The organism is Micromonospora sp. NPDC002575 (assembly GCF_042889525.1).
In the GTDB taxonomy this organism is placed as follows: Bacteria; Actinomycetota; Actinomycetes; order Mycobacteriales; family Micromonosporaceae; genus Micromonospora; species Micromonospora carbonacea.
This window is the reverse complement of sequence record NZ_JBIARA010000001.1, coordinates 629248-742643: the sequence shown is the minus strand read 5'-3', so window position 1 is coordinate 742643 and position 113396 is coordinate 629248. Positions and strand designations below refer to the sequence as shown.

The 113396-nt window shown below is 74.2% G+C and carries 103 protein-coding genes, 2 tRNA genes, 1 other RNA gene and 1 pseudogene (2 of these 107 only partly in view); 63 read left to right on the top strand and 44 right to left on the bottom strand.

Going from position 1 to position 113396, the window contains the following annotated elements; genetic code table 11:
- On the top strand, positions 1-160 hold the end of the coding sequence (locus ACFYWL_RS03400; protein WP_386966589.1) for a helix-turn-helix domain-containing protein. The gene continues 1040 nt to the left of window position 1, outside the view; only the last 160 of its 1200 coding nucleotides appear in the window; the start codon falls outside the window, past its left edge; the stop codon is at positions 158-160.
- Positions 160-414 (top strand): hypothetical protein, encoded by a 255-nt coding sequence (locus ACFYWL_RS03395; RefSeq protein WP_386966586.1) that lies wholly within the window; start codon positions 160-162, stop codon positions 412-414. The genes ACFYWL_RS03400 and ACFYWL_RS03395 overlap by 1 nt, the downstream gene beginning before the upstream one ends.
- An 89-nt stretch (positions 415-503) precedes the next feature.
- On the opposite strand, the gene ACFYWL_RS03390 is transcribed toward ACFYWL_RS03395, so the two are convergent.
- Positions 504-588: transfer RNA gene (locus ACFYWL_RS03390), tRNA-Ser, on the bottom strand.
- A gap of 82 nt (positions 589-670) precedes the next feature.
- Between ACFYWL_RS03390 and ffs the strand changes: the two genes are divergently transcribed.
- The 9 genes from ffs to ACFYWL_RS03345 all read left to right on the top strand — a co-directional run bounded on the left by ffs (position 671) and on the right by ACFYWL_RS03345 (position 10650).
- An RNA gene (gene ffs, locus ACFYWL_RS03385) (signal recognition particle sRNA small type) lies at positions 671-760 on the top strand.
- A 120-nt stretch (positions 761-880) separates the two neighbouring features.
- Entirely contained in the window at positions 881-3454 is a 2574-nt protein-coding gene (locus ACFYWL_RS03380; RefSeq protein ID WP_386966584.1) for a DNA polymerase III subunit gamma and tau, read from the top strand.
- A gap of 110 nt (positions 3455-3564) precedes the next feature.
- Positions 3565-3873: a YbaB/EbfC family nucleoid-associated protein gene (locus ACFYWL_RS03375; protein WP_043964883.1), complete on the top strand. Its 309-nt coding sequence runs from the start codon at positions 3565-3567 to the stop codon at positions 3871-3873.
- A 14-nt stretch (positions 3874-3887) separates the two neighbouring features.
- Positions 3888-4481 (top strand): recombination mediator RecR, encoded by a 594-nt coding sequence (recR, locus tag ACFYWL_RS03370; RefSeq protein ID WP_386966581.1) that lies wholly within the window; start codon positions 3888-3890, stop codon positions 4479-4481.
- A gap of 236 nt (positions 4482-4717) precedes the next feature.
- Positions 4718-6382, top strand: a complete 1665-nt coding sequence (locus ACFYWL_RS03365; protein ID WP_386966579.1) for an ABC transporter substrate-binding protein — start codon at positions 4718-4720, stop codon at positions 6380-6382.
- A gap of 78 nt (positions 6383-6460) precedes the next feature.
- Complete coding sequence (locus ACFYWL_RS03360; RefSeq protein WP_386966576.1) at positions 6461-7465, top strand: ABC transporter permease; 1005 nt, start codon at positions 6461-6463, stop codon at positions 7463-7465.
- The gene (locus ACFYWL_RS03355; protein WP_386966574.1) at positions 7462-8424 is read left to right on the top strand and encodes an ABC transporter permease; all 963 of its coding nucleotides are present in this window, start codon (positions 7462-7464) and stop codon (positions 8422-8424) included. The genes ACFYWL_RS03360 and ACFYWL_RS03355 overlap by 4 nt, the downstream gene beginning before the upstream one ends.
- 70 nt (positions 8425-8494) lie before the next feature.
- A complete protein-coding gene (locus tag ACFYWL_RS03350; RefSeq protein ID WP_386966571.1) occupies positions 8495-9550 on the top strand; it encodes an ABC transporter ATP-binding protein in 1056 nt (351 codons plus the stop codon).
- The gene (locus tag ACFYWL_RS03345; protein ID WP_386966569.1) at positions 9547-10650 is read left to right on the top strand and encodes an ABC transporter ATP-binding protein; all 1104 of its coding nucleotides are present in this window, start codon (positions 9547-9549) and stop codon (positions 10648-10650) included. The genes ACFYWL_RS03350 and ACFYWL_RS03345 overlap by 4 nt, the downstream gene beginning before the upstream one ends.
- A gap of 69 nt (positions 10651-10719) precedes the next feature.
- Here ACFYWL_RS03345 and ACFYWL_RS03340 read toward each other — a convergent pair whose 3' ends face one another.
- Complete coding sequence (locus tag ACFYWL_RS03340; protein ID WP_386966566.1) at positions 10720-11118, bottom strand: hypothetical protein; 399 nt, start codon at positions 11116-11118, stop codon at positions 10720-10722.
- A complete protein-coding gene (locus ACFYWL_RS03335) occupies positions 11100-11759 on the bottom strand; it encodes an HNH endonuclease family protein (RefSeq protein WP_386966564.1) in 660 nt (219 codons plus the stop codon). Before ACFYWL_RS03335 ends, ACFYWL_RS03340 begins: the two co-directional genes overlap by 19 nt.
- 154 nt (positions 11760-11913) lie before the next feature.
- Between ACFYWL_RS03335 and ACFYWL_RS03330 the strand changes: the two genes are divergently transcribed.
- Complete coding sequence (locus ACFYWL_RS03330) at positions 11914-13308, top strand: MFS transporter (RefSeq protein WP_386966777.1); 1395 nt, start codon at positions 11914-11916, stop codon at positions 13306-13308.
- A 69-nt stretch (positions 13309-13377) separates the two neighbouring features.
- On the opposite strand, the gene leuA is transcribed toward ACFYWL_RS03330, so the two are convergent.
- The 3 genes from leuA to ACFYWL_RS03315 form a co-directional block, all read right to left on the bottom strand.
- Complete coding sequence (gene leuA / locus ACFYWL_RS03325; RefSeq protein WP_386966562.1) at positions 13378-15132, bottom strand: 2-isopropylmalate synthase; 1755 nt, start codon at positions 15130-15132, stop codon at positions 13378-13380.
- Between the two features lie 354 nt (positions 15133-15486).
- Positions 15487-16047 (bottom strand): nitroreductase family protein, encoded by a 561-nt coding sequence (locus tag ACFYWL_RS03320; RefSeq protein WP_386966559.1) that lies wholly within the window; start codon positions 16045-16047, stop codon positions 15487-15489.
- A gap of 85 nt (positions 16048-16132) precedes the next feature.
- A complete protein-coding gene (locus ACFYWL_RS03315) occupies positions 16133-16993 on the bottom strand; it encodes a hypothetical protein (protein ID WP_386966556.1) in 861 nt (286 codons plus the stop codon).
- Between the two features lie 243 nt (positions 16994-17236).
- Here ACFYWL_RS03315 and ACFYWL_RS03310 point away from each other — a divergent pair, with 243 nt between their 5' ends.
- The gene (locus tag ACFYWL_RS03310; RefSeq protein WP_077937963.1) at positions 17237-18502 is read left to right on the top strand and encodes an aspartate kinase; all 1266 of its coding nucleotides are present in this window, start codon (positions 17237-17239) and stop codon (positions 18500-18502) included.
- Positions 18503-18506: 4 nt separating this feature from the next.
- Positions 18507-19568 (top strand): aspartate-semialdehyde dehydrogenase, encoded by a 1062-nt coding sequence (locus ACFYWL_RS03305; RefSeq protein WP_386966552.1) that lies wholly within the window; start codon positions 18507-18509, stop codon positions 19566-19568.
- Positions 19569-19631: 63 nt separating this feature from the next.
- Here the strand turns inward: ACFYWL_RS03305 and ACFYWL_RS03300 are convergent, their stop codons facing one another.
- Positions 19632-21008 carry a diguanylate cyclase gene (locus ACFYWL_RS03300; protein WP_386966774.1) on the bottom strand — a complete coding sequence of 459 codons (1377 nt, stop codon included), beginning with the start codon at positions 21006-21008 and terminating at the stop codon, positions 19632-19634.
- A gap of 242 nt (positions 21009-21250) precedes the next feature.
- On the opposite strand from ACFYWL_RS03300, the gene ACFYWL_RS03295 reads away from it, so the two are divergent.
- The 7 genes from ACFYWL_RS03295 (at position 21251) to ACFYWL_RS03265 (ending at position 26787) form a co-directional block, all read left to right on the top strand.
- Complete coding sequence (locus tag ACFYWL_RS03295; protein WP_386966550.1) at positions 21251-22030, top strand: phosphodiesterase; 780 nt, start codon at positions 21251-21253, stop codon at positions 22028-22030.
- A 1-nt stretch (position 22031) separates the two neighbouring features.
- A complete protein-coding gene (locus tag ACFYWL_RS03290; RefSeq protein ID WP_386966547.1) occupies positions 22032-22664 on the top strand; it encodes a histone deacetylase in 633 nt (210 codons plus the stop codon).
- Positions 22665-22929: 265 nt separating this feature from the next.
- Complete coding sequence (locus ACFYWL_RS03285; RefSeq protein ID WP_386966545.1) at positions 22930-23388, top strand: lamin tail domain-containing protein; 459 nt, start codon at positions 22930-22932, stop codon at positions 23386-23388.
- A 237-nt stretch (positions 23389-23625) separates the two neighbouring features.
- Positions 23626-24126, top strand: coding sequence for a hypothetical protein (locus tag ACFYWL_RS03280; protein ID WP_386966542.1), 501 nt, complete (start codon positions 23626-23628; stop codon positions 24124-24126).
- 9 nt (positions 24127-24135) lie between these two features.
- Positions 24136-24636, top strand: coding sequence for a GNAT family N-acetyltransferase (locus ACFYWL_RS03275; RefSeq protein WP_386966540.1), 501 nt, complete (start codon positions 24136-24138; stop codon positions 24634-24636).
- A 125-nt stretch (positions 24637-24761) separates the two neighbouring features.
- Positions 24762-25421, top strand: a complete 660-nt coding sequence (locus tag ACFYWL_RS03270; protein WP_386966537.1) for an HNH endonuclease family protein — start codon at positions 24762-24764, stop codon at positions 25419-25421.
- Positions 25422-25536: 115 nt separating this feature from the next.
- Positions 25537-26787, top strand: a complete 1251-nt coding sequence (locus tag ACFYWL_RS03265) for an FAD-dependent monooxygenase (protein ID WP_386966534.1) — start codon at positions 25537-25539, stop codon at positions 26785-26787.
- Here the strand turns inward: ACFYWL_RS03265 and ACFYWL_RS03260 are convergent.
- Positions 26784-27569: a helix-turn-helix domain-containing protein gene (locus tag ACFYWL_RS03260; protein ID WP_386966531.1), complete on the bottom strand. Its 786-nt coding sequence runs from the start codon at positions 27567-27569 to the stop codon at positions 26784-26786. The two genes, ACFYWL_RS03265 and ACFYWL_RS03260, sit on opposite strands and share 4 nt — an antisense overlap.
- A gap of 54 nt (positions 27570-27623) precedes the next feature.
- Between ACFYWL_RS03260 and ACFYWL_RS03255 the strand changes: the two genes are divergently transcribed.
- Positions 27624-28457 (top strand): siderophore-interacting protein, encoded by an 834-nt coding sequence (locus ACFYWL_RS03255; protein WP_386966528.1) that lies wholly within the window; start codon positions 27624-27626, stop codon positions 28455-28457.
- A 21-nt stretch (positions 28458-28478) separates the two neighbouring features.
- Here the strand turns inward: ACFYWL_RS03255 and ACFYWL_RS03250 are convergent, their stop codons facing one another.
- From ACFYWL_RS03250 to ACFYWL_RS03235, 4 genes are all read right to left on the bottom strand, one after another.
- Positions 28479-28715, bottom strand: a complete 237-nt coding sequence (locus ACFYWL_RS03250) for a hypothetical protein (RefSeq protein WP_386966525.1) — start codon at positions 28713-28715, stop codon at positions 28479-28481.
- Positions 28716-28717: 2 nt separating this feature from the next.
- A complete protein-coding gene (locus ACFYWL_RS03245; protein ID WP_386966522.1) occupies positions 28718-29920 on the bottom strand; it encodes a helix-turn-helix domain-containing protein in 1203 nt (400 codons plus the stop codon).
- Entirely contained in the window at positions 29907-30113 is a 207-nt protein-coding gene (locus tag ACFYWL_RS03240) for a hypothetical protein (protein WP_386966520.1), read from the bottom strand. The genes ACFYWL_RS03245 and ACFYWL_RS03240 overlap by 14 nt, the downstream gene beginning before the upstream one ends.
- Before the next feature lie 150 nt (positions 30114-30263).
- Positions 30264-31466, bottom strand: a complete 1203-nt coding sequence (locus ACFYWL_RS03235) for a helix-turn-helix domain-containing protein (RefSeq protein ID WP_386966772.1) — start codon at positions 31464-31466, stop codon at positions 30264-30266.
- A 408-nt stretch (positions 31467-31874) separates the two neighbouring features.
- Here ACFYWL_RS03235 and ACFYWL_RS03230 point away from each other — a divergent pair.
- A pseudogene (locus tag ACFYWL_RS03230) lies at positions 31875-32910 on the top strand (tyrosine-type recombinase/integrase); the annotation flags it as partial.
- A gap of 74 nt (positions 32911-32984) precedes the next feature.
- Here ACFYWL_RS03230 and ACFYWL_RS03225 read toward each other — a convergent pair.
- Together ACFYWL_RS03225 and ACFYWL_RS03220 are read right to left on the bottom strand one after the other, a co-directional pair.
- A tRNA-Pro gene (locus ACFYWL_RS03225) sits at positions 32985-33058 on the bottom strand.
- Between the two features lie 311 nt (positions 33059-33369).
- Complete coding sequence (locus tag ACFYWL_RS03220) at positions 33370-34263, bottom strand: metallophosphoesterase (protein WP_386966518.1); 894 nt, start codon at positions 34261-34263, stop codon at positions 33370-33372.
- Positions 34264-34288: 25 nt separating this feature from the next.
- Here ACFYWL_RS03220 and ACFYWL_RS03215 point away from each other — a divergent pair, with 25 nt between their 5' ends.
- A complete protein-coding gene (locus ACFYWL_RS03215; protein ID WP_386966516.1) occupies positions 34289-34744 on the top strand; it encodes a GatB/YqeY domain-containing protein in 456 nt (151 codons plus the stop codon).
- A 118-nt stretch (positions 34745-34862) separates the two neighbouring features.
- Here the strand turns inward: ACFYWL_RS03215 and ACFYWL_RS03210 are convergent, their stop codons facing one another.
- On the bottom strand, positions 34863-37310 hold the full coding sequence (locus ACFYWL_RS03210; protein ID WP_386966514.1) for a penicillin-binding protein: 2448 nt from the start codon (positions 37308-37310) through the stop codon (positions 34863-34865).
- A 397-nt stretch (positions 37311-37707) separates the two neighbouring features.
- On the opposite strand from ACFYWL_RS03210, the gene ACFYWL_RS03205 reads away from it, so the two are divergent.
- Positions 37708-38025, top strand: coding sequence for a WhiB family transcriptional regulator (locus ACFYWL_RS03205; protein WP_074472222.1), 318 nt, complete (start codon positions 37708-37710; stop codon positions 38023-38025).
- 38 nt (positions 38026-38063) lie between these two features.
- On the opposite strand, the gene ACFYWL_RS03200 is transcribed toward ACFYWL_RS03205, so the two are convergent.
- From ACFYWL_RS03200 to ACFYWL_RS03190, 3 genes are read right to left on the bottom strand one after another with little or no spacing between them, the layout of a single operon-like run.
- The gene (locus ACFYWL_RS03200) at positions 38064-39215 is read right to left on the bottom strand and encodes an ArsA family ATPase (protein WP_386966511.1); all 1152 of its coding nucleotides are present in this window, start codon (positions 39213-39215) and stop codon (positions 38064-38066) included.
- Positions 39216-39269: 54 nt separating this feature from the next.
- Positions 39270-40247: an ArsA-related P-loop ATPase gene (locus tag ACFYWL_RS03195; protein WP_386966509.1), complete on the bottom strand. Its 978-nt coding sequence runs from the start codon at positions 40245-40247 to the stop codon at positions 39270-39272.
- A gap of 34 nt (positions 40248-40281) precedes the next feature.
- On the bottom strand, positions 40282-40974 hold the full coding sequence (locus ACFYWL_RS03190; protein ID WP_386966506.1) for a hypothetical protein: 693 nt from the start codon (positions 40972-40974) through the stop codon (positions 40282-40284).
- A 362-nt stretch (positions 40975-41336) separates the two neighbouring features.
- Here ACFYWL_RS03190 and ACFYWL_RS03185 point away from each other — a divergent pair, with 362 nt between their 5' ends.
- The 7 genes from ACFYWL_RS03185 (at position 41337) to ACFYWL_RS03155 (ending at position 49279) form a co-directional block, all read left to right on the top strand.
- Positions 41337-41825, top strand: coding sequence for a hypothetical protein (locus tag ACFYWL_RS03185; protein WP_386966504.1), 489 nt, complete (start codon positions 41337-41339; stop codon positions 41823-41825).
- Between the two features lie 44 nt (positions 41826-41869).
- Positions 41870-42025: a DUF4177 domain-containing protein gene (locus ACFYWL_RS03180; protein WP_386966502.1), complete on the top strand. Its 156-nt coding sequence runs from the start codon at positions 41870-41872 to the stop codon at positions 42023-42025.
- Between the two features lie 5 nt (positions 42026-42030).
- Positions 42031-42492, top strand: a complete 462-nt coding sequence (locus ACFYWL_RS03175) for a RidA family protein (RefSeq protein ID WP_386966499.1) — start codon at positions 42031-42033, stop codon at positions 42490-42492.
- Positions 42493-42615: 123 nt separating this feature from the next.
- On the top strand, positions 42616-43428 hold the full coding sequence (locus ACFYWL_RS03170) for an MBL fold metallo-hydrolase (RefSeq protein WP_386966496.1): 813 nt from the start codon (positions 42616-42618) through the stop codon (positions 43426-43428).
- Positions 43425-47006, top strand: coding sequence for an adenylate/guanylate cyclase domain-containing protein (locus tag ACFYWL_RS03165; RefSeq protein ID WP_386966493.1), 3582 nt, complete (start codon positions 43425-43427; stop codon positions 47004-47006). Before ACFYWL_RS03170 ends, ACFYWL_RS03165 begins: the two co-directional genes overlap by 4 nt.
- A 113-nt stretch (positions 47007-47119) precedes the next feature.
- Positions 47120-47635: a hypothetical protein gene (locus ACFYWL_RS03160; RefSeq protein WP_386966490.1), complete on the top strand. Its 516-nt coding sequence runs from the start codon at positions 47120-47122 to the stop codon at positions 47633-47635.
- A 30-nt stretch (positions 47636-47665) separates the two neighbouring features.
- Complete coding sequence (locus ACFYWL_RS03155) at positions 47666-49279, top strand: serine/threonine-protein kinase (protein WP_386966487.1); 1614 nt, start codon at positions 47666-47668, stop codon at positions 49277-49279.
- Here the strand turns inward: ACFYWL_RS03155 and ACFYWL_RS03150 are convergent.
- On the bottom strand, positions 49266-49616 hold the full coding sequence (locus tag ACFYWL_RS03150; protein WP_386966484.1) for a hypothetical protein: 351 nt from the start codon (positions 49614-49616) through the stop codon (positions 49266-49268). The genes ACFYWL_RS03155 and ACFYWL_RS03150 overlap by 14 nt on opposite strands.
- Before the next feature lie 273 nt (positions 49617-49889).
- Between ACFYWL_RS03150 and ACFYWL_RS03145 the strand changes: the two genes are divergently transcribed.
- From ACFYWL_RS03145 to ACFYWL_RS03135, 3 genes are all read left to right on the top strand, one after another.
- Entirely contained in the window at positions 49890-51704 is a 1815-nt protein-coding gene (locus ACFYWL_RS03145) for an alpha/beta hydrolase (protein WP_386966481.1), read from the top strand.
- A 131-nt stretch (positions 51705-51835) separates the two neighbouring features.
- On the top strand, positions 51836-52777 hold the full coding sequence (locus tag ACFYWL_RS03140) for a transporter substrate-binding domain-containing protein (protein ID WP_386966478.1): 942 nt from the start codon (positions 51836-51838) through the stop codon (positions 52775-52777).
- Positions 52774-53790, top strand: coding sequence for a hypothetical protein (locus ACFYWL_RS03135; protein WP_386966477.1), 1017 nt, complete (start codon positions 52774-52776; stop codon positions 53788-53790). Before ACFYWL_RS03140 ends, ACFYWL_RS03135 begins: the two co-directional genes overlap by 4 nt.
- Before the next feature lie 33 nt (positions 53791-53823).
- Here ACFYWL_RS03135 and ACFYWL_RS03130 read toward each other — a convergent pair whose 3' ends face one another.
- Positions 53824-54567, bottom strand: a complete 744-nt coding sequence (locus ACFYWL_RS03130; RefSeq protein ID WP_386966474.1) for a hypothetical protein — start codon at positions 54565-54567, stop codon at positions 53824-53826.
- A 479-nt stretch (positions 54568-55046) separates the two neighbouring features.
- Here ACFYWL_RS03130 and ACFYWL_RS03125 point away from each other — a divergent pair, with 479 nt between their 5' ends.
- Positions 55047-55187 (top strand): hypothetical protein, encoded by a 141-nt coding sequence (locus ACFYWL_RS03125; protein WP_386966471.1) that lies wholly within the window; start codon positions 55047-55049, stop codon positions 55185-55187.
- A gap of 318 nt (positions 55188-55505) precedes the next feature.
- Entirely contained in the window at positions 55506-56150 is a 645-nt protein-coding gene (locus ACFYWL_RS03120; protein WP_386966468.1) for an MBL fold metallo-hydrolase, read from the top strand.
- Positions 56151-56257: 107 nt separating this feature from the next.
- Here the strand turns inward: ACFYWL_RS03120 and ACFYWL_RS03115 are convergent, their stop codons facing one another.
- The 8 genes from ACFYWL_RS03115 to ACFYWL_RS03080 all read right to left on the bottom strand — a co-directional run bounded on the left by ACFYWL_RS03115 (position 56258) and on the right by ACFYWL_RS03080 (position 66141).
- A complete protein-coding gene (locus ACFYWL_RS03115; protein WP_386966466.1) occupies positions 56258-56932 on the bottom strand; it encodes a hypothetical protein in 675 nt (224 codons plus the stop codon).
- A gap of 314 nt (positions 56933-57246) precedes the next feature.
- Positions 57247-58410 carry an acyl-CoA dehydrogenase family protein gene (locus ACFYWL_RS03110; RefSeq protein WP_386966463.1) on the bottom strand — a complete coding sequence of 388 codons (1164 nt, stop codon included), beginning with the start codon at positions 58408-58410 and terminating at the stop codon, positions 57247-57249.
- On the bottom strand, positions 58407-60392 hold the full coding sequence (locus tag ACFYWL_RS03105) for an acetyl/propionyl/methylcrotonyl-CoA carboxylase subunit alpha (RefSeq protein ID WP_386966460.1): 1986 nt from the start codon (positions 60390-60392) through the stop codon (positions 58407-58409). The genes ACFYWL_RS03110 and ACFYWL_RS03105 overlap by 4 nt, the downstream gene beginning before the upstream one ends.
- A 12-nt stretch (positions 60393-60404) precedes the next feature.
- Positions 60405-62006, bottom strand: a complete 1602-nt coding sequence (locus tag ACFYWL_RS03100) for an acyl-CoA carboxylase subunit beta (RefSeq protein ID WP_386966457.1) — start codon at positions 62004-62006, stop codon at positions 60405-60407.
- Entirely contained in the window at positions 62003-63709 is a 1707-nt protein-coding gene (locus tag ACFYWL_RS03095) for an acyclic terpene utilization AtuA family protein (RefSeq protein WP_386966455.1), read from the bottom strand. The genes ACFYWL_RS03100 and ACFYWL_RS03095 overlap by 4 nt, the downstream gene beginning before the upstream one ends.
- A 32-nt stretch (positions 63710-63741) precedes the next feature.
- Entirely contained in the window at positions 63742-64347 is a 606-nt protein-coding gene (locus ACFYWL_RS03090) for a TetR/AcrR family transcriptional regulator (RefSeq protein WP_386966452.1), read from the bottom strand.
- A gap of 288 nt (positions 64348-64635) precedes the next feature.
- A complete protein-coding gene (locus ACFYWL_RS03085; protein WP_386966449.1) occupies positions 64636-65379 on the bottom strand; it encodes a metallophosphoesterase family protein in 744 nt (247 codons plus the stop codon).
- Between the two features lie 84 nt (positions 65380-65463).
- Positions 65464-66141: a Crp/Fnr family transcriptional regulator gene (locus ACFYWL_RS03080; RefSeq protein ID WP_007073398.1), complete on the bottom strand. Its 678-nt coding sequence runs from the start codon at positions 66139-66141 to the stop codon at positions 65464-65466.
- Positions 66142-66299: 158 nt separating this feature from the next.
- On the opposite strand from ACFYWL_RS03080, the gene ACFYWL_RS03075 reads away from it, so the two are divergent.
- The 6 genes from ACFYWL_RS03075 (at position 66300) to ACFYWL_RS03050 (ending at position 71779) form a co-directional block, all read left to right on the top strand.
- Complete coding sequence (locus ACFYWL_RS03075; RefSeq protein ID WP_386966446.1) at positions 66300-67007, top strand: adenosylcobinamide amidohydrolase; 708 nt, start codon at positions 66300-66302, stop codon at positions 67005-67007.
- 56 nt (positions 67008-67063) lie between these two features.
- Entirely contained in the window at positions 67064-68248 is a 1185-nt protein-coding gene (locus ACFYWL_RS03070; RefSeq protein WP_386966443.1) for a CapA family protein, read from the top strand.
- Positions 68249-68303: 55 nt separating this feature from the next.
- On the top strand, positions 68304-69122 hold the full coding sequence (nth, locus tag ACFYWL_RS03065; RefSeq protein WP_386966770.1) for an endonuclease III: 819 nt from the start codon (positions 68304-68306) through the stop codon (positions 69120-69122).
- Between the two features lie 80 nt (positions 69123-69202).
- A complete protein-coding gene (locus ACFYWL_RS03060) occupies positions 69203-69817 on the top strand; it encodes a TlpA family protein disulfide reductase (RefSeq protein WP_386966768.1) in 615 nt (204 codons plus the stop codon).
- Positions 69814-70512, top strand: a complete 699-nt coding sequence (locus ACFYWL_RS03055) for an NUDIX hydrolase (RefSeq protein WP_386966441.1) — start codon at positions 69814-69816, stop codon at positions 70510-70512. Before ACFYWL_RS03060 ends, ACFYWL_RS03055 begins: the two co-directional genes overlap by 4 nt.
- 88 nt (positions 70513-70600) lie before the next feature.
- Positions 70601-71779 carry a MarP family serine protease gene (locus tag ACFYWL_RS03050; RefSeq protein ID WP_386966439.1) on the top strand — a complete coding sequence of 393 codons (1179 nt, stop codon included), beginning with the start codon at positions 70601-70603 and terminating at the stop codon, positions 71777-71779.
- Between the two features lie 19 nt (positions 71780-71798).
- Here ACFYWL_RS03050 and ACFYWL_RS03045 read toward each other — a convergent pair whose 3' ends face one another.
- The 3 genes from ACFYWL_RS03045 to eccCa all read right to left on the bottom strand — a co-directional run bounded on the left by ACFYWL_RS03045 (position 71799) and on the right by eccCa (position 78078).
- Entirely contained in the window at positions 71799-72533 is a 735-nt protein-coding gene (locus ACFYWL_RS03045) for a phosphatase PAP2 family protein (protein WP_386966436.1), read from the bottom strand.
- Between the two features lie 109 nt (positions 72534-72642).
- A complete protein-coding gene (gene mycP, locus ACFYWL_RS03040) occupies positions 72643-73998 on the bottom strand; it encodes a type VII secretion-associated serine protease mycosin (protein WP_386966435.1) in 1356 nt (451 codons plus the stop codon).
- Positions 73999-74097: 99 nt separating this feature from the next.
- Positions 74098-78078, bottom strand: coding sequence for a type VII secretion protein EccCa (gene eccCa, locus ACFYWL_RS03035; RefSeq protein ID WP_386966431.1), 3981 nt, complete (start codon positions 78076-78078; stop codon positions 74098-74100).
- Between the two features lie 102 nt (positions 78079-78180).
- Here eccCa and eccD point away from each other — a divergent pair, with 102 nt between their 5' ends.
- Positions 78181-79581, top strand: a complete 1401-nt coding sequence (eccD, locus tag ACFYWL_RS03030) for a type VII secretion integral membrane protein EccD (RefSeq protein ID WP_386966429.1) — start codon at positions 78181-78183, stop codon at positions 79579-79581.
- Between the two features lie 33 nt (positions 79582-79614).
- On the opposite strand, the gene ACFYWL_RS03025 is transcribed toward eccD, so the two are convergent.
- Positions 79615-80121: an inorganic diphosphatase gene (locus tag ACFYWL_RS03025; RefSeq protein ID WP_386966428.1), complete on the bottom strand. Its 507-nt coding sequence runs from the start codon at positions 80119-80121 to the stop codon at positions 79615-79617.
- Between the two features lie 543 nt (positions 80122-80664).
- Between ACFYWL_RS03025 and dacB the strand changes: the two genes are divergently transcribed.
- The 3 genes from dacB to tilS all read left to right on the top strand — a co-directional run bounded on the left by dacB (position 80665) and on the right by tilS (position 84274).
- Positions 80665-82089: a D-alanyl-D-alanine carboxypeptidase/D-alanyl-D-alanine-endopeptidase gene (gene dacB, locus ACFYWL_RS03020; RefSeq protein WP_386966765.1), complete on the top strand. Its 1425-nt coding sequence runs from the start codon at positions 80665-80667 to the stop codon at positions 82087-82089.
- Positions 82090-82158: 69 nt separating this feature from the next.
- Positions 82159-83223: a zinc-dependent metalloprotease gene (locus tag ACFYWL_RS03015; protein WP_386966425.1), complete on the top strand. Its 1065-nt coding sequence runs from the start codon at positions 82159-82161 to the stop codon at positions 83221-83223.
- Positions 83224-83233: 10 nt separating this feature from the next.
- Entirely contained in the window at positions 83234-84274 is a 1041-nt protein-coding gene (tilS, locus tag ACFYWL_RS03010; RefSeq protein ID WP_386966423.1) for a tRNA lysidine(34) synthetase TilS, read from the top strand.
- Between the two features lie 125 nt (positions 84275-84399).
- On the opposite strand, the gene ACFYWL_RS03005 is transcribed toward tilS, so the two are convergent.
- The gene (locus ACFYWL_RS03005) at positions 84400-85362 is read right to left on the bottom strand and encodes a GlxA family transcriptional regulator (RefSeq protein WP_386966420.1); all 963 of its coding nucleotides are present in this window, start codon (positions 85360-85362) and stop codon (positions 84400-84402) included.
- 151 nt (positions 85363-85513) lie between these two features.
- On the opposite strand from ACFYWL_RS03005, the gene ACFYWL_RS03000 reads away from it, so the two are divergent.
- The 4 genes from ACFYWL_RS03000 (at position 85514) to folE (ending at position 89421) form a co-directional block, all read left to right on the top strand.
- Complete coding sequence (locus ACFYWL_RS03000) at positions 85514-85651, top strand: hypothetical protein (RefSeq protein ID WP_386966418.1); 138 nt, start codon at positions 85514-85516, stop codon at positions 85649-85651.
- Positions 85652-85752: 101 nt separating this feature from the next.
- Entirely contained in the window at positions 85753-86325 is a 573-nt protein-coding gene (hpt, locus tag ACFYWL_RS02995; RefSeq protein ID WP_074472259.1) for a hypoxanthine phosphoribosyltransferase, read from the top strand.
- A 382-nt stretch (positions 86326-86707) separates the two neighbouring features.
- A complete protein-coding gene (gene ftsH / locus ACFYWL_RS02990) occupies positions 86708-88723 on the top strand; it encodes an ATP-dependent zinc metalloprotease FtsH (RefSeq protein ID WP_386966415.1) in 2016 nt (671 codons plus the stop codon).
- 32 nt (positions 88724-88755) lie between these two features.
- Positions 88756-89421 (top strand): GTP cyclohydrolase I FolE, encoded by a 666-nt coding sequence (folE, locus tag ACFYWL_RS02985; protein ID WP_386966413.1) that lies wholly within the window; start codon positions 88756-88758, stop codon positions 89419-89421.
- Between the two features lie 104 nt (positions 89422-89525).
- Here folE and ACFYWL_RS02980 read toward each other — a convergent pair whose 3' ends face one another.
- Both ACFYWL_RS02980 and ACFYWL_RS02975 read right to left on the bottom strand, forming a co-directional pair.
- On the bottom strand, positions 89526-90560 hold the full coding sequence (locus ACFYWL_RS02980) for a hypothetical protein (RefSeq protein WP_386966410.1): 1035 nt from the start codon (positions 90558-90560) through the stop codon (positions 89526-89528).
- Entirely contained in the window at positions 90557-93484 is a 2928-nt protein-coding gene (locus tag ACFYWL_RS02975) for a cell division protein FtsK (RefSeq protein WP_386966407.1), read from the bottom strand. The genes ACFYWL_RS02980 and ACFYWL_RS02975 overlap by 4 nt, the downstream gene beginning before the upstream one ends.
- A gap of 206 nt (positions 93485-93690) precedes the next feature.
- On the opposite strand from ACFYWL_RS02975, the gene ACFYWL_RS02970 reads away from it, so the two are divergent.
- Positions 93691-94251, top strand: a complete 561-nt coding sequence (locus ACFYWL_RS02970; protein WP_386966763.1) for a hypothetical protein — start codon at positions 93691-93693, stop codon at positions 94249-94251.
- Between the two features lie 3 nt (positions 94252-94254).
- On the opposite strand, the gene ACFYWL_RS02965 is transcribed toward ACFYWL_RS02970, so the two are convergent.
- From ACFYWL_RS02965 to ACFYWL_RS02935, 7 genes are read right to left on the bottom strand one after another with little or no spacing between them, the layout of a single operon-like run.
- The gene (locus tag ACFYWL_RS02965; protein WP_386966404.1) at positions 94255-94854 is read right to left on the bottom strand and encodes a hypothetical protein; all 600 of its coding nucleotides are present in this window, start codon (positions 94852-94854) and stop codon (positions 94255-94257) included.
- Between the two features lie 13 nt (positions 94855-94867).
- On the bottom strand, positions 94868-96007 hold the full coding sequence (locus ACFYWL_RS02960) for a M23 family metallopeptidase (RefSeq protein ID WP_386966760.1): 1140 nt from the start codon (positions 96005-96007) through the stop codon (positions 94868-94870).
- A gap of 8 nt (positions 96008-96015) precedes the next feature.
- Positions 96016-96573, bottom strand: coding sequence for a hypothetical protein (locus ACFYWL_RS02955; protein WP_386966402.1), 558 nt, complete (start codon positions 96571-96573; stop codon positions 96016-96018).
- The gene (locus ACFYWL_RS02950) at positions 96570-98522 is read right to left on the bottom strand and encodes an MFS transporter (protein WP_386966399.1); all 1953 of its coding nucleotides are present in this window, start codon (positions 98520-98522) and stop codon (positions 96570-96572) included. The genes ACFYWL_RS02955 and ACFYWL_RS02950 overlap by 4 nt, the downstream gene beginning before the upstream one ends.
- A 1-nt stretch (position 98523) precedes the next feature.
- Positions 98524-101964, bottom strand: a complete 3441-nt coding sequence (locus ACFYWL_RS02945) for an ATP-binding protein (protein ID WP_386966397.1) — start codon at positions 101962-101964, stop codon at positions 98524-98526.
- 49 nt (positions 101965-102013) lie between these two features.
- Positions 102014-102376, bottom strand: coding sequence for a hypothetical protein (locus ACFYWL_RS02940; RefSeq protein ID WP_386966394.1), 363 nt, complete (start codon positions 102374-102376; stop codon positions 102014-102016).
- A gap of 10 nt (positions 102377-102386) precedes the next feature.
- Positions 102387-102701 (bottom strand): hypothetical protein, encoded by a 315-nt coding sequence (locus ACFYWL_RS02935; RefSeq protein ID WP_077938023.1) that lies wholly within the window; start codon positions 102699-102701, stop codon positions 102387-102389.
- 353 nt (positions 102702-103054) lie between these two features.
- Here ACFYWL_RS02935 and folP point away from each other — a divergent pair, with 353 nt between their 5' ends.
- The 7 genes from folP (at position 103055) to ACFYWL_RS02900 (ending at position 107720) form a co-directional block, all read left to right on the top strand.
- Positions 103055-103975: a dihydropteroate synthase gene (folP, locus tag ACFYWL_RS02930; RefSeq protein WP_386966392.1), complete on the top strand. Its 921-nt coding sequence runs from the start codon at positions 103055-103057 to the stop codon at positions 103973-103975.
- Positions 103972-104370, top strand: a complete 399-nt coding sequence (gene folB, locus ACFYWL_RS02925; protein WP_386966391.1) for a dihydroneopterin aldolase — start codon at positions 103972-103974, stop codon at positions 104368-104370. The genes folP and folB overlap by 4 nt, the downstream gene beginning before the upstream one ends.
- Positions 104367-104894, top strand: a complete 528-nt coding sequence (folK, locus tag ACFYWL_RS02920; protein ID WP_386966389.1) for a 2-amino-4-hydroxy-6-hydroxymethyldihydropteridine diphosphokinase — start codon at positions 104367-104369, stop codon at positions 104892-104894. Before folB ends, folK begins: the two co-directional genes overlap by 4 nt.
- Positions 104895-104913: 19 nt before the next feature.
- The gene (locus tag ACFYWL_RS02915; RefSeq protein WP_043966390.1) at positions 104914-105450 is read left to right on the top strand and encodes a DUF3180 domain-containing protein; all 537 of its coding nucleotides are present in this window, start codon (positions 104914-104916) and stop codon (positions 105448-105450) included.
- Positions 105451-105568: 118 nt separating this feature from the next.
- Positions 105569-106786: an ABC transporter permease gene (locus ACFYWL_RS02910; protein WP_386966387.1), complete on the top strand. Its 1218-nt coding sequence runs from the start codon at positions 105569-105571 to the stop codon at positions 106784-106786.
- Positions 106787-106846: 60 nt separating this feature from the next.
- Entirely contained in the window at positions 106847-107155 is a 309-nt protein-coding gene (locus ACFYWL_RS02905; RefSeq protein WP_074472273.1) for a hypothetical protein, read from the top strand.
- Between the two features lie 64 nt (positions 107156-107219).
- Positions 107220-107720: a hypothetical protein gene (locus ACFYWL_RS02900; RefSeq protein ID WP_386966385.1), complete on the top strand. Its 501-nt coding sequence runs from the start codon at positions 107220-107222 to the stop codon at positions 107718-107720.
- 57 nt (positions 107721-107777) lie between these two features.
- Here the strand turns inward: ACFYWL_RS02900 and ACFYWL_RS02895 are convergent, their stop codons facing one another.
- The gene (locus tag ACFYWL_RS02895) at positions 107778-108791 is read right to left on the bottom strand and encodes an ABC transporter ATP-binding protein (protein ID WP_386966383.1); all 1014 of its coding nucleotides are present in this window, start codon (positions 108789-108791) and stop codon (positions 107778-107780) included.
- Positions 108792-108793: 2 nt separating this feature from the next.
- Between ACFYWL_RS02895 and ACFYWL_RS02890 the strand changes: the two genes are divergently transcribed.
- The 4 genes from ACFYWL_RS02890 (at position 108794) to ACFYWL_RS02875 (ending at position 113229) form a co-directional block, all read left to right on the top strand.
- Positions 108794-109480 (top strand): ABC transporter permease, encoded by a 687-nt coding sequence (locus tag ACFYWL_RS02890; RefSeq protein ID WP_386966381.1) that lies wholly within the window; start codon positions 108794-108796, stop codon positions 109478-109480.
- Positions 109477-110202 carry an ABC transporter permease gene (locus ACFYWL_RS02885; protein WP_386966379.1) on the top strand — a complete coding sequence of 242 codons (726 nt, stop codon included), beginning with the start codon at positions 109477-109479 and terminating at the stop codon, positions 110200-110202. Before ACFYWL_RS02890 ends, ACFYWL_RS02885 begins: the two co-directional genes overlap by 4 nt.
- A 176-nt stretch (positions 110203-110378) precedes the next feature.
- The gene (locus ACFYWL_RS02880; protein WP_386966376.1) at positions 110379-111383 is read left to right on the top strand and encodes a glycine betaine ABC transporter substrate-binding protein; all 1005 of its coding nucleotides are present in this window, start codon (positions 110379-110381) and stop codon (positions 111381-111383) included.
- Between the two features lie 94 nt (positions 111384-111477).
- Positions 111478-113229, top strand: coding sequence for a hypothetical protein (locus ACFYWL_RS02875; protein ID WP_386966374.1), 1752 nt, complete (start codon positions 111478-111480; stop codon positions 113227-113229).
- A gap of 36 nt (positions 113230-113265) precedes the next feature.
- Here ACFYWL_RS02875 and ACFYWL_RS02870 read toward each other — a convergent pair whose 3' ends face one another.
- On the bottom strand, positions 113266-113396 hold the end of the coding sequence (locus ACFYWL_RS02870; protein WP_386966371.1) for an NADH-quinone oxidoreductase subunit D. It continues 1039 nt past the right edge of the window; only the last 131 of its 1170 coding nucleotides appear in the window; its start codon lies off the right edge, out of view; it ends in the stop codon at positions 113266-113268.

Sequence of the window (113396 nt, the reverse complement as noted above, 5' to 3'; positions counted from 1 at the left end):
CCTGGCCGCCGCCGGCCGCAGCCTGGTCGACGCCGATCGGATCGCGCCGGCCGAGACCCGATCACGGCCGGCAGTTCGTACGGTCATCGCCGCCGCGGCGCGGGGCGGACCCGCCACGGCCGGTGTCGCTCGCCTGGCCAGCATCCTGGGGGTTACCTGATGAGCCGTCGTTTCCTGATCCAGTTGCCGGTGGTGGCCGACGACCTGGACATCGCCGCGCGGGTCGCTCGGGTCATCGCGCGCTCGCTGAGCTTCCACCGCCTGGTCGAGTGCGACGAGGTCACCGTCGTCGCTACCGATGACGATCCGGCGGTATCACACGCCGCCTTCTGCCCGCGACACCTCCCCACCGGCTGTCGCTGCCTGCTGCGGCCCGACCACGACGGACCCTGCTCCCGACGACTGCCCCGGTGAGCGGGAATTGGCCGGAGCGGATGCGTTGTGGAGACGACTCAGGGCCGTCCCCGTGGGGCCGGCCCTGTCGTTCGCGCTGCTCAAGCGAGCGGAGGATACGAGATTCGAACTCGTGAGGGTGTTAACCCAACACGCTTTCCAAGCGTGCGCCCTAGGCCTCTAGGCGAATCCTCCGTGGGACAGGATACAGGTCCCCCGCGCCCCGGCCACCCCACCACCCCCCGAAGATCGACCGGGCGTCGGGTAGGGTGGGTGTCACCTCCCGTGCGGCGGTATCTCGTGAACCTCCCCAGGGCCGGAAGGCAGCAAGGATAAGCGAGCTCTGCCGGGTGCACGGGAGGCCTTTCTGTCTCCGGGCACCGGTAGCGTACGCCGCAGGCCAGAGCGCCGGCCAGGGCACGGGGTGGTGGGTGGTCACCCGCGCCCGACCGGCGCAGAATGGCTCGGTCGAGAGGAGGCGGGACGGGTGACACTGGCGCTCTACCGCAAGTACCGGCCGCGCACCTTCGCCGAGGTCATCGGCCAGGAGCACGTCACCGAGCCGCTGTCGCAGGCGCTGCGCAGCGGCCGGCTCAACCACGCGTACCTCTTCTCCGGGCCGCGCGGCTGCGGCAAGACCTCCAGCGCCCGCATCCTGGCCCGCTCCCTCAACTGCGAGCAGGGGCCGACGCCGGAGCCGTGCGGGCAGTGTGACTCGTGCCGCTCGCTGGCCACCGACGGGTCGGGCTCGATCGACGTCATCGAGATCGACGCGGCCAGCCACGGCGGCGTCGACGACGCCCGCGAGCTGCGCGAGAAGGCGTTCTTCGCGCCGGCCCGCAGCCGGTTCAAGATCTACGTCATCGACGAGGCGCACATGGTCTCGTCGGCCGGCTTCAACGCCCTGCTCAAGCTGGTCGAGGAGCCCCCGGAGTACGTCAAGTTCATCTTCGCCACCACCGAGCCGGAGAAGGTCCTCGGCACGATCAAGTCGCGGACCCACCACTACCCGTTCCGGCTGATCCCGCCGAAGACGCTCCGCCCCTACCTGGAGCAGCTCACCGAGGCCGAAGGCGTGACGGTCGACCCGGCGGTCTTCCCGCTGGTGGTGCGCGCGGGCGGCGGCAGCGCCCGGGACAGCCTCTCCGTGCTCGACCAGCTCATCGCGGGCGCGGGCCCGGAGGGGGTCACCTATGCCCGGGCCGCCGCGCTGCTCGGCGTGACCGACTCGGGGCTGCTCGACGAGATGTGCGACGCCCTCGCGGCCGGCGACGGCGCGGCGGCGTACGCGACCGTGGACCGGGTGGCCGAGGCCGGGCACGACGCGCGCCGCTTCGCCTCCGACCTGCTGGAGCGGCTGCGCGACCTGATCGTCCTCCAGCAGGTGCCCGACGCCGCCGCGAAGGGCCTGATCGACGGCCCGGCCGACCAGATCGAGCGGATGACCGCCCAGGCGCAGCGGCTTGGCGCGGCGACCCTCTCCCGGTGCGCCGACATCGTGCACGACGGCCTGGTGGCCATGCGCGGCACGACCGCGCCCCGGCTGCTGCTGGAGCTGATCTGCGCCCGCATGCTGCTGCCCGGCGCGGACGACTCCACCGGCGGCCTGCTCCAGCGCCTGGAGCGGATGGAGCGCCGGCTCACCCTGGGTGCCGTGGAGCCGCCGCCGGCCGCCGCCGGCTCCGCGCCGGTGGCCACCGCCCCGGCGGTACGCCCCGAGCAGCCCACCCCGCCTGCGGCGGCTGCCGCGCACGCCGCGCCGGCTGCGGCGTCCGCCGCCCCGGCGACCGCCCCTGCCCCGTCGGCCGCCCCGCCGCCCGTGGCCGCTGCGGCGGCGGCTCCGGTGTCCGCGGGCCCCGCCTCGGCCGCTCCCGCCCCGGCCGCGCCCCGGCGGGAGGTCCCGCCGGAGGCGGTCATGCCCGACCCGGCGACCCCCGCCCCGCCCCGCCCCGGCGCGGCTGCGGCGGGCCCCCTGGACGCCGTCGCGGTGCGCCGGGTCTGGCCGGACATCGTCGCGAAGGTCAATCGGATCAAGAAGCCGGCCGCCGCGCTGATGCGCGACGCGGTGGTCCGCGACGTGGACGGCGAGACCCTGGTGCTGACCGTCAAGTCTCCGGTGCTCGCGCAGATGATGGGCAACCACACGTCGGTGCTGGCCGAGGCGCTCTACGAGGAGTTCGGCGGGCGCTGGCAGGTGCGCTGCGAGGTGGCCGGCGAGCGGGGCGGCGCGTCGCCGGGCGGCGCGTCGCCGGGCGGCGCGTCGCCGGGCGGCTCCCGGGGGTCCGCCCCCGCCCCGCCCCGCCCCGCGCCGGCCCCCGCACCCGCCACGAACGCCCGCCCGTCGACCGGTGCCGCGTCCGGCCCCGCCGGAGGCGGCGGTGTCGCCCCGGCCGGCGGTGCCGCTGGCGCTGACGAGGAGTGGCCCGAGCCGGCCCGCCCCGGCGGGGCGACCGCCGCTCCCGCCGCGAGTGCACCGACCGGCGACGACTGGCCGGAGCCGGCCCGCCCGGGCGGCTTCGCCGCCGCGCCGCCGTCCGGCGGGCCCGCCCCGGCCGGCGCCGCGCATGCCGCCCCCCCGGCGACATCGCCCAACGGCGCTGCGGGCAATGGCACCGCCAACGGCGCTGCGGGCAACGGCACCGCCCCGACGACGCCGGCCAACGGTGCCGCCGCGCGTGGTGCCGCCCCCGCCGCGCCGGCCAACGGCACCGCCGCTCCGGGCGGCAGGGCTCCCGCTGCCGGCAGCGGGCTCGCCGCCGCGCGGGCTGCGGCGGCCGGCCGGGGCGCGCGTACCCAGAACGGGGCCCGCAAGACCGCGGACGCCGACTGGGCGGGCGAGCCGCCCTACGACCCGGACTACGACGGGCCGGTGCGCGGCGGTGGCCGCCCGGGCCCGGCGGCGTCGGCCGCCCCGACCTACGAGGGCTTCGACCCGGGCGACGAGCCGCTCGACGAGGTGATCGACGAGCGGACGGCCCGGCAGTCCAGCGAGGAGCAGGCGGTGCAGCTGCTCCGGGAGGCGTTGGGCGCGGAGAAGATCGACGAGGTGGACGCCCGCTGACGCGGGCGTCGCCCGTGCCAGGCGACAGTCCGCGCCCCGGTTAGGCTGGGCGCGGCCGAGCAGACGAGTGCGAGAAGGAGCCATCCGTGCGCCCAGGTGGACAGCCGAACATGCAGCAGATGCTGAAGCAGGCGCAGAAGATGCAGCAGCAGATCGCCAAGGCCCAGGCGGAGCTGGCCGAGGCCGAGCTGACCGGCACCGCCGGTGGCGGCCTGGTCGCCGTGACGGTCTCCGGCTCCGGCGACGTCAAGAGCATCAAGATCGACCCGAAGGCGGTCGACCCGGAGGACGTGGAGACGCTGGAGGACCTGGTGGTCGCGGCGCTGCACAACGCCGCCGAGGCCGCCCGGGCGCTCACGGAGCAGAAGATGGGCCCGGTCGCGGGCGGGATGGGCGGCCTCGGCCTGCCCGGCTTCTGAGCCGGCCGACGCAGATGTACGAAGGTGCCATCCAGGACCTGATCGACGAGCTGGGCCGGCTGCCGGGCGTGGGCCCGAAGAGCGCGCAGCGGATCGCCTTCCACGTCCTGTCGGCGGACCCGGCCGACATCAACCGGCTGGCCGGCGCGCTGCGCAAGGTCAAGGACCTGGTGCGCTTCTGCACCACCTGCTACAACGTCGCCGAGTCCGAGCAGTGCCGGATCTGCCGCGACCCGCGCCGCGGCGACGAGGTGCTCTGCGTGGTCGAGGAGCCCAAGGACGTGGTGGCGATCGAGCGCACGGGTGAGTTCCGGGGGCGCTACCACGTGCTCGGCGGCGCGATCAACCCGCTGGAGGGGATCGGGCCGGACAACCTGCGCATCCGCGAGCTGATGACCCGGCTGGGCGGCGGCGCGGTGCGCGAGCTGATCCTGGCCACCGACCCGAACACCGAGGGCGAGGCGACGGCGACGTACCTGGCGCTGATGGTCAAGCCGATGGGCATCTCGGTGACCCGGCTGGCCAGCGGCCTGCCGGTGGGCGGCGACCTGGAGTACGCCGACGAGATCACCCTCGGCCGCGCGTTCGAGGGGCGTCGGGCGGTCTGACACCAGGTGCCCTCAGGGGCAGGGGCGACGTAACAGTTTGGCATCGCGGTTTCGGATCGTTCGGCGAAACCCGCTGTTTGCCTTAGATTCTTCGGTCGCGCAGCGGCTGGGACACGATCCGATACCAACCCGTGCCGGGCCAGTTTCGGGGCGGTCCGAACGGGAGCTAAGGTCACGCCCATCGGTGACCCCTGTCACCACGTTGTCCGTACCCCCAAGGACGAGGTGAAGCACCCATGCGTGCACCCAGGCCGAAGGTCGCTGTCGCGGCCGTCGCGGTCGCGGCCCTCGCGGTAGCAGGCTGCGCCGAGAGCAACCGCGATGACAACTCCGGCGGTAGCAAGAAGGACACGATGGTCTTCGGCGTGGCCGGCGACCCGAAGGTCCTCGACCCCAGCTTCGCCAGCGACGGCGAGTCGCTGCGCGTGGCGCGCCAGGTCTTCGAGACCCTGGTCCGGCCGGAGGAGGGTGGCACCAAGGTCACCCCGGGGCTGGCCGAGTCCTGGACCCCGGACGCCGCCGGCACCACGTGGACGTTCAAGCTGCGTTCCGGCGTGAAGTTCCACGACGGCACCGACTTCAACGCCGAGGCCGTCTGCGCCAACTTCGACCGTTGGTACAACGCGAAGGGTCTCATGCAGAGCCCCGACGTGACCGCGTACTGGCAGGACGTCATGGGCGGCTTCGCCAAGAACGAGGACCCGGAGCTGCCGCCGAGCCTCTTCAAGTCCTGCACCGCCAAGGACGCCACCACCGTGGACCTGGCGTTCACCCGGGTCTCCAGCAAGATCCCGGCCGCGCTGATGCTGCCCTCGTTCTCGATCCACAGCCCGAAGGCGCTCCAGCAGTATGACGCCAGCAACGTCGGCGGCACCGCCGAGGACATCAAGTACCCGTCGTACGCGACGGAGCACCCGACCGGCACCGGCCCGTTCAAGTTCAAGTCCTGGGACGTCGCCAACAAGACGCTCACCATCGAGCGCAACGACGACTACTACGGCGCCAAGGCCAAGCTGAAGACCCTCATCTTCAAGACCATCTCCGACGAGAACGCGCGCAAGCAGGCGCTGCGTTCCGGCGACATCCAGGGGTACGACCTGGTCGGCCCGGCCGACGTCGAGCCGCTGAAGACCGAGGGCTTCAACGTCCTCACCCGCCCGGCGTTCAACGTCCTCTACCTGGCCATCAACCAGAAGGGCAACCCGAAGCTCGCCGACCTCAAGGTCCGCCAGGCGATCGCGCACGCGCTCAACCGGCAGGCGCTTGTCGACTCGAAGCTGCCCCCGGGCGCGAAGGTCGCGCTGAACTTCATGCCCGACACCGTCGAGGGCTTCAACGGCGACGTCACCAAGTACGACTACAACCCGGAGAAGGCCAAGGCGCTGCTGGCCGAGGCCGGCGCGTCGAACCTGACGCTGAAGTTCCACTACCCGACCGAGGTCACCCGGCCGTACATGCCGAACCCGAAGGACATCTTCGAGCTGCTCTCGGCGGACCTGAAGGCGGTCGGCATCAACGTCGAGGCCATCCCGCTGAAGTGGAGCCCCGACTACCTGAACGCCACCACCTCCGGCAGCAAGCACGACCTGCACTTCCTCGGCTGGACCGGTGACTACGGCGACGCCTACAACTTCATCGGCACCTTCTTCGACCGGCCGAAGGACGAGTGGGGCTTCACCAACGCCCAGCTCTTCGCCCAGTTCAAGGACGCGGACACCACCGCCGACCAGGCGGCCCGGGTGGAGAAGTACAAGGCCCTCAACAAGGCGATCATGGACCTGCTGCCGGGTGTGCCGATCTCGCACTCGCCGCCGGCGATCGTGTTCGGCAAGGACGTGACCGGGATCAAGGCGAGCCCGCTCACCGACGAGCGGTACGCCACCGCCGAGTTCAAGTCCTGACCTGACGCAAGGACCACGGGCGGGCGCCGTTACCCACGGCGCCCGCCCGCAGCCCTCCGTACCCCTTTCGAGGCCGCCGTGTTCCGGTTCATCGTCAGACGCCTGCTCCAGCTGATACCGACGCTGTTCGGGCTCTCCCTCCTGCTGTTCATCTGGCTCCGGCGGCTGCCCGGCGGCCCCGAGACCGCCATCCTCGGCGAACGCGGCACCCCGGAGATGCGCGCCGCCATCCGCCGCAACCTCGGCCTCGACGAGCCGATCCTGATCCAGTACGGCCGGTTCGTCCGGCGACTGATCAAACTGGACCTGGGCACCTCGACCTCCACCAAGCGCCCGGTCGTCACCGAGTTCTTCGAGCGGTTCCCCGGCACCGTCGAGCTGACCGTGATGGCCATGGTCATCGCTATCGGCATCGGCATCCCGCTGGGCTACCTGGCGGCCCGCCGCCGGGGCCGGCTGTTCGACCACCTGTCGGTCGGCGGCTCGCTGATCGGCATCTGCATCCCGGTGTTCTTCCTCGCGTACGTGCTCAAGGCCCTCTTCTCGGAGAACCTCGGCTGGTTCCCGTCCAGCGGCCGGCAGGACCCGACCCTCGGGGCGACCCGGATCACCAACTTCTTCGTCCTCGACGGGCTGTTGACCCGGGAGTGGGACGCCGCCGCCGACGCGCTCTGGCACCTGGTGCTGCCGGGCCTCGCGCTGGCGAGCATCCCCCTGGCGATCATCGTCCGGATCACCCGGGCCAGCGTGCTGGAGGTGCTCAACGAGGACTTCGTCCGCACCGCCGAGGCCAAGGGCCTCACCGAGTCGACGGTCCGCCGCCGGCACGTGCTGCGCAACGCCATGCTCCCCGTGGTCACCTCGATCGGCCTGCTCACCGGCGGCCTGCTCTCCGGCGCGGTGCTGACCGAGACCGTCTTCGCCTTCAGCGGCATCGGGGCGTTCGTCGCCGAGGCGATCAGCCAGCGCGACTATCCCGTGCTGATGGGCTTCATCCTGATCATCGCGGTGGTGTACGTGCTGGTGAACCTCCTCGTGGACCTCTCCTACAGCGTGATCGACCCGAGGGTGAGGGTGCGATGACGATCAGCACCGGCAAGAAGCGCGAGAAGATCGACCGGCTCGCCGAGCTGGCCGCCCGCGACGACGAGCGCGGCGTGAGCCTCTGGCGGGAGGCGTTCCGTCGGCTGCGGCGCAACCCCGCCGCGATCGTCGGCGCGGTCATCCTGGCCGTGTTCCTGCTGATCGCGATCGTCGGCCCGTTCCTCGTGCCGTACCCGGCGGACGCCCAGCTCTGGAAGGGCGAGATCCGGGACAACATCGGCTACTTCCCGGGGCCCCGGGCCGACAACTGGTTCGGCGTCGACCACATCGGCCGCGACGAGTTCAGCCGGATGATCGTCGGCGCCCGGCAGACCCTGCTCGTCGGCGTGGTCTCCACGCTGATCGGCCTGGCCGTCGGGTCGCTCATCGGCGGCATCGCAGGGGCCAGCGCCGGCCTCGGCGGCAGGTGGGGCCGGGCCGTCGACAACGCCCTGATGCGCTTCGTCGACATGCTGCTGGCCATGCCGAGCCTGCTGCTGGCGATCAGCATCGCCGCGCTGCTCGGGGCCGGCCTCACCACCGTCATGATCGCGGTGGGCGTGGTCTCCGTGCCGGTCTTCGCCCGGCTGCTGCGCGGGTCGATGATCTCCCAGTCCAACAGCGACTACGTGCTCGCCGCGACGTCGCTGGGCGTGCGGAAGCCGAAGATCGCGCTGACCCACGTGGTGCCCAACTCGCTCGCCCCGGTCATCGTCCAGGCGACGCTGACCCTGGCCACCGCGATCATCGAGGCCGCCGCGCTGTCGTTCCTGGGCCTGGGCAACAACGACGCGTCCATCCCCGAGTGGGGCGTGATGCTCGCCGACGCGCAGCGCTACCTCGACGCCGCGCCCCGGCTCGCCATCCTGCCCGCCCTCGCCATCATCGTCACCGCGCTCGGCTTCACCCTGCTCGGCGAGGCGATGCGCGAGGCCCTCGACCCGAAGCTGCGGAAGTAGGTCGGCCTGACATGTGTGAAGCGCGAGGAGTGAGCTTGCGAGCCCCGCAGTCGCGAACGGAAGGCCGATAATGGCACTGCTCGAAGTGGACGACCTCTCCGTCACCTTCGCCCGGCGCGGCCAGCGCACCGTGCACGCCGTCGACGGGGTCTCCTTCTCCGTCGACGCGGGCGAGGTGGTCGGCCTCGTCGGCGAGTCCGGCTGCGGCAAGAGCGTCACCTCGCTGGCGATCATGGGTCTGCTGCCGAAGCAGCCCGGCCTGCGGGTCGGCGGCAAGGCCGTCTTCGACGGCACGGACCTGCTCCAGCTCGACGACCGGGCCCGGCGCGACATCCGGGGCCGGGACGTCGCCATGATCTTCCAGGACCCGCTCTCCTCGCTGAACCCGGTGATCCCGATCGGGCTCCAGGTGACCGAGGTGCTCACCCGGCACCGGGGGATGAAGGGCGAGGCGGCCCAGAAGGAGGCCGCCGACCTGCTCGACCGGGTCGGCATCCCCGACCCGCGCCGCAGGCTCAAGGAATACCCGCACCAGCTCTCCGGCGGCATGCGGCAGCGCGCCCTGATCGCCATGGCGGTGGCCTGCCGGCCCCGGCTGCTCATCGCCGACGAGCCGACGACCGCGCTCGACGTCACCATCCAGGCGCAGATCCTGGAACTGCTCAAGGAACTGGTGCGGGACTCCGGCACCGCGCTCGTGATGATCACCCACGACCTCGGGGTGGTCGCCGGCATGTGCGACACGATCAACGTGCTGTACGCCGGCCGGGTGGTGGAGACGGCCCGCCGCCGCCCGCTGTTCCGCGAGCCGCGGCACCCGTACACCGTGGGGTTGCTCGGGTCGGTGCCGCGCCTGGACGCCGGGCGCGGCGAACGGCTCAACCCCATCCCCGGCTCCGTGCGGGACGTGCTGGCCTGGCCGGACGGCTGCGCCTTCGCCCCGCGCTGCACCCGCCGCGTCGACGAGTGCGTGGATGCGCCGCCGGAGCTGACGCTGACCTACGACGGCCGCAGCTACCGGTGCGTCAACCCGGCCCCGGTCCCCGGCACGCTGCCCCCGGCGGCGACCGGCGCCGGCGCGACCGGCGGCCCGGTGCCCGCACCGCGCGAGGAGGAGAAGCCGTGACCGAGAGCGACATCCTCGTCGAGGTGCGCGACCTGAAGGTGCACTTCCCGATCAAGCGGGGGCTGATCCTCGACCGGGTCGTCGGCCACGTCAAGGCCGTCGACGGCGTCGACCTGAGCATCCCGCGCGGCAAGACGTACGGGCTGGTCGGCGAGTCCGGCTGCGGCAAGTCCACGCTCGGCCGGGCGCTGCTCCAGCTCACCCCGCCCACCGGCGGCGAGGTCCGCTTCGACGGCGTCGAGCTGACCACCCTTTCGGCGGGGAAGCTGCGCGGCATGCGCCGCCGGATGCAGATGATCTTCCAGGATCCGATGTCGAGCCTCGACCCCCGGCAGAACGTCGAGTCGATCCTGACCGAGGGGCTACAGACCCACGGCATCGGCACCGACCGGGACGACCGGCGGCGGATCATCGGCGAGACCCTCGACGCCGTCGGGCTGCCCCGGTGGGCGCTGTCCCGCTATCCGCACGAGTTCTCCGGCGGCCAGCGGCAGCGCATCGGCATCGCCCGGGCCCTCGTGCTCGGCCCCGAGCTGATCGTCGCCGACGAGCCGGTCTCCGCCCTGGACGTCTCCATCCAGGCCCAGGTGGTGAACCTGCTCGACGAGCTCCAGGACGACCTCGGCCTGACGTACCTGGTGATCGCGCACGACCTCGCCGTGGTCAAGCACATCTCCGACGTCGTCGGCGTCATGTACCTGGGCGCGCTGGTCGAGGAGGCGCCGAGCGACCGGCTCTACAGCGAGCCGCTGCACCCGTACACGCGGGCGCTCATGTCGGCGGTGCCCGTGCCGGACCCGGACGTGGAGGACCGGCGGGAACGCATCCTGCTCGCCGGTGACCTGCCCTCGCCGGCCAACCCGCCGTCGGGCTGCCGGTTCCACACCCGCTGCCCGTGGGCCCAGCCGACCCGCTGCGCCGACGAGCGGCCGGCGCTGCGGGAGATCGGCGGCAGCCGGGTCGCCTGCCACTTCGCGGAGCGGATCGCCAGCGGCGAACTGCGCCCGCACAAGGTGAGCGCCCAGCTCGTCCGGCCCGAGGGCGAGGGCGAGGACCCGGCGGTCGTCTCGGCCCCCACCGAACCAGGCTCCTACGTCTGAGGTGCAAGGAAGGGCCCCCTGTTAACGCTTTCTGTATAGCAGGGGGCCCTTTTTAACGACTGCGGCCGGTTAGCCCTCCGGGCGGTCGAGCAGGCCGACGGCGATCGTGTGTACGGCGTCCAGCCCGGCCGGGTCGGCCAGCGGGGCCCGCCCGCCGGTGACGGCGTACCACTCGTCGGCCTCCCGGTACTGCACGCGCAGGGCAACCTGGCCGTCCGCGTACTCGGTGCGCAGGGTCAGCTCGCCGGTCACCACGCCGACCTCGTCGGTCATCACGCCGCCCGGGCCCGGCACGATGTCGGCCGTGCGGCTCGCCGCCCCGCTCCCGGCAGCGCCCGCGTCCGGCTGCGGGGCAGTGCCCGCGTCCGGCCCCGGGGAAGCGCTCGCGTTCGGCTGCGGGGCGGCGCCCGCGTCCGGCTGCGGGGCCGGTGCCGCCCCGGCCTCCCCCGTCACGGCTTGCTCGCCCATGTGCAGCCCCCCAACATGTCGGACAGGGCGGCCTTCTCGGCACTGGTCACCGTCAGCCGCCAGTAGTGCTTGACCGTCACCCAGTCCTCGGCGTACTGGCACCAGTACGACCGGTTCGCCGGCTTCCACTGCGACGGATCCTGGTCACCCTTGGACCGGTTGGAGGAGGCGGACACGGCGATGAGCTGCGGTCTCGTGAGATCGTTGGCGAAGTCGCCCCGCTTGGCGTCGTCCCACTCGTCGGCACCCGAGCGCCACGCGTTGGCCAGCGGGACCGTGTGGTCGATGTCCACGTCGGAGGGGTCGGTGAACGTCCGCCCGTCGTACACGCTCTCCCAGCGGCCCGCGACCACGTTGCAGCCGGAGAACCGGATGTCCTTGCCGTCCCGTTTCAGCACGCTGTCGCGTACGTCGCAGTTCTTGCCGGTGTCCCGCCAGTGCGGGAAGCGGTTGCGGCTGTAGCCCTTCATGGACGCGGCGCTGGCCACGGTGAGCTGGTCGAGCATCTGCCCGACGTTGCCTCCGCCGCTGCTCGGCGCGGCCTCCGGCTCGTCGACCACCTCGCAGCCGGCGGTCGCGACGGCCAGCGCCACGGCAAGCGCGGCGACCACGGCCGCGCGACGTCCTGATCTGGTACGCACAGACGACACCTCTCCAGCTTGCGGGCTCCCGGCGATTGCGCACAGTACCCCGGCACCGTTTCCATGATTCGTGGCGTCCGGCAAATCGGCCGGAGGAACACTGGTACCCGTGACCGCACCCACACCGCCCCACGCGCCCGCGCCCGCGCTCCGGATGGGCACCCCCGCCGGCCGGGGCACCCTGCTCGCCGCCATCCTCGCCTCCGGCATGGTGTTCCTGGACAGCACGGTGGTCAACGTCGCGCTGCCCCGCCTCGGCGCGGACCTCGGCGCGACCGTGGCCGGTCTCCAGTGGACCCTCAACGGCTACCTGTTGATGCTGGCCGCGTTCGTGCTGCTCGGCGGCGCGCTCGGCGACCGCTTCGGGCGGCGGCGGGTCTTCCTCCTCGGGGTGGTCTGGTTCGCCGTCGCCTCCGCGCTGTGCGGCCTGGCCCAGGGCACCGGCTGGCTGATCGCGGCCCGGTTCCTCCAGGGCGCCGGGGGCGCGCTGCTCACCCCCGGCTCGCTGTCGGTGCTCCAGGCCAGCTTCCACCCCGACGACCGGGGCCGGGCCATCGGCACCTGGTCCGGGCTGGCCGGGGTCTCCACCGCGCTCGGCCCGTTCGTCGGCGGCTGGCTGATCGACGCCCTGTCCTGGCGGTGGATCTTCTTCATCAACCTGCCGCTGGCCGTGCCGGTGGTGCTCGCCGCGCTGCGCTGGGCGCCGGAGAGCCGCGACGTCGACGCCTCCCGTACCGGATCGGGCCGGCGACGGTTCGACGTGGCCGGCGCGCTGCTCGGCGCGCTCGGCCTCGGTGGCGTGACGTACGCCCTGATCGACGCACCGGCCCGCGGGGTGACCTCGCTGCCGGTGCTGGCGTCGGTGCTGGTCGGCGTGCTCGCCGCCGTGGCGTTCGTGCTGCTGGAACGCCGCCGGGGGGACGCCGCGATGCTGCCGACCGGCCTGTTCACCAGCCGGCTCTTCTCGGTGCTGAACGTCTTCACGGTGGTGGTGTACGCGGCGCTCGGCGGGTTCACGTTCTTCCTCGCCGTCTACCTGCAGAACGTCGTCGGCTGGTCGGCCATGCTCACCGGGCTGGCCACCGTGCCGATGACGGTGCTGCTGCTGGTCGGCTCGTCGCGGGCCGGCGCGCTGTCGGCCCGGATCGGCCCCCGCCTGCCGCTGACCATCGGGCCGGTCGTGGCCGCGCTCGGCCTGCTGCTGCTGCGCGGGGTGCGGCCGGGCGCGTCGTACTGGACGGACGTGTTGCCCGGGGTGGCCCTCTTCGGCCTCGGCCTCACCCTCGTGGTGGCCCCGCTGACCGCCTCGGTGCTGGCCGCCGTCGCGGACCGGTTCGCCGGGGTGGCAAGCGGGTTCAACAACGCCGCGTCCCGGGCCGGCGGCCTGCTCGCGGTGGCCGCGTTGCCGCTGCTGGTCGGGCTGAGCGGCACCGGGTACGAGCACGCTGCGGCCCTGACCGACGCGTTCCGGGGGGCGATGCTCTGGTGCGCGGGCGGGCTGCTGGCGGGCGCGGCGATGGCCGGCCTGCTGATCCATCGCCCCCGGTGAGCGGCAGCGCTCGTTAAGAAGGGCCCCCTGCTATGCAGAAAGCGTTAACAGGGGGCCCTTCCTTGCACCTCAGGCGCGGGCGCGGTTGACGGCGCTGGTGACCGCCTTCACGGAGGCGGTGACGATGTTCGCGTCGACCCCGACGCCCCACACGGTGCGACCGTCCACCTCGCACTCGACGTACGCGGCGGCCTGCGCGTCGCCGCCGGAGGAGAGCGCGTGCTCGTGGTAGTCGAGCACCCGTACCGCCACGCCCACCGCCTCCAGCGCGTTGACGTACGCGTCGATGGGGCCGTTGCCGACGGCGGTCAGCGGCCGGGCGTCCGCCCCGCCGACGCCGACCCGGGCCTCGATCTCGACCTTGCCGTCGACGGTGCCGATGGCGTAGCCGGCCAGCGTCAGCGCCGGGTCGCTCTGGTGGTCGACCAGGTAGTGCCCGGCGAAGATGTCCCACATGGTGCCGGGGTCGACCTCGCCGCCGCCGTGGTCGGTGACCTGCTGGACCACGCCGGAGAACTCGATCTGCAGGCGGCGGGGCAGGTCGAGCTGGTGCTCGCTCTTCATGATGTACGCGACGCCGCCCTTGCCGGACTGCGAGTTGACCCGGATGACGGCCTCGTAGGTGCGGCCCAGGTCCTTCGGGTCGACCGGCAGGTAGGGCACGGCCCAGGCGAAGTCGTCGACCGGCACCCCGGCCGCCGCCGCGTCGGCGTGCAGGGCGTCGAAGCCCTTCTTGATGGCGTCCTGGTGGGAGCCGGAGAAGGCGGTGTAGACCAGGTCGCCCGCGTACGGGTGGCGCTCGTGCACCGGGAGCTGGTTGCAGTATTCGACGGCCCGCTTGACCTCGTCGATGTTCGAGAAGTCGATCATCGGGTCGATGCCCTGGGAGAACAGGTTGAGCCCCAGCGTCACCAGGTCGACGTTGCCGGTGCGCTCGCCGTTGCCGAACAGGCAGCCCTCGATGCGGTCCGCGCCGGCCAGCAGGCCCAGCTCGGCGGCGGCCACGCCGGTGCCCCGGTCGTTGTGCGGGTGCAGGCTGAGCACCAGGCTGTCGCGGCGGGGCAGGCGGCGGTGCATCCACTCGATCGAGTCGGCGTACACGTTGGGGGTGGCCATCTCGACGGTCGCCGGCAGGTTGATGATCAGCTTGCGGTCCGGGGTCGGGTCGATCACGTCGATCACCGCCGAGCAGACCTGGAGCGCGTACTCCAGCTCGGTGCCCGTGTACGACTCCGGGGAGTACTCGTAGTAGATCTCCGTGTCGGGGGTGTGGATCTCCGCGTACTTCTGGCAGAGGCGCGCGCCGCTGGTGGCGATGTCGGTGATGCCGGCGCGGTCCAGGCCGAAGACCACCCGACGCTGGAGCGTGGAGGTCGAGTTGTAGAAGTGCACGATCGCCCGCTTCGCGCCGCGCAGCGACTCGAACGTCCGGTCGATCAGGTGCTCCCGGCACTGGGTGAGCACCTGGATGGTCACGTCGTCGGGGATCAGGTCCTGCTCGATGAGCTGCCGGACGAAGTCGTAGTCGGTCTGGCTGGCCGACGGGAAGCCGACCTCGATCTCCTTGTAGCCCATCTGCACCAGCAGCTGGAACATCCGGCGCTTGCGCTCGGGGGACATCGGGTCGATCAGGGCCTGGTTGCCGTCGCGCAGGTCCACGGCGCACCAGCGGGGCGCGGCCTCGACGTGCCGGGTCGGCCAGGTGCGGTCGGGCAGGTCGATCCGGAACTGCTGCTGGTAGGGCTGGTAGCGGTGGTACGGCATCCGGCTGGGGCGCTGCCGGGCGAAGGGATCAGCGTCGGTGTCGGTGTCGGGTTGAGCCATGGCGGAGTGTTCCCCCTGAGTCAGGTGGCGTCAGCAATCGGAAGGCCGGCGACGGTGCGGCAGCGGCGGTTGGGCCGGTGCGGCGACGGTGCCGGGGCCGGCGCGGGGCGCCGACGGGAGGTTCGGATCTGCTGGACGGCGCGCTTCGACTCCGCGACGAGGTGCCGGCCGGTCAGGCCCCGTCGCGGCGACCAAGGAGAAGGTACGCCCGCCACATGACAGAGTGACCCTACGTGATGGGACGGGGGGTGGGAAGGCCGGTCCGCAGATTGAGACGGCCGTCGCAGCAGGCGTGCATTCCTGCTGCTCGAAGGCGACGCCACCCGGGCCGCGGCGACCGGTGCCCGTCCCAGCTCAGCGCAGCAGCAGGTCGGCCACGGGTCGACGCCGGCGCAGGCCGGTCTCCTGCTCGCGCAGTGCGGCGGGCAGGCTGGACGGGTCGCCGAGCCGGCCCACCGCCACCACCACCAGCGGGCGGACGCCGGCCGGCAGGTCCAGGTCGGCGGCGAGCCCGGCGCGGTCGAAGCCGGCGAGCTGGCGCACGTAGAGCCCGAGCGCGGTGGCCTGCACGGTCAGGTGGGCCACCGCCTGCCCCAGGTCGTACGCCGTGCCGGTGACGGCCTCGCGGGCGCCGGTGACGGCCTCGTCGGCGGCGGTGAGGTGGGCGCCGAGCAGCAGGGCGGCGGCGTGCCGGGCCCACGGCTGGTCGTCGGAGGGGAGGTTGACCAGGATGCGCTTCCAGGTCTCGTCGTCCCGATGGCCGAGGGCGAACCGCCAGGGCTGGCCGTTGCCCGCCGAGGGCGCCCAGCGGGCCGCCTCCAGCAGCGAGGCCGCCTCGTCGGCGGTCAGCGTGGCGGCGGGGTCGAACGCCCGGGGACTCCAGCGGAACGCGAGCAGCGGGGTCAGGTCAGCCATGGGGAAAAGCATCCCGTATCGGACTTTCTGCCCAACGGCGCGGGGTGGACAAATGTGGCCGGAGCCACCCGTAACGGACCGACGCTCAGGGCGTTGCCGTGCCCGAGGGGGCCAGCTCCGACGACGGCTCCGACGACAGTTCCGGCGAGGGCTCCGGTGCGGCGACGCCGAGCGGCTCGCCGTCGGTGACCGGGCCGGCGAGCTGCACCGTCGCGGGCCCCGGGCCGGCCGGCCCGGCCAGGACGAGCGTGCCGCCGGTGGTCCGCACGGCCGTCGGGGTGCCGTCCGGGGCGTAGCAGTAGATGCCGACGTCCAGCGGGGCGTTCAGCGAGGCCGAGGTGGTGTCGACCGAGTAGCAGGACCCGGTCGCCCCCTGCGGCGGCCGGGCCGGGGAGACCGCGAGCGGGGCCCGCCGGTCGGTGAGCACCTCCAGCCAGTCGGTGAACGGGTGCTGCACCCGGGGGTCCAGCCGGTGGGGGACGGCGTCCATCGGGTCGCCGAGGCGTACGCAGCTCGCCGGCTCCGGCCGGCCGGCCGACGGCAGGCCGCACTGGTAGAGCCCGTCGGCGGTGGCGGCGAGCGACACGTCCGCCGTGCCGCCCAGCGCCCCGCCCGGCACGTCCACCCGCCAGGTGCCGTCGACGGCGCTGGTCACCACGATCGAGCGGTCGGAACCGGTGCCGTCGGCGAGGGTGTAGCGGGCGGTGAAGCTGCGGTCCTGGGCCGCCGCGGCCAGGGCGGCCAGCTCGTCCCGGGCGGCGTCGGCGGCGGCGGGCGCGGGGTCGGTGGGCGTCGGCGGGGCCGGCGCGGGAGCCGGATCGTCGGCGCAGGCGGCGAGCAGGGCCGGCAGGAGGGCGAGCGCCGCGACGCCGGTCAGGCGTCGGGCCGGCGGAGTGGGCCTGGGGACGCCGGTCGGACGCCGGCCCGCGCGGAGGTGGGCGTGCACCGGGTCATTCTGCGGTGCGCGGGCCGCGCCCGTGACCCCGCCGACGCCGTTCGGCCCGCGTGTCGCGTACTCCTCGGTGAGCCGGGACGGGCGCGGCCGGGCCGGCCGGGCGGGCCGGATGGTGGGATCACCTGACCCGGCCTTCCGGGCCGCCGGATACCCTGATGGGGTCTGACAAGGTGCCACCGGCTGGTTGCCGGCGGTGCGACACGCTCGAAGGACGCGGGGAGGGAGTGCACCGTCGTGGCACTCGTGGTGCAGAAGTACGGCGGATCCTCCGTCGCCAACGCCGAGCGGATCAAGCGGGTGGCCGAGCGCATCGTCGCCGCCCGCAAGGCCGGCGACGACGTGGTCGTGGTGGTCTCCGCCATGGGCGACACCACCGACGAGCTGCTCGACCTGGCCAACCAGGTGAGTCCGCTGCCGCCGGGCCGCGAGTTGGACATGCTGCTTACCGCCGGGGAGCGGATCTCCATGGCGCTGCTCGCCATGGCCATCCACAACCTGGGGTACGAAGCCCGCTCGTTCACCGGCTCGCAGGCCGGCGTGATCACCACCTCCGTGCACGGCAAGGCGCGGATCATCGACGTCACCCCCGGGCGGCTCAAGGGCGCGCTCGACGAGGGCGCGGTGGTCATCGTCGCCGGCTTCCAGGGCGTCTCCCAGGACACCAAGGACGTCACCACGCTGGGCCGGGGCGGCTCGGACACCACGGCCGTGGCGCTCGCCGCCGCGCTGCACGCCGACGTCTGCGAGATCTACACCGACGTCGACGGCATCTTCACCGCCGACCCCCGGATCGTGCCGAACGCCCGGCACATCCGCCACGTCACCTACGAGGAGATGCTGGAGCTGGCCGCCTGCGGCGCGAAGGTGCTGCACCTGCGCAGCGTCGAGTACGCGCGGCGCGCGGGGCTGCCGATCCACGTCCGCTCGTCATACTCGACCAACACCGGCACGATGGTCACCGGATCGATGGAGGACCTTGCTGTGGAACAGGCACTGATCACCGGCGTCGCCCACGACCGCAGCGAGGCGAAGATCACGATCGTCGGGGTGCCGGACGAGCCGGGCGCCGCCGCGCGGATCTTCGACACCGTCGCCAGCGCCGAGATCAACATCGACATGATCGTGCAGAACGTGTCCACCGAGGGCACCGGCCGCACGGACATCTCGTTCACGCTGCCGAAGACCGACGGCCCGACCGCCATGGCCGCGCTCAGCAAGATCCAGGAGCCGGTCAAGTTCAAGGGCCTGCTCTACGACGACCACGTCGGCAAGGTCTCCCTCATCGGCGCGGGGATGCGGTCGCACCCGGGCGTCGCGGCCGGCTTCTTCGCCGCCCTCGGCGCGGCCGGCGTCAACATCGAGATGATCTCCACCTCCGAGATCCGGGTCTCCGTGGTCTGCCGGGACACCGACCTCGACAAGGCCGTCCGGGCCATCCACGACGCCTTCGAGCTGGGCGGCGACACCGAGGCCATCGTGTACGCGGGGACCGGGCGGTAACGCCGTGCCGGCGCGGCCCACCCTCGCCGTGGTCGGGGCGACCGGTGCCGTCGGCACCGTCATGTGCGAGCTGCTGTCGTCGCGGCGCGACGTGTGGGGCGAGATCCGGCTGATCGCCTCCGAGCGGTCGGTGGGGCGGCGGGTGCGCTGCCGGGGCGAGGAGCTGACCGTCGGGGCGCTCACCCCGCAGGCGTTCGACGGCGTCGACGTGGCCATGTTCGACGTGCCCGACGAGGTCTCCGCCGAGTGGGCCCCGGTCGCGGTGTCCCGGGGTGCGGTGGCGGTCGACAACTCCGGCGCGTTCCGGATGGACCGCGACGTCCCGCTCGTCGTCCCCGAGATCAACCCCGAGCAGGTGCGCAACCGGCCGAGGGGGATCGTCGCCAACGCCAACTGCACCACCCTCGCGATGATCGTGGCGATCGCCCCGCTGCACCGCGAATACGGGCTGCGCGAGCTGGTCCTGGCGTCCTACCAGGCGGTCTCCGGGGCGGGGCAGGCCGGGGTGGACGCCCTGCACCTCCAGCTCGGCAAGATCGCCGGGGACCGGGTGCTCGGCTCCCGCCCCGGCGACGTGCGGCAGGCGGTCGGCGACGAGCTGGGGCCGTTCCCCGCCCCGCTGGCGCTCAACGTGGTGCCCTGGGCCGGCTCGCTCGCCGACGGCGGGTGGTCGTCCGAGGAGCTGAAGATGCGCAACGAGTCGCGCAAGATCCTCGGGCTGCCCGACCTGAAGGTCTCCGCGACCTGCGTACGGGTGCCCGTGGTCACCGGCCACTCCGTGGCCGTGCACGCCGTCTTCGCCACCGAGGTCGACGCGGAGGGCGCCCGGGAGGCCCTGCGCAACGCCCCCGGCGTGATCCTGGTCGACGATCCGGCCGCGGGGGAGTTCCCGATGCCGATCGACGCCGTGGGCACCGACCCGTCCTGGGTCGGCCGCATCCGCCGCGCCGTCGACGACCCGCGCGCCCTCGACCTGTTCGTCACCGGCGACAACCTGCGCAAGGGCGCGGCCCTCAACACGGCCCAGATCGGCGAGCTGCTGGCCAAGGAGCTGACCGTCCGCTGACGCCGTGTGCGGCCTCTGGGACCGCTCAGGCGGCGGCCACGGGCTCAGTCGCGGTGGGACCGCTCAGGCGGCGGCCAGCCGGACACCGTCGCGCCCCTGGCGCTTGACCGCGTAGAGGGCCTGGTCGGCGCGGCGCAGGGTCTGCTCGGACGACTCGCCGGGCCGGGGCAGGGCGACACCGACGCTGATCGTGCGGCCGGTGCCCCGCGCCGCCTCGGCCAGCCGCTCGGCGATGCGCACGGCCTCCTCGGGGCGGTTCACCTCGATCACGGCGACGAACTCGTCCCCGCCGATCCGGTACAGCTCGTCGCCCTGGCGCAGCGCCGCCTCCAGCGCCCGGGCCAGCCCCACCAGCAGCCGGTCCCCGGCCTGGTGGCCGTACGTGTCGTTGACCGCCTTGAAGCCGTCCACGTCGATGGCCAGCAGCGCCGTACGCCCCGGGGTGGCCCGCGCGATGCGCTGCCCGAACGGCCCGGTGTGCGGCAGCCCGGTCAGCGGGTCGGAGCTGGCCTGCTCGCGCAGCCGGGCCAGCGTGCGCAGCCGGTCCAGGCACGTCCACGCCTGCCCGGCGAGCAGCTCCATCAGGTTGACCGTGGTCGGGTCGGGCCGCAGCAGCCGCTCGTCGGCGACCAGCAGCACCCCGCCGCCGTCGGGCGGCCCGACGGGCACCGCCACCAGGGTGCGCACCCCGGCGTCGGCGAGCGGCCGGTACTCCTCCGTGGGCGGGTGCCCCGCCTCGCCGAGGGTGTAGCCGACGCCGTGCCGGTGGGCGCGGGCCACCATCCGGTGCAGGGCCGGCCCGCCCGCCTCGGTCAGCTCGGCCCGGATGCGGGACTCCAGCTCGCCCGGGGCCCCGGTGGGCGCGCCCAGCCGGGGGCCCGTCCCGCCGGCCAGCAGGAGCACGGCCGCGGAGAGGGTGGAGACCTCCCGGGCCGCGCAGATGGCGGCCGTCATCAGGTCCCACTCGGTGGGGGCGGCGGTCAGCGCGGCGGCGTGGCGCAACAGCTTCTCGCTGCGGGTCTCGGCGGGCGGGCCGCCCAGGGCGGTGATCCGGGCGCCGAGCCGGGCGGCGACGCGTTCGGCGGTCTCCCGCCACGGGCCCAGCTCGACCGGGCCGGACCACTGGAGGTCGAGGACCCCGATGGGCCGGCCCGCCGGGTCGAGCACCGGCACGCAGACCTCGGCGGTCACGTCGGGGCGTACCGGGAGGTAGTCGGGGTCGGCGGCCACGTCCTCGACGGTGGCGGGCTCGCCGGCGGCGTACACCCGGCCGACGACGCCGGCCTTCGGCGGGACGGTGGCGAAGACCTGCCACGCGCCGGTGGCGGCGACGCAGCGCAGCCGGTCGCGCACCTGGAGCAGCACGGAGATGGTGGCCGGCGCGTACCGGGCCAGCGCGGTGACGGTCCACTGGCACGCCTCGACGGCGGTCGACGCCATCGGCAGGCGGACCGTGACGTCCCGGACGACCCGGTGGTGATCTACGCGCACGTGGTTCCTGACAGGGGAGGGAAGGGGCCCGACCAAGCGTACTCACCGCAGCTCAGCGAGCTGTCGCCAAGATCATTTAGCTTCGTACACATGTGCTATCCACAGGCTGTGGACGCGGGGTGTGGACGCGGGCCGTGGGCGGCGCGCGGCGGCGCTAGCCTGAGGGCACCGGTCGACCTGGAGGCACGCGGATGCTCATCGCCCAGCTCAGCGACACCCACCTCACCACCGGTCCGCTCGCCGCCGAGCCCGCCGCCGCGCTGCACCGGGCGCTCGGCCGGGTCCTCGGCCTGCGCCCCCGGCCCGGCCACGTCGTCATCACCGGGGACCTCGCCGAGCACGGCAGCCCCGAGGAGTACGTCGCGCTGCGCGACCTGATCGCCCGGTTCCCGGTGCCGGTGCACCTCGTCGCCGGCAACCACGACGACCGCGAGTCGCTGCTCGACATCTTCGGCGGCACCCCGCACCTCGGCGGCGGCTACCAGGCCCACTACGCCGTCGAGCAGCCCGACGCGACCATCGTCGTCCTCGACTCCCTCAGCCCCGGCGAGCCGGCCGGCCGGCTCGGCCCCGAGCAGCTCGCCTGGCTCGACGAGACGCTCGCCCGCCGGCCCGAGCTGCCCGCCGTCGTCTGCCTGCACCACCCGCCCGTCCCGGTGGGCCTGCCCTACCTCGACGGCATGCGCCTGCTCGACGGCGACGACCTGGCCACGGTGGTGGCCGCCCACCCGCACGTCGTCCGGGTCCTCGCCGGGCACGTGCACCGCCCCGTCACGGTCGGCTTCGCCGGCACGGTGCTGACCACCGCGCCGAGCACCTGGCGGCAGTCGTCGCTCACCCTCGACGAGGGCGACGAGATGGGATACGCCCTCGAACCCACCGCCTTCCTGCTGCACCTCGTCGCCGACGGCGGCTGCGCCACTCACACCGTGCAGGTCAGCCACGCGGCGGCCCGCACCGGCGCGTACTGACGTGCGCGAACTTCTCTGGTACGTCGCGTACGGCTCGAACATGCACGCCGACCGGCTCGGCTGGTATCTGGGCGGGGGACGGCCGCCGGGCGGGCTGCGGACGTACCCCGGATGTCGGGACTGCCGGCCGCCCTGCCGGTCGGCGGCGGTGCTGGTGCCCGGCGGCATCTACTTCGCCGGGGAGTCCCGGGCCTGGACCGGCGGGATGGCCTTCTACGATCCGGCGCTGCCCGGCACGGCGGCGGCGCGGGCCTGGCTGCTCACCCGGGAACAGTTCGCCGACGTCGCCGCGCAGGAGATGTACCGGGAGCCCGGCGGCGACCTCGATTTGATCGGGGCCGCCATCGCCCACGGCCGGGCCACCCTCGGCCCCGGCCGGTACGAGACGCTGCTGTGCACCGGGCTCCGCGACGGCGTGCCGATGCTGACCTTCACCGCGCCGTGGCAGGCGGCGGACGTCGAGTGGACCGCGCCCGCCCCCGGGTACCTCGCGATGCTCGCCGCCGGCCTGCGCGAGGCGCACGGCTGGGCGCCGGCGCGCATCGCCGGCTACCTTGCTGCCCGGCCCGGGGTGGCCGGCCGGTGGGACCGCGCCGCCGTCGACGCGCTGGTGGCGGCCACGCTCGCCGGGTGAGGGCCGCCCGCCCGTCCGGGGTGTCGCCGCCGCCGTTCGCGTCCCGGCCCGCCGCCGTTCGCCCCGCGCCGTCCCGCCGTTCGCGCGGCGCTTCGGCACCGTTCGCGCGGGCCGGCGGTGCCTTCGGCCGTGATCGGTGGGCCCCGCGGGCGTAGTTGCCGACGCGGGCCCCAAACCGTCCACAGTGGTCGCCTGACGCCGATAGCCTCTGCTCACGTTCCGCGCCGGCACCCATCGAGGTCCGGCCGTCAACATGTGGGGGATCGTGTTGAAGAAGAGGCTGACCGGCATCGCCGTCGCTCTCGCCGTCACCGTCGGTAGCTCGCTCACCCTGGCCGCGCCCGCGCAGGCCGCCACCCCGGCGATCCAGATCACCAAGGCGTACTACAACTCGCCGGGCACCGACGACCGGTCGAACAGCAGCCTGAACGCCGAGTACGTGAAGCTGACCAACCGCAAGACCACGACCGTCAACCTCAAGTCGTGGACGCTGCGCGACAAGTCGAGCCACATCTACAAGTTCACCAGCGACTTCAAGCTCGCCGCCGGGGCCAGCGTCACCATCCACACCGGCAAGGGCACCAACACCTCGACCCACCGGTACTGGGGATCGGGCGCGTACATCTGGAACAACACCGGCGACACCGCGTACGTGCGCGACACGGCGGGCAAGCTCATCGACTCCTGCTCGTGGGGGAGCAGCGGCAGCTACACCAACTGCTGACGCTGTCCGTTGGTCGGCCGGCTCTCATGAGGGGGGAGCCGGCCGCCAGCGGCAGACCCTCCCGGCGCTGCGCGGGCCCGCGCCGCCCGCCATGATCGCGCTCGATCGCGGATCGAGTGGTCTCGGTCCGGCCCGGAGGCCACTCGATCCCGTATCGAGCGTGACCTTGAACGGTGGCCCACGCCGGGGCCGGGCTCGGCGCGCCGTACGCCGGGTGGGTCTGCCATCCTGGGGGCGATGACGACGACCTGGGGACACCTGCCCGCGCCGGCCCGCGAGATCGCCCGGGCGGCCACCGACGCCGTGGCCGCCGCCCGCGCCCGGGACACCGAGGCGTACGACGAGGCGGCCGACCGGCTCGCCGGGGCGGACCGGTCCGGCCTGGTCCTCGGCGCGGTGGTCCGCCTGCTGCTGGAGGACACCCACCCCGACGGGCTGGACGGCGACGACGTCCGGCAGGTGCTGGAATCGTGCGTGCGGGGCGCGGCGAGCTGGCGGCCCGACGTCGACCCCCACGTGGTGCTGGTGCTGCTGGCCGGCGCGCTCGGCGTGTACGACCCGGACGACGACCCCACCCCGCCCGACCCGGCCGCGCTGGCCCGGCACGCGCCGCTGCTCCTCGCCGACCTGCTGGCCGCGCGCGCGTCGGAAGGGCTTCCGACTGCGCCGGACCGGCCGCTCGACGGCCTGCTGGCCGCCGCGTTCGCGGAGATCCGGCGCACCGAGCTGAACGACTGAGGCGTACGCGTGCTGCTCCGGGACGTCGACGCCGGTGACGTCGAGGCGTACCGCCGGATGCGCTGCGACCCAGTGATGATGGCCGACCTCGGCGGGCCGATGCCGGCGGAGTCCGTGGCCGGCCAGCTCCGGCACGACCTGGACCTGGTGGCGCGCGGTGCCGGCCTGATCAAGATGATCGTGCCCGACCCGGCCGATCCGACGGGCGTCGCCGGCACGGTGACCCTCCACCGGCACGCGATCGACGGTGCGCCCGCCGCCGAGATCGGCTGGATGGTGCTGCCCGAACACCAGGGGCGGGGCGTGGCCGGGCGGGCGGTCCGGATGCTGCTCGACGAGGCCCGGCGGGCGGGCGGCTGGTCTCCGGTGCACGCCTTCCCAGGAGTCGACAACGCAGCCTCGAACGGCCTCTGCCGGTCGCTCGGGTTCGCCCTGCTCGGGGAGCGGGAGACGCCGTTTCGGGGACAGGTCTTCCGGACCCGGCACTGGGTGCTCGACCTGCTTGCCTGAGGCGCGGCGGAGCCGCCTCGGGTGAGGGTTCGTGAAGCGTTCACCTGCGGGTCCTGGTTGTGGGAATGTCGCCTCTGTCTATATACATGGGAGACGATGCATCCCGCCTACCCGGACGGAGCACCATGAACCGCACGCCGCGCGCCGCCGCGATCACCCTCGCCGCCGCCCTCGCCGCCACCATCGGCCTGGCCGACCCCGCCTGGGCCGCCAGCTACTCCGCGCCCCTGCAGACCGCCGTCGCGGCCCTGCCGGTGGCCACCGAGATCCGCACCGGCTACAGCCGGGACCTCTTCCCGCACTGGATCGACGCCGACGGCGACGGCTGCAACACCCGCAACGAGGTGCTGCTCGCCGAGGCGGTCACCGCGCCCACGATCAGCGGCACCTGCACCCTCTCCGGCGGGCGCTGGTACTCCTACTACGACAACGCCTACTGGACCGCCACCGGCGACGTCGACATCGACCACATGGTGCCGCTCGCCGAGGCGTGGGACTCCGGGGCGCGCAACTGGTCCACCAGCCGTCGCCAGGCGTACGCCAACGACCTGGGCGACTCCCGCCCGCTGGTCGCGGTCACCGACAACGTCAACCAGTCCAAGGGCGACCAGGACCCGGCCACCTGGATGCCGTCGTACAGCTCCGCCCGCTGCCGCTACGTCAACGAGTGGGTGGCCACCAAGACCCGCTGGCGGCTCACCGTCGACACGGCCGAGAAGAACGCCCTGACGAGCTGGGCGAACTCCTGCCCCAACGTCACCATCTCGGTGACGTACGCGTACTGAGCGGCTCGCGTCGGTTGGCCGGGGCCGCGGTGCGGCCGCAATCTGGCGACTTTCCTGCACCCGTCGTCGGCTTATCGGTGGTGGGAAATGCGCCGGCGAATCGACGATTCGGGTCATGGCAACAATTGACAAGGGAAAGCGGGCCCTGGTCGTCGGGCTCGGCATCAGCGGCATCTCCACCGCCATCCGGCTGCGCTCGATCGGCTGGGATCCGCTGATCGTGGAACGGGCGCCGGCCCGCCGTGGGGGCGGCTACTTCCTCGGCGTTTTCGGCGCGGGCCAGGACGCCGCGCGCAGGCTGGGCATCCTGGACGCCATTCCGGACCGGGCGGCGGCGGACACCGCCACCTTCGTCGTGAACCGCACCGGTGGGAAGCGGCGCGGACTGGGGTTCACCGACCTCCCGGTCCGGCTCCGGTGCATGCTGCGGGGCGACGTGGAGAGGGGCGCGTTCTCGGCGTTGCCCGACGATGTGGAGATCCGGTACTCGACCTCACCGACCCGGATCGAGCAGGACGACGACGGTGTCGACGTGACGCTGGAGCAGGACGGCGTCGCCGGCACCGAGCGCTTCGATCTCGTGGTGGGCGCCGACGGCGTGCGATCCACGGTGCGCCGCCTCGCGTTCGGCCCGCATGCGCAGTTCCTGCACCCGCTCGGCTACATGGTCGCCGCGTGCCTGCTGCCGCACCCGATCGCCGGCATGGGCCCCCACGAGGGCGCCACCCTGCTCGAACCGGGCCGTGCGCTATGGATCTTCCCGATGGAGGATCACCCGCCGTCGGCCTTCTTCTCCTACCGTACCGACGACGTCGACCGCGAGTTCAGCGGCCGACCCGTCGACCGGCTTCGGGCCGCTTTCGGGCCACAAAAGTACGGTCGTCTGCTCGGCGCGGCGCTCGACGTGTACGAGGCCGCGGAGCAGCCGTTGTTCGACTCGGCCGAACAGGTGCGGATGCGCAGGTGGTCGACGGGCCGGGTGGTGCTCGTCGGGGACGCCGCGTGGTGCCTGACCGTCTTCTCGGGCATGGGAGTGTCGTCCGCCATCGCCGGAGCCGACGTGCTGGGCACCATGTTGCAGCGCCACGGTGACCGGGTGGTCCCGGCCCTGCAGGCGTGGGAGGGCCACCTGCGGCGGCCCATCGAGTCGTACCAGCGCGCCGGGGTCGACATGATTCCGTTGTTCACGCCGGAGACCCGGCGTCAGATCAAGGTCCGGCACGCCTTCGAGGTGGGCGAACGGCTGCCGCTGATCGGCCAGGCACTCCGCTGGATCTCCCGTGGCGAGCACGTCGAGAAGGACCAGGACATCGCCCTTGTGCAGCACGACGGCCCCGCCCTCGTGGGGCGGGTAGCGCCCGGCTAACCGGGCCGGGACCGGAGATCGGCCTGGTACCGGCCCGGTGTCTGACCGACCACCTCCGTGAACGCGTCGATGAAGCTGGACGGGTTGGACCAGCCGCACGTCGTCGCGGTGGCGGTGACGGACCGGCCCTCGGTGAGATGCATCAGCGCGTGGTGCACGCGGAGCATGGTCCGCCAGCGGTGGAAGCTCATGCCCAGTTCGGTGTTGAACAGTCGGCTGAGCGTCCGCTCGCTCGCACCGGCGGCCCGGCCGAGAACGGCGAGCGTGGTGTTCTGGCCGGGGTCGGCGTGCAGCCGGTCGGTCACTGCGCGCAGCCGGTCGTCGGTCGGCTCCGGCAGGTGCAGCGACGGCTCGGAGGTCTCGGCGAACTCGTCGACCAGGACCGCCCGCAACCGCTCGTAGGCACCGGGCCGCGTCTCGGGGCGGTCGGTCAATGCCAGGAACGTCTCGCGCAGCAGTGGGGTGACCGTGCACACGCTGGGACGCCGGGGCAGGTCGCCGCAAAGGTCGCGCGGGATCACGACGAGCCGGACGTCGGTGTGGCCGAAGGAGCGATGGGAGTGCTCGAAGCCCGGCGGGGTCCACGTGACCCGGTTGGCCGGGGCCACCCACGTCCCGCGTTCGGTGGTGGTGGCCAGGGCGCCGGCTGCCGCCCACAACAGCAGACCGTCCCGGTGCTGGTGGCGGTCGAGGACGAAGCCATGCGGGAGCCGCCCCCAGCCGGCGGGGGCCGCCAGCCGGAACGAGCCGCGAGGCGGCACATCTTGGCGGGATTCAGGCATCGGCTGTCAGTCTATCGGTGGCCGGCAATCCTGGGCCCGCCCAGGATTGCCGGTATGAGTGGCGTATCACTGGCGATGATCGGCAAATATCGGCGCCCCGTTCAACGGCGGATGCTGGCGCTGACCGTACTGGCGCGGAAACGCATCAGTCCGCACTTCGTTTCCATCACGGTCGGCGGGGACGATTTCGCGCACCTCACGCAATCCGGTTACGACCAGTTCGGTCGGCTGTTCTTCGGCCCGCCGGGCCAGGGCGAGGTGACCCTCCCCACCAGCGACAAGTGGATGCGTCAGTACGTACTCCTGCCGGCCCGGCGTCGCCCGCGGACCCGGATGTACTCGATCCGGCGTTTCCGGCCGGAGGTCTCCGCCTTCGACATCGAGGTGGCCGTACACGAGGAGACCGGTCAGGGGCCCGTGGCACCCGGCACCTCCTGGGCGCTGTCGGCCGAGCCCGGCGACCGGGTCGCCTTCCTCGACGAGGGCTACTGCTACCTGCCCACCCCCTCTGCCACCTGGCAACTGCTGGTCGGCGACGAGAGCGCGCTGCCGGCCATCCTCGCGATCCTGGAGAGCGCCGGACCGGATCTCCCCACCGAGGTCTTCGTCGAGGTGCCCACCAGCGAGGACATCCGGCACGAGGTGACCGTGCCCTCCGGCACGACGATGCACTGGCTGCCCCGCGACGATCCCGACCGCAAGCCGGGCACGCTGGCACTACAGACCGTGCGGGACGCCACGCTGCCCCCGGGCCCCCACTACACCTGGACGGCCGGGGAGTCGGCGCTGCCCACTGGTCTTCGCAGGCATCTCGTCACCGAACGTGGCGTGCCGAAGTCCGATATCGCCTTCGTCGGGTACTGGCGGCACGGCCACGCCAGCCCCTGATCAACGGCTCGTGCGCGGCGATCATGAAGGACGAGGTCGGTTGAGCCGGCTACCGGCTGGCTGGGCTGCTGTACTCCGCTGCTGTGCTTCCTCGGCGGTGTCGATGACGTTGCGGGCGGCGGTGGCCACGGCGCATCCCGACGTCCGGCAGATCGGGCAACGCCCGTCGGTGCCGGGTTGGTGGTCGCGGAGGATCTGGCGGGCGGTGAGGGCCAGCCGGTTGCGGATCTGGGCCAGGGACAGGAACGGCGCGGTCATGGTCAGGTCACCCCGAGGACGACGGCGAGTTGGATGATGGTGGCCGGGGCGTGTGGGTGTCGGGCGACCTGGGCGACGATGTTGCGGGCGGCGGGGCGGTGGCGTACCTCGGCCGGTGCCGTCCGGTCGGCCTCGGCCAGGACCCGCGCCGCGTTGGTGGGGTCGTCGGTGTAGAGGTAGGCGCGGGCGGCGTCGAGCAGGTGCGCGGCGCGGTGTTCGGCAGGTAGCCACCGCCATCCCACCCGCTTGGTGGCTCTCCTGTGCCAGACGACCGCTTCGTGGGCGTTGCCGAGGTCGAGGGCGGCGGCGACCCGGGCCAGGTCGACCGCTGCCGGCCCGAACGAGGTCCGGTGGTGGTCCTGACCGTCGCCGACACGAGCGGCCACGGCGGCGGCCTCGTCGATCAGGTCGGCGGCGGTGCGGTCGTCGCCGTGGCGGGCGGCGGCCAGGGCCGCCTGGACGAGCAGCGTCCCGTACAGCGACAGCTCCGGCGGTTGCGCGTCGTCGGGGTCGGCCGGGGCGATCCGGTACGCGGCGGCCCGGGCCGTCGACACGGCTGCCTGTGTCCGCCCGTAGGCGCGGAGCGCCTGGCCGAGTTGCACGGTGGCGGCGGCCACCAGGATGGGATCGCCGGTGGCGGTGAGCATGGCCCGGTCGGCGGCCAGCCAGGCAAGCTCGGCCTCGCCCAGCTTCGTCAGCAGCGACGCGGTCACCCGGTACGCCTCCACCAGCGTTGCCCGCGCCTGCTCAGGGTCGTCGGCGTGCGCGCGCTGCGCGCCGGCCAACAGCTCTGGGACCATCGCGGTCACCCGCGCGTACCGGGCGTACTGGAAGCTGACCCACGTGTGGGCAGCATCCCGCGCGAGTCGATCCGCCGGCACCACGGCACGGTTGCTGACCGAGCGACCCACCGCGATGTCGTACGTCGACAGGGCCTCCCGGACCTGCTCGACGCCCTCGACCCGCCCGGTCACGTCGGCGGGCTGGGTGTCCCGGCCCAGCAGCACCGCTGCGTCGATCCGCAGCACGGCGGCGATGTCGTGCAGGGTCGAGACCCTGTCGAGGGATCGGACGCCCCGTTCGACCTTGTCCACCCAGCTCTTGGACTTGCCGAGCCGATCGGCGAACACCTGCTGCGACAACTGCCGCCGCCCCCGCCAGTACGCCACCCGCCGGCCCACCGGCAACAGCTCAAGGCCGTTCACGACGCCACCGCCGGTCGGGCACCGCCCGGGTGGTCTCCTCGGCCGGTATCCGTTCGGCCTCGGCCTGCGCCAGGATCCGCCGTCGGGCGGCTTCCCGTTCCGCCTGCTGGATCTGCTCGCCCCTGCTGCCCTCGACCGGACCGGTGTCGCCCATTCCCCACCTCCGCTGGTAGGGGCGCGACGGCGTGCTCATGGAAGGACCAACACCGCCGCACCCGGCTCCGAGCGGGTTACGGCGATCTGGTGTGTTCGCGCGCCGATTCCGCTCTCGTTCACAGCATTGAGCGATCGGGCGGTTACTCAAAGATGTTGGGTGTCCGCTGGGCGGGTTGGCTGTCCTCTGTCAGCCCGCGGGCCGGTACGCCTCGTACACCTCGCGCAGCGCCGACGCCTCCGCCGTGTCGGTTTGCTCAACCCGTCGCAGCACCTCGCGCGCCCGCCACCAGTTCGACGGTGCCACCCGCCCAGAACGGATCGCCTCGGCGGCGACCGCGCTGGCCTCGTCGGGCTGGTCGGCAGCGACCAAGGCCAGGGCCAGGTCGAGGCGGGCAGACGCAGACCGCCGTGGCCGGTCGCCTCCGTCGCCGCGCGGGTCCAACTCCGCCAACGCCACCCGGGCCACCTGCTCGGCAGCCGGGTCACCCGCCCACGACAACGTCGTCGCCGTGTACGCCAACGCCTTCGTCGGGTCGTACCGGTAGTGGTGCTCGGCTCGCTCCGGGACGGGCAGGTTCGCGGTCAACCGTTCCAGGCGGTCCAGCGCGTCACGGGTCCGCCGCACGTCACCCACCCGCGCCCACCCCCGCGCCTCCTGCGCCGTCGCCTGGATGTGCGCCGAGCTGCCCCGAGGTGCCACCTGTTGGGCCTGCTGAGACAGGTCGATCGCCTGCCGATGCTCACCCTGGGTGAGCCGGTCCCACGCCCAGGTCTCCAGACACCACGCCTGGATCTCCGCATGCTCGGCATGTTCGGCGAGCGCCGCAGCGGCGACCAGGTGCGCGCCCGCTGCGGAACGCTGCCGAAGGTCGATGTGCACCGTCGCACGCAGCACGGTCAGCCACCCGCCGGCGACAATCAGACGCCGCCGCTGCGCCAAGGTCCCCCGGCCGTCAAGCAGCCGGCCCACGTACGCCAGGTGTCTGCGCACCATCGGCAGCAGGTCTGCCGGCGGGGTCGTCGCGTACGCGCTGGCCAGGTCGTCGACGCTGGCCTCGATCCGGGCGAGCGTCTCGGCACTCACATCACTGGCCCGCACCCGGGCAAGCAACTCGTCGGCCTCAGCATCATGGTCGACAGGCTGACCAACGAGCCGCGCGAGCGCGCCGCCAGCCTGAAGAACCTCATCGAGATGCCGGGCCGTCTCGGGCGTCGGAGCCTTCGCACCCGTCTCCAGATCATGGAGATGGCTCTTGCCCCGGTGCGCGAGCTGCCCGAACGCCCGCAGCGACAGACCCCGCTCGGCACGCAGAGCCCGTAACTGGGCCCCGAAACGCGGATCGACGTGCGACACAACGGCGCTCCCAGCCGGAATGACGAAGCCGGTCAGCTCTCGTCAGCGGACAGCCACTACTGACGGTACATCGAGGACTGATTGAACGTAGCGACCGCCGCTCGCCGGCCCGGCCGGTCACCGCTTGGCGACGATCTATGGTGCCGCTGTGCCTCCTGATGCCCGACGCCGACACGAGTGAGTAGCGCTCGCATTCGGCCGGACCCTCACCACGGGCCCGGGCGACGCCTTCCGGGCGCACTGCTCGGCCGCCGCCCAGCCGACGAGGGCCCCACACCGGCAGGCCCCCGGCCTGCCGGCAACGCCGGCCCGAGGGGTCGCAGAGGCTCCGGGGTCAAGGGCGGCCCGCAGGGCCGTCGCGTAGCGACGCGAAGCGCCCTTGACCTTGGAGGGGCGGCCCCGCACACCCCGCGCCGCATGCCCACCACGGCCGGCGGTGACTCGCCCAACGGCGCGGCGGTCCCGACACTCGGCGACTATCTGGCCTATTGGCACCGGGAGGTCGTGCGCCCCAACCTCGCGCCGCTAACCTGCGCCACCTACGAGACGATCCTCCGGCTGTACGTGATCCCCGGCCTCGGCGGGAAGCGGCTCGACCGGCTCCAGGTGCGCGACGTGCAAACCTGGATCAACGAGGTGGCCCGCACCTGCCAGTGCTGCGCCCAGGGCAAGGACGCCCGCCGCCCGGAACTCAAACGGCGCTGCTCCGCGCTCGGCCGGTGCTGCGGTGATGTGCCGTCCGCCCGCACCGTCAACGACGTCCGGGCGTGCTGCGCTCCGCGCTCAACCACGCCGCCACCGAGGAACTGGTCACCCGCAACGCCGCCGCCCTGGTCAAGCTCCCACCGGTCCGCCGCCGCCGGGGCCGGGCGTGGACCAGCGACGAGGCGCGTCGGTTCCTGGAGTCCGCGGGGCCGACCGCGATCCGTTGTACGCCGCGTACGTGCTGATCCTGGTGCTCGGTCTGCGCAAGGGTGAGGTGCTCGGCCTCACCGGGGACGCCGTGGACCTGGCGGCGGGGGAGTTGTCGATCGGCTGGCAGTTGCAGCGGGTCGGCGGGCGACTGCTGCACCGGGAGACCAAGACGCAGACCTCGGATGCCACCCTCCCGCTGCCGGACATCTGCGCGGCGGCGCTCGACCTCCGTCAGCAGGCGAGGAAGGCCGACCGCGACGAGGCGGGCATCGCCTGGCAGGGCTCGCCGCTGCTGTTCACCACCCGCTACGGAACGCCGGTGGAGCCGCGCAACTTCAACCGGTCCTGGGACGCCCGCTGCGCCCGCGCCGGGGTCCGGAGGATCACCGTGCACGACGCCCGGCGTACCTGCGCGACCCTGCTCGTCGACCTGGACGTGCATCCGCGCGTCATCATGCAGGTGCTCCGGCACGCGGAGGTGTCGGTGACGATGGAGATTTACTCGCAGGCGTCCTCGGACGCCACCCGCGACGCGCTCAAGCGCCTCGGCGAGAGCCTGCGCTGACCGCTGCTGTACTCCACTGCTGTACAAAGCACTAGAGGGCACATCCGTCGATAGGATGTGCCCTCTGACCTCTGTCGGGGTGGCCGGATTCGAACCGACGACCTCTTCGTCCCGAACGAAGCGCGCTACCAAGCTGCGCCACACCCCGAGGCGTGCGGACAAATAGTAGCCCACCCCGTCCGATGGTCAAACTCGGTACCCCCACCGCCCCGCCGGGCCCCGGTGCGCCCCTGGCCGATGTCGTAAACGACTCAGCTCCCTAGCGCCCCGAGCAGCCCTGACGTCCCGGAGCGGCCAGACGCGGGCAGCTCCGGTGCCCGCCCCGACCGTGACCGTCGCCCTCGGCTCAAGGCGGCGGGCACGCCCGGGACAAGCCCGGGACGCCGCCCGTAGGCGGCGTACGTCACACTCGTCGCCACCGAGCCGACAGCCGACAGCGGGCAGCGGGCAGCGGAAGCGTCAGCGGGGGATCAGGGTGAGGATGCTCGCCTCGGGCCGGCAGGCGAACCGGACCGGCGCGGTCGGGTGGGTGCCCAGCCCGGCCGAGACGTGCAGCCAGGCGTCCGAGTCCGGCCAGCGGTGCAGGCCCTTCGCCATCGACCGGGGCAGCCCGCAGTTGGTCACCAGCGCCCCGAAGCCCGGCACGCAGACCTGCCCGCCGTGGGTGTGGCCGGCCAGTAGCAGGTCGAAGCCGTCGGCGGCCATCTCGTCGAGCACGGCCGGCTCGGGGGAGTGGGACAGCGCGATCGACAGCTCCGCCGACGCCGAGACGGGGCCGGCGACGGACGGGTAGTCGTCCCGCGCGATGTGCGGGTCGTCGACGCCGACCAGCTCGATCAACCGCCCGCCCGCCTTGAGCGTCGTCCGGGCGTTGTTCAGGTCCGCCCAGCCGGCGCCGGTGAAGACGTCGCGCAGCTCGTCGTACGGCAGCTCGGCGCCCTCGCTGTACTCCCGGTCGGGCAGGAAGTAGCTGAACGGGTTCTTCAACACCGGCCCGGTGTAGTCGTTCGAGCCGAACACGAAGGCCCCGGGGAAGTCCAGCAGCGGCGCGAGGGCGCGCAGCACACCGGGCACGGCCCCCGGGTGGGCCATGTTGTCGCCGGTGACGACGACCAGGTCCGGGTCGAGCGCGGCCAGCGAGGCCACCCAGTCCTGCTTGCGCCGCTGCTCGGGCATCATGTGCAGGTCCGACAGGTGCAGCACGCGCAGCGGCTCGGTGTCGGCCGGCAGCACCGGCACGTCGAACCGGCGCAGGGTGAACAGGTTGCGCTCGACGAGTGACGCGTACGCCAGGGTTGCCGCCCCGGCCGCGACGACGCCCGCGCCGAGTCGGAATAGTGTGCGCTTTCGCATGCCGTTCAGGGTAGTTTCACCGGTCATGAGCACGCTGAAGGACCGCCTCACCGCCGACATGCGCGCCGCCCTGAAGGCGCGCGACGAGCTGACCACCTCCACCCTGCGGATGGCACTGGCGGCCGTCGGCACGGCCGAGGTCGCCGGCAAGGCCAAGCGCGAGCTCACCGACGACGAGGTGCTCGCGGTGCTGACCAAGGAGGCGAAGAAGCGGCGCGAGGCCGCGACCGCCTTCGCGGACGCCGGGCGCGCCGAGCAGGCCGCGAAGGAGACCGCCGAGGGCGAGGTGCTGGACCGGTACCTGCCGAAGCAGCTCTCCGACGACGAGCTGGCCGAGCTGGTCGCGGGGGCGCTCGCCGCGGGCGGCTTCACCGGGAAGGCGCAGATGGGCCCGGCGATGAAGGCGGCCCAGGCCGCGGTGGCCGGCCGGGCCGAGGGGGGCCGGGTGGCCGCCGAGGTACGCCGCCAGCTCGGCCTCTGACGCGGGTGCCGGCTGCCCGGTGCACGGGCTGCCCGGCAGGCGGGCCAACGAGAACGGGCGGGCACCCCCGGTGAGGGGGTGCCCGCCCGTCGTCACACGCGGTGCGGGTGCGGCCCGGTCAGCCGTTGCGACCCGGGCGGCCACCCTGGCCGGGCGGGTTCCCGGGCCCGCCGCCGGTGCCGCCGTTGGCCGGCGGGCTGGCGGGGGTGTTGCCGCTGCCGCCGCTGACCTCGATGACCACCACGCCGCCCTTGATGGTGCGCCCGTTGGGGCTGGTGCCGGCCGCCTGGCCGGCCGCGCAGCTCGACGGCACCCGGGCCGAGGAGACCACCGGGTCGAAGCCGGCGCCCCGCAGCCGGTCCTTCGCGGTCTCGACGTCCACGCACTTCACGTCGGGGATCGAACGCTGGTCACCCTCCATGATCTTGCCGCTGGGCGGGGTGAACTCGATGCCCTTCTTGCCCTTCATGGCGTCGCGCAGCGTCTCGTACACCGGGGGGTTGATGCCCGTCGGGGTGTCGTGGCCCATCTGCTGGTTGGTCTGCGGCCAGTCCGGGTCGGCCATGATGCCGGCGACCGAGTACTGCTTGGTCATCGCGACCAGCGACGAGGTCTTCTCCGAGTCGGTGGTGCCGGACTTGCCGGCTACCGGCTTGCCGACGATGCCCCGAACGTTGCCAGCGGTGGCACCGGTGCACCGGGTGGTGGACGACCGGTCGCCGACCGGGCAGCGGGCCGCGTCGACGGCCGCGCGGGCGACCTCGGTGCTGATCCGCTGCTCGCAGCGCGGGTTGGCGATGTCGAGCTTCTTGCCGTCCGGGCCCTTGATCTCCTGCACCGGGATCGGCTCGCAGTACTTACCGTCGGCGGCGAGGGTCGCGTACGCGTTGGCCAGGTCGAGCGGGGTGGTGGCCGACACGCCGAGGGTGAACGCGCCCCACTGGTGCGCCGCCTCCTTGTTGTTGGCGAAGTCCGCGTCCTCGCTCGAACGGAACTGGATGCCCAGCTTCTGCGCCGCCTTGACCACGTTCTCCGCGCCGACCTGCTGCTGGAGCGGGACGAAGAAGGTGTTCACCGAGCGGCCGAACGCGCTCCACATGTTGTGCACGCCGGCCATCGACTCGACCGAGTTGGTCGGGCAGTAGAAGTGGCCCTGGCAGGCTGCGGGGCTGCTGGGGCTGATGATGTATTCCGACTTGAACTGCTTCGGCGAGTTGATCGTGTAGCTGAGCGGGATGCCCTTCTCCAGGGCGGCCACGATCGTGAAGATCTTGAACGTCGAGCCGGCCTGGTATCCCTTGATGTCGCCGCCGCCGGTGAGCAGCGGGTTCACCGTGTTGGGGTAGTTGCCGCGGATGTTCTTGCTGCGCTTGCGCGGGTCGCTGCTGAGCTTGTTCTGCGGCTTCTTCGGGTCGTCGATCTTGAAGTTGCGGTTCACCGAGAGCGCGCGGACCCGGCCGGTGCCCGGCTCGACGACCGCGACCATCCGGGCCGCCTTGCTGTTGACGCCCAGGTTCTTGCGGACGGCCTTGTCGGCGCCGTTCTGCGCCTGCACGTCGAGGCTGGTGACGACCGTGTAGCCGCCGCTCTTGAGCCGCCGCTCCCGGTCGTACGAGGTCGAGCCGAACGTCTCCTGCTGCATCCACCAGCGGTAGAAGTAGTCGCAGAAGAAGCCCCACTCCTTCTTGTTGGTGGCGACGCAGCCGTTCGGGGTGGTCTTGTCCTTGATCACCATCTTGGCGGCCTTGGCCGCCTCGCCCTCCTCCTTGGTGATCGCGCCGATCTTGATCATGTTGTCGATCACGTAGTTGCGCCGGTCCAGGGCGAGCGGGTAGCCCGTCTTGGTGGTCGGGTCGTTCGTGCTCGGGGCCTTCACCATGCCGGCGAGCATGGCCGCTTCCTCGATCTTGAGTTTGCTCGGCGGCTTGCCGAAGTAGACCTGGCTGGCGGCGTAGACCCCGTACGCGCCGTTGCCGAAGGAGGCGAGGTTCAGGTAGCGGGTGAGGATCTCGTCCTTGGAGAACTCCTTGTCGACCTGGAGGGCCAGCCGCATCTCCCGCAGCTTGCGGGCGCTGGTGTCCTCGGTCGCGGCGACGACGTCGGCCGGGTGGGTGGCCGAGTAGGCGATGGCCAGCCGGACGTACTGCATCGTCAGCGTCGACGCGCCCTGCTGGGAGTTCGCGCCGGACTGGTTGTTGACGAAGGCCCGCGCGATGCCGTTGAGGTCGACGCCGTTGTGCTTGTAGAAGTCGTGGTCCTCGGCGGCGATGATCGCCTTCTGCATGTACGGCGAGATGTCGGCGAGCTTCACGTCGCGCCGGTTCTCGTCGTACATGGTCGCGAGCGGTGTCTTGCCGTCGGAGGCGAGCAGGTAGCTGATCTGCGGCGCGCGGGCCACCGTCAGCTCCTTGGGCAACGCCCCGAAGGTCTCAGCGCCGGCCTTGGCGGCCAGCCCGGACATCGCCACCGCGGGGAAGGCCGCCGCCGCGACCACCACGCCGGCCAACAGGCCACAGATGAGTAGCGATGCGGCGTTGGTCAGCACATTGTGGTCACGTTTCCGCATCCAGGTCACCTCGACAGGGTACGCGAGTAGGGAACGAGGGGCGCTGGGGCGTCTTTTCCCCATTTCCTGCGCGCGCCGACCTCGTTGTGCTAAACGCACGAGCCCTGGTGCGGGGTTGCGCGGATCCGCGACGAGTCTCCACCGAACGGAGGAGCGGCGCAGCGTTTTCACGTACTGCGGCCGGGTAGACGGGGGCCGAAGGCCCGGGAAGCCGGGAGTGTCCGTAATGATGGATTTTGCCGACAACGTTGCGTAATCGTCCAACTACAGAGCATGATGGTTGGGGCGACAGCCACACGTCGTCCGTGCCGCCCTGGGGAGGCCGGCCGGACGACCGGGGGGATTCGACGGCTGGTCGCGCGAAGTCGGTAGGTACTGCAAGGGGGGACGTGTACACATGGGCATGATCACTGACTGGCCGTCACTGGCGGCGTGTCAGAACGGGGACCCGGACGCGCTGTTCGTACAGGGCGCTGAACAGAACGTGGCGAAGCGGATCTGCCGGAGCTGCCCAGTCCGGTACGAGTGCCTGGCCGACGCGCTCGACAACCGGATCGAGTTCGGGGTCTGGGGCGGCATGACCGAGCGGGAACGCCGGGCCCTGCTGCGCCGGCACCCCCAGGTCGCCAGCTGGCGGAAGATGTTCGAGGCGGCCATGAAGAAGAACGCGAAGGACAGGTCCGGCAAGGACAAGGTCCTCGTACCGACCGGCTGACGGCCGGTCCGGTCGGCCCGCTGATCGCGGGCCACGGCTCACGGCCGGCTGATCGCCGCGCCGATCGTCCGCAGCCCGTCGACGTCGTGCACGTCGGCGGGCTGCGCCGTCACCGACACCGCCGGCACCTGCGGGAACGCCTCGGTGAACCGGGCCGCCACCCGCTGCTCGCGCCGCGCCTGCTGGACCAGCGCGGCGTGCGCCCGCAGCACGTCGACGGTGCCGTCGTGCCCGCCCGCCTCGGCCAGCCGCTGCGCGGCGGCCAGGCACGCCTCGGCATCCAGCGCCGGCACCGTCGGCCCGTGCACCCGGTTGAGCACCAGCCCGGCCAGCGGCATCCGCTCGGAGCGCAGCCGGCCGGCGAAGTAGGCCGCCTCCCGGACCGCGTCGGGCTCCGGGGCCGCGACCAGCAGGAAGGCCGTCTCCCGCGCCTGGAGGATCCGGTACGTCTGCTCGGCCCGCTGCCGGAAGCCGCCGAACATCGAGTCCAGCGCCGCCACGAAGCCGGACAGGTCGGTGAGCAGCTGCGCGCCGAGCACCTTCTGCACCACCTTCGAGAACATCCCGAAGCTCGCGGTGACGAGGCTGAACATGCTGCGTCCCCCGCTGCGCGCCGGGGCCAGCAGCAGCCGCAGCATCCGCCCGTCGAGGAACCGGGAGAGCCGGGCCGGGGCGTCCAGAAAGTCCAGTGCCGAGCGGGACGGCGGGGTGTCCACCACGATCAGGTCCCACTCGCCCCGGGCGTGCAACTGGCCCAGCTTCTCCATCGCCATGTATTCCTGCGTGCCGGCGAACGTCGAACTCATCGCCTGGTAGAACGGGTTGGCGAAGATCTCCTGCGCCTTGGCCGGGTCGGTGTGCTGGAGCACCACGTCGTCGAACGTGCGCTTCATGTCCAGCATCATGGCGTGCAGCTCGCCGCCGCTGGCCTCGACGTCGATGCCCTTGACCTGGCGGGGCGTGTTGTCCAGCTCGGTCAGGCCCAGCGACTGGGCCAGCCGGCGGGCCGGGTCGATGGTGAGCACCACCGTGCGCCGGCCGTGCTGCTCGGCGGCGCGCAACGCGAGCGCGGCGGCGGTGGTCGTCTTGCCCACCCCGCCCGCCCCGCAGCACACCACGATCCGCACGCCCGGGTCGGCGAGGATCTGGTCGACGTCCAGCTGCGGCGCCGCGGCTTCGGAAGGCACCAATCGAGCGTATCGGGCTGTGCGCGGTCTCCGCGCCGTGCCGGCGGCCAGTGTGAGTCAATCCGCCCGCACGAGCGCCCGGGACAGCTCCGCCAGCCCCGCCCGGTCCACCCCGTCGGGCAGCAGCGGCAGCTCGGTCAGGGGCAGGCCCAGCTCGGCCAGGTCGCCGCGCAGCGAGTCCTCCAACTCCCGGCGGATCCGCTGGTCCCGGGCTTCGGCGGCGAGCCCGGCGACGGTGTCCCGGTCGGCCGGCAGCCCGGCGGCGGCCAGGCCGCGCCGCAGCTCGGCGGCGGTCACCGGCCGGCCGGCGGGCAGCGGCGGACGGGCGGCGTTGACGATCACCCGCCCCACCGGGAAACCGAGCTGGGTCAGCTCGGCGACGGCGTCCACCGTCTCCTGGACCGGCATCTCCTCCAGCAGCGTCACCACGTGCACCGCGGTCATCGGGGAGCGCAGCAGCGCGGCGACCCCCTCGCTCTGGGTCTTGATCGGGCCGACCTTGGCCAGCCGGGCCGTCTCCGCCGTGACGTTGAGGAACCGGCCGATCCGCCCGGTCGGCGGCGCGTCCAGCACCACCGCGTCGTACGCCCGTCGTTGGCCGGCCTTGCGGGTCGTCGCCTCCTTGACCTTGCCGGTGAGCAGCACGTCGCGCAGGCCGGGGGCGATGGTGGTGGCGAAGTCGATCGCGCCGAGCTTGCGCAGCGCCCGGCCGGCCGCGCCGAGCTTGTAGAACATGTCGAGGTATTCCAGCAGGGCCTCCTCGGCGTCCACCGCGAGGGCCCGCACCTCCCCGCCGCCCGGAGCCTCGGTGAGGTGGCGCTCGGCGTACGGCAGCGGGTCGGTGCCGAAGAGCTGGGCGACGCCCTGCCGCCCCTCGACCTCGACCAGCAGGGTGCGCCGGCCGTCGGCGGCCAGCGCCAGGGCGAGGGCCGCCGCCACGCTGGTCTTGCCGGTGCCACCCTTGCCGGTCACGACGTTCAGGCGCGCCGGCCACTGCGTGGAGGCCGGGTCGGCCGGCTGCTCAGCTGCTCGCACCCGTCGAGCCTATCCATCCGGTGGCGTCGCCCGGTCAGGCGATCTCGCAGACCCACCAGCCGGTCTTCTGCACCACGGTGAAGCGGAGATCCTGGTCGGCGACCTTCTCGTCGGAGGTCGTCATGGTCACCCTGGTGGTGACGGTGGCCCGGTCGCCGGTCTGGTTGTCCACCTTCGGGCTGGTCCAGCGGAACCGGGCGTCGGAGTACTGCTCGGCGTACCGCTTCAGTTCCGTGACCTTCGCGGTGATCTTGCGGTCGTCGCGGGCGGCGGCGCAGACGTAGCCGGCCGCCTTGCGGGCGTCCCGCTCCTTGTAGACGGCGGTGAGGAAGTTCTCCACGGCGACCGTCGGCTCCTTCGCGCCCTCGCCGTTCTCCGTGCTGCGCAAGGTGAAGAACGCGGCGACGCCGCCGCCACCGCACAGCAGCAGCGCCAGGACCGCCACGATCGCGGCGACGAGCACGCCCCGCCGCTGCTTCGGCGCGGCCGGGGCATGGTACGGCGGGTATCCCGGCGAAAGCGCGCCGGATCCCGGGCTCGCCGGGCCGCCGAAGGGGCCGGGCTGGGCCGCCGGAGCGCCGAGCGGCGCGGGGCCGGCCGGCGCGCCGAACGCCCCGCCGCCGGGTGGGGCGGGGGGAACCGGCCCGACGGATGGGCCGGGCGTGTGGTCGCCGGAGGGCGGACCGCTGGGCGATCCGGTGGCGCCGCCGTTGGGCGGTTGGTTCATGTCGGTCCCCCGGGGGTGCGGCGCGTCGTCGTCCCGGCGGGACGCGAGCGCTGGACGAGCGAAGGCGGGTGCGGAGGCGGCCGGGCCCGCGTGACCCGTCCGACGGGAAGGGTAGCGGTGAACCCCGCCCAGGGTGGGGCCCCGGGCGGCCCTACCGACACGGCGACCACGCGAGCGCGTCCGCCGCCATCCGGTACCGGACCGCGATCTGTCGCATATGTGACTTTCGGTGCCTGGCCATGCGCGTCCCGTTGTCCCTGTCCGAAAACGGTCCTACGTTCGTGCCGACGCGGGGGCGGATCGGCGGACGGTCCCGAGCCGGATGGTGACGACGTGATCAGGTGTGAGGCCCGGAGGTAGCAATGCGCGACACGGACAACGTCTCCCGAGCCCAGTTCCCGCCGCCGACCGGTTCCGCCCGGCGCGCCGGGGCCGGCCCCGCCGGCGAGGACGGGCCGGTCACCGGCCTGCCGTTCAACGAGCGTTCCTACCGCCGGCTCACCGATCCCGGGGAGATGCTGCGCACGCTCAGCCGGCCCGCCGAGCGCCCCCGCGACGAGGAGGAGACCGGGTACGTCATCCACCTGCCGATCCGGGTGGCCGACCTGGCGACGGCGACCGCGCTGGCCGGCCGTGTGGCGGTCTCGCTCGGCTTCCTGCCCGAGCTGGACGCCGGGGAGACCACCGTCTCGACGGCCGACGACCAGAACAACCGGCACCGGGTGTTCTGCGACCTGCTGCTGCCGGACCGGTCGCGCTGCCCGCAGCGGTACGACCACGAGGGTCCCTGCGGCGAGCCGCCCGTCGCTCCCGAGCAGCGTCCCGCGCCGGGCGGTCCCGCCGGATCGTAGGCTGGGGCCGAAACAGTCGCCGCCTCCTAGGGAGCCCCGCACCGATGCAGAAGTGGGAATACTCGACCGTCCCGCTGCTGGTCCACGCGACCAAGCAGATCCTCGACAACTGGGGTGAGGACGGCTGGGAACTCGTCTCCGTGGTCCCCGGCCCCAACCCGGAGCAGCTCGTCGCGTACCTCAAGCGGCCGAAGGAGTGAGCGGCGTGGGCAACGGGCCGCACGCGAAGCTCGCCGAGCTCGGGCTGACCCTGCCCGAGGTGGTGCCCCCGGTGGCCAGCTACGTGCCGGCCGTGCAGTCCGGGCGGCACGTCTACGTCTCCGGGCAGCTTCCGGTGGCCGACGGCAAGCTGCTGGCCACCGGCAAGGTCGGCGCGGGGATCTCCGCCGAGCAGGCCAAGGACCTGGCGCAGCGGTGCGCGCTGAACGGCCTGGCCGCCGTCGACGCGCTGGTCGGGCTGGAGAACGTGGTCAAGGTCGTCAAGGTGACCGGCTTCGTGGCCAGCGCGCCCGGCTTCACCGGCCAGCCCGGCGTGATCAACGGCGCGTCCGACCTGTTCGGCGCGGTCTTCGGCGAGGCGGGCCGGCACGCCCGCTCCGCGGTGGGCGTCTCGGAGCTCCCCCTGGACGCCCCGGTGGAGGTCGAACTGATCGTCGAGGTCGCCTGACCCGCGCCCCCGCCCCCGCGATCTTGCACTTCGGGCCCGGGCGAAAGCCGCGTACGGGCACAAAACCCGGGCCGCAAGTGCAAGATCGCGGGGAGTGGCGGGGGGAGTCGTACGATCGCTGGCATGACCGGGCACATCACGGCGGCCGTGGCCGCGCTGGCGGACGAGCTGCCGGGATGGGTGACCCTGCTGCGGGCACCGAACCCGGGGCCGATGACACTCGACGGCACCAACACCTGGGTGCTGCGGGCCGGGCCCGGCGAGCCCGCGCTGGTCGTCGACCCGGGGCCCGCCGACGACGGGCATCTGGCCGCGATCGCCGCCCACGCCCCCGTCGCCACCGTGCTGATCACCCACGGGCACCCCGACCACACCGAGGGCTCGCCCCGGCTGCGCGAGCTGCTCGGCGAGGCTCCGGTGCGGGCCGTCGACCCCGCGCACAGCCACGGCGGGCCGCCGCTGACCCCCGACGCCGTCCTGCACGCCGCCGGCCTCACCGTGCGGGTGCTGCCCGCCCCCGGGCACACCGCCGACTCCGTCTGCTTCCTCGTCGAGCGCGGCGACGAACGGGTCGTGCTCACCGGCGACACCATCCTCGGCCGGGGCACCACCGTCGTCGCCCACCCCGACGGGAACCTCGGGGCCTACCTGGACAGCCTGGAACTGCTCTCGACGTACCGGGGGATCCCGGCGCTGCCCGGCCACGGCCCGGCGCTGGCCGACTGCGGCGTCGCCGCCGAGTTCTACCTCGCCCACCGCCGCGCCCGGCTCGACCAGGTGCGGCAGGCGGTCGCCGAGGGCGCGCGGACCGCGCCCGAGGTGGTGGCCCGGGTGTACGCGGACGTCGACCGGTCGCTGTGGTGGGCGGCCGAGTGGTCGGTCCGCGCGCAGCTTGCCTACCTGGGGGTGCCCCCCGAACCGGCGGACCGGCCGTGACCTGCCCCGTCTGCGGGACGGTCGCCGTACCGGGGGCCCGGTTCTGCCACAACTGCGGTGCCGCGCTGCCGGCCGCCGCCACGCTGCCCGCCGCCGAACGGCGGGTCGTCACCGTGCTCTTCGGCGACCTGTCCGACTTCACCTCCTGGTCGGAGGACCTCGACCCCGAACGCGTCGGCGCGGTCACCGACCGGGTGCTCGCCGCCCTCGCCGGGGCCGTCAAGACGTTCGGCGGGCACGTCGACAAGCTCACCGGCGACGGGATCATGGCCGTCTTCGGCGCGCCCGTCGCCCACGAGGACGACGCCGAGCGGGCCGTCCGCGCCGCCCTGTCCATGCAGCGGGCGGTGCGCCGGGTGCTCGACGACGAGCGGGGCGGCGGCGCGCCGCTCGGCCTGCGCGTCGGCCTCAACACCGGCGACGTGATCGCCGGCATCCAGGCGGCCATCGAATACACCGTCATCGGCGACACCGTGAACACCGCCGCCCGGCTCGCCGACGCCGCCGCCGTCGGCGCCGTCTACGCCGGGGCGCGCACCTCCGCCGCCACCCGGCACGTGGCGTCCTGGCGGGCGCTGCGCCCGCTGCGGCTCAAGGGCAAGCGGGAACCCGTCGAGGCGTACGAGCTGCTCGGCCTGCTCGACGCCCCTGGCACCCGCTCCGGCCTCGGCGACGAGGCCCCGTTCGTCGGCCGGGAAACCGAGATCGGCCGGGTCGCCGGCCGGCTCGCCGAGGTCATCGACCGGGGCGAGCCCCGGGTGCTGCTGATGACCGCCGAGGCGGGCATCGGCAAGTCCCGGTTCGCCGCCGAGGTCGAACGCCTCGCCGCCGGCTACGACGTCGGCGCCGGCCGGTACGCCGCGCACACCGGCGCCCGGGTGCTGTCCGTGCGCTGCGCCGCGTTCGGCGAACGCCGCCGGCTCGCGCCCCTGGCCGACCTGGTCCGCGCCGCCGTCGGCCTGCCCAACGACGCGGCCACCGCGCTCACCCGCCCCGCCGTCGAGGAGCGGCTGCGCCGGCTCAACCAGCGCCTCGGCCGGCTCGGCGAGGACGCCCCGCCGGTCGCCGCCGACCAGTTGTTGGCCCTGCTCGGGTACGCCGACCTGCCCGCCGGCAGCCCGGCCGACCAGGGCGAGTGGGGCGGCGGCACGCAGCAGCCCGCCGACGCCGAAGCCGTGCCCAACGCGGTCGCCGACCTGCTCAGCGCCCTGGCCGCCGAGGCGCCGCTGGTGGTGCTCGTCGACGACCTGCACGACGCCACCGCCGAGACGATCCGCGCGCTCGGGGTCACCCTGTCCCGCCTCGCCGGCCCGGTGCTGGTGCTGCTGCTCGGCCGCCCCGAGTTGGTCCGCACCGCCGGGGCGCTGACCCGGGTCGCCGACGCCGAGGTGCACGCGCTGCCCCCGCTGCGCGGCGCCGACGCCGCCCGGCTGCTCACCAGCTACCTCGGCGGCGGGAAGCTGCCGCAGCCCGACGCCGACCGGCTGCTCGCCACCGCCCAGGGCAACCCGTTCTACCTCGCCGAGCTGGTCACCCTGCTCATGGAGCGGGGCGCGCTGACCGCCGTGGCCGACCGGTCCGCCCCGGCCAACTCCGGCTGGCGGCTCGCCCCCGGCTCGCTGGGCAGCCGGCTGCTCTCCCGCGACCTCGCCGCCGTGCTCGCCGCGCGCATCGACGCGCTGCCGCCGGACGCCCGGTCGGTGCTGCGCGACGCCGCCGTCGTCGGCGACACCGTGCCCGACGGCGCGCTGGAGGCGCTGCGCGAGCAGCGCGCCGGGCGGGACGGCCGGCCGGCCGCCGTGGTCGCCGTCGAGCTGGACCGGGCCGTCGAGGAACTGCTGCAACGCCGGATGCTGCACCGCACCCGCACCGGGTACGCGTTCGCCACCCCGCTGATGCGCGAGGCCGCGTACTCCGGGGTGAGCAAGGCCGAGCTGGCCGAGCGGCACGCGGCGCTGGCCCGCTGGGCCGCCCCCGGCGGGCCGGCCGCGCCGGGCGGGTTCACCGACACCGCCCGCGACGCGTTCGTCGCCGAGCACGTCGAGCGGGCCGCCGCCCTCGCCGACGCCGTCAAGCTGCGCCCGGACGCGCCGGCCCGCACCGTCGCGCCGCTGGGCGTGGCCGCGCTCGGCCGGGCCGCCCGCCGGTCCCTCCAGGCCGGGGAGCCGGCCGCCGCCGTCGAGTACGCCGAACGCGCCGCCGAGCTGGCCCGCGACGGGCTGCCCGCCGCCGACCGGGTGGTGCACGCCCGCGCGCTGCTCCAGGTCGGCCGCCCCGGCGACGCGCTCGCGTACGCCGAGAAGATCGCCGCCAACGCCGGTGACGACGCGGGCACCCGGGCCAGCGCCCTGCTGCTCGCCGGGCAGGCCCACCAGACCCTCGGCGACCAGGGCCGGGCCGTCGCCAGCTGGCAGGAGGCGTTGCAGGTGGCCGGCGTCGGCGGGCTGCCCAACCTGCGCGCCTCGGCGATGCGCCGGCTCGGCATGGCCGACTTCATCGCCGGCCGGCTCGGTCAGGCCAGCAGCCGGCTCGCCGCCTCCTACCAGGTCAGCCTCACCTCGCAGGACCGGCGCGGGCAGGCGTGGTCGTTGCAGAACCTGGCCTGGGTCACCACCACCCGCGGCGACTTCGCCGGCACCGACGCGGTGCTGGGCCGGGCCGCCCGGCTCTTCGCCGAGCTGAAGGACCCGTACGGGCGGGCGTGGCTGCGCGGCACCACCGCGTTCGCCCGGCTGCTCGCCGGCCGGCTGCGCGAGGCGTGCCGGCTGGCGCGGGTCTTCCTGCCGTTCGGCGAGCGGGTCGGCGAGGCGTGGGCCGTCGGCACGCTGCGCGCCGTCGAGGCGTTCGCCGGGGCGGAACTGGGCGAGCTGGGCGAGGCCGACCGGGCGGCCCGCCGGGCGTACCGGGACTTCGCCGAGGTCTCCGACGACTGGGGGCGCGGCTTCGCCCTGGTGGCGCGGGGGGTGGTCGCCCGAGGGCTGGGCGAGCCGGAGCACGCCGCCGACCTGCTCGCCGACGCCCTGTCGTACGCCGAGCGGACCTCGCACCCGCTGCTCACCGGGATGGCCGGCACGCTGCGCGGCTTCGTGGCGCTGGACCTGGGCGACTGCGAGACCGCCGAACGGTCGGCGCGGGCGGTGCTGACCACCGTCGAGCCGCACAACCCGCAGGCCCCCGCCCAGGTGGGCCCCCGGGTGCTGTTGGCGACCGCCCGGCTCGCCGCCGGTGACCCGGCGACCGCCGTGGGGCTGCTCGCCCCGGTGGCCACCGCCGCCGCGAACGCGCCCTCGCTGCTGTTCTCCCGCCAGCAGACCATGGCCCGGTACGCTTCCGCGCTGCTCGCCCACGGCCAGCTCGACCAGGCGCTGGACTGGGCGCACCGGGCCATGGCCGTCCCCGCCGAGGACGTGCGCAGCCAGGTGATCGCCGCGAGCGTGCTGGCCGAGGCGCTGGCCGCCTGCGGACGCCCCGCCGAGGCGCTGGCCAGGGCCGAGGAGGCGGTACGCCTGGCGTACGCGACGGAGCAGCGCAGCGAGCGGCTCGCGGCGGACGCGTTGCGGGTGCGCCTGCGAGGGTAGGGCGGCGGCGATCCTGGCGGTTCCGCCGATGCGGGTGTCGGCGGTAGCGGCTACGGTGACATTCCATGAGGCGGTCCACTGTGGGGCCGCCCTGCCCGGCTTCGGGAGGCGTGATGCGGCTGCCCCGCTCCAGTGCCGGCTGGACGATCGCGGTCTTCGGCGTCCTGGCGCTGCTGATGGGCGCGCTCGGGTTGCTCTGGCCGGAGGCGCAGCTGCGCATGCTCGGCTTCGAGGTGCCGCAGAGCCGGTCCGCCGGTGACTACACCGGCACGTTCCTGACGGCGTCGGCGATGGCCTCGTTCAACATGGGGGTCTACTACCTGCTGGCCACGGCCACCGAGTGGCGGGCCTTCTACCGGTTCACGGTCGTCTTCCGGTTGGTCACCTTCACCGTCTTCACCATCATGGTGCTCGCCGACGTCGCACCGGGGCCGTTCTTCATGGTGGCGCTCTGGGAGGGGCTGGGCGCGGTGGCGACCGCCGTGGCCCTGTGCCACGACGCCCGCCGTGCGGCCGACGCGTCGGACGCGGCGCAGCCCGGGCGGCAGGCGTCGGCGGTGGCGGACGGCGGGCGTCCGGCAGCCGCGTCGGCGGACAGCGTCTCCCGGTCCGCGGGCGCGGACCGCTGAGTCACCGGACCGGTTAGGTATTTTCGAGCAGTGACCGACACCCCGCCCGGCGCCCTGCGGCTGCCCATCGTGCCTGGTCTGACCGATCTGGAGGTATTTGCCCGGGGAGGGTACGCGACCGTCTACCGGGCCACCCAGATCTCCGTCGGGCGGGAGGTCGCGGTCAAGGTCGAGAACCGCACCCTGGACAACGAGCGGGACCAGGCCCGGTTCCTGCGCGAGGCGCGGGCCGCCGGGCGGATGTCGTCCCACCCGCACGTGGTGGACCTCTTCGACGTCGGCGTCACCGTCGACCGGCACCCCTACCTGATCATGGAGTTGTGCGACGGGTCGTACGCCGAGCGGATGCGCACCTCGCCGCTGGGCCCGGCGGAGACCCGCGACCTCGGCGTGAAGATCGCCGACGCGCTGGCCCACTCGCACGCCAACGGCGTGCTGCACCGCGACGTCAAGCCGGCCAACATCCTCCACTCCCACTTCAACCCGGCGGTGCTGGCCGACTTCGGGCTCGCCGTGCTGGCCGAGGTGCGCGACCCGACGGTGACCCTGGAGGTGCTCACCCCGGCGTACGCGCCGCCGGAGATGTTCAACCACAGCCCGCCGTCGCCGGCCGTCGACGTGTACGCGCTCTGCGCCACCCTCTACGCCGTCATGTCCGGCCGGCCGCCCCGCTGGCAGTCCGAGCGCAGCCCCAGCCTCGTCACCGTGCTGGAGATGTTCCACCAGCCGATCCCCGGGCTGCCCGGGGTGCCGGAGGAGCTGATCGACGTGCTGCGGGCCGGCATGTCGAACGACCCGGCGGCCCGCCCGTCCGCCGTGGAGCTGCGCGGCCTGCTCGCCGCCCTGCCGCTGGACCCGGTCAGCGCCCCCGTCAGCGGCGCACCGGTCTCCGGCGGCCCCCCGTCCGGCGGGCCGACGGGCACCACCACGGGCAGCCCGTCCACGTCCGGCGGCCTCTACGGCACCAGCCAGCCGGGCGGCCCGGCCACCTCCGGTGACCGCTACGGCGCCGGTCAGCCGCCCCGCGCCGCCCCGCGCCCCCCGGTGGAGCACGACCACCCCACCGAGCCGGTGACGTCCGGTCGTCGGTGGCGGCGGCGCTGGTTCCTCGGCGGCGCGGGGGCGCTCGCGCTGGCCGCCTCGGCGAGCGCCGGGGCCTGGGTCGCCGGGGGCGCGCCGGCCGCGCCGACACCCACCCCCGTCGTCACGGTGGGCGGCACGACGACCGCCACCAGGTGGGGGGCCCTGCCGGGCTGCGTCTCCGGCTCGTCGGGCCCGGCCGGGCTGCCGGCGGGGGCGCGGTGCGTCGCCGAGTTGCAGTGCTTCGGGCCGATGCGGGTGCGCGGCGCCCGGGCGGACGCGCCCCGGCTGCCCTGCGACGGCCGGCACACGTGGGAGGCATACGCCGAGGGCGAGCTGCCCGCCGCCCTGACCGACGCCCCGCACGACGAGGTGACCGCCGATCCGCAGGTGCGTCAGGTGTGCAACCCGGTGACGTTCCGGCTGACCAGCGGGATCGCGTACACCAGCGGGTGGCGGCTGGAGGTGCTGCCGCCGGCGGCGGACGGCCCGGACCGGACGTTCCGGTGCCTGGCCGGGCGCGGCGTCGACGGGCTGTACGAGCCGACCCTCAGCGGTCGCTGAACCCGCTCGCGCCCTGCCGCCGTTCGCGCATGGCCCGCAGGTCGCGGCTGTCCAGCGCCTCCAGGGTGTCGGCGTCGATGTCGCTGAGCCGGGCGGCGGGTTGCCCCGACCAGTGCGCCGGCTCGTCGCCCCCGCGCTCGCGGGCCTCCTCGCGGCGGTGCCGCCCCTCCGTGACCGACACCCCGGCGATCATCACCAGCAGGACGCAGAGCAGGGCGAGCACCACCGCCACGATGCTGCGCGGCTGCCACCAGACCAGCGCCACCAGCAGGGCGACCGCTGCCAGCGACGCGGCGACCGCCACGAGGGGCACATCGGGCCGAGGGATTCGGGTCACCCCTCAAGGATGGCGGAGCCGACCGCCCTGTCAACCGCCACCCCGGTCACCGGCCGGGCGGCCCGGGCCGTCGACGCCCACCCGGCCCGCCGACGCTTGCTCCCCAGTGGACCGGTGAAGCCGCAGCGTCGAAGTGGCGAAAATCGTTACATCAGTCGGGGAAATGACCCTTTGCTGGGCATTTTCCGGGCGGCGGTCGTTGGCTCGGGTCCCTAGAGTGACGGGAGTCGGGGATGCCCCGACGTGTCCCGTTCCCCACCGGAAGGCAGCCGAATGCCACGTACAACCCGGTCTCTCGCCGCAGCAGGAATCGCGGGGATCGTCCTCGCCGGAACGGCCATCGCGCCGGCCGGCGCGGCACCGACCACCGCCGGCTTCGGTCGTCCGGCCACCTCGGACCGGACCGACCCCGTCGAGGCCCGGCGCGTCGACAGCGTGCCGACGCCGAAGCTCGACTGGTACGCCTGCTACGGCACCGCCGAGTGCGCCACCGTGCAGCTCCCGCTCGACTACGACAAGCCGAAGGGCGCCACCACCGAGGTGGCGGTGCTGCGGGTCAAGGCGCGCGACCAGAAGAACCGGATCGGCAGCCTCTTCGTCAACCCGGGCGGCCCCGGCGGCTCCGGCACCGACCTCGCGCTCGCCGCGCCGTACTTCCTCGGCGACGACCTGCTCGACCGGTTCGACATCGTCGGCGTCGACCCGCGTGGCGTCGCGGCCAGCGAGAACGTCAGGTGCTTCCCGTCGGTCAAGGAGCAGACCAAGGCGTACGCCGGGCTGAACGTGGCCTTCCCGTGGACGAAGGCCGAGGAGCGGGCGTACGTCGCCTCGTCCAAGGCGATCGGCAAGGCGTGCTCCGGCACCGGCAAGCCGCTCACCGGCGCCATGTCGACCGCCGAGGTCGCCCGGGACATGGAGGTGCTGCGCCGGGCCGTCGGCGACCAGAAGCTGAGCTACCTCGGCTTCAGCTACGGCACCGCCCTCGGGCAGTACTACGCCAACATGTTCCCCGACCGGGTCCGGGCGATCGTCGTCGACGGCGTGCTCAACCCGAACGCGTGGGTGGGCCAGGGCAAGGCGCGCAACCAGCTCCAGGAGACCCGGCTGGCCAGCGCCGACGGCGCGTACGCGGCGCTGCGGGAGATCCTGAAGCGGTGCGCCTCCGCCGGCCCGCAGACCTGCGCGCTCGCCGCCGGCGACCCCGTCGCCGCCGTCGAGACCGTGGCGACGCGGCTACGCAAGAAGCCGCTGGTGTTCGACGACCCGGACACCGGGGAGACGTACACGGTCAGTTACGCCGACTACGTCGGCGCGATGCTGAGCGACCTCTACGCCCCGTACGGCTACGACGACATCGTCGGGATGACCGCCGACCTGCTGGTGCTCACCGACCCGGCCGGGGCCACGGCGGCCCGCCGCGCCGACGCCCGCGCAGCGCTCGCCCACCGCGCCGCCACCGCCGCGACCCAGCAGGCCCGCCGTGGGTACGACTTCCCGTACAACAACAGCCTGGAGACCTTCCTCGGGGTGGACTGCACCGACGCGTACCACCCGAAGGACGCCGGCTCGTGGCCGGCGCTGGCCGCGAAGGAGGACGCGCGGGCGCCCTACTTCGGCCGGCTCTGGGCCTGGGCCACGTCGCCGTGCGCCCGCGACACCTGGACGGTGCGCGACGAGGATGCCTACACCGGGCCGTTCGACAGGCGCACCAGCGCCCCGGTGCTGGTGGTCGGCAACTACTGGGACCCGGCGACCAACTACCAGGGCGCGGTCACCTCGGCGGCGCTGCTGCCGAACAGCCGCCTGCTCAGCAGCGACAACTGGGGCCACACCGCGTACGGCACCTCGGCGTGCGCGACCGGCGCCATCGAGGCGTACCTGATCAACGGGACGCTGCCGGCCAAGGGCACCGTCTGCGTCGGCGACATCCAGCCCTTCGCCGAGCCGGCCGCCGGCGCGGCCGGCGCCCGGGTCACCGCGACGAAGGACGACCTGGCCCGGCGGGCCGCGCCGGCCCGGGGCGAGCCGAAGCGGCTGCCCCCGGTGGTCGCCCCGCTGCCGGCGGTCGGCACGCTGACCGTCCGCTGAGGACACCCGGGGGTACGGCGGGCGATCGGGCGTCCGCCGTACCCCCGGGGCCGTCGGATGGGTGACCACGCCAATGGATCCGATTGGCTACTGTCGGTGTCCCGCAGTTGCACGGGTCAGCGAGGTCGCCGATGAACCAGTTCCTCACCCGGTCCCGGGTCCGCTCCGTCGCCACCACCCTGGCGGTCGCCCTGACCCTGCTGCTCGCGGCTGCCGCCGGCTGTGACAGCCGGCAGGAGCCCCGCATCCCGTCCGTCAACGACAAGCTGCGCGAGACGCACATCTACGGCCAGCCGACGATCAAGATCGGCGTTTCCACGACCGGCCCGCTGATGGGCGAGCTGCGCGACGGCGTCTACACCGGGTTCGACATCGAGATCGCCCGGTACGTCGCCGCTCAGCTCGGCTACGCCGGCGACCACCGGATCGAGTGGGTGCCGGTGTCCACCGAGGACCGCATCCCCGCCCTCCAGGGCGGCTCGGTCGACCTGGTGGTCTCCACCTTCTCGATGACCGAGGAGCGCGCGAAGCTGGTCAGCTTCGCCGGCCCGTACCTGGTGACCACCCAGGAGGCGATGGTCCCCAACCGGCTCAAAGACAACATCCGCACCATCGAGGACCTGCGCGATCCCCGCTACAAGATCTGCACCAGCGGCGGCTCGACCACGGAGGCCGAGCTGGGCAGGCACCAGATCCGGGTGTTCGTGGTCAAGGAGGTCGGCGACTGCGTCGACGGCATCCTCCAGGGCCGGTACGACGCGGTCAGCTCCGACGAGACCATCCTCGCCGGCTTCCTCTCCCGACACCCGAAGGATTTCACGGTCGTCGACATGCCCTTCGGCACCAGCGAGCAGATCGGCGTCGGGGTGCCGATCAGCGACCCGGCGCTGCGCGACCTCGTCGCGTTCTTCCTCGACAAGAGCTACCAGCAGGGGCGCAGCGGGCAGAGCAGCCCCTGGCTCACCGCGTACCACCGGACCCTCGGGCCGTGGCTGCGGCAGCCGAAGACCCAGCCGCCGACGCTGGACGTCCCGGAGCTGGTCGACTTCGACGACAAGGTCCGCCCGTCATGACCGCACCGGTCGCCACCGGGCGCGACGGCGTGCACGCCCCCGGCGCGGCCGAGCGCCGGGCCCGCGCCAGCCAGTCGTTCTGGGCGGTCGTCGTGGCCGTGCCCGCCGTGTTCTCCGTGCTGCGGCTCGGCGTGGAGGCCGGCGGCGAACTCCAGACCACCCTGCTGCTGGTGGCCAATGTCGGGCCGGTCAACCTGCTCGCCGGGTTCCTCACCACGGCCGCCCGGCTGCTCGCCACCGGGCTGGTCGCGGTGTTCGCCCTCGGCGCGGTGCTCGGCGTCAGCGTCGACCGGCTGCCCGGGCACCGCCGCCCGCTCTTCGCCCGCTGGGCGGAGCTCACCCCGACCTGGTTCGTGCTGACCAGCTTCCTGCTCGCGCTGACCACCTGGCAGATCCTCTACCTGCCGCTGCTGCTGCCCGCGTTCGCCGCGGCGTTCCAGCTGCGCCCCGAGCGGCTGCACGAGCTGGCCGTGGCACGGGTGCTGATCGTCGCGGCCCTGCTCGGCGGCTGGCTGTTCCTGCTCGCACCGACCCTGCTCGACGCCTGGGGGCAGGGCGAACCGCTGGTCGTGGCGCTGCTCGTCGTGCCGCCCGTGCTCGCGCTCGCCATCGCCGGCCCGCTGCCCGGCGCGGTGATCCGGCCGCTGGCCTCGATCACCCAGGCCGCCGTGCTGGCCATGCTGGTCTGGGCGGCGCTGCCGGTGATCAGCACGCCGGTGCTGCCGCTGACCGTCACCACCGTGCAGACCGCGCCCGACACCACGGAGGACGTGCGCGGACACGTCGTCGTCGTGGACGACGTGAGCATGGTGCTGCTCCAGGAGCACGGCGGCGTCCGGTACGTGCCGATCGACCAGGTCAAGGCGCAGGTGCTCTGCCCGAGCGAGGGGGAGCTGCCCCGGCACCGGCTGCGGGTGCACGACTTCCACGTGGAGGACTCGCTGCTGGAGGCGCTGGGGCGGCGGGTCCGCCCGGTGCACCGCATCGACGCCGCCTGCCGCGCCACCGGCTGACCCACCGGGGCCGAGTGGCCCCGGCGTCACCGGTCAGGGGCAGGGCGGCGCATCCACCCCGAGCGGACCTCCCGCGACCAGGCTTCCCCGGAGCAGGCGGGCGTGCTCGGCGGCGTCGGTCAGTTCGGCGACGACCTCCGGGCTGGCCGAGGTGCCCACGGCGGTCCACAGCACGTCGACCGGCGTCGGGCCGGACAACCAGCGTCGCATCGACTCCTCCGCGCTGTCGTGCAGGGAACCGCCGAACGACCATCTGTCGATGACCTCGGCCAGGTGCCGCGCGGGGCCCTCGCCCGGTCCGTCCGCGAACCCGGCCAGGCAAGGCCCGACGTCGACCCCCAGCTCCGCGACTGCTGTCAGCAGGTCCCAGGCGGGCGTGACCGACGGGAACGCGGCGAGGGTCAGACGCCACCAGACGCGGACGAAGTGCTCGACCGCGTCCCGCTCCTCGGCCGGCCACGTCAGCCACTGCCCGCTGATCCGGCGGGTCACGGCGTCCGGCCAGAGCCAGTGCTCCATCTCCCCGGTGGCGTACGCCTCCAGCAGGCGGGGCACCAGGTGCGGCAGCTCCGTCCCGTCCCCCCACGTGCCCGGGTTCATGAGGTACCTGCCGAGTTGTTCCGGCGTCAGCTCCCGCAGCGGCGTCCGCGCGAAGAGTGCCACGTCGGCCGGGTCGACGCAGTGCTCGCAGGCGGTCATGTCGGGCGGCAGCGGGCGGTGGGCGAAGGCGGCGTACAGCCGTTCCACCGCCCGCTCGAACTCATGGTCTCGCCGCACGCCCCCAGTATGCGGCCGGGCCGACACCACTGCGGACCCCCGGGCTCACCGAGAGGCGATCACTGTGCGTGATGACTGCGCGGGCTGGCTCCGCCGCGTGGTCGATCTGACTCTTCGTTATCTTTCTTCGACCTCGCCAGACATCTCCCGTCCCGTTTGCTCTGCACCCCTATCCGCAACACCCGCCGTGAGCTGGGCATGGCTGAGAACGAGAGCGCGGGGGAAGGTGATGGTGGGTTGCGCTGCGTGATTCGTTGCGTATCTGGGTGCAGAGCAAAGGGGGTCGCCGGGGTGGTGGCGTCGGGTCAGATGGTTGCACTGTGTCACGCCTTGGTGGGGAGCGGCGGGTGCGGACGTGCCCGCTGCGACCGTCGGAAGTGATCGCGGGCAGTTGCGGCGATTGTGCGCAGCGTAGGCAGGCTGGGCGTTCCGGTTCGCGCCGGACGGGCAGCCGGCCGCCCTGCCACCGAGGAGTTCTCATGCTTCTGCGTCGTACCGTCGGGCTGATCGTCACGGGCGGCCTCGCCGCCGCCGCGCTCCTGGCCCCGGCCACGCCGGCGGTCGCGGCCGTGACCGCCGGCGCGGTCTTCAAGAACCCGACGGTGGCCACTTCACGCTGACCCGGGTGTCGAACGACCTGTCGGCCGCGTACGACCGGGGGGTTAACGTGCGGGTCGTGGTCGACAGCCAGTCCCGCTCCTACCCGGCGGTGACGGGCCTGGTCGCCAAGCTCGGCACGAACCGGGCCGCTGCCTCCTGGGTGACCGTCTGCACCACCGACCGGGCCTGCATCGGCAGAACGCCGAGCGGTACTGGAACAACGCGGTCACCATCGTCGGCAACACCGCCGTCTACATCTCCTACGTCGCCTACCACGGCGACCTCGCCGCGCCGGACGACGCACCCCGGGCCCGGCTGACCGGGTCTATATTCCGATCATGGCGGAATACGACGGATCAGCCCCCGGGGTACGCGAGCTGACGGCGCTGACCCTGAGCAAGATCTCGGTCGGGCCGGGCGACAACAACTGCTACCTGCTGCGCTGCCGCGCGACGGGCAGCCAGTTGATGGTGGACGCGGCGAACGAGCCGGAACGGCTGCTGGAGCTGTGCGGCGGGCGGCTCGACGCGGTGGTGACCACCCACCACCACCGGGACCACTGGGAGAACGGCCTGCCCGACGTCGTCTCGGCCACCGGTGCGCGCACCTACGCCGGCGCGCCCGACGTGGACGGCATCGCGGTCCCGACCGACGTGCCCCTGGCCGACGGCGACGTCGTCCGCTGCGGCGAGATCGCCCTCGAGGTCATCCGGCTGACGGGCCACACGCCCGGCGGCGTCGCCCTGCTGTACGACGACCCGACCGGCCACCTGCACCTGTTCACCGGCGACTCGCTCTTCCCCGGCGGGGTCGGCAACACCTTCGGCAACGCCGACGACTTCGCGTCGCTGTTCACCGACGTCAGGACGAAGGTCTTCGACCGGCTGCCGGACGACACGTGGGTTTACCCGGGCCACGGCCGCGACACCACGCTGGGCACGGAGCGGCCGGCGTTGGAGGAGTGGCGCGCCCGCGGCTGGTGACGTCAGCCCTGGTCCACGCCGTAGGTCTCCGAATACAGTCGAAATCTTGGTACGAAAGCGCCCCCGGAGGGGCCCATCCGTACCAAGATTGCCGGCAGGACTCGGGGTCAGCAGGCCTGGCGTTGGCCCGTGTAGTGGACGCCGGCCCTGCCGATCACCGTCTCGTCGCCCAGGCCGGTGTTCGCGCCGCGTGCGATGTAGCAGGAGTACCGGTGCTGGTTGATCACCTCAAGGTGCACGTGGGCGCCGCTGTCGCCGTTGACCTGGTAGCAACTGGAGTAGCGGAACCGGCCGGTCTCGCCGAGCTTGGTCCACGGCCCCACCGTTGCGCCCACGGCGATGCCGCCGGGCTTGTTGTTGACGTGCATGACGTCCGCGCGGGCAAGGATCTGACCGGTGGTGGTGTCCCGCGCCTCCAGCCCGATGCGGTAGCCGCCGTCGGCGAGGTTGCCCGTGGCGCAGCCCGGGCGGACGGTGACGACCGTGACGGCGACCGGATGGCCGGACGCGGTCTTGGAGCCGAAGGGGGAGACGATGGTGCCGCCGGGGTTGCGGTAGATGTCCACCGCCCAGTCGTTGGTGTAGCCCCAGTTGCCGAAGACGATGTGGTGGGAGGCGGGGCCGGATTCCCCGAAGCGGTCCCAGGTCGAGGAGCCCTGGATCGGCGGGTAGACGCTGACCCGGTCGCCGTCGGGGTGAGCGCTGGCGGCGGCGGCCGGCGCGACTGCGGCACCGAGCGCGAGGACGACGGCTGCTGCCGTACGGGCGAACCTGAGGTGCATCGTTCCTCCGGGGTCTCCTGGTGAGGCGGGCAGGACCGGTCCGGCAACCGGTGGGCAGCGGCGGCCCGGCGATGTCCAGAGATGCTATACCTGTCGATCTATCGATTTTTGCCCTGTTGCCGGCTGACCGCCGAGGCGGGGCGGGGAGGCAAGGAGGCGGGCCTGTGTCGAAGGGGGGAGACGTGGGACGAAGATCGTGCTCAATCCTGGGAAGAGTGGCCTCCGACCGGGAGCATTGCCACTCTTTCCCTGATTGAGCGCGATCTTGTCCTCCAAGTCGACGAGACGGGGGTGGGCTGGCGTCGACACAGGATTCAGTACGACTTGTCCTGGCCCAGGACGTGCTGGGACACGAAGTTGAGGATCATCTCCCTGCTCACCGGGGCGATCCTTCCCGCCCTTACCGCGCCCAGCAGGGTCGCCACGCCGTACTCCGTGGTCATGCCCGCGCCGCCCAGCGCCTGCACCGCCGTGTCCACCGCGAGCGCGGCGGCCTCGCCGGAGGCGTACTTGGCCATGTTGCCGGAGACGCCGGCCTCCAGGTCGCGCCCCGCGTCGTACAGGGTGGCCGCCTTGTAGATCATGAGGCGGGCCAGTTCCACCTGCACGGCCGCGTGCGCGAGCGGGTGCGACACGGCCTGGTGGGTGCCGATGCTCCGGCCACCCCAGACCCTGCGGGTGGCCGTGTACTCGCTGGCGCGCTCGATCGCGTACCGGCCGGTGCCGACGCCCATCGCGGCGACCGTGATGCGCTCCGGGTTGAGGCCGGTGAAGAGCGCGGGCAGGCCGGCGTCGAGCGAGCCGCCGACCAGGGCGTCGGCGGGCAGCCGCACGTCGTCGAGGTAGAGCATGAACTGGTTCTCCGGGGAGACGATCTCCATGTCCAGCTTGGCGCGGGTCAGCCCGGGGGCGTCGGTCGGCACCAGGAACAGCGCCGGCTTCAGCCTGCCGGTCGCCGCGTCCTCGGTTCGGGCCACCACCAGCACGAACTGTGCCTCGTCGACGCCCGAGATGTAGCACTTGCGGCCGGTCAGCAGCCAGTCGTCGCCGTCGCGGCGGGCCAACGTGCCGAGCCGGTGGAAGTTGGACCCGGCCTCCGGCTCGGTGATCGCGAAGACCACCTTCAGCATGCCGTCGGCCATGGCGGGCAGGAAGCGGGCCCGCTGCTCCTCGGTGCCGTGCCTGGTGACGATCGTGGCGACGATGGCGGGGGAGACCACGAGCAGCAGCAGAGGGCAGCCGGCGGCGGCCAACTCCTCGCAGACGATGGCCAGCTCGGTGATGCCGCCGCCCCCGCCGCCGTACCCGGTGGGGATGTTGACGCCGAGGTAGCCGAGCCGGGCGGCCTCCTCCCACAGCTCGGTGGTGTGCCCGCCGGCCTTCGCCTTCTCCACGAAGTAGCCGTGGCCGTACTTGCGGCCCAGCGCCCGGACGGCGTCGCGGAGCTGCTCCTGCTCGTCGGTGAGGTCGAAGTTCATGACGCTGTCTCCTCGGGGGTGGTGACGACGGCCAGCACGGCGCCGGTGTCGACCTGGCTGCCGGCCGGCACCGGCAGCTCGGCGACCACGCCGTCGGCGGGGGCGAGCACGGGGTGTTCGAGCTTCATCGCCTCCAGGGTCAGCAGCAGGTCACCGGCGGCGACCCGCTGACCGACCTCGACGTGCACCCGGGCCACCGCGCCGGGCAGCGGCGCGAGCAGCGACCCGGCCGCCAGCTCCGCCGTGGGCAGCGGGAAGCGCGGCAGCTCGGTGAGGCTCGCCGCCCCGTCCGGGCCGTCCACGAAGACCTGCGACTTCACCCGGTGTACGGAGTACGCGCGCCGCACGCCGTCGACGTCGAGGGTCACCCGGTCCGGGGCGGCGGCGACCAGCACCACGCTGGGCGGGAGGGAGTGGTCGCCCGAGGACGCCGCGCAGTCGGCGAGCGCGCCGGTGCGGTCCAGCCGGTAGCGCACCTCGATCTCGCCCCCGTCCGGCCCCGCGTACCGGGTCACCTGCGGGAACGCCGGCACGTTGCGCCAGCCCGAGGGGAGCCCGGCGAGCACCGTCGCAGTTGCCCGGCGTGCTGCGGCCGAGGCGAGCGCGGCGGCGAGGGCGGCCAGCGGCAGCTCGCCTGCGGGCAGCAGCGGGGCGAACACGTCGGGGTGCCGGTCGAGGAAGCCGGTGTCCACCTCGGCCGCGGCGAACGCGGGGCTGCGTAGCACCCGGACCAGCAGGTCCCGGTTGGTGGTCACCCCGTGCAGCTCGGCGCGGGCCAGCGCGCCGGCCAGCAGCCGGGTCGCCTCCGCCCGGGTCGGCGCCCAGGCGACCAGCTTCGCCAGCATCGAGTCGTAGTGCACGCCGACCGTCGAGCCGTCCGCCACCCCCGAGTCGAGGCGCAGCCCTTTCGTCGGCCCGAACTCGCCCGCCACCTGCGGGACCGCGAACCGGTGCAGGACGCCCGTCGCCGGCCGGTGGTCGCGCGCGGGGTCCTCGGCGCACAGGCGTACCTCGACGGCGTGGCCGTCGGTCGGCGGGGTCGCCGCCAGCGGCAGCGGCCCGCCCTCGGCGACCAGCAGTTGCAGGCGCACCAGGTCCAGCCCGGTGACCGCCTCGGTGACCGGGTGCTCCACCTGGAGGCGGGTGTTCATCTCCAGGAAGAAGAACCGCCCGTCCGGGGCGAGCAGGAACTCGACCGTGCCCGCGCCGACGTACCCGACCGCGCGGGCGGCGGCGACGGCCGCGGCGTGCAGCCGCTGCCGCACCCCGTCGGGCAGGACCGCAGGGGCCTCCTCGACGATCTTCTGGTGCCGGCGCTGGATCGAGCAGTCCCGCTCGCCCAGCGCCACGACCGTCCCGTGGGTGTCGCCGAAGACCTGCACCTCGACGTGCCGGCCCCGCTCGACGTACCGCTCGACGAAGACCGTGCCGTCGCCGAACGCCGCCGCCGCCTCCCGCCGCGCCGAAGCGACGGCCTCGGCGAGCCCGGCCGGGTCGGCGACGACGCGCATGCCGCGCCCGCCGCCCCCGGCGGACGCCTTGACCAGCACCGGGAAGTCGGTGATCTCGTCGTGCTCGGTCCAGGTGGGCAGCATCGGCACGCCAGCGTCGGCGAGCAGCGCCTTCGCCGCCACCTTGTCGCCCATCGCGGCGATCGCCTTCGCGGGCGGCCCCACCCAGGTCAGGCCCGCGTCGGTCACCGCCGCGGCGAACTCGGCGTTCTCGGCGAGGAAGCCGTAGCCGGGGTGCACGGCGTCCGCGCCGGTGCGGCGGGCCGCGTCCAGGACGAGGTCGACCCGCAGGTACGTCTCGGCGGGCGTGCTCCCCGGCAGGCGTACGGCCAGGTCGGCCTCGGCGACGAACGGCGCGTCGGCGTCGGCGTCGGAGTGCACGGCGACCGTGGCGACGCCGAGCGCCCGGCAGGTGGCGAAGATCCGGCGGGCGATCTCGCCCCGGTTGGCCACGAGCAGTCGGGTGATCATGAAAGGAGCTCCCTACATCCGGAAGACGCCGAAGCCGTCGGCGCCCCGCACCGGCCCGCCGTGGATCGCCGACAGGCAGAGCCCGAGGACGGTACGGGTGTCCCGGGGGTCGATCACCCCGTCGTCGTAGAGCCGGCCCGAGAGGAACAGCGCCCCGGACTGCGACTCGATCTGCTGCTCGACCATCGCCCGCATGGCGGCGTCGGAGTCCTCGTCGAACTCCTGCCCCCGGGCGGCGGCGGCCTGCCGGGCCACGATCGACAGCACCCCGGCCAACTGCGCCGGCCCCATCACCGCCGACTTCGCGTTCGGCCAGGTGAACAGGAACCTCGGCTCGTACGCCCGCCCGCACATGCCGTAGTTGCCGGCCCCGTACGACGCGCCCAGGTTGACCGTCAGGTGGGGCACCTTCGAGTTCGACACCGCGTTGATCATCAGCGCGCCGTGCTTGATGATGCCGCGCTGCTCGTAGGAGGTGCCGACCATGTAGCCGGTGGTGTTCTGGAGGAAGACCAGCGGGGTGTCGGCCGCGTTGGCGAGCTGGATGAACTGGGCCGCCTTCTGCGCCTCCTCGCTGAACAGCACGCCCCGGGCGTTGGCGAGCACCCCGACCGGGTAGCCGTGCAGCTCGCCCCACCCGGTGACGAGCGCCGTCCCGTACGCGGGCTTGAACTCGTCGAACTCGCTGCCGTCGAGCACCCGGGCGAGGACCTCGCGCGGGTCGAACGGCACCTTCAGGTCGGCGCTGACGACGCCGAGCAGCTCCTCCGGGTCGTGCTTCGGCGGGGCGGGGAACGCGGTACGCGGCGGGGGACCCTGCTTGCGCCGATTGAGCCGGCGGACGCACTGCCGGGCCAGCCGGATGCCGTCCCGCTCGTCCTCCGCGAGGAAGTCGGCCAGGCCGGACCTGGTGGCGTGCATGGCCGCGCCGCCGAGGGACTCGTCGTCGGTGACCTCGCCCGTGGCCATCTTCACCAACGGCGGCCCGGCCAGGTACACCTGCGACCGGTCCCGGATCATGATCACGTGGTCGGACATGCCCGGCACGTACGCGCCGCCGGCCGTGGCGTTGCCGAACACCACGCTGACCGTGCCGATGCCCTCGGCCGAGAGCCGGGTCAGGTCGCGGAACACCCGCCCGCCCGGGATGAAGATCTCCGCCTGGGTGGGCAAATCCGCGCCGGCGCTCTCCACCAGGTTGACCATCGGCAGCCGGTTGGCGAGGGCGATCTCCCCGGCCCGCCGGGTCTTGGCCAGGGACCACGGGTTGACCGCGCCGCCGCGTACCGTCGGGTCGTTGGCGACGACCAGGCACTCCACGCCCTCGATTACGCCGATCCCGGTGACCACGCCGGCCCCGACGGGGAAGTCCGTCCCGTAGGCGGCGACCGGCGACAGCTCCAGGAACGGGCTGTCCGGGTCGAGCAGCAGCTCGATCCGCTCCCGGGGCAGCAGCTTGCCGCGCTGGTGGTGGCGGGCCACGTACTTCGCCCCGCCGCCCGCGCGGGCGGAGTCGAGGGCCGCGTCCAGCTCGGCGAGCCGCGCCAGCAGGGCCTCCCGGTTGGCCCGGAAGGCCGGCGCGGCCGGGTCGAGCGTGCTGTCCAGTGTGCTCACCGCTGCATCTCCTCCGTCGGCAGGTCGACGACGCGGGAACGCAGCAGCTCGCCCAGCGCCTTCGCCTGCGGGTCGAACCGGGTCGACGCGGCCACCCCCTGCCCGAGCAGCCCCCGGATCACGAAGTTCACGGCGCGCAGGTTCGGCAGCTCGTGCCGCTCGACGGTCAGCGGGGCGGTCTCCGGCAGCAGCTCGGCCAGCCGCTCGACGGTCAGCCAGCCGCGCAGCCACGCCCACGTGGCGTCGGTACGCGCCCAGACGCCCAGGTTCGCGTCGCCGCCCTTGTCGCCGGAGCGCGCCCCCACCACCTCGCCCAACGCCCCCCGCCGCGTGCACACCGGGTGCAAGGAAGGGCCCCCTGTTAACGCATTCTGTTGTACAGGGGGCCCCTGCAAACAACTCGCCGGCGGGGGAGCGATCAGCACCCGCTCGCCCGACGGCAGGACGGCCACGTGCTCCACCGCGTCCTGCGGCACGGCGTCGGCGGTGAACACCCCGTACGCGGTGGCGTCGCCGGGCAGGGTGGTCAGTGTGCAGCCCGGGTATGAGGCCAGCGCCAGCTCCACGGCGGCGGCCGAGAACGCCCGTCCGGCCCGCGCCCTGTCGCCGTCCCGCAGGTGTACGTGCAGCAGCGCGCTCGCCGCCTCCGTGTCCCCGGAATCCGGGTGGTCGGTGCGGGCCAGCACGAACTCCAGCCCCGCCGGGCCGACCGCCGCCTCCAGTTGGCCCCGGACCAGGGCCGCCTTCGCCGGGATGTCCAGCCCGCACAGGACGAACGTCATCGAGTTGCGGAACCCGCCGAGGTTGTTCACCCCGACCTTGAGGGTGGGCGGCGGGGGCGCGCCCCGGACCCCGGTGACGCGCACCCGGTCCGGCCCGTCGGCGGCCAGCTCGACCGTGTCCAGCCGGGTCACCACGTCGGGGCCCAGGTAGTCGGTGCCGCCCACCTCGTACAACAGTTGGGCGGTGACCGTCTCCACGGTGACCGCGCCGCCGGTGCCGGGGTGCTTCGTGACGACCGAGGAGCCGTCCGGGTGGATCTCGGCGATCGGGAAGCCGGGGCGGTGCCCGCCGTCGGGCAGCTCGGTGAAGAAGCTGAAGTTGCCGCCGGTGACCTGCGCCCCGCACTCGATGAGGTGCCCGGCCACGGTCGCCCCGGCCAGCGCGTCGAGGTCGCCGCGCCCCCAGCCGTACCGGGCGATCGCCGGCCCGACCGCGAGGGAGGCGTCGGTGACCCGGCCGGTCACCACGACGTCCGCCCCGGCGTCGAGGCACGCGGCGATCCCGAAGGCACCCAGGTACGCGTTCGCGGTCAGCGCGTCGGGGCGGGGCAGGGCGTCGCCCTCGACGTACCCGATGCGGGCGGTGAGGCCGAGCCGGTCGGCGAGCGACCCGATCGCGGCGGCCAACCCGGCCGGGTGCAACCCGCCGGCGTTGGTCACGATCTTGACCCCGCGCTCCAGCGCCGTGCCGAGGCACCCCTCGAGCTGGCGCAGGAACGTCTTCGCATACCCCAGCGCGGGGTCGCGCAGCCGGTCCCGGCCGAGGATCAGCATGGTCAGCTCGGCCAGGTAGTCGCCGGTCAGCACGTCCAGCTCGCCGCCGTCGAGCATCTCCCGCCACGCGGTGGCCCGGTCGCCGTAGAAGCCGGACGCGTTGCCGACCCGCAGCGGTGCCGTGCGCAGGTCCGTGCGGTCGACCATCGTGCCTCCAGTGCCGCCGGTCGGGCGGGCCGTCAGGGGGTGAGCAGGGTGGCGAGCTGGCGCTTCCAGGTGGTGAGCAGGGCGGCGCGGCGGGCCGAGTCGTCGCTGAGCAGGTTGGCCACCCCGAGCCCGCGCAGCAGGTCGAGAGTCGCCTGCACGGCCTCGCGGACGCCGGGGCGGCGCTCGTCGACGCCGAGCAGCGCCACTGTCAGCCGGTGCATCTCCCGGCCGACCTGCCGTTCGAGCGGGACCAGGGCGGCGCGCAGCTCGGCGTCGGTGCGGGCGGCGACCCAGAGTTCGAGGGCGGCGACGAAGAGCGGGCCGGTGAACGCCGCGCCGAGCAGGTCGATCACCCGGTCGAGCCGCTGCGGCCCGGCGGGCAGCGCCTCGGCCTCGGTGCGCAGCTCGTCGGCCCGGCGCTCGGCCAGGTGCGCGACGGCGGCGGTGACCAGGGCGGCCTTCGTGGGGTAGTGGTGCAGCTGGGCGCCCCGGGACACCCCGGCCCGGGCCGCCACGACGGTGGTGGTCGTGCCGGACCAGCCGTGCTCGACCAGGCACTCGACGGTCGCCTCCAGCAGCCGCGCCCGGGTGGCGCGGCTGCGCTCCTGCTGAGGGACGCGGGTCGATGCGGCGGTCACGGGGACAGCGTGCCGCCGCAAAAACAAACAGTCAAGAATGACTTTTTCTGTGTGCGTCGGCCGCGTTCGTGGGCTTCGGCCGTGGCGGGTGCGGGCGCGCCCTACGTAGCTGATCCCTACGTAGCTGATGTCGTGAACGACTCACCGGGCGATGTCGCAGACGACTCAGCTCCACAGCGTCCCGCGGAGGCGGGCTGCCCGGCACCCGCGACTGCCCGGCACCCGCGACCCGCGGCTGGCCGTTGCCCGGTGCCCGCCGGTGCCCGCCGGTGCCCGCCGGTGGCCGGGTCAGCGGCCGTCGCGGGGGGCGAAGACGGTCAGCGCCTCGGCGTCGCTGTGCCGGGAGCGCAGGTACTCGTCGGCCCAGCCGGCGGCGTCGGGGAAGCCGGACTCCGCCGCAACCCGCGCGCACGCCGCGTCGACGTCGAACTCGGTGCGCCGTAGCTGCACCCCCGGCCCGAGCAGCGCCCAGTGCGCCCCCGGCCCGCCGTACGGCATGCCGACGCTGCCCGCGTTGACCACCAGGCGTCGGTCGACCAGCCGGGCGTACGGCATGTGGGTGTGCCCGCAGACCACGGTGCGGACGTCGGCCGGCACGTCGGCGAGGACCTCGGCCCAGCGGGACAGCCGGGAGTCGACGAGGACGACCTCCTCGTCGTCGCGGGGGGTGGCATGGCAGAACAACACCTCGCCCAGCCCGGCGACCGGCAGGGTCACCGTGGGCGGGAGCGCGGCCAACCGGGCGACCTGCTCGTCGCGGAGCTGCCCTGCGGCCCAGTTCGACACCTCGAACGCGGACGGCCGCCCGGCCCGCGCCTCGACCAGCTCCCGGTCGGCGTTGCCGCCCACCCACACGGCGCGCCCGCCGAGCCCGGCGAGCAGGTCCAGCACCTCGACGGGCTGGGGGCCGGCGGCGATGTCGCCGGTGAGCACGATCAGGTCGGCGGCGGCCACGTCCGGCTCGGCCAGCACCGCCTCCAGCGGGGGCAGCGCGCCATGGACGTCGGAGAGGACAGCGACTCGTTCGAACATCTCCCCACGGTGGCCCGGCCCGGTCGGGAGGCCCAGGGATTCTCCGCCGGGCAGAACCCGACCGGGGCGCGCGGGTGCGAGCGGTCAGACGCGGGCGCGGCGGGCCAGGCGCTCCGGGTCCAGGATGATGATGCTCTTGCCGTCCAGCCGCAGCCAGCCGCGCGAGGCGAAGTCGGCCAGCGCCTTGTTGACGGTCTCCCGGGACGCGCCGACGAGCTGGGCGATCTCCTCCTGGGTCAGGTCGTGGGTCACCCGCAGCACGCCGCCGTCGCGGGTGCCGAACCGCCCGGCCATCTGGAGCAGGTTCTTCGCGACCCGCCCGGGCACGTCGGTGAAGATCAGGTCGGCCAGCGAGTCGTTCGTGCGGCGCAGCCTGCGGGCCAGCACCCGCAGCAACTGCTCGGCGATCTCGGGCCGGTTGTTGAGCCACGGCCGCAGGGCCTGCTTGCGCAGGCGCACCAGACGGGTGTCGGTCACCGCGGTGGCCGTCGCCGTGCGGGGGCCCGGGTCGAACAGCGACAGCTCGCCGACCATGTCCGACGGGCCCATCACGGCGATCAGGTTCTGCCGGCCGTCCGCCGCCCGGCGACCCACCTTGATCTTGCCGGACAGGAGGATGTAGAGACTGTCGCCGGGCTCGCCCTCGTTGAACACGACCTCGCCCTTGCGGACCTCGATCGTCTCCATCTCCTTGGCGAGCGCCTCGGCAGCCTCCGGGTCGACTCCCTGGAAGATCCCGCTGCGAGCCAGTACCTCGTCCATCGCGCACCTCCGCCTGCGCGTGCCGTCTTCTCGGCCGGGCCGCCGTCCGCTGATCCCTCGCGCGAGGCCAGTCTAGGCGCACGTGAGCGGTAATCAGAGCCGCACCCCTGGGAAACCCCTGGTCCCCCTCGCCGCGCCCGGGACGTAGGGTCGGCGGCGTGCTGACCGAGCCGACCCTGACCAGCCGCCACGAGGACGGCCGGGACGTCCCGCTGCTCGTGTGGCGCGCCGACCGGCCGTTACTGAGCGTCAGCTCCGCGCCACTCGGCGGCGGGATCGGCGTACGGCACTGGGTGGTCAACGCGACCGTGCCCATGTCGTACCACCGGGACGACCCGGCCGACCACCTGGCCGAGCTGGCCGACCAGCTCGGCCTCGGCGGGCCCGGCGTCGGCCTGCTGACCGGCGTCGACGTGGCCGAGGTGGTCGCCCGGGCCGACGCCGGGGTGCGGGTCTGGGCGACCGTCGGGCTGGGCAACCACGTCCAGGCCGCCGCCCCTGACCCCGCCGCCGCGCCCGATCCCGCCGCCGCGCCCGACCCGGCCCGGCGCGGCGCGCCCGCCCAGCGGGTCGGCACGGTCAACATCGTGGTCGAGGTGCCCGCCCGGCTCGGCGACGCGGCCCTGGTCAACGCGGTGGCGACCGCGACCGAGGCGAAGGCGCAGGCGATCCGGGAACTCGGGCTGGCAGCCACCGGCACCCCCACCGACGCGGTCACCGTGCTCTGCCCGGCCGGCGGCGAGCCGTCCGCCTACGGCGGGCCCCGCTCCGCCTGGGGCGCCCCGTTGGCCCGCGCGGTGCACGCCGCCGTGCTCGCCGGCGGGTCCGGCACCGTGGTCCCCTGGTCCGAACGGCGCACGGCCTGATTTTTCGGCCGATCGGCCATCGTCACCGCGTATCCCGCCCGGTAGCGTCGCGGGCGATGTATGCCCCCGCCCGCCCCGGCCCCCGTCCCCGCCTGCCCCGCGCCCGTGCCGCCCGCCCGCGCCGCCGCGCCCCGCTCGCCCTCGGCGTGCTGCTCGGCACGCTGCTCGTCGCCGGCTGCGGCGAGGCCGCCGAGGCGCCCTCCTGGCAGCCCGGCGTCCGCACCGGGGCGACCGGCACCGCCGCCCCGTCCCCCTCGGGCGAGACCCCGACGGGCAAGGTAGAGAGCGTGTCGCTCTCGGCCACCGGCGACATCATCATGGGCAACGCGCCGAACCGGCTCCCGCCGAACGGCGGCAAGGGCTTCTTCGACTCCGTCAAGGAGGCGCTCGCCGCCGACCTGGTGATGGGCAACCTGGAGGAGCCGCTCACCGTCGACACCGGCACCGGCAAGTGCGGGGCCAACTCGACCCGGTGCTTCCAGTTCCGCGCCCCGCCGGAATACGCGGCGCACCTGCGTGACGGCGGGTTCGAGCTGCTCAACCAGGCGAACAACCACGGCTACGACTACGGGCCCAAGGGCTACCGCAACACCCAGGCCGCGCTGGAGAAGCACGACCTGGCGCACACCGGCGCGCCCGACCAGATCACCGTGGTCGAGGTCGAGGGCGTCAAGATCGCCGTCGCGGGCTTCTCGTCGTACGTCTGGTCCAACAGCCTGGTCGACATCGATGCCGCCAGCGAGGTGATCAAGAAGGCGGCCACCATGGCCGACCTCGTCGTCGTGCAGGTGCACATGGGCGGCGAGGGCGCGGACAAGACCCGGGTGCGCCCCGGCACCGAGATGTTCCTCGGCGAGAACCGGGGCGACCCGATCAAGTTCTCCCACGCCATGATCGACGCGGGGGCGGACCTGATCGTCGGCCACGGCCCGCACGTGCTGCGCGGCATGGAGTTCTACCAGGGCCGGCTGATCGCCTACAGCCTCGGCAACTTCGCCGGCGGCGGCAACTCGCTGAGCAACAACGGCCGGCTCGGCTGGGGCGGCGTGCTCAAGGTGTCGCTGAAGCCGGACGGCAGCTTCGCCGGCGGGTCGTTCGCCTCGACGTACATGAACTCGATCGGCAAGCCGACCATGGACCCGGACGACCGGGGCCTCGGCCTGGTCCGGGAGCTCACCCGGCTGGACTTCCCGAAGAGCGGCGCCCGCTTCGACGACGAGGGCCGGATCACCGAGCGGTGAGCCGGCGGCGGGCCGGGCGGTTGCCGGGCGCGGCCGGGCCGCGTGGCTCGACGGGCTGTCACCGGGCCGACGTAGGCTTTCCGTCGTGACCACCAGTCCCCCCGGAGCCAACGAGACCGACCTCGGCCGCACGCGTCGCGCCCGGAAGATCCACCGGGTGCTCACCCAGACACACCCCGACGCCCACTGCGAGCTGGACCACAGCAATCCGCTGGAGCTGGCCGTCGCCACGATCCTGTCCGCCCAGTGCACGGACAAGAAGGTCAACGAGGTCACCCCGAAGCTGTTCGCCCGCTACCCGACGGCCGCCGACTACGCCGGGGCGGACCGGGCCGAGATGGAGGACTTGATCCGGCCCACCGGCTTCTACCGGAACAAGACCAACTCGCTGATCAGGCTGGGCCAGGCCCTCGTCGAGCGGTACGACGGGCAGGTCCCCGGCAAGCTGGACGACCTGGTGACGCTGCCCGGGATGGGCCGCAAGACCGCCAACGTCATCCTCGGCAACGCCTTCGGCGTCCCCGGCATCACCGTCGACACGCACTTCCAGCGGCTGGTGCACCGCTGGCGGCTGACCGCCGAGACCGACCCGGTGAAGATCGAGCACGCGATCGGCGCGATGTTCCCGAAGCGCGACTGGACGATGCTGTCGCACCGGATCATCTTCCACGGCCGGCGGGTCTGCCACGCCAAGAAGCCGGCCTGCGGCGCGTGCACGCTGGTGAAGCTCTGCCCGTCGTACGGGACGGGGCCGACCGAGCCCGCGCCGGCCGCGAAGCTGCTCAAGGGCCCCCGGGCGCGGGACCTGGCCGTCGCGGCGGGCGTCGACCCGGAGCTGGTGCCGCAGCAGGCGGTCGCCGCGGAGGCGCCGTGACGCACCGCCCCACCGCCCGGCGTCGGCCGTCCATCCCGGCGTCGCGGCCCGCCCTGCGCCGGCCGGCGGCCCGGCGTTCCCTGGCGGCCCGGCGTTCCCTGGCCGCCCTGCTCCTGCCGCTCGCGCTGCTCGCCGCCGCCTGCACGGCGACCCCGGCCGAGGAGAAGACGGCCGAGCCCCGGCGGAACACCCGGCCGTCGCCGTTCGCCGCCTGCGCGGCCCTGACCGTGCCGCCGCCCTCGGCCGCGCCCACCCCCCCCGGGTCCGGCGGGCCGGAGCTGCCCGAGCTGACCCTGCCCTGCTTCACCGGCGGCGACCCCGTGGCCCTGCGGGACGTGCGCGGGCCGGCCGTGGTCAACCTGTGGGCGTCCTGGTGCCCGCCCTGCCGCAAGGAGCTGCCCGCGTTCCAGCGGCTCAGCGAGCGCGCGGACGGCAGGCTCCAGGTGATCGGGGTGAACACCCGCGACAGCCGGGACGCCGCCCAGTCGATCGGCGAGGACTTCGGCGTGCGCTTCCCCGTCCTGTTCGACCAGGGGGAGAGCCTGCGCCGGGCGCTCAACCGCAACGCCGTGCCCCTGACCGTGCTCGTCGGCGCGGACGGCCGCATCCGGCACGTCGACACCTCCGGCGCGCTGGACGACGCCCGCCTCGCCGCGCTGGTCCGCGAGCACCTGGGCGTGGTGGTGGCGGCGTGAGCCGTACGCCACCGCCCTGGATGCAGCCCCTGCTGTCCCGGCTCGGCTCCGCGCGGGCCGAGGACTTCACCCGGATCGCCACCCCCGCCAGCGGCGGGCGGGAGAGCGCCGTGCTCGTGCTCCTCGGCGAGGACCCCGGGGCGGGCCCGGACGTGCTGGTCCTGCAACGCGCCGCCACCCTGCGCAACCATGCCGGGCAGCCGGCGTTCCCCGGCGGGGCGGCGGACCCGGGCGACGCCGACTCCGCCGCCACCGCCCTACGCGAGGCCAACGAGGAGGTCGGCCTCGACCCGGCCAGCGTCACCGTCCTCGCCGAGCTGCCCAGGCTGTGGATCCCGGTCAGCGACTTCGTGGTGACCCCCGTGCTCGGCTGGTGGCACCGGCCGCACCCGGTGCACGCCCGGGAACCGGCCGAGGTCGCGCACGTCGCCCGGCTGCCGGTCGCCGAGCTGGTCGCCCCCGAGAACCGGCTGCGGGTACGCCACCCGAGCGGCTGGATCGGCCCGGCCTTCTCGGTGCGCGGCATGCTGGTCTGGGGCTTCACGGCCGGGGTGCTCGCCGCCCTGCTGGAGATGGGTGGGTGGGCCCGCCCCTGGCCGGATGACCGGGTCGTCGACCTGCCGCCGGCCGGGGCCGCGCCAGCGCCCTCCGCCGGCACCGACGCCGCCGACGAGATGGCCGGGCCGCTGACCTGACCGCCGACGGGGGGCCGGACGTCGACCTCACCGTCACGTTCCGCGAGCGGCGGGCGCCCGGCGGGCCCGCTGCCCGTACCCTTGGGGCGTGTCCGCCGTGGATCTCGTTCTGCTCCTGCTCATGCTCGTGTTCGCGATCAGCGGATACCGTCAGGGCTTCGTCATCGGGGTGCTGTCGTTCTCCGGCTTCTTCCTGGGCGCGCTCATCGGACTACAGGTCGGCCCGCTGCTGGCCCGCCAGTTCACCGACAGCGGCACCCGGGTGCTGATCTCCCTCGTCGCCGTCTTCGGGCTGGCCGTGGTGGGGCAGGCGCTGGCCGGCTGGCTCGGTTCGCACCTGCGCCAGACCATCACCAGCGACATCGCCAAGCGGGCAGACGACATCGGCGGGGCGGTCGTCTCGCTCTTCGCCGTCGTGCTGGTCGCCTGGCTGGTGGCCGTGCCGCTGGGCTCGTCCTCGCTGCCGTGGCTGGCCTCCTCCGTGCGCAACAGCGCGCTGCTCACCGTCGTCGACCGGGTCCTGCCCGACCAGGCGCAGGAGCTGTCGACCGCGCTGCGGGACACCGTCGACACCAACGGCTTCCCGGACGTCTTCGGCGACCTCGCGCCCACCCGGGCCCGGCAGGTCGAGCCGCCCGACCCGGCGCTCGCCGGCTCCAAGGTGGTGGCCGACGGCCGGCGTTCGGTGGTCAAGGTGCTGGGCTCCGCGCCGAGCTGCGCGCGCCGCATCGAGGGCTCCGGCTTCGTGTACGCCGACGACCGGGTGATGACCAACGCGCACGTGGTGGCCGGCACCCGGTCGGTGGCGGTCGAGCTGAACGGCGACCGGTACGACGGGGAGGTCGTCGTCTACGACCCGGACCGGGACCTGGCCGTGCTGCGGGTGCCGGGGCTGCCCGGCCCGTCCCTGCGGTTCGCCGCCGGCAACGCGGGCAGCGGGGCGGACGCGATCGTGCTGGGCTTCCCGCTCGACGGGCCGTACAACGCCCAGTCGGCGCGGATCCGGGACGTCGACCGGATCACCGGCCCGGACATCTACTCCTCCGGGGACGTGACCCGGGAGATCTACACGATCCGGGCGCTGGTGCGCAGCGGCAACTCGGGCGGGCCGCTGCTCTCCTCGAACGGCCTGGTGCTCGGGGTGATCTTCGCGGCGGCGGCGGACGACCCGAACACCGGCTTCGCGGTGACGGCGGCCGAGGCCCGTCCGGTGGCCCTGGCCGGCGCGGAGCGGACCCGCGCGGTCGGCACCGGCGAGTGCACCTGACGCCGACCCGCCGCCCCGGTCAGGAAGGCGGGCCGGTCCGGGTGCGCCAGGTGCGGAAGGCGGCGGTGGTGGCGGCCACCGTCGCCGCGCCCAGCACCCAGCCGCCGACCACGTCGCTGACGTAGTGCACGCCCAGCGCCAGCCGGCTCACCCCGGTCAGCGCCGTCACCGCGGCGGCGGCGGCCCAGAGCGCCCACCGTCGGGCGGGTCGACGCCGGGCGTACGGGAGGAAGACCAGCAGCAGCACCCCGGCGGCGAGGGCCGCGTTCAGCGCGTGCCCGGAGGGGAACGAGTATCCGGTGGCCCGGGCGACCGGGTCGAGCAGGTCGGGCCGGTCGCGGCCGACCAGCAGCTTGAGCAGCACGCCGAGCAGGCCGCCCACCGCCATCGTGGTGACCGCCCACCAGGCCAGCCGCGCCGCGCGCCGGGTGAACAACCAGACCACCACGGCGAGTACGGCGATCCGCAGCGGCCCGGGACCGAAGGCGTTGGTCCAGACGGTCATGAACCACACCCAGCCCGGGTGGCCGACGGCGTACCCGTGCAGATCGTGCGCGACCGCGGCGTCCAGCCGGTGCAGCGGCGGCCAGGCGCCCAGCACCAGCACGGTGAGCAGGGCGAACGGCACCAGGACCAGGAAGGCGGCGGTGGTGGCGAGGGTGAGCCGCAGCCCCAGCGAACGGTCGGGGTCGAGCCGGCGAGCCCGCCACGACGGCGACGCGGGTCTGCGGGCGCGCTGACCGGACGTGCTCATGCCCGGCATCCCTACCCAGCGGGGCACGGAATCAGACGGGCCGGGCACGGGATCGGGTCGGTCGGGCACGGAATCGGGCCGGCCCGGCCGACGCCACGCCGGGGTGCGGTCAACGGCTGCGCTGGCGCAGGCGGCGGACCACCAGCGCGGCCCCGGTGACGAGGGCCGCGAGGAGGGCCACGCCGGCCCAGAGCCGATGTGGGTCGGTGTCGTCGCGGCTGCCGGCCGGCTGGGCCGTCCAGCGGGTGTGCTGGCGGGGCGCGGTGAAGCCGAGCGGGTCCGCGCCGGCACCCGCGACGGGGGCCTCGTGCGTGGCGCCGGGCGCCGGGCCGAAGCCCACCACGCCGGGGGAGGACTGGTCGTCGAGCGGGTTGCGCCCCGCCGGGGGCACGTCGGCGGTGAGCGCGGCGACCGGGTCGACCAGGCCGTACCCGAAGCGGTCGTCGCGGCCGGTGGGCCCGATGTCCCGGGCGGTGCTGATCAGGCGGTTGACCACCTCACCGGCGGACATCTGCGGCCAGCGGGCCCGGATCAGCGCGGCGGCGGCGGCCACCAGCGGCGACGCGAAGCTGGTGCCCTGCACCCGCCAGTAGCCGCTGCCGGGCCGGGCCCCGACCAGGCCGGTCGCCGGGGCGGTGAGGACCGTGGCGGGGCCGGTGATCGACCCGGACCACAGGTTGTCGCTGGCGCGCTCCAGGCCGGCGACGGCGATCACGCCCGGCTCCCGCGCCGGATACCAGACGTTGGTGTCGGAGGAGGAGGCGACGTTGCCGGTGCAGGCGACCACCACCACGTCGCGGGCGAACGCGTAGTCCAGCGCCGCCGCCAGGGCCGGGCTGTCGCCGCTGCCGCCGAGCGACAAATTGATCACCCGGGCGCCGTTGTCGACGGCCCACCGGACGCCCCTCGCGACGATCAGCGCGTCGTCGTAGCGGTTCTCGTCGTCGAGGACCCGCACCGGGAGGATCTTCGCGTCGGGGGCGAGCCCGACGACGCCCCGCCGGTCGTCGTTGCGGCCGGCGATCAGGCCCGCCACCGTCGTGCCGTGCCCGACCGGGTCCGGCCCGTCGGTGTCGCCGTCGTCGACCAGGTCGATGCCCGGCAGCACCTGGCCGGCGAGGTCCGGGTGGGAACCGTCCACCCCGGAGTCGACGACGGCGACGACGACGCCCCGCCCCGTCGAGGTGCGCCACGCCGTCGACGCCCGCAGCTCGTCGAGCTGCCACTGCTCGTCACGGACCTGGTCGGCCCGGGCCGGCGTGTCAACCGGGTTCACCCGCCAGGACGCGTCCACTGAGACCGGTGCGGCGAGCGGGGCGAACCCGGCCGGCGCGGCGAGGGCCGGCGGCGCGACCGGGCCGACGAGCGACACCGCGAGCGCGGCGGTGCCCACCAGCGCGCGGCCGGTGAACCGTCGCGCCGTCGCGGGCCTGCCGTGCCGAACCCCAGTCACATTCCCAGCCATTCATCGCGGCGGACACATGCTGCTCGGAGATTACCGGTTCCCACCCCCGTCACGCGCCATTCCGGGGCCGGATCACCGGGTCGTCGGTCGGGCGGACCCCTACGGTGGGGGCAGGTGGGCCAGCTGCACCAGGCGTACGCCCTCGCGCCGGGTCACCAGCCGGGCCCGCCCCGGGGGGAGCGGCCCGGGCCGGACCTGCCCGACGATCGGCCCCTCGTCGGGGCTGCCCGCCATCACCAGCCCCGGGGTCGACAGCTCCTTGAGCCGCTGGAGGAGCTGGTCGTACCCCCGGCCGGTGCCGCCGGCCCGGCGGGCCAGCACCAGGTGCAGGCCGATGTCCCGGGCCTGGGGGAGGTATTCCTCCAGGGCCCGCAGCGGGTTGACCGGCCCGCTGGCCACCAGGTCGTAGTCGTCGACCAGCACGAACAGCTCCGGACCCGACCACCACGACCGCTGGCGAAGCTGCGCCGGGGTGACGTCCGGGCCGGGCAGCCGCAGCTGCATGTACCCGGCGGCGGACTCGATCAGCTCGGTGGTGCGGGCGGCGGCCGTGCCGTAGCCGATCCGGTGCTCGGTCTCGATCGCGCCGAGCAGGCTGCGCCGGTAGTCGACCAGGATCACCCGCGCCTGCTGCGGGGTGAACCGGCTGACGATGGTCGCCGCGAGGGCCCGCAGGAACGACGACTTGCCGCACTCGGCGTCGCCGAAGACCAGCAGGTGCGGCTCGGTGGCGAAGTCGAGCACCACGGGGCGCAGGTCCGCCTCGGCGATGCCCACCGGCAGCGCCAGCCCGGCCGTCGCGGTCAGGTCCAGCTCCGCGTACGGCAGCACGGGCGGGAGCAGCCGCACCGGGGGCGCCGCCGGCCCGTCCCACGCCCCGGCGACCGCCTTGACCAGGGTCGCCGTGTCGCCGTCGGCCAGCCGGGGCAGGGCGGTGAGGAAGTGCAGGCTCTCCCCGGTCATGCCCCGGCCGGGCGTCTTGTCGGGCACGGTCGCCGCCGCCGCGCGGCGCACCAGCAGCGAGTCCGACGGGTCGCCGAGGCGCAGCTCCAGGCGGGAGCCGAACAGGTCCCGGATCGCCGGGCGGTAGTCCGTCCAGCGGATCGCGGTGGCCACCACGTGCACCCCGTAGGACAGGCCCCGGGTGGCCAGCTCGGTGACCAGGGGCTCCAGGTCGTCGTACTCGCTGCGCAGGGTGCCCCAGCCGTCCACCACCAGGAACACGTCGCCGAACGGGTCGGTGGCGGGCTGCCCGGCGGCGGCGAGGGCGGCCCGTCGCTGCCGGTACGCGGCCATCGACTCCACCCCCAGCTCGGCGAAGCGGCGCTCCCGGTCGACCAGCACGGTGACCAGCTCCCCGACGGTGCGCCGCACGGCGGTCTGGTCGGTGCGGCCGGACACCCCGCCCACGTGCGGCAGGTCGCGCAGCGCGGCCAGCCCGCCGCCACCGAAGTCCAGGCAGTAGACCTGCGCCTCGACGGGCGTGTGGGTCAGCGCCAGCGCGCAGACCAGGGTGCGCAGCAGGCCCGACTTGCCGCTCTGCGGGCCGCCGACCACGCCGACGTGCCCCGCCGACCCGCCGAGGGTGAGCCAGAGCAGGTCCCGCCGCTGCTCGAACGGCTTGTCGATCACGGCCACCGGCACCTGGAGCGCGCCGTGCAGCTCCGGGTTGGCGAAGGTCAGCCCGCGCGCCGGGTCGACGCCGACCGGGCCGAGCAGCTCGTCGAGGGTGGGCGCGGCGTCCAGCGGCGGCAGCCACACCTGGTGCGCGGGCGGGCCCTGCCCGGCCAGCCGCCCCACCAGCACGTCGAGCAGGCTGTCCCGGCCCGCGTCGTCCTCGGCGGTCGCCGTCAGCGCCGGGGTGGGCGGCACCGGCACCGGCACCACGTGCGTGGTGAAGGTCAGCAGCCGGGGCGCGCCGGCCTCGCCCGGCCCCGTCGCGCCGACCCGCCGCCGCAACGGCCCCGAGACGTACGCGGCCCGGAAGCGCATCAGCGGCTCGGTGCCGAAGCGCAGGTAGCCGTGCCCCGGCGAGCGGGGCAGCTCGTGCGCGTCCGGCACCCCGAGCACCGTCCGGGACTCCAGGGCCGAGAAGGTCCGCAACCCGATCCGGTACGACAGGTGGGTGTCCAGCCCGCGCAGCCGCCCCTCCTCCAGCCGCTGGCTGGCCAGCAGCAGGTGCACCCCCAGCGACCGGCCCAGCCGGCCGATCTGCACGAACAGGTCGATGAAGTCGGGCTTCGCCGACAGCAGCTCGGAGAACTCGTCGCAGACCAGCAGCAGCGACGGCAGCGGGGCCAGCGGCGTGCCGGACGCCCGGGCCCGCTCGTAGTCGCGCAGGCTGGCGTAGTTGCCGGCCCGGCGCAGCAGCTCCTGGCGGCGCATCAGCTCCCCGTTGATCGCGTCGACCATCCGGTCGACCAGCGGCAGCGCGTCGGCCAGGTTGGTGATCACCGCGGCGGTGTGCGGGAGCCGGTCGAAGGAGGCGAAGGTGGCCCCGCCCTTGAAGTCGACCAGGACGAAGTTGAGCTGCTCGGAGCTGTGCGTGGCGGCCAGCCCGAGGACCAGGGTGCGCAGCAGCTCGGACTTGCCGGAGCCGGTGGCCCCGATCAGCAGCCCGTGCGGGCCCATCCCGTCCTGCGCGGACTCCTTCAGGTCCAGCTCGATCGCGCCGCCGTCGGCGCCCACCCCGATCGGCACCCGCAGCCGGTCCCGCGCCGACCGGGGCGCCCAGCCCTGCTCGGCCGTGAAGCCCTCCGGGTCGCCGATGCCGAGCAGCTCGGGCAGGCCCAGCTCCGCGTTGACCGGGGCGTCCGGGCCGCGTACGGCGGTGGCGAGCCGCAGCGGGGCGAGCCGGCGGGCGACCGCCTCGGCGTCGGCGAGCGGCAGCCGGTCGGGGGTGCCCACCTCGGCGTGCCCCTCGGCGGAGTGCGAGCGCAGCCGGCCGCCGCGCAGGTCGAGCAGGAGGGCGTACCGGTCGAGCAGCCGGGGCGGCGGGGTGTCCAGGTCGACGACGGTGACCGCGTCGATGCCGCCGTCGCCGACGAGGTCGGCCGCGCCGGTGAGGTCGCCGCCGTCGAGCACCACCACCACGTGCGGCCCGTCGGTGGCCGGCCCGGACGGGCTGAACCGGGACCGGCTGGCCAGCACCTCGTCGAGGAGCCGTTCCAGCTCGACGGCGGAGCTGGTGACCAGCCGGACGGGGCCGACCGCGTCGGTGCGGGTGGGGTGGTGGGCGTGCGGCAGCCACTTCACCCACTCCCACAGCGCCCGCCGCTCGGGCCCGGCGCAGACGGCGATCAGCAGCTCGTCGGGGGCGTGGAAGACCGCGAGCTGGGTGAGCAGCGCCCGGGCCAGCGCCTGCGCGTCGGGCGACCCGGTGCCGGGGCGGACGCCCGCCTCCGCGCCCTCCCGGGACGCCCCGCCGCGCACGAAGACCCGGGCGAAGCTGCGCAGCGACAGGGCCACCGGCAGGTCGGGCACCACCGCGTACGCGTCGAGGAACCGCCGCAGCGCGCTGGCGGTCATCGGCTCCAGCTCCTCCAGCGGGCGGGTGACCGGGCCGACCAGCGGGGTGGCCAGGGTCTGCGGACCGACGCCCACCCGCACCACGGCGAAGTCCGGGTCGCCGGGCCGGCGCTCCCACACCCGGTGGCTGTCGACCGTGGACCACAGCCGGCCCGGGTCGGGGTGGCGGTAGTGCAGCCCGGCCCGCTGCCGCTCGGCGGTCTGCCGGACCCGGCGGCGCAGCGTGCCCAGGTGCCGCAGGTACTCCCGGCGGGCGGCCATCATCTCCGACTTCTTCGGGGTGCCGGAGGCGCTGCCCCACGAGGTGACCAGCATGGCCAGCGACGAGAGCCCGAACATCCCGCCGACCACGTACGAGTAGGCCCCGCCGCCCCGGCCGAACATCATCGCCATCGCGACCGACCCGCCCAGCATGGGCAGCACCATCAGCGCCTGCTGCCAGCGGCCACCGGTGACGGCGGGGATCTCCGGCGGCGCCTCGACGGGCAGCTCGCCGACCGGGATCTCCGGTGCCGGCCGCCGGGGTGGACGCTTGATGACGACGGTGGACACTCGGCCTCCCCCACAGCGCTCGGTAACCCGAGCCTGGCTCATCGTAGGTAAAGTCCTGTCGTCCGCGCAGCCACCGTCCCCCCTCGATATGGAGATGCGCCGATGACAGTCGGGTTGGCCCGGGTCACGATCAGCGCCCCCCAGCGCCGGGTCGACGTCGCCCTGCCCGAGCAGGTCCCCTTGGCCGAGCTGCTGCCCGAGGTGCTCCGGCACGCCGGCGAGGGGCTGGCCGACGACGGCGAACGGCACGGCGGCTGGGTGCTGCGCCGCACCGACGGGGCGGTCCTGGCCACCGCCCAGGCGCTGCTGCCCCAGGGGGTCCGCGACGGCGAGGTGCTGCACCTGGTGCCGGCCCGCGCGCAGTGGCCCGAGCTGGAGTACGACGACGTGGTCGAGGCGATCGTCGACGGAGCCCGCCGCCGGGGCGCCGCCTGGTCGCCGGCCGCCACCCGGTGCGCAGCCCTGGCCGGGGCGGCCGTGCCGCTCGGCGTGGGGCTGCTCGCCGTCCTCGCCGCCGGCCCGGGGCCCGGCCCCGGCTGGCCCGTCGCGGTCGCGGTGGCGCTGCTGCTCACCCTCGCCGGGGCGGTCGCCTCCCGCGCGTACGGCGACGGGGCCACCGGCGCGACCCTCGGCGGCTACGCCCTGCCGTACGCGTTCGCCGCCGGCGCCCTCGCGGTCAGCTCCGGCGACCCGGTCGGCCCGGTCGCGCCGCTGCCCTGGCTGGGCGCCCCCGAGCTGCTGGCCGGCGCGGTGGCGTTGCTGCTGGTGGCGGTGCTCGGCCTGCTCGGGGTGGCCAGTCGGGTGCGGGTCTTCGTGGCCGGCGCGACCGTCGGCGCGGTCGCTGCGCCCGCCGCCCTCGGCGGGCTGGCGCTGACCGCCGGGGGCGCCGCGGCGGTGCTGCTCGGCGCCCTGGTCTTCGCGCTCGGCGCGCTGCCGCTGCTGGCCATCCGGCTGGGCAAGATGCCGCTGCCGCCGATCACCCTGCCCGGCGACGGCGGCCCCGGCGCGGACGCCGCCCGGGACCTGCCGGACCGGGCCCGGGTGCACGCGGCGGTGGCCCGCACCGAGGAGATGCTCACCGGGATGCTGCTGGGGCACGCCGTGCTGGTGGCCGGGGCGGCGGTGGTGCTGGTGACGGCCGGCGGCGGGGCCGGGCGGCTGCTGGTCGCCGTGGTCTGCGCCGTGCTGCTGCTGCGCTCGCGGCTGTTCGTGGCGGTCCGCCACCGGGTGCCGCCGGTCGTCGCCGGGCTGGCCGGGGCCGCCCTGCTCGGCGGGGCGCTCGCCGGGGGCTCCGGGCCGGCGGGCCGGCTGGCGCTGGCCGTCGGCGGGCTGGCCGTCGCCCTGCTCGCCGTGGCGGCCGGCACCACGTACGCGCGGCGGCCCGCCTCCCCCTACCTGGGCCGGGCGGCCGACCTGGTCGACACGGCGCTGGTGGTGTCCGTGGTGCCGGTGGCCTGCGCGGTGCTCGACCTGTACGAGCGGGCCCGGGGGCTGCTCGGCTGAGCGGCCCCCGGGCCCGTCGGCGTGGGTGTGGGGTCAGTGGATGGTCTCGCCGCGCTCCTCGGCCTCCTTGGCCCGCTGGTACGACGCGCGGATCTCGGCTTCCGCCTCGACGCGACCGACCCAGGTCGCGCCCTCGACCGACTTGCCGGGCTCCAGGTCCTTGTACACCTCGAAGAAGTGCTGGATCTCCAGCCGGTCGAACTCGCCGAGGTGGTGGATGTCGCGCAGGTGCTCCTGGCGCGGGTCCTCGTAGGGCACGCAGAGGACCTTGTCGTCGCCGCCCTTCTCGTCGGTCATCCGGAACATGCCGATGGTGCGGCAGCGGATCAGGCAGCCCGGGAACGTCGGCTCGGGGACCAGCACCAGCGCGTCCAGCGGGTCGCCGTCCTCGCCCAGGGTGCCCTCGATGAACCCGTAGTCCGCCGGGTACTGCGTGGACGTGAAGAGGGTGCGGTCCAGCCTGATCCGGCCGGTCGCGTGGTCCACCTCGTACTTGTTGCGGTGACCCTTGGGGATCTCAACCGTGACGTCGAAATCCATCTCCCACGCTCCCTCGTTTGCCCACGCTGGCTGACGGAACCAAGTGGCGGCGCTCCCCGAGCAGGTGAATGCCCACCCGCCCGCTCCGGCCGCCGCATAGTGTTCGGACCGAAGTAGTGTCACCCAAGCTGTTTTCCGCACGGGGAGGAGGGGGTCGTGGGGAGGGAAGATTCACACTACCGCCCGCAGGGGGTTGACGGGCGGAAGAAGCCGCGCCCGGGGTCCGGGAGCGCGACCGGCCGGGTGCCGGTGCCCGAGGCGCACGTCCCGCGGGCCCAGGAACCGGCCGTGGACGACTTCGATCCGGAGGCCACGGCCCCGCTCGTGGGGTCCGGCGAGCCGGTGTGGCAGCCCCCGGACGCCGACCGTTCCCCGGAGCTCGTCGCGACCCCCGCCGCCTCCGCCGCGCCGGTGCTCCCCGGCGGGCCGGAGCCGGCCGCCGCGTCGGTCGCGCCCGCGCCCGGCGGCCCCGGTGACCCGCCCGCCGGCCTCCCGCCGGGGCACGACCCGTCGCCCGGCCGCCGACGCCGCCGCCCGCTGGCCGTGCTCGCCGTGGTGCTGCTGTTCGCCCTGGTCGGCGCCGGCCTGGCGGTGGTCCGGCCCGGCCCGGTCGCCGGGTGGCTCGGCGACGGCGGGGACACCCCCCGGGCCGACGAGGTCGTCGAGCCGGACCCGACCCCGGTCCTTGCCGGCCCCGACGCGCACGCGCCGGAGCCCACCGCCGACGGGGTGAAGGCCGCGATCGAGCCGCTGCTGGCCGCCCCGGAGCTGGGCGACCGGGTGAACGTCTCCGTGTCCGACGTGACGACCGGCCGGTCGCTCTACTCGCGGGGCGGCGACGACGCCACCGTGCCCGCCTCGGTGACCAAGCTGGCGACCGCGGTGACCGTGCTGGCCGCCCGCGGCCCCGACCATCGCGTGCCGACCCGGGCGGTGGCCGGCGCGGCGCCGGGCGAGGTGGTGCTCGTCGGCGGCGGCGACCCGACCCTCGCGGTCGACGGCGACGGCTTCTACCCCGGCGCGGCCCGCCTCGACGACCTGGCCGAGCAGGTCAGGAAGGCGCTCGGCGGCACCGCGCCGACCCGGGTCACCGTCGACTCCTCGCTCTTCCCCGGCCCGGTCTACGGGCCCGGCTGGGACGCCGACATCCCGACCGGAGGGTTCGGCGCGGCGATCAGCGCGCTGATGACCGACGGCGCGCGGGTGGACCCGGTGGCGGCGAGGAAGAACTTCGACGCGAGCCACGGCTGGGCGCAGCGCAGCCCCCAGCCGGACCTCGCCGCCGGCCGCGCCTTCGCCCGGCTGCTGGGGCTCTCCGGCGCCGCCGCCGAGGTCAAGCGGGGCACCGCGCCGGCCGCCGGTGGCGAATCGGCCGGGACGGCCCCGGCCCCCGGCACCGAGCTGGGCAAGGTCGAGTCCCCGCCGATGATCCGGCTGGTCGACATGATGATCACCGACAGCGACAACGTGATCGCCGAGGCGCTCGCCCGGCAGGTGGCGCTGGCCCGGGACCAGCCGGCGTCCTTCGCCGGCGGCGCGGCGGCGATGGACATCGTCCTCGGTGAGCTGGGCCTGCCCGCCGACGAGATCACCCTCTCCGACGCCAGCGGGCTGTCCCGCCGCGACCGGATCAGCCCCTCGCTGCTGACCGACCTGATCGCCATCGCCGGTGACGGCTCCCACCCGGAGCTCGGCAGCATCTTCGGCGGCCTGCCGGTGGCAGGCTGGTCGGGCACCCTGGACGGGCGGTACCGGTCGGACGGCACCACGGCCGGGGCCGGCGTGGTCCGGGCCAAGACCGGCACGCTGACCGGGGTGCACGCCATCGCCGGGCTGGTCACCACCGCCGACGGGCGGCTGCTCACCTTCGCCGTGCTCGCCGACAAGGCCCCGGCGGGCAGCCTCGACGACACCCGCCGCGCCCTCGACCGCGTCACGTCCGCCCTGGCCCGCTGCGGCTGCCGCTGACCGGTTCGCGGTGGTTCGTCCTTAGATGGGCGAAAGGTGGGCCTGTTCCGGCGCGGGTACGGTGGGTGCATGGCGCAGTTCGTGGACTGGGATCTGGCCGCCGCGACGGCGGGGGCCTTGGGCAAGTCGGGGCCCCGGGTGTCGTACGCCGAGGCCACCGAGGTGGTCTCCGAGCTGCGGCGGCTGACCGACGAGGCGGCCGGGCACGTGGCCGACTACACGGGGCTGCGGTCCCAGGTGGTCCACCCGCCCGTTCGGGTGGTGGACCGCCGGGACTGGGCGGCCACCAACATCGCCGGGCTGCGGGAGGTGATCACCCCGCTGGTCAGCCGGCTCTCCGGCGACAAGCGGCCGGGCCCGCTCACCGAGGCGGTCGGCTCCCGGCTCACCGGCGTGCAGGCCGGCACCGTGCTGGCGTACCTGTCCGGCCGGGTCCTCGGCCAGTACGAGGTCTTCTCCGGCGACCCCGGTCAGCTGCTGCTCGTCGCGCCGAACATCGTCGAGGTGGAGCGCAAGCTCGGGGCCGACCCGCGCGACTTCCGGCTCTGGGTGTGCCTGCACGAGGTCACCCACCGCACCCAGTTCACGGCCGTGCCCTGGATGCGGGCCTACTTCCTCGGCGAGGTGCAGGCGTTCGTGGACGCCTCGCAGGGCGGCGAGCACCTGTTGGAACGGCTGCGGCGGGGCGTCGCCACCCTCTCCGACGCGGTGAAGGATCCCCAGAGCCGGGCCAGCGTGCTGGACATCGTGCAGACCCCCGCCCAGCGGGCCGTGCTCGACCGGCTCACCGCGCTGATGACCCTGCTGGAGGGGCACGCCGAGTTCGTCATGGACGGCGTCGGCCCGCAGGTCATCCCCAGCGTCGAGTCGATCCGGGCCGCGTTCAACCGACGTCGGGAGACGGGCAACCCGCTGGAGAAGGCGATCCGCCGACTGCTCGGCGTCGAGGTCAAGATGCGCCAGTACGCCGAGGGCCGCAAGTTCGTCCACGGCGTCGTCGAGCGCGTCGGCATGGACGGCTTCAACAAGATCTTCGGCTCCCCGCTGACCCTGCCCCGGCTCGACGAGCTGGGCGACCCCGACGCGTGGGTCGCCCGGGTGCACGGGCCCGCCGCCACCCCGACCGCCGGCTGACCGTACGCCGATGCCCGCGCTCGCCCCGGCGGTCGCCGCAGTCCGGCTCGCGGTCCGCCGCGCGCTGACCGGGCTGTCCGGGGCCGGGCCGGTGCTCGTCGCCTGCTCGGGCGGGGCCGACTCGCTGGCCCTGGCCGCCGCCGCCGCGTTCGTCGCGCCCCGGCTGGGCCGGCCCGTCGGCCTCGTCACCGTCGACCACGCGCTCCAGGCCGGCTCCGACCGGCGGGCCGCCGACGTCGCGACCTGGGCCCTCGGTGCCGGCTTCGCGCCGGCCGAGGCGGTACGCGTCGACGTCGCCGGCCGCCCCGGCGGCCCCGAGGCGGCGGCCCGCGAGGCGCGCTACCAGGCGCTCGCCGAGGCGGCCCGGCGGCACGGGGCGGCGGCGCTGCTCACCGGGCACACCCGCGACGACCAGGCCGAGACGGTGCTGCTGGCGCTGGCGCGGGGCGCCGGCCCGCGCGGGCTGGCCGGCATGCCGCCCCGCCGGGACCTGTCCGGGGTGCCGCTGCTGCGGCCCCTGCTCGGCGTGAGCCGTGCGCAGACCCGCAAGGCGTGCGCCGCGCTCGGCCTCACCCCGTGGGAGGACCCGCACAACGCCGACCCGTCGTACGCCCGGGCCCGGGTCCGGGCCGACGCGCTGCCCGCGCTGGTCCGCGCCCTCGGCCCCGGGGTGGTGGACAACCTGGCCCGGACCGCCCGCCTGGCCGCCGCCGACGCGGCGGCGCTCGACGAGCTGGCCGCCGCCGCCCTGCCCGCGACCTCGTCGGCCGGCAGCTCGTCCGCCGCCGACGGTCAGGCCGGCGTGCGGGCCCCCGGCGGCGGGCTGGCGGTGGCGGCGCTGGCCGGGCTCGCCCCGGCCGTGCGGACCCGGGTGCTGCACGCCTGGGCCCGGGAGCTGGGCGCGTCGCCGGCCGCGCTGTCGCACCGGCACGTCGAGGCGCTCGACGCCCTGGTCACCGACTGGCACGGCCAGGGCGAGGTCCATCTGCCCGGCGGCCTGCGGGTGGCCCGCCGCGCGGGCCGGTTGACCGGGGCCGGCCCGTCCGGCTGACCGGCGTCGCGCCGGCTGCGCCTACTCCACCGCCCCGGCCGGCTCGGGTGATCGACTCCATGCCGGCGACATGGGGGTTTCCGGCTCACGGTGACCCCGCCAGGTCGCCGACCTGCAGCGGAGGTTCAGGAGGCGGCGACGCGGTCGCGGAAGGTGGTGCGGTAGGCGTGCGGGGTGGTGCCGACCCGCCGGGCGAAGTGGTGCCGTAGCGCCGCAGCGTCGCCGAAGCCGGAGCGGCCGGCCACGCTCTCCACGCTCAGCCCGGTCTCCTCCAGCAGCCGCCGGGCCAGCAGCACCCGCTGGTTGGTCAGCCAGTCGTGCGGCGTGGTGCCGGTCTCGGCGCGGAACCGGCGGGCGAAGGTGCGCGGCGTCATCCCGGCCCGGACGGCGAGCTCGTCGACGGTGACCGGCCGGTCCAGGTGACCCATCAGCCACGCCAGGACCGGCTCCAGGGTGGGCGCCTCGGGGGCCTTCGGGATGGGGGCCTCGACGTACTGCGACTGGCCGCCGTCGCGGTGCGGCGGGACGACCATCCGGCGGGCGAGCCGGGTGGCGGTGGCCGAGCCGTGCTCGTGGCGCACCAGGTGCAGGCAGGCGTCGATGCCGGCCGCCGTGCCGGCGCCGGTGAGCAGGCGGCCGTCGGCCACGTAGAGCGAGTCGCAGCGGACCCTGGCCCGGGGGTGGCGGCGCTGCAACTCGTCGACGTACCGCCAGTGGGTGGTGCACTCCCGGTCGTCGAGCAGCCCGGCCGCGCCGAGCACGAACGCGCCGGAGCAGACGCTGAGCACGTACGCGCCGCGCGCGTGGGCCCGGCGCAGCGCCGCCAGCACCTCGGGCGGCGCGACCGCGCCGTCGTGGTGGCCGGGGACCGCCACGAGGTCGGCGTCCTCGACCGGCGTCAGGTCCGCCCCCGGGGTGACGAGGAACCCGGAGGAGGTACGCACCGGGGCGCCGTCGGCGGTGCAGACGTCGAACCGGTAGCCGGGGAAGCCGTCGTCGGTGCGGTCGGTGCCGAACACCTCGGCGAACACGCCCAGCTCGAACGGGGCCACCTGATCGATCATGACGACGGCGACGGAACGGAGCATGTGACGAGGGTAACCGCACGGGTGGCAGGAAATCGAGGCGCAGTGGCATTCCTGCCACTGTCCCGCGCCCCGGCGGGGGCGCAGACTGGGGTCAAGTCCGGTGCGCACCGGCGGCGAAAGCAACCCAAATCCTGCGAAAGCGAGCGCCGCCATGGAATCCCTGTTGCTCCTGCTCTTCCTGCTCTCCCTGGCCGTCGCCTCGGCGGCCGGCCTCACCGCCGACACCCGGGACTCGGCGGACTGGAAGCCCACCGACGGCGGTCGCCGGTGGCGGTCCCGCACCTGCTGACCTGTTTGCTGTCGGTATGCGCGAGAAATGCCGGGCGGGGCCGAGCCGAAACGGGCGGCCCCGCCGACGGGGGGCATCCGGCGTACGGCAGGCTAGGAGCCATGGCTGACGGCTCCTGGTACGACGCCGACATCGACCACGTGATCATTTCCGAGGCGCAGATCCGCGAGAAGACCGCAGAGCTGGCCAAGCAGGTGTCGGCGGACCACGCCGACGTCGACGGGCTGCTGCTCGTCTGCGTGCTCAAGGGCGCGGTCATGTTCATGGCCGACTTCGCCCGGGCGCTCGGCCGGCACGGGCCCCCGGTCGAGCTGGACTTCATGGCGATCTCCTCGTACGGCCAGGGCACCACCTCCTCCGGGGTGGTGCGCATCCTCAAGGACCTGGACCGGGACATCGCCGGCCGGCACGTGGTGGTCGTGGAGGACATCGTCGACTCCGGCCTCACCCTGTCCTGGCTGCTGCGCTACCTGGAGTCGCGGTCGGCGGCCAGCGTCGAGGTCGTCGCCCTGTTCCGCAAGCCGGAGGCGATCAAGGTCCCGGTGCCGGTGAAGTACGTCGGGTTCGACATCCCGACCGAGTTCGTCGTCGGCTACGGCCTCGACTTCGGCGAGCGCTACCGCGAACTGCCCTACGTCGGCGTGCTCAAGCCCGAGGTCTACGCCCGCGCCTGACCGCCGGGCGGCGGGCGCGCGGCCCGTCAAGCGGACGTTCAGCGCGCTCTCAGCAGATCGGACTACGGTAGAGGCCGGTGGCGTGGACGCTCACTCCACGCCCGATCCCTCGACCCGCGTGACCGGGCGGTCGGGTGGCCGGGCGGGGAACTCACGCCACGCCGGCTGAAACCCGGTTCGCCTTGCGCGTAACTGCTGGCCTCGCACGGCCACATGTCGCGCACACGGTGTACCGTCGAATGACCGTGACGCGGCAGTGACGCGTCCCGGGGTCGAGGCCGGCCCGCACGGCGGCTCCGGCCGCCGCCGCGGCGGCGACAGCCATTCAGACGGTCAGGACGTCGATCAGGAGGATGCGGGCGTCTCGGCGCTCGACAACAGTATGGAACGTACGCGTTTCTTCCGCCGACCGGTGGTCTGGATCATCCTGGTCATCCTCGGCGCCGTTGTGCTCAGTCAGCTGTTCACCGCTGGTCCCAGCTACCACCGCGTGGACACTTCCGTTGCGCTCGACCAGCTGCACACCGCCAAGATCAAGAAGGCGATCTTCCAGGACAAGGAGCAGACGCTCCAGCTGGACCTGGAGAGCAGGACCAAGTTCGGTGACACCACCACCGACCGGATCGAGGCCCAGTTCCCGTACGAGGTCGGCGACGAGGTCTGGAACGACGTCCTCGCGGCCAAGGCGGCGAACCGGATCACCGGCCCGGCCGACACCAAGGTGTCGTCCGACAGCGTCTGGGTGAGCCTGCTGGTCAACCTGCTGCCCATCGCGCTGCTCGTGCTCCTGCTGCTGTTCTTCATGTCGCAGATGCAGGGCGGCGGCTCCCGGGTGCTCAACTTCGGCAAGTCCAAGGCGAAGATGATCACCAAGGACACCCCGAAGACGACCTTCGCGGACGTCGCGGGCGCCGAGGAGGCCGTCGAGGAGCTGCACGAGATCAAGGACTTCCTGCAGAACCCGGCGAAATACCAGGCCCTGGGCGCCAAGATCCCGAAGGGCGTGCTGCTCTTCGGCCCGCCCGGCACCGGTAAGACGCTGCTCGCCCGCGCCGTCGCCGGCGAGGCGGGGGTGCCGTTCTACTCGATCTCCGGCTCCGACTTCGTCGAGATGTTCGTGGGTGTCGGCGCGAGCCGGGTCCGCGACCTGTTCGAGCAGGCCAAGTCGAACGCCCCGGCGATCGTCTTCGTCGACGAGATCGACGCCGTCGGCCGCCACCGCGGCGCCGGCATGGGCGGCGGCCACGACGAACGCGAGCAGACCCTCAACCAGCTCCTCGTCGAGATGGACGGCTTCGACACCAAGGGCGGGGTCATCCTGATCGCCGCCACCAACCGGCCGGACATTCTCGACCCGGCGCTGCTGCGCCCCGGCCGCTTCGACCGGCAGATCCCGGTGGACGCCCCCGACATGGAGGGCCGCAAGGCCATCCTGCGGGTGCACGCCAAGGGCAAGCCGTTCACCCCCGACGTCGACCTCGACTCGGTGGCCCGGCGCACCCCGGGCTTCAGCGGCGCCGACCTGGCCAACGTGATCAACGAGGCCGCGCTGCTCACCGCCCGCAAGGACCAGCGGGCGATCACCAACGACTCCCTGGAGGAGTCGATCGACCGGGTCATCGCCGGCCCGCAGCGCCGCACCCGGGTGATGAGCGACCAGGAAAAGAAGATCACCGCGTACCACGAGGGTGGGCACGCGCTGGTCGCCTGGGCGCTGCCGCACGCCGCGCCGGTGCACAAGGTGACGATCCTGTCGCGCGGTCGCTCGCTCGGCCACACGCTGGTCCTGCCGACGGAAGACAAGTACACCCAGACCCGCGCCGAGATGGTCGACACCCTGGCGTACGCGCTGGGCGGCCGGGCCGCCGAGGAGCTGGTCTTCCACGAGCCGACCACCGGCGCCGGCAACGACATCGAGAAGGCCACCGGGCTGGCCCGCGCGATGATCACCCAGTACGGCATGAGCTCCAAGCTCGGTGCGATCAAGTACGGCACCAGCGGCGACGAGCCGTTCCTCGGCCGCAACATGGGCCACGAGCGGGACTACTCCGACGCGGTGGCCGCCGAGATCGACAACGAGATGCGGGCGCTGATCGAGCTGGCTCACGACGAGGCCTGGGAGATCCTGGTGGAATACCGGGACGTCCTGGACAACATCGTCCTGGAGCTGATCGAAAAGGAGACCCTCTCCACCGCCGACATGGCCCGGATCTGCGCCCGGGTGGTGAAGCGCCCGCCGATGGCCCCCTACAACGGCTTCGGCAAGCGCCAGCCCTCCACCGAGCCCCCGGTGCTCACGCCGACCGAGAAGGAGGCGCTCAAGGCGCAGGCCCAGGCCGACGGGGCCTCCGTCGGCGGCGGCCTGCCGGGCTCCAACAACTCGGACGGTACGCACTGAACACCGAACCGGCGGCCGGTCCCGAGGCACCGATGGCGAGTGCCTCGTCGACCGAGCCCGACACCGACGGTCTCGACTACCTCGCCGCGCGGCTGGTCAACGGCAAGTTGACCGGCCGCCCGGTCGAGGAGTCCGTCGACCTGGCCCGCATCGAGAAAGCCGTACGCGAGATCCTCATCGCCGTCGGCGAGGACCCCGACCGCGACGGACTCGTGAAGACCCCGGCCCGGGTCGCCCGCGCGTACGCCGAACTCTTCGCCGGCCTACGGGTCGACCCGGCGCAGGTGCTCAGCACCACCTTCGAGGCCAACCACGAGGAGCTGGTGCTCGTCCGGGACATCGACGTGATGAGCCTCTGCGAGCACCACCTGCTCCCGTTCCGGGGCAGCGCGCACATCGGCTACATCCCCGGCCCGGACGGCCGGATCACCGGCCTGTCCAAGCTCGCCCGGCTCGTCGAGGTCTTCGCCCGCAGACCCCAGGTGCAGGAGCGGCTCACCTCGCAGATCGCCGACCTGCTGATGAGCAGGCTCGCCCCGCGCGGCGTCGTGGTCGTGCTCGAATGCGAACACATGTGCATGGCCATGCGCGGCATCCAGAAGGCCGGGGCGAAGACCATCACCTCGGCGGTACGCGGCACGCTCCAGCACGACGCCAAGTCCCGCGCCGAGGCGATGGCCCTGATCATCCCCCGCTGACCGGCGGGACCATGCCACGGTGACGCCGGGGCGACCACGCGGTCGTCCCGGCGTCGTCGTACCCGCCCGGCCCCTGTCCGTGCGGGCGGTCGCGGCCCGGCGGCTCAACCGGCCAGCATCGCCAGCACGATCCCGGCGGTGGTCAGCACCGCCGGGACGAGACACACCAGGACACCCCAGCGGGGCGTCCGGTCCACGAGGCCGCCGGCCGACGCCTCCGGCGCGCCGGCACCTCCGACCGGAGCCACGGACGCGGCGCCGCCGCCGGCCACCACGACCGGGCCGTCCGCCGCGTGGGCGTGAATCGGGGCCGGGCCGTGCACCGCTGCTGCGCCGGCCCCACCGGGGCTCCGCCCGGCGCTCCGTTCGGTGTCCCGTTCGCCGGACGGTACCGCAGGCCCGTCGGTGTCCTGCGCGGTGCGGCCGTCGGCGCTGCGTTCCGTCGCGGTGCGGCTGTCGGCGCTGCGTTCCGTCGCGGTGCGGCTGTCGGCGCTGCGTTCCGTCGCCGGCCCCGCCGACTCGCCGAAGAGGCGGCCCACGCCGATCCAGCCGGCGACGAAGGCGCCCGCGGGCATCGGGAGCCCGCACACCAGGGCCACCACGCTCGCCGGACCGGCACCCGTCGTCGCGTACAGCGCCACCTGGAGCAGCGGAACGACCAGCGCGAGCGGCCCGTAGACCAGCAGGTTGCGCAGCCTGGGCGGCCAGGACCCCGGACCGATCCGGCCGCGCCCGGCCAACAGGCCGTCCGCCCCGTCCGCCCAGCCCCGCGCCGCGCGCAGGGCCGTCAGCACCGCCGTCGGCCCGCCGACCATCTCCCGGGCCGCCTCGCTCAGCTCGGGCGGCGACGGCGCCAGCACGATCGGGGGTACGCCCAACTCGCGCAGCCGGGACCGCTGCGGCGCCAACCGCTGGCGTACCCCGGTCAGCTCCTCGCGGGCGGCCTGCACCGCCCGGGCCTGTTCGGTCGCGGCGGTCGCCGCGCCCCTGCGTACCCCGTCGAGCTGGCGGGCGGCGGCGACGTACTCCGTCCAGGCCGCGGCGCTGCCGGCGGCGGACACCGGGTCGGCCCCGGCCCGCTGCCGGACCGGTACCGCAGCCGGCGGCGCGGCGACGACGCTGGTCGGCTCCCGGCTCATCCGTCCTCCCCGTCGTCGGCCGTCGTTCCTGCTCCGGCTTCCGGTCGCGCCCCGCTGTCCGTCATCGGGCCGGCGTGCGGCCCGGCATCGTCAACCGGGCCGGCGAACGGCACCAGCAGGACGCCGCGCTCGTCCGGGCCGTCCCAGAGCATCGCCCGACCTGGCCGGGGACGCCACTGCACCGGATGCCCGAACAGCGCCGCGAGCTGGGCTCCCGGCACGTCCACCGCGACCACGGCGGCCAGCTTGTCGAGATCGTCCTCCGCCCGGGCCACCGCCGTGAACGGCGGCACCGTGCGCCACCAGCCGAGCAGGTGCCGGCCGGCCGGCGGGCCGTCGCGCAGCAGGGCCCGCAGCCGGTCCGCCGGCAGTTCGTGGGCGGCGGGCCGGTCAATCGGCCGCCCGTGCGGGGCGGGCCCGCCTGTGGGCCGCTCGTGCGCGGTGACTCCGCCTGTGGGCCGCTCGTGCGTGGTGACCCCGCCTGCGGGCCGCTCGTGCGTGGTGACCCTGTCCAACCCGAAGACCACCAGGTAGCCCGGCTCCTCGGCGTCGACGGCGGCGAGCAGTCCCGGCAGGTCGACACGCTCCACCCGGTGCTGGCCGGCGAGGTCCGCCGCGAGGGCGTCGGCCACCGGCGCAGCCTCGGTCGCGAGCGAGGCCACCACGAACCGCCCCGTACCCGGTGGGTGGTGCGCCGCGACGCTCCGCGCCGCGGTGGCCAACAGGGCGACCGCCTCCGCCCCCGGGCCGAGGACGGCCAGGTTACGGCCGGCGCCCGCGCCGAGCGGCACCATGACCGTCGACCGGGACAGATCCACCGCCCGGCCCAGCAGGGCCACCGGTCCCCGCGCGCGCCCGGCGAAGGCCGCCCGGTAGTGCGGATCGTTACGCAACGACGGGCGGGCCCAACCGGCGAAGACAACCGGCGGAGCGGAGCGCTCCGGACGGGCCGCCCAGAGCCGGCGCCGCAACTCCCCGATCGTCTCCGGGGCCTCGTGCGGGTCGGGGAAGCGGACCATCCGCTCGTGCCCCCGGGTGGCACCCCGGGGACCGCCGAGGCCGCCCGCGGTGTTCACCACCGCGCTGCCCACCGGCAGCCCGGCTGCCGCGTCGTTGCTCGGCTCCAGCACCGGACCGCCGCCGGCCAGCGCCACCCGCACCGGGAACTGCCCGAGCATCGAGTCGCGGGTCGTCGGCCCGCCGGCAATCCCGAGGTCACCCTCGCCGGCCAGGACCAGATGCACCCCGTACGCCCGGCCTGAGCGGGCCAGGGCGTCCAGCCGGGCGACCGCGTCGTTGGCCAGCCGGTCCCGCTCGGCAAACAGGAGCGGAAGATTGTCGATCACGCAGACCACCCGGGGCAGCGCCTGGTGCTCACGCAGGCCGGCGAACCGCTGCCCGCCGGCACACTGGCCGGCCTCCTCCCGGCGGCGGGCCTCCGCCAGCAGCTCGTCGAGGAGGTTCAGCACGTACTCCCGATCGGCGGCCATCCCCGCCGAACGCACCTGCGGCACCCAGGACCGGTCCCGCTCGGTCTGCAGGAACTCCGCGAACGACTCGCCGTCGCCCAGGTCGGCCAGGTGCAGGACCAACTCGTCCGGGCCGTACCGGGCGGACAGGCCGAGCAGCACGTTGCTGAGGAAAGCGGCACGATCCGCCCCGGACCGCCCGCTGACCAGCCAGTGTGGGGTCAGCTCGGTGAACCCCACGGTCACCGGACGACCGCCCGCGTCACCGACCGTGGTGGAGACGCCCTCCGTTGAGCCCATCGCCCACAGTGGCGCGGCCGGGTCGGGCAGCAGGTCGGCCAGGCTGAGCCGGGAACCGGCCTCGATCTCCGCGGCCAGCCGTCGACACACGTCGTCGACCAGGCCCGACGGCGGATCGTCGTCGACGAAGACCGGCGAGTTCAACCCACCGGGTGGCTCCGCCCCCGGCCCCGCCAGGGAACCGCCCGGCGGGTCACCCAGCAGCGCGTACGCGTTGCGCATGGCCAGCGGGGTGGCCTGCGGCAGGGGCGCCCTGGTCGCGTACGGGCCGGCCGGCGGCCAGCCGGCCACGATCAGGTGCAGGCCGGCCGCCCGACCCCGCTCGGCCAGCGCCTCGATCCGATCCAGATCGGCCGGCCCGGTCGCCTCCGGCCACGCGGCAACGATCAGCAGCAGCGTACGGTCGTGCCGGCGCGGCCGGCCGCTGCCCGGCGACACCCACTGCTCCGCCTCGGTGAGCACGGTACGCAGCCCGGCGACGTCCGTGGCCGGCGGCGGCAGCAGGCCGGCGTCCGCGAGCGCGGAGAACGGGGCGAAGGTGCCGCCCGGTGGCGCAGCCCGTCCGGTGGCGATGTCCGTGCCGCCGGTGTCAGCGCCCGCGACCGTGTCCATTGATGCGCCGGTGGCGGTGCTCGGGCCTGCGCCGGTGGACGTGTCCGTTCGTGCCCCGGTGGCGGTGCCGGCGGTGGCGCTGACGTCGCCGGTGCCGGTCCGGTCGATGACGCGGACCAGCAGGCAACCGGCGGGGGTCGCGGCCAGCAGGCGCAGCAGCACGGCCCGGAGCAGCCCCGCCACCCGAGGATCCCGGGCGTCGCCGTCGATCGCCAGGTGCCCGGTGCCGAGCAGCGGCACGAGGGCGGGGAAGCGCGCGTCGTCCAGCGGCGCTGCCATGCCCACCCGGACGAACTGCGGCGGGGCCTCGCCCGACGGGACCGCCGTGGTGAGCGTTTCCAGGGACGCCCCCGCCCAGCCCGGCGCGAGTAGGGTCGCCGCAGACCGCAGCCGGTCCGCCAGCTCGTACTGCCGGCGCTGGTCGGCCGGCGCGGGCCGGATCTCGTCGAGAATGGCGGCCGCCGCGGCGGCCGTCGCCTCCGCCCTACGGTGCAGGGCAGCGGCGCGGTTGGCGCGTGTCCTCGGACCGAACACCGCGTCCACCCCCTCGTCCCGAGGCCGGCAACCCCTCCCCGAGCAGTGACGGTATCCCAGGTCCCGCCCGTCCTCCGGGATGCGCCACGGCGGGTGCGCCGGAGATGTCCGTGACCGGTCGGATTCTCACCGCTGGGGGTCGTCCTGTCACGATCCGCTGCATCCTGGGCATTGGGTACGAGGCGTCCAGCCGATAGCCTCAAGGGGTGGAATCAGTGCAGCCCCCCGCCGGTTCCCAGGTCTCCCGCGTACCGGCGCAGCGGACCCCGCCGGAGCAGTTGGTGCCCCCGTCGGGGACGCCAGCGCCGGCACGTCGGCCGGGACGCGTGCGGACCATCATCACAGTGGTGGCAGGAGTGCTCGGGCTGCTGCTCGTCGGCGGCGGCATCACCGCCTTCGTGCTGTACGACCGCGCCACCAGACCGGATCGCAGCGCCCCGGACGTGGTGGTTGACAACTACCTGCGTGCCTTCCTCGTCGACCGCAACGACATCAAGGCCGACCAGTTCACCTGCTCGGCAAGCACCCTTGAGGCAGTCCGAGGCCTCCGCAGCGAGGTCGAGCAACGCGAAGCGCGCTTCGATGTCGACGTTCGGATCAGTTGGGGAGCATTGACGCGCACGAACACGACCGAAGGCGAATCAGTCGAGACGACGCTGACGATCTCAAGCTCTGCCAACGGCCAACCTCGTAGCAGCCGTCGAGAAGCTTGGATCTTCCAGGTCAGGGACGAAGCGGACGGCTGGCGTGTTTGCGATGGTCGTAAGGCTGGCTAGGACTCACTCGATCCAGAGGAGATGGACCGGAACCTCCAGGGTGGTGGGCGGCTGACCTCGCCAGGCCCAGCGATACCACTCCAGTTCCGGCGTGACCCGGACGCAGATGTCCCCCTCGGCCCCCGAGTAGGTCTCGGTCACCGCGCGAAGGTCCCGCTGCTCACCGGAATCAGTCATGTGCACGACCCTGCGTCCCGTGACGGCGCCGGCCTCGAAGACGGGAGTCGGCGGGTGGTGGGCCGGCGCGTCCAAGGAGACCAGGGTGACGCTGGAGACCACGACCGTCGGGACGCTCGGCCGGTTCCCCAGGGTCTCCACCCACACCCGCTCGACCGGCACCAGCGGGGCGAAGACCTCGACCTGCTCGGACTCCGCGCGGTACCACTCCTGCTCGGGAATGACCGGCACGTAGGTGCGGCTGTTCTGCACGACCCGTTCGTCGGCGCGCAGATCGCCGCGCCAGCCGAGGCCGGGCAGCCCGACCAGTACCCGGCGTCCCCGCAGTTCGACCCGTCCGGTTGCCGGCACGATCTCGACCGGCCTGGGTGGCTGGGGCGCCCAGTCAGGGTGGTCGGCGAAGGGGTCGGGAAGTGGCCCGGTCATGCGTACGGGAGTCCTACGCCTTGCCGTTCAGCGGCGCGCCCCGGTCCCGCATGAACGGCACCGGGTTGACGGCACCGCGACTGGACCGGTCCCCGTCGAGGTGGACCTCGAAGTGCAGGTGTGGCCCGGACGAGTTTCCGCTGCTCCCGACCTCACCGATCACCTCGCCGGCCTTGACCAGTTGGCCGGGGACCACCCGAGGCTTGACGATCATGTGGCAGTACCGGGTCACGTAGCCGCCGGCGTGCAGCACGTCGACGAACCAGCCACACCCGCCCTTGCCCGGGTAGCCGTCCACGTCGCAGCTCAGTTGGCCGTTGTTGGCCGGGTCGCACCGGGCGACCAGCACCCGGCCCGTTGCCGCCACCCGGATCAGGGTGCGCTTCGGCGCCGCGATGTCCACCCCGTTGTGCCGGGGACGACTGGCCGTACGGAATCCGGAGCCGACACCCCCCGGTATCGGCGCCGTCCAGCCCGAGGCGGCGATCTGACCGCGGGTGGCGGCGTTGCAGATGCTGCGTTGAGCCACCTGCACCGTGCGGGCCGCACCGCCGGCGAGCGCGTCTACGATCTTGCTGGCGAGTTCCTCGTGCTTGGCGTAGGCGTCGGGGAAGGCGCTCACCTGCACCCGCTGGGCGGCCCGGGTCAACGAGAGCTGCTCCCAGCCCGGGACCTTCACCAGCTTCTCGTAGAACTTGCGGGACGAATAGGACGGGTCCTGCAACTGCTCGGGCGTCCCCCAGCCCTGGCTGGGGCGCTGCTGGAACAGGCCCACCGAGTCGTGGTCGTTGCGGCTGCCCAGGTGGGGGAGGTTACGTAGGCCCGACTCCTGCATGGCGGTCGCGACGGCGATCACCCAGCCGCGAGGCGGGACCTTCATGTCCGAGCCGACCTTGATGATGACCGCGGCGTTGCGGATCTGGCTCTCGCCGTACTGCGCGAAGCGGGGCATCTTGCCGGAGACCTTGACCTGGTGCGACGAGCCGCAGGCGGACTGGGCCTCCGGGGAGAGGTCGTCGCTGCCGCCGCTCAGTTCGGTGAGGAAGAACGCCGCCGTCCCCCCGGTGCAACACAGCAGCGTGAGCGTGGCGGTCAGTGCGACGGCCAGCGCGCCGATCCGCAACCTGCGCCGCGGGCTGCTGCCGTCTCCCATTTGCTCACTCATGCTCGCTCCCAGTCCACGGCGTCGACCAGCCACTGCCCGTCGGGGGCCACCAGTTCCAGGCGCAGCCGCCCCGTGTCGAGCGGCACCAACACCTCGACGAAGCGTTCCGTCCGCGGGCGGAGGCTCGCTTCGCCGGTCGTACGTTCCGCCGGAACACCCGCCGGATCGGCGCCCGAGAGCTTCTCGGTGAGCTCCGGGGTGGAAAGCGGGCGCAGGGCCTCGTGCCACTCGTCCGCGTTGCTGCCACGGCCGCCGAGCCATGCGGCGATGAACCGGTCCGCGATCTGCTCGGGGGTCGGTGCGCCCGGGCGGGTCACCGGCGTCGGGGGTGTGGTGCCGCCGAGTACGCCGTCGTCACCGGCACTCGGGTCGACGGTGGTGATCGGCCGGCTCGGCCGGTTGCTCAGCCCCGTCGACGGGTCTCCCGGACCGGACACCAGCCGGGCGGCACCGATCACGCCGAAGACCAGGACCCCGATGGCCAGGGCGATGCCCAGTCGGGACCGCAGCACCCGAGTGAAGAGAAACTCCACCGCGCGTCGCATGGCCCTCACCGCGCTTCGGTGCGGATCCGCGGTGCGGAAGGTCGGGGCGTGGCCGGCTCGGTGGCACCCGGCCGGTAGATGACGAAGGACGGGTTCTCCGCTGGCACGTCCGGCTCGGTCCAGGTCGAGGGCTGACGGCGTCGCGGCCGGGGCGCGACGGGCCGCGCGGGGCTGCGCTGTTCCGGCACGGTGGCCTCGTCGGGGCGTTCCCGCCCGTCGGGCCGCTGCCGCTCGGCGGCGTTCGCGGTGCCGGCGGCGGAGTGGCTCGGGTCCTCGTGCCGGGCCTCGGGCCGCAGAGTCGTCCGCTCGACCGTCGAGCCGCGCTTCCGGGCCAGAGTCGGCTCGTTCGTGCCACCGGGCTCGGCCACGTCGAGCTTGGCAGCGGTGCGCATGTCCCGGAAGAACCGGCGGTGCCACGATCCGGCCGAGCTGACGGCCTCGCTGCTGTCCTTGCCGCCGAGTTGGGTGATTCGCCGATACGGCCGCAGCAGCAGCCAGCCGACCACCCCGCAGAGCCAGACGAGCACCACCTGGAGCCAGCCCGCCAGGGTCGCCGTGCTCATGATCAGATCCACGGCGAAGAGGTAGATGGCGGCCCCGGTGCCGAAGATGGCGATGTTGAACACGGCAGCGACGACGGCGTTGGCCAGCCTGCGCAGCCCGGCGCTCGCCGGGCGCATCAGCCCTATCGTGCCCAGGATCGGCGCCGCGATCACCGCCCAGCGGAAGATGAGGAAGCCCAGCAGCACCAGCAGCGACGCGGTGAGGTCGAACATCGCGAAGAGCAGGGCGGCGAGCACGGCGATGAAGCCCGAACCGACACGGTCCATGTCCCGAAGGCCCTGGAGGTACTCGTACGCCTCCCGGTCCTCGTTCTTGATCTGCTCCGCGACCCGGGCCCACTGCTGCTGCTTGGCCGAGATGGTCGTGTCCCGGGTCGCCGGGTTGGCCCGGATCTTCTCCGTCTCCTCCCAGGACAGCGACTTGGCGTCGTAGAGCGCCGGCCCGTACTTCTTGGCGGTCTCGCTGTCGGCCGAGCCGAGCACGCCGCGCAGCCAGTTGCGGTAGAGCATGGACTCGGTCGCGGTGTCACTGGCCCGCACGGCGGGAGGGCGATTGTCCTTACACGCGGCGGGATCGGGATCATCACACTGTTCGGGTGGCGTGTCCCGGGTTGCCGGGCCGACGGCGTCGTGGACCACGCCGAGGGTGGTGACGAGCGTGCCGTCGGCGATGTTCGCGGACTTCACGGGCCACGCGGCGAGGGCAGTCACCGCCACCATCACCAGCAGTGCCCATCCGGCGGTGGTCATGGCGTTGCTCATGTCCGACTGGCGGGACCGCCAGAGCAGGTAGAGGCCCACCACGCAGAGCGTGATGATGCCGAAGACGCTGAACACCTTCTGGTAGACGGCCTTGGTGGCCTGCTCGACCAGCGGATCGGCCCAGGCCCACATCGACCGGGGATCCCAGGCCCGCTCCCGCAACGCGTTCGAGCCACCGATGATCGCTGTGGCGATCATGAACTCGCCGTTCGCCACCGTGGTGGTGAACTTGTAGTCCGGATGGATCACCGCGGAGGCGCAACCACCGGGCAGGTCGTAGGTCGGGAAGCTGTATCCGGCGTATCCGTAGTCGCTGTAGAGGCCCTTCGGGCCGGGCAGCTTGGCCGAGTCGGGGCGGGCGGCGAACCAGCCGGCGAGCCCCGAGTCGGGTGCAGAGGGGACCGGGGCGTTACGGCATTCGACCTGGTCCTTGCTGACCGCGCCCAGCTTGTCGACGCAGGCGCGGAAGTCGGCCTGCCATTCCTGGGTGCTGCACAGGTCGGCCCTGGCCTGCGCGGTCGGAAGGGCGGCGTACGCCGCGTCGCCGCCCACCACCGGCCAGGTGACCGTGGCGCCGGCGAGTACGCCGAGCGCGAGCAGGAACGCCGCTATTCGGGCCCGGACCCTCGCCATGTCACGCCTCCAGGTCCGCGATGGTCGGCAGTTGGCCCGCTGCCGCAGCGACCGCGGCGGGGGTGGTGTCCAGGTGGTCCAGCAGCCCGTCGACGTACGACACGTCCACCCGGACCTTCTGCACCCGCCCGTCGACGTCGCGCATGACGAACTCGCGGAAGCCGAGCCGGGCGGCGGATGTGGCGTCCGCCGTGGACAGCGAGGCCAGTGTCGCCTCGTACCCGTCGTTGACGGGGACGCGGAGCAGCCGCAGCGCCTCGGAGGCGATCTCGGTGTCCTCGGCGATGCGGCCGACGAACACGGTGGAGACGAGGTTCTGCACGTCGAGCCCGAGGATGTCCTTCGGGTTCTGCGAGGCGACGAGCGCGGCGAGGTTCCACTTGCGGGAGTCGCGGGCGAGGCGCACGAGGAACGACCGTCCGGAGCGCCAGCCCTCCATGAAGTGCGCCTCGTCCAGGCCGACCAGCTTCCTGGAGGACATCGAGCCGCCGTAGCAGCGCCGCACCGCGAGCCGGTGGGCGGTGTGCAGCATGGGCAGCGCGAGCGCCTCCTCGGCCGACCAGTACTCGCGTTCGATCTTGAGGTCGGGCAGTCGCAGCCCGGCCATGGTGATCACGGTCAGCGCCGCGTCGGCGCCGAGCAGCCCTTCCGGCGGGCGGCCGAAGAAGAGCATGGCCAGCGGCATCTCGGCGGTGTCCAGCAGCAGGTTGGCCAGTTCCCGGCCGGCGTCGTCGTCGAGCTGGCCGAGGCAGGCGACCACGTCGTCCAGGGTGGACGTCTCCTCGGCCGGCACCTGCCGGACCGCGTGCCGGAACAGGGTGGCGGTGGACGCCTCCCGGGCAACCTGCGGCGGCACCAGCATCATGCAGATGTCCTGCACCAGCATGCGCCGCTCGGCGCGGGCGTTGGAGACGGCGATCTCGAACTCCCGGTCGCCGGCCGCACCGGCGCTGAACTCGCTGCGCAGCGGCGTCGGGATCAGCGCGTACGGCGCCAGCGTCCCCTGCTCGGAGCCGGTCAGGTTGAGCACCCGCGAGTATGGCCGCAGCTCCGGCATGCTGCACAGCCGGGCCAGCGGGCCGGACGGGTCGAGCAGGGTCACCTGCACCCCGCGCCGGGTGGCCAGGTAGCCCAGCGCGCCGAGCAGGGTCGACTTGCCGCCGCCCGGCTCGGCGACGAAGACCGCGAGCCCGGAGCGTTCCCGCACCTCCATCGGGAAGTGCAGGTCGAGGAACACCGGCCGGCGGCAGGTGCCGGCGGTGCGCCCGATCAGGTCGCCCCGCCGGTCGCCGACGGTGGACGCGGCCTGCGGCAGCGCGGCGGCGAGCAGGTTGACCGGCATCCGCCGCACGTAGCCGGTGTTGGCGATCGGCTCGCCGGGGATGAACTCGCGGGCCAGCCAGTCCTGGTTCTTCGGGTGCTGCAACGACACCCGCAGCTCCCGGGAGTAAAGCTGGATCAGCCGGCGGGCCCGCTCCAGGCACTCCTCCCGGGTGCGCCCGCCGACGGCGATGCGGTGCCAGCCGTGGGCCCGGGCGGAGTCGACGGGCAGGCCGGTGGTCATCTCGTCGCCGATCACCAGCGCCCGCTTGGCCAGCCGCTCCAGCTCGGGCGGGGCGTCGATGCCGTGCTCGGCGTAGTCGAGCTGCTGGGAGCGGATCATCCGCAGCCGGTGTTCGAGGTTGCGGAAGGAGTCGCCCGAGCCGAGGATGTCGACCCGGGTGGAGATCTCCATCGGCCAGGGCAGCCGCTCGTGGAAGTGCAGCCAGGGCTCGTGCCGCTCGGGGATCTCCAGCGGCTCCATCCGGCCGACGGCGAGCACGGCCACGTGCCGCTCCTCGCCGGTCATCCGGTTGACCAGCTTGACCGTCGACCCGTACGGGGTGCGGTACCGCTCCACCTGTTCGGTGAGGGCGAGCAGGTCGCCGCGTTCCCACCGGCCGTTGGTGACGGGGGAGAGGGTGCCGGGCGGGGCCATGCAGAGCGCCACCGAGCGGTAGAGCAGCCACTCCAGCTCCTGGGCGGTGACCCGCCGGCCGCGCATGCCGAACGCGCCCAGCACCTCGTCGAACTGCTCGACGGTGCGGCCGAGCTTGCGGCGCTCGCCCTCGGCGACGCCGCGGCCGAAGGTGCGCAGGAACCGCTCGGTGAGCGAGTCGCCGAGGGAGCGTCGGGCGAAGGTCACCCCGAGGTACGTCTGCCCCTCGGCGTGGTTGACGGACAGCAGGTGCCGCTGGGCGGCGACGAGGTGGTCGCCCCAGCCGGTGGTGCCCGGCACGTCCGGCAGCGGGGACGTGGTGTGCGCGTCGATGGTGCGGGCCCACTCGTCCGCCGGGAAGGGACGGGTGGTGCGGCGCAGGTGCAGGCGGAAGCCGGCGAGGCCGGCGTACTGCTCCGAGATCGCGGCGAGCAGGGCCTCCCGCTCGGCGTCGGGCCGGAACGCCCAGCGCACCTCGGGCAGCCAATACCACGCCGTGACGGTGTTGGGGGTGAAGGTCAGGTGGCCGGCGATCTCGGTGATGGCCAGCTCGACCGACGGGTCGCGGTCGCCAAACTTGATCTTTGGCGGCTTCGCGGGCCGGGCGGGGCGGGCGGGCTTCGCGGGCTTGGCCGGCTTGCCGGGCCGTTCCCGCCGCTCGGCCGTCCGCTGCCGGGGTGCCGTCACCTCGCGGCCGGCCGGCGGCTGCGCAGGCTCCGGTGCCGGGCGGGCCGGTCGGTCCGGCTCCCAGCCCCGGGGCGGTGCCTCGGCGTTGCGCTGCGGGGACGGCACGGCAGCGCGCTGCGGGGCGCGCCCGGCCTCCCGCGCCGAGGACTCGGCCTCCCGCTGCGGGGACCGCTCGGGCTCCCGGCGCGCGGGCGGCCCGGCGTCCTGCCAGCCGTACGTCTCGTCGTCGGGGTCGGCGGGCGGCGTGGCCACGACCGGGGGCGGCGGCAGGTCGGGCGCGGGTGCCGGGCGTGCCGCCGGCAGCCGGTCCACGTGCTGCTGGGGGACCCGGGGCCGGCTGGGCGGCGTGGGCGCGGCGGGGGCCCGTTCGGCGGGGGCCGGCGCAATCTCGGGCCGGGCCGGCGGGGCCGCGACGGCCGGCGGCTGGTGCGGGATCGGGGGGTGCTCGCGGGGCGTGGGCCGGGGCGGCGCGGGCAGCGCGGGCCGGGACGCCGGGTGGGCGCCGCCGAAGAGGTCGAGGAACGGCGAGTCGATGTCGGCGCTGTCGGCGACCCTCGGCGCGCCCGGCTCGGGGCCGGTCGGCGCGGTGCGCCCGGGCGCGGGCCGGGGTGCCTGGAAGACGCCGACCCGGCCGTGGCCGGGGCTGGTGACCAGCGCGGGGTCGAGGGCGACCTCGTCCAGGTCCTCGTCCGGAGGGTAGTCGAACGAGCGCGCACGGTTACTGTGCGTGGCAGCGTGACGTCCTGCCGGGGAACCCGGCGTGGAAGAGCGACTCATGCCACCGCCTCATCCGCGTGCTGCTTCGGCCCGATCGGCGTACGCCCGGTCATGCCAGTTCCTCCCGGATCCTGATCCGGCTCGCCACCAGGCGCGGGTCGCGCTGCTCGGCGGCCGACTCCCGGGTGCGCCGCCAGTCGGTCAGCGCGGTGCGGATCACCATGCGCGCGGGCCGGTCGGGGTCGACGTACCGGAAGATGAACGAGGTGCTCACGATGGCGAGCGCGATCTCCCAGGCGGGGAAGAGCTCGACCTGCAACGTGAACAGCCAGTGGACGAACATGTAGAGGGGTACGAGCAGCATGAACACGCCGTACTGGGCGTACGGCAGGTGGACGGGCAGGGTGTAGCCGGGCGGCCCGAGGTAGACCAGGCGGGCCCGGTAGATGTCGTCGTCGGTGCGCAGCCGCATCTGCCCGCGCCTATTCGAAGATCAGGTCGATCAGGTAATCACCGACGAAGAAGAGTGTGGCCGCTCCGGCGATGAAGGCCAGCCCGACGATCGCGATGGCGGAACTGGTCAGGACCTTGGAGATCTCGCCGCGGCTGGCCCGGCCGATGAAGATGACGCCGAGCACGGCCAGCAGGATCGGCGCGATCTTGCTGGCGAAGAACGTGACGACGCCGTTGGTGTCGATGCCCTTGGGTGCCGGCTCGGCGAGTGGAGTCGACGCCAGGGTGTGGAGCGCGTGAGTGACGCCGGACGACGTCGCCTCCATGAGCTCGATGGCGATCACTGGAACCTCCCCTGTTGCGGCCGGCAAAGCCGCGGCGGTGCGGTAGGCAAGCTTGGCGGGATGGTGCTCACTCTGCGCAGCGTCGGCGACCCTGCGTTCTTCACCCACCACGTGGAGTAGTGAGCTTTGGGCGGATTTTTCCCGCTTCGGCCCTCCCTCCAGGCTTCGCCGTCTCGCTGCTGGGCAATTCCAAAGGGTACGGGCCGCCCCCCTTTGCGACAAGCCGCGAAGAGTCGGCCCGGAACGACCCGGACGACCGATCGTACACCCGTTCCAATTGCCATGTCAGGGGTGCCGGCGGCGGGGCGCACCGGCCTGCCGGAGCCCGCCGCCACGACCGGTACGGTGCAGTCGTGACCGATCTGGTACGGACGCGGGCCCCGGTGGTGATGGGCGTCCTCAACGTCACGCCCGACTCCTTCTCCGACGGCGGCCGATACGCCGATCTCGACGCCGCCGTCGCACACGGGGTGCGACTGAAGGAGGAGGGCGCGCACCTGGTGGACGTCGGCGGGGAGTCCACCCGCCCGGGGGCCGACCGGGTGGACGCCGCCACCGAGGCCGCCCGGGTGCTGCCGGTGGTCCGGGAGCTCGCCGCCGCCGGCGTCGCGGTGAGCATCGACACCAGCCGGGCCCGGGTGGCCGAGGCCGCCCTCGCGGCCGGGGCGGCGGTGGTCAACGACGTCTCCGGCGGGCTGGCCGACCCGGACATGGCCCGGGTGGTCCGCGACGCCGGCTGCCCCTGGGTGCTCATGCACTGGCGCGGGCACTCGCGGGGCATGAGCGCGCTGGCCCACTACACCGACGTGGTGACCGACGTGCGGGCCGAGCTGGCCGAGCGGGTCGACGCGGCGCTGGCCGCCGGGGTGGCCGCCGACCGCATCGTCGTCGACCCGGGCCTCGGCTTCGCCAAGACCGCCGAGCACAACTGGCAGCTCACCGCCCGCCTGCCCGAGCTGCTGGAGCTCGGCCTCCCGCTGCTCTTCGGGGCCAGCCGCAAGTCGTATCTGGGCCGGCTGCTCGCCGCCGCCGACGGCACCCCCCGGCCGACCGCCGGCCGGGAGACCGCCACCGCCGCGACCAGCCTGCTCGCGGTCGCGGCCGGGGCCTGGGGGGTACGCGTGCACGACGTGCTCGGCACCGTCGACGCCCTGGCCGTCTGGCGGGCCAGCGGCAGCCCGCGCCTCGGGCCCGCCCGCGACGACGAGCGGGCGGCCCGAAGCAGCGCGCCGGCGGCGGCCAGAGTCGGAAGACCGACGGAGGGGGAACGGTGACCGACCGGATCACGCTGACCGGCCTGCGGGCGCACGGCCGGCACGGCGTCTACGACTTCGAGCGGGAGCGGGGGCAGGAGTTCGTCGTCGACGCCGTCCTCGAACTCGACCTCGCGCCCGCCGCCCGCTCCGACGAGGTGACCGACACGGTGCACTACGGGGAACTGGCCGACCGGCTGGTGGCGGTGCTGACCGGCGAGCCGGTGAACCTGATCGAGACGCTCGCCGACCGGCTGCTCACGATCTGCCTGGCCGATGACCGGGTGACGCGCGCCACGGTCACCGTGCACAAGCCGGAGGCGCCCGTGCCGCACGCCTTCGCCGACGTCGCCGTCACCATGACGAGGACGCGGACCGAGCCACCACCGGCGGCGCCCGGCGGGGGCGCCGCGTGACCCGCGCCCTGCTCTCCCTCGGCAGCAACCTCGGCGACCGCCTTGCCCACCTGCGCTCGGCGGTGGACTCCCTCGGCACGGCGGTGCTGCTGGTCTCGGGCGTCTACGAGACCCCGCCGTGGGGCGACGCGGACCAGCCCGCGTACCTCAACGCGGTGGTGCTGGTCGAGGACCCGGCGGCGGCCCCACCGGACTGGCTGGCGCGGGCCCGGGCCGCCGAGCGGCGCGCCGGCCGCGAGCGCGACCCGGCGCGCCGCTTCGGCCCCCGCACCCTCGACGTCGACGTCGTCGCCGTCTGGGACGACGCCGGCGAGCCGGTGCTCAGCGACGACCCGGAGCTGACCCTCCCGCACCCCCGGGCCCACCTGCGGGCGTTCGTGCTCCGGCCGTGGATCGACATCCAGCCGTACGGGCGGTTGCCCGGGCACGGCTGGCTGACCGACCTGCTCAACGCCGAACCGGTGGCCGGCGACGCCCTGGAACTGAGCCCTCGACCGGATCTGGCGTTAGAGTCGTCGACATGAGCCAGTGGAGCCGGCCGGCATGACCCAGGCGCAGTCCCGACCACCGGGCGGGTCGGACCCCGACCGCTCCAGGATGGGCCCCACCCGGATCTCCACCCTGGTCGTCGCCGGCCTGGCCGCCGCGGCGGTGGCCTGGCTGCTGATCAGCACCCTCTACGGCGGCTTCCCGCGGCTGCCGTGGCTGCCGGTGGTGACGCTGGCCGCGCTGGCGGTGCTGGAGGCGTATGCGGCGGTCAACACCCGCAGCCGGATCGAGCGCCGGCCGGGGCGCGACCCGGTCAATCCGCTGCTGGTGGCCCGGTTCGTGGTGTTGGCGAAGGCGTCCGCCCTGGCCGGGGCGATCTTCGCCGGCTGGTGCGCCGGGCTGACCGGGTGGCTCTTCGTCGAGCCCACCCGGGCCGCCGCCGAGGACCGCCCGGCCGCCGGCGCCGGCCTGCTCGCGGCACTCGCCCTGGTGGCCGCCGCGCTGTGGCTGGAGCGGTCCTGCCGGGTGCCGGAGCGGCCGGAGGACGAGCGCGACGCGGACCGGCGGGAGGGCGGCCCGGGTCAGCGCTGACCACGGGGGGTTACGCCCGGACCGGCGCGCAGGTACCGTGCCTGGCGACCGGTGAGCAACGGCCGCCCCGGTCCGCCCGGGTCGGACCTGCGGCCGTGACCTGGGGAGGGCACGCGTCATGGGGCACGAGGATCCGGGCCGGCACATCCCCGTGGAACCCTCGTCGGGCGTGCCCGCATCGGTGCTGGAGAACGTCTTCGACGACCCGGCCCACGGCGAGCCGGGCCGCGACCGGGTCGCCGTGCACGTCGTCTGGGAACTGCTGCTGGCCGCCGCCCTCGCCGTCCTGACCTGGCTGCTGTGGCGGGCGGAGCCGGCCGCGCTGCGCGGCGACGGGCTGCGGTCCCTGCTGGTCGACGTGGTGGCGCTGGGGCTGCTCGTGCTGGCCGCCGGGCTGACCCTGCGCACCTCGGCCGTGAACCTGGCGGTCGGCCCGGTGGCCGTCGCCGCCGCCCTGCACGCCGCCGAGCAGGGCGACCGCGGGGTCGAGGTCGCGGTGGGGCACGCCGTGGCGGTGGCCGCGATCGGCGGGCTGGCCGTGGGTCTCGCCGTCGTGCTGCTGCACGTGCCCGGCTGGGCGGCGAGCCTGGCCGGCGCGGCCGGCGTGGTGGTCTACATCCAGCAGCGCCCCGCGCCGGTGCCGGTGCAGGGCGGGTACGACCCCCGGGACACCGCGTTCTACCTCTTCGCCGGCTTCGCCGCCGTGGCCGTCCTCGGCGGACTGTTCGGGGCCGTCCGACCGGTGCGCCGCCTGATCGGCCGGTTCCGCCCGGTGGCCGACCCGGCACGCCGCCGGGGCGGGGTGGCGGCCACCATCGTCGTGTTCGCCTTCGTCCTCTCCACCGTGTTCGCCACGCTCGCCGGCATCCTGTTCGCCGGCAACGGCGACGGGCCCGTCGTACCCACCGAGGGGCTGGGCTGGACGACGCTCGCCGTCGGCATCGCGCTGCTCGGCGGCACGAGCGCGTACGGCCGGCGCGGCGCGATCTTCGGCACGCTGCTCGCCGTCAGCCTCGTCGCGGTCCTGCGCGCCTGGCTGGACGCCGAGGGCTGGGTCGTGAGCCGGTGGGCGGTCGGCGGGGCCGCCCTCGGCGTCGGCCTGGTGGTCACCCGGCTGGTCGAGACGTACGGCCGGCCCCGGTCGGCGAGCGCGGACCCGGAGCCGGTCCCCCGGGGGGACGGCGCGATCAGCTCCGGCTGGTCGGTGCCCCGGCCGGCGCCGGTGGGCGACTGGCCCCCGGCCCTGCCCACCCGCACCGACGACACCCCGACCGACCCCTGGGACGCGTCGCGCTGGGACGACCGCCCGCCGCGCTGGGACGCCGGGGACCGCTGACCTGCACGAGTCGGGGGCGGCGGCGCGCCGCCGGTGATCTCGCCGGTTAGGCTCGGCGGCATGACCGAGACACCTTCCACCGGCACCGGCGGGCACACGTTCGACGAGTTGGACGCGCTCTCCACGGAGGAGCTGCGGGAGCGGGCGTTCGCGACGGCCCGGGAGCGGCGCGACGTCGGGTTCTTCTGGTCGGTGCTGCGCCACCTGCCGAACGCCGACGAGGCCGCCGCGCTGGACGGCGCGCCGAACTCCGTCGGCCCGACCATCGACGAGGCTGCGGCGCTGTGGCGGGAGCTCACCGGGCACGGGTACGAGGAGTCCGCGCCGCTGCTGCGGGCCAAGTTCATCGACTACCTGATGAAGCACTGACCGGGGCGCGGTCGCCGTGGTCCGCAGGATTGCCCGCCGGGGCGCGTCGGGTACTGGTCGCGTCATGGCCGCCATCAACCGCTCGGGTGCCGTCAGCCGGTACGGGACCGCGGCCGGCACCGGCACCCTCGCGGTGCTGCTGCTCGTCGCGGTCTGCGGCAGCCCGCTGTACGTCGGCTGGGCGGAGGACCGCACCGACCCCGAGTCGGCCGGCGGCTGGTTCCTGCGGCTGCTGGCCTGGCCGGCGTGGCGGTTCGGCTCCGGCGACTCGGGGCAGGGGGTCCTCGCCACCGACCTGCGGGCCATCCTGCTGGTGGTGCTGGCGGCGGCCCTGCTCTACGTGCTCCCCGCCTCCCAGGTGGCCCGCGTGCAGGGGTCGGTGAGCCAGTTCTTCTCCGGCTGGGGCGCGTACGTGCTGGCCGCCGGCCTGGCCGCGCTGCTGAGCACGCTGCTCGGGCCGTCGCCGTCGCTGCTCGCCGCGTTGCAGGCCGCCGGCACCGGTGCCGGGTACGGCTTCCTCTCCGGCTGGATCATCGGCGCGGCGAGCCTCGGCGGCCGGGCCTGACCGGCCCCGCCACGAACCTCAGCCGACCCCGACCCCGACCCCGCCGCCCCGCCCGGCTCAGGCCGGTTCCCGGCCGGCGTCCAGCGCCCGTTCCCGGGTGAGCACCCCTGCCGGCCCGCCGTCGGCGGTCACCAGCACCCGGTCCGCGCCCGAGGTCAGCATCACGGCGAGCGCGTCGTACGTCGAGGAGCCGAGCGCGACCTGCGGCAGCCCGGCCGGGTCGGCGGGGGCCGGCTCCAGCGCCTCCCGGGTGACCGGGGTGACCGCCAGCGCCCGGATGCCCCGGTCCGCGCCGACGAAGTCCCGGACGAACTCGGAGGCGGGCGCGGCGAGCAGGGCCGCCGGGGTGTCGTACTGCTCCAGCCGGCCGCCCTGGGAGAGCACGGCGATCCGGTCGCCGAGCCGGACGGCCTCGTCGAGGTCGTGGGTGACCAGCACGATCGTCTTGCGCACCTCGGCCTGGAGGCGCAGGAACTCCTCCTGGAGCCGGGTCCGCACGATCGGGTCGACCGCCGAGAACGGCTCGTCCATCAGCAGCACCACCGGGTCGGCGGCGAGCGCGCGGGCCACCCCGACCCGCTGCCGCTGCCCGCCGGAGAGCTCGTGCGGGTACCGCCGGCCGAACCGGCCCGGGTCGAGGCCCACCAGCTCCAGCAGCTCCTCGCTGCGGCGCCGAATCCGGTCGGAGGGCCAGCCGAGCAGCCGGGGGACGGTGCCGACGTTGGCCACGACCGTCTGGTGGGGGAACAGGCCCACGTTCTGGATGACGTACCCGATGCGGCGGCGCAGCGCGACCGGGTCGACGCGGGTCACGTCCTCGTCGCCGAGCAGGATCCGGCCGGCGGTCGGCTCGATCAGCCGGTTGATCATGCGCAGTACGGTCGACTTGCCGCAGCCGGACGGCCCGATCAGCACCACCAGCTCGCCGGCCGGCACCCGCAGGCTCAGCTCGCGGACCGCCTCGGTGCCGTCCGGGTACCGCTTGCCGATGCCCTCCAGCGCGATGGCCGCCGCGCGCGTTCCGGCCGCCTCGGGTCCGGCGGCGCTCCGGGTGTTCGGGGTAACGTCCACGCATGTCCTTCCGCCTGAGCTACCGGGCCGACCCGGGTAACCCGTGGTTCTCCTGGCAGTACGTGCGGGACAACTCTGACACGATCCTCGCCGCGCTGCGCGACCACGCCTCCCTGACCGTCCGGGCCGTGCTGATCGCCGCCCTGGTGGCCCTGCCGCTCGCGGTGGCGGCCCACCGGTTCCGTCCCCTCGCCGGCCCGATCCTCGCATTCACCGGGGTGCTCTACACGATCCCGTCGCTGGCCCTGTTCGCGTTCCTCGCGCCCTACCTCGGGATCGGGGCGGTGACGGTGCTCACCGTGGTGGTGCTGTACGCGCTGCTGGTCATCGTCCGCAACGCCGTCGCGGGGCTGAGCCAGGTGCCCCCCGAGGTCCGCGAGGCGGCGGAGGGGATGGGGTACGGCCGGTGGGGCCGGCTGCTGCGGATCGAGCTGCCGCTGGCGCTGCCCGGCATCCTCACCGGCCTGCGGCTGGCCACCGTGTCGACCGTGGCGCTGGTGACCGTCGGGGTGGTGGTCGGCCGGGGCGGGCTGGGCCAGCTCATCTTCGCCGGCTTCCAGAACAACTTCTACAAGGCCGAGATCATGACCGGCACGCTGCTCTGCGTCCTGCTCGCGCTGGTGCTGGACCTGGTCCTCGCCGGGCTCGGCCGGGCGGTCACCCCCTGGCTGCGCGGGCGGGCCCGATGAGCAACCCGGTCGGCCAGGCGGTGCTGTGGCTCAACGACCCGCTGAACTGGACCAACCCGGGCGGCATCCTCGACCGGCTCGGCGAGCACCTCGGCATGTCGGCCACGGCCGTGCTGCTCGGCTGCCTGGTGGCCTGGCCGGTCGGCCTGTGGCTCGGGCACACCGGCCGGGGCGGCGGGCTGGTGGTGCTGGTGTCCAACGTCACCCTGGCGATCCCCACCCTGGCCCTGCTGACCATCCTGCCGCTGACCTTCCTCGGGTTCGGCCGCCCCGCCGTGGTGGTCGCGCTGGCCGTCTTCGCGGTGCCGCCGCTGCTGGCCAACGCGTACACGGGGGTGCGGCAGGCCGACCCGGAGGCCCGGGACGCGGCGCGCGGGATGGGGCTGTCGGGCGGGCAGGTGCTGCGGCGGGTGGAGCTGCCGCTGGCGGTGCCGTACCTGGCCGCCGGGTTCCGCACCGCGGCGGTGCAGGTGGTGGCGACGGCCGCGCTGGCCTCGTTCGTCAACGGCGGCGGGCTGGGCCAGATCATCCGGGCCGGCTTCGGCCTGGACATCGCCGCCGGCGGCGGGCAGATCATCGCGGGCGGCCTGCTGGTGGCCGGGCTGGCGATACTGGTCGAGCTGCTGCTGGCCCTGGTCGAGCGGCTGGTCACCCCGCGCCCGCTGCGCCCGGCCCGGCGGCGGGCCAACCGTCGGGCCGCCGACGCCGTCGCCGGGAGCTGACCGGCCGGCTTCCTCCCGTACGCCGGATGGTGACGATCCGGTGACGAACCTCGCCTCGGGTTGTCGGTCCCGGCCGGCAGGATGTTGGGTGGAACATCGCGGGCGACGACAGGAGATCGTCCGTCGGACACGCGGCCGGCCCGGGGGGTCGCGCCGGGACACGGAAGGCGGGCTTGATGCGCGCACGTACACGGCTGGCCATCGGCGCGGTCGGCGCCCTCGCGGCGGCCGGTTTCCTCACCGGCTGCGGCGACGCCGGCTCCTCGGGCACCGAGGCCCCGCAGCAGGGCGCGTCGGGGGCCGGCTGCGCCCCGGTCGCCGGTGACCAGCTCGTCGTCCTCGCCGACGACAAGAAGCTCCAGAACACCGACAACGTCATCCCGGCGGTCAACGCCAAGGTGGCCACCCCGGAGCTGCTCGCGGCCCTGGACAAGGTCTCCGCCGCGCTGGACACGCCGAAGCTGATCGCGCTCAACAAGGCCGTCGACGTCGACCGCAAGACCAGCAAGGTCGCCGCCGAGGAGTTCGCCACCGCCAACAACGTCACCCAGGGCGTCGCCAAGGGCGCGGGCGGCACGATCGTCGTCGGCGCCGGCAACTTCACCGAGAGCCAGACCATCGCCGAGCTCTACCGCATCGCGCTCACCGCCGCCGGCTACCAGGTCAAGGTGCAGCAGATCGGCAACCGCGAGCTGTACGAGCCGGCCCTGGAGAAGGGCGAGATCCAGGTCGTCCCGGAGTACGCGGCGACCATGGCCGAGTTCCTCAACACGAAGGCCAACGGCAAGGACGCCCAGCCGGTCTCCTCGCCGGAGCTGGACAAGACCGTCGCCGCCCTCAAGGCCGCCGGCGAGAAGGCCGGCATCGCCTTCGGCACGCCGTCCGCCGCCCAGGACCAGAACGCGTTCGCCGTCACCAAGGCGTTCGCCGACAAGTACGGGGTGGCCACGCTGTCCGAGCTGGCGGCCAAGTGCTCCGGCAGCGCGACCGTGCTGGCCGGCCCGCCGGAGTGCCCGCAGCGCCCGAAGTGCCAGGCGGGCCTGGTGGAGGTCTACGACTTCAAGGCCGGCTCGTTCAGCTCCCTCGACGCGGGCGGCCCGCAGACCAAGAACGCCCTGAAGACGGGGAGCGCCAGCGTCGGCCTCGTCTTCTCCTCCGACGGGGCGCTCGCGGCCAGCTGACCCGCCCACCGGTCGCCGGCGGCCCCGTGCCGTCGGCGACCGGTGCTGTTCAGAACGTTCCCAGTAGGCGGAACACTCGGTAGGCTGCACATCCATGCCCGCCCCGGTTGCCGCCACCGACAGGCGTGATCCCCGACTGCTCTCCGTGCTGTTCTGGATCGGCGTGGCGCTGGCCCCCGTCGCGGCGCTGATCCTGCTGGTCGCCGACGGCAACGGCCCGCTGCGGTTCGCCGCCGTGCTGACGATCTTCGCCGTGGTGCTGATCGGCCTGTCGATCGCGCTGCGCGCCGACGGCGACGGCGGGCACGGGGAGGCCGAGGAGCTGCGGGACGAGATCGACCGGCTGGGCCGGGAGCTGCGCGGCGAGATCGTGGCCGCCGCCCAGCGCAGCAACCAGGCGCTCGACGCGTCCCAACGGGCCCAGGAGCAGGTCGCCGCGCTGCGTCGCCGGCTCGACGCCGCGGCGGCCGGATTCGCCGCCGACCCCGACCCGCCGTCGGCGCAGCCGGCGGGTGCGGGCCGGGCCCGGATCGCGCCCGCCGAGACGTACGCCGATGCCGGCCGGCCCGGCGACGCCGAGGAGGCCCCGGCGGCGGTCCCGTTCCGGGCGTCCGCGCGCCCGGACGACGCGCCCCCCGGCCACCGCCCCCAGCCGATCCCCCGCCACGGCACCGACCGCCCCGCCCAGCCGGGCGTCTACGGCACCGACCGCCCCGCGCAGCCGGGCGTCTACGGGACGCCGGCGCGCCCGGCCGAGCCCGGCGCCCCCGGCACCCGGGCACCGCAGCCGGCCGCCCCCGACCCCGTCCCGCGCCCGGTCGGCCTGGTCCGGCACACGGAGACCGTGCACGTCACCACCCGGCACACCGTCGTCGACGGGCCGGACCCGGCGGCGGGCGGCTACGGCGACCGGTGGTCGCCGGCTCCGGACGGCTACGGCGACGGGTGGTCCCCGGCCGCGCAGGAGCGGCCGTGGGCCGGCGGCCAGCGGCCGGCGAGCGGCGAACCGGAGGGCCGGCCGTGGGCCGGGCACGCCGACCCGGCCGCCCGCGTCCGGGGTGCCGACGCCCACCGGTTCCCCGACCCGGCAGACCCGGAGCCGTTCGACGACCGCGCCTGGGCACGGCAGCCGCCCTCCCGGGACGAGCCGGCCCAGCCCGCCCGCCCCCAGGCCCGGGGCGCGGCCGTCCAGCCGGAGGCGCGGGGCGGCTACGGCCCGGCGCCGGCCGGCGGCGGCGCGGCGGGCCGGTACGAGACGGACCGCGCCCCCGCGTACCCACCGGTGCCCGCCACCTCCGGCCAGTGGTCCGAGGCGGAGGCCGGCGACCGGTGGGCGGAGGTGCGCGACGACGACCGGGGCCGGGAGGTCCGGGTCGGCGAGCGCCGCGCCACGGCGCACGCGGACGCGACCGGCAGCGGATACCGGGTGGAGGACCGCTGGGCCGCGGTCCGGCAGGGCGACCCCTACCCGGAGGAAAGTCCGGGGGACCGCTGGTGGGACGGGGACGCCGCCGGTGCCGGCTCGGCGGCCGACCGGCCGGGCGGCTGGCCGGCCGCGCACCGTGACGCCTGGCCGGCGGAGCCGGCACAAGGTGCCGCCTGGTCGGCGGAGGCAGCACAAGGTGCCGCCTGGTCGGCGGGATCGACGCCGCGCGCGGCCCCGTCGGCCGAGTGGCGTCCGCCGGCCCAACGCGAGGCCCCGTCGGCGGAGCAGTGGGGCGCGGCGGAACCCGAGCCGGCCCGGCTCAGCCGGCACCAGCGCGTCGTCGGACAGCGGTACGGACACGCGTCCCCCGGGGAGCCGCCCCGCGCCGGCGGCGCCCGCCCGGCCGACCACTGGCGCTGACCCGCGGGCGCGGGCGGCAAGCACCGGGCGGACCCGCTACTTGTCGATGTCGCCCACCACGAAGAACATCGAGCCGAGGATCGCGATCAGGTCCGGCACCAGGCACCCCGGCAGCAGGGTGGCCAGCGCCTGCACGTTCGCGTACGACGCGGTGCGCAGCTTCAGCC

Bases quoted from the DNA above. Each gene is read 5' to 3' on its own strand.
- ACFYWL_RS03000 (WP_386966418.1), top strand. From the start codon at position 85,514: ATGGAATCCCTGTTGCTCCTGCTCTTCCTGCTCTCCCTGGCCGTCGCC.
- ACFYWL_RS03330 (WP_386966777.1), top strand. From the start codon at position 11,914: ATGGGCACCCCCGCCGGCCGGGGCACCCTGCTCGCCGCCATCCTCGCC.
- ACFYWL_RS03170 (WP_386966496.1), top strand. From the start codon at position 42,616: ATGACCGGGCACATCACGGCGGCCGTGGCCGCGCTGGCGGACGAGCTG.
- ACFYWL_RS03125 (WP_386966471.1), top strand. From the start codon at position 55,047: ATGCTTCTGCGTCGTACCGTCGGGCTGATCGTCACGGGCGGCCTCGCC.
- ACFYWL_RS03185 (WP_386966504.1), top strand. From the start codon at position 41,337: ATGCGCGACACGGACAACGTCTCCCGAGCCCAGTTCCCGCCGCCGACC.
- ACFYWL_RS03110 (WP_386966463.1), bottom strand. From the start codon at position 58,410: ATGAACTTCGACCTCACCGACGAGCAGGAGCAGCTCCGCGACGCCGTC.
- ACFYWL_RS02950 (WP_386966399.1), bottom strand. From the start codon at position 98,522: ATGGCGAGGGTCCGGGCCCGAATAGCGGCGTTCCTGCTCGCGCTCGGC.
- ACFYWL_RS03270 (WP_386966537.1), top strand. From the start codon at position 24,762: ATGAACCGCACGCCGCGCGCCGCCGCGATCACCCTCGCCGCCGCCCTC.
- ACFYWL_RS03025 (WP_386966428.1), bottom strand. From the start codon at position 80,121: ATGGATTTCGACGTCACGGTTGAGATCCCCAAGGGTCACCGCAACAAG.
- recR (WP_386966581.1), top strand. From the start codon at position 3,888: ATGTACGAAGGTGCCATCCAGGACCTGATCGACGAGCTGGGCCGGCTG.
- ACFYWL_RS03240 (WP_386966520.1), bottom strand. From the start codon at position 30,113: ATGAGCACGCCGTCGCGCCCCTACCAGCGGAGGTGGGGAATGGGCGAC.
- ACFYWL_RS03340 (WP_386966566.1), bottom strand. From the start codon at position 11,118: ATGGGCGAGCAAGCCGTGACGGGGGAGGCCGGGGCGGCACCGGCCCCG.
- ACFYWL_RS03215 (WP_386966516.1), top strand. From the start codon at position 34,289: ATGAGCACGCTGAAGGACCGCCTCACCGCCGACATGCGCGCCGCCCTG.
- ACFYWL_RS03140 (WP_386966478.1), top strand. From the start codon at position 51,836: ATGAACCAGTTCCTCACCCGGTCCCGGGTCCGCTCCGTCGCCACCACC.
- ACFYWL_RS03015 (WP_386966425.1), top strand. From the start codon at position 82,159: ATGGCGCAGTTCGTGGACTGGGATCTGGCCGCCGCGACGGCGGGGGCC.
- ACFYWL_RS03070 (WP_386966443.1), top strand. From the start codon at position 67,064: ATGTATGCCCCCGCCCGCCCCGGCCCCCGTCCCCGCCTGCCCCGCGCC.
- tilS (WP_386966423.1), top strand. From the start codon at position 83,234: ATGCCCGCGCTCGCCCCGGCGGTCGCCGCAGTCCGGCTCGCGGTCCGC.
- ACFYWL_RS03320 (WP_386966559.1), bottom strand. From the start codon at position 16,047: ATGGCTGACCTGACCCCGCTGCTCGCGTTCCGCTGGAGTCCCCGGGCG.
- ACFYWL_RS02890 (WP_386966381.1), top strand. From the start codon at position 108,794: ATGTCCTTCCGCCTGAGCTACCGGGCCGACCCGGGTAACCCGTGGTTC.
- ACFYWL_RS03135 (WP_386966477.1), top strand. From the start codon at position 52,774: ATGACCGCACCGGTCGCCACCGGGCGCGACGGCGTGCACGCCCCCGGC.
- ACFYWL_RS03095 (WP_386966455.1), bottom strand. From the start codon at position 63,709: ATGGTCGACCGCACGGACCTGCGCACGGCACCGCTGCGGGTCGGCAAC.
- ACFYWL_RS03395 (WP_386966586.1), top strand. From the start codon at position 160: ATGAGCCGTCGTTTCCTGATCCAGTTGCCGGTGGTGGCCGACGACCTG.
- ACFYWL_RS02880 (WP_386966376.1), top strand. From the start codon at position 110,379: ATGCGCGCACGTACACGGCTGGCCATCGGCGCGGTCGGCGCCCTCGCG.
- ACFYWL_RS03190 (WP_386966506.1), bottom strand. From the start codon at position 40,974: ATGAACCAACCGCCCAACGGCGGCGCCACCGGATCGCCCAGCGGTCCG.
- ACFYWL_RS03160 (WP_386966490.1), top strand. From the start codon at position 47,120: ATGCGGCTGCCCCGCTCCAGTGCCGGCTGGACGATCGCGGTCTTCGGC.
- ACFYWL_RS03210 (WP_386966514.1), bottom strand. From the start codon at position 37,310: ATGCGGAAACGTGACCACAATGTGCTGACCAACGCCGCATCGCTACTC.
- ACFYWL_RS02910 (WP_386966387.1), top strand. From the start codon at position 105,569: ATGGGGCACGAGGATCCGGGCCGGCACATCCCCGTGGAACCCTCGTCG.
- ACFYWL_RS03255 (WP_386966528.1), top strand. From the start codon at position 27,624: ATGAGTGGCGTATCACTGGCGATGATCGGCAAATATCGGCGCCCCGTT.
- ACFYWL_RS02915 (WP_043966390.1), top strand. From the start codon at position 104,914: ATGACCCAGGCGCAGTCCCGACCACCGGGCGGGTCGGACCCCGACCGC.
- ACFYWL_RS02875 (WP_386966374.1), top strand. From the start codon at position 111,478: ATGCCCGCCCCGGTTGCCGCCACCGACAGGCGTGATCCCCGACTGCTC.
- ACFYWL_RS02940 (WP_386966394.1), bottom strand. From the start codon at position 102,376: ATGCGGCTGCGCACCGACGACGACATCTACCGGGCCCGCCTGGTCTAC.
- ACFYWL_RS03250 (WP_386966525.1), bottom strand. From the start codon at position 28,715: ATGACCGCGCCGTTCCTGTCCCTGGCCCAGATCCGCAACCGGCTGGCC.
- ACFYWL_RS03205 (WP_074472222.1), top strand. From the start codon at position 37,708: ATGGGCATGATCACTGACTGGCCGTCACTGGCGGCGTGTCAGAACGGG.
- ACFYWL_RS03265 (WP_386966534.1), top strand. From the start codon at position 25,537: ATGGCAACAATTGACAAGGGAAAGCGGGCCCTGGTCGTCGGGCTCGGC.
- ACFYWL_RS02885 (WP_386966379.1), top strand. From the start codon at position 109,477: ATGAGCAACCCGGTCGGCCAGGCGGTGCTGTGGCTCAACGACCCGCTG.
- ACFYWL_RS03375 (WP_043964883.1), top strand. From the start codon at position 3,565: ATGCAGCAGATGCTGAAGCAGGCGCAGAAGATGCAGCAGCAGATCGCC.
- ACFYWL_RS03180 (WP_386966502.1), top strand. From the start codon at position 41,870: ATGCAGAAGTGGGAATACTCGACCGTCCCGCTGCTGGTCCACGCGACC.
- folE (WP_386966413.1), top strand. From the start codon at position 88,756: ATGGCGAGTGCCTCGTCGACCGAGCCCGACACCGACGGTCTCGACTAC.
- ACFYWL_RS03355 (WP_386966574.1), top strand. From the start codon at position 7,462: ATGACGATCAGCACCGGCAAGAAGCGCGAGAAGATCGACCGGCTCGCC.
- mycP (WP_386966435.1), bottom strand. From the start codon at position 73,998: ATGGCTGGGAATGTGACTGGGGTTCGGCACGGCAGGCCCGCGACGGCG.
- ACFYWL_RS02900 (WP_386966385.1), top strand. From the start codon at position 107,220: ATGGCCGCCATCAACCGCTCGGGTGCCGTCAGCCGGTACGGGACCGCG.
- ACFYWL_RS03105 (WP_386966460.1), bottom strand. From the start codon at position 60,392: ATGATCACCCGACTGCTCGTGGCCAACCGGGGCGAGATCGCCCGCCGG.
- ACFYWL_RS03115 (WP_386966466.1), bottom strand. From the start codon at position 56,932: ATGCACCTCAGGTTCGCCCGTACGGCAGCAGCCGTCGTCCTCGCGCTC.
- ACFYWL_RS02960 (WP_386966760.1), bottom strand. From the start codon at position 96,007: ATGGGAGACGGCAGCAGCCCGCGGCGCAGGTTGCGGATCGGCGCGCTG.
- ACFYWL_RS03085 (WP_386966449.1), bottom strand. From the start codon at position 65,379: ATGTTCGAACGAGTCGCTGTCCTCTCCGACGTCCATGGCGCGCTGCCC.
- ACFYWL_RS03220 (WP_386966518.1), bottom strand. From the start codon at position 34,263: ATGCGAAAGCGCACACTATTCCGACTCGGCGCGGGCGTCGTCGCGGCC.
- ACFYWL_RS03045 (WP_386966436.1), bottom strand. From the start codon at position 72,533: ATGAGCACGTCCGGTCAGCGCGCCCGCAGACCCGCGTCGCCGTCGTGG.
- ACFYWL_RS03365 (WP_386966579.1), top strand. From the start codon at position 4,718: ATGCGTGCACCCAGGCCGAAGGTCGCTGTCGCGGCCGTCGCGGTCGCG.
- ACFYWL_RS03260 (WP_386966531.1), bottom strand. From the start codon at position 27,569: ATGCCTGAATCCCGCCAAGATGTGCCGCCTCGCGGCTCGTTCCGGCTG.
- ACFYWL_RS02905 (WP_074472273.1), top strand. From the start codon at position 106,847: ATGACCGAGACACCTTCCACCGGCACCGGCGGGCACACGTTCGACGAG.
- ACFYWL_RS03350 (WP_386966571.1), top strand. From the start codon at position 8,495: ATGGCACTGCTCGAAGTGGACGACCTCTCCGTCACCTTCGCCCGGCGC.
- ACFYWL_RS03280 (WP_386966542.1), top strand. From the start codon at position 23,626: ATGACGACGACCTGGGGACACCTGCCCGCGCCGGCCCGCGAGATCGCC.
- ACFYWL_RS03080 (WP_007073398.1), bottom strand. From the start codon at position 66,141: ATGGACGAGGTACTGGCTCGCAGCGGGATCTTCCAGGGAGTCGACCCG.
- ACFYWL_RS03300 (WP_386966774.1), bottom strand. From the start codon at position 21,008: ATGGCGTCGACCGCCGTCGAGGCGTGCCAGTGGACCGTCACCGCGCTG.
- ACFYWL_RS02965 (WP_386966404.1), bottom strand. From the start codon at position 94,854: ATGACCGGGCCACTTCCCGACCCCTTCGCCGACCACCCTGACTGGGCG.
- ACFYWL_RS02945 (WP_386966397.1), bottom strand. From the start codon at position 101,964: ATGAGTCGCTCTTCCACGCCGGGTTCCCCGGCAGGACGTCACGCTGCC.
- ftsH (WP_386966415.1), top strand. From the start codon at position 86,708: ATGGAACGTACGCGTTTCTTCCGCCGACCGGTGGTCTGGATCATCCTG.
- ACFYWL_RS03295 (WP_386966550.1), top strand. From the start codon at position 21,251: ATGCTCATCGCCCAGCTCAGCGACACCCACCTCACCACCGGTCCGCTC.
- ACFYWL_RS03145 (WP_386966481.1), top strand. From the start codon at position 49,890: ATGCCACGTACAACCCGGTCTCTCGCCGCAGCAGGAATCGCGGGGATC.
- ACFYWL_RS03005 (WP_386966420.1), bottom strand. From the start codon at position 85,362: ATGCTCCGTTCCGTCGCCGTCGTCATGATCGATCAGGTGGCCCCGTTC.
- ACFYWL_RS03120 (WP_386966468.1), top strand. From the start codon at position 55,506: ATGGCGGAATACGACGGATCAGCCCCCGGGGTACGCGAGCTGACGGCG.
- eccD (WP_386966429.1), top strand. From the start codon at position 78,181: ATGACAGTCGGGTTGGCCCGGGTCACGATCAGCGCCCCCCAGCGCCGG.
- ACFYWL_RS02980 (WP_386966410.1), bottom strand. From the start codon at position 90,560: ATGAGCCGGGAGCCGACCAGCGTCGTCGCCGCGCCGCCGGCTGCGGTA.
- hpt (WP_074472259.1), top strand. From the start codon at position 85,753: ATGGCTGACGGCTCCTGGTACGACGCCGACATCGACCACGTGATCATT.
- leuA (WP_386966562.1), bottom strand. From the start codon at position 15,132: ATGGCTCAACCCGACACCGACACCGACGCTGATCCCTTCGCCCGGCAG.